128 protein-coding genes, 1 tRNA gene, 1 other RNA gene, 1 pseudogene and 1 riboswitch (1 of these 132 running past the window's edge) are annotated in these 115,343 nt (G+C 32.4%); of the genes and pseudogenes, 44 read left to right on the top strand and 87 right to left on the bottom strand.

The annotated features are described in order from the left end of the window. From sufB to sufC, 5 genes are all read right to left on the bottom strand, one after another. Nucleotides 1-630 carry the beginning of a Fe-S cluster assembly protein SufB gene (gene sufB, locus AST02_RS11995; protein WP_069817972.1) on the bottom strand. Its footprint begins 768 nt before the window's first position, so 630 of the gene's 1,398 nt are visible here — the first part of the coding sequence; it begins with the start codon at nucleotides 628-630; its stop codon lies beyond the left edge, outside the window. Nucleotides 631-807: 177 nt separating this feature from the next. Beyond that, nucleotides 808-1,257 carry a Fe-S cluster assembly sulfur transfer protein SufU gene (gene sufU, locus AST02_RS11990; RefSeq protein WP_069817971.1) on the bottom strand — a complete coding sequence of 150 codons (450 nt, stop codon included), beginning with the start codon at nucleotides 1,255-1,257 and terminating at the stop codon, nucleotides 808-810. Then, nucleotides 1,247-2,485: a cysteine desulfurase gene (locus AST02_RS11985; protein ID WP_069818051.1), complete on the bottom strand. Its 1,239-nt coding sequence runs from the start codon at nucleotides 2,483-2,485 to the stop codon at nucleotides 1,247-1,249. The genes sufU and AST02_RS11985 overlap by 11 nt, the downstream gene beginning before the upstream one ends. Before the next feature lie 156 nt (nucleotides 2,486-2,641). Further along, entirely contained in the window at nucleotides 2,642-3,949 is a 1,308-nt protein-coding gene (sufD, locus tag AST02_RS11980; protein WP_069817970.1) for a Fe-S cluster assembly protein SufD, read from the bottom strand. A 105-nt stretch (nucleotides 3,950-4,054) separates the two neighbouring features. Beyond that, entirely contained in the window at nucleotides 4,055-4,813 is a 759-nt protein-coding gene (sufC, locus tag AST02_RS11975) for a Fe-S cluster assembly ATPase SufC (protein WP_069817969.1), read from the bottom strand. A gap of 364 nt (nucleotides 4,814-5,177) precedes the next feature. Between sufC and AST02_RS11970 the strand changes: the two genes are divergently transcribed. From AST02_RS11970 to AST02_RS14630, 3 genes and pseudogenes are all read left to right on the top strand, one after another. After that, entirely contained in the window at nucleotides 5,178-6,023 is an 846-nt protein-coding gene (locus tag AST02_RS11970; RefSeq protein ID WP_069817968.1) for a DUF368 domain-containing protein, read from the top strand. Between the two features lie 210 nt (nucleotides 6,024-6,233). After that, nucleotides 6,234-7,262 (top strand): hemolysin family protein, encoded by a 1,029-nt coding sequence (locus tag AST02_RS11965; protein WP_069817967.1) that lies wholly within the window; start codon nucleotides 6,234-6,236, stop codon nucleotides 7,260-7,262. A gap of 1,058 nt (nucleotides 7,263-8,320) precedes the next feature. After that, nucleotides 8,321-8,555 (top strand): annotated as a pseudogene (locus tag AST02_RS14630) (tyrosine-type recombinase/integrase); the annotation flags it as partial. A gap of 135 nt (nucleotides 8,556-8,690) precedes the next feature. On the opposite strand, the gene AST02_RS11955 reads toward AST02_RS14630, so the two are convergent. From AST02_RS11955 to AST02_RS11925, 7 genes are all read right to left on the bottom strand, one after another. Then, nucleotides 8,691-9,506 (bottom strand): MetQ/NlpA family ABC transporter substrate-binding protein, encoded by an 816-nt coding sequence (locus AST02_RS11955; protein WP_069817965.1) that lies wholly within the window; start codon nucleotides 9,504-9,506, stop codon nucleotides 8,691-8,693. Between the two features lie 24 nt (nucleotides 9,507-9,530). Continuing rightward, complete coding sequence (locus AST02_RS11950) at nucleotides 9,531-10,226, bottom strand: methionine ABC transporter permease (protein WP_069817964.1); 696 nt, start codon at nucleotides 10,224-10,226, stop codon at nucleotides 9,531-9,533. Then, entirely contained in the window at nucleotides 10,219-11,244 is a 1,026-nt protein-coding gene (locus tag AST02_RS11945; protein WP_069817963.1) for a methionine ABC transporter ATP-binding protein, read from the bottom strand. The genes AST02_RS11950 and AST02_RS11945 overlap by 8 nt, the downstream gene beginning before the upstream one ends. Before the next feature lie 85 nt (nucleotides 11,245-11,329). Further along, a riboswitch (SAM riboswitch) is annotated at nucleotides 11,330-11,437 on the bottom strand. Nucleotides 11,438-11,492: 55 nt separating this feature from the next. Continuing rightward, nucleotides 11,493-11,792 (bottom strand): thioredoxin family protein, encoded by a 300-nt coding sequence (locus tag AST02_RS11940; protein WP_021339857.1) that lies wholly within the window; start codon nucleotides 11,790-11,792, stop codon nucleotides 11,493-11,495. Beyond that, nucleotides 11,789-12,181: a toprim domain-containing protein gene (locus AST02_RS11935; protein WP_056935399.1), complete on the bottom strand. Its 393-nt coding sequence runs from the start codon at nucleotides 12,179-12,181 to the stop codon at nucleotides 11,789-11,791. The genes AST02_RS11940 and AST02_RS11935 overlap by 4 nt, the downstream gene beginning before the upstream one ends. A 304-nt stretch (nucleotides 12,182-12,485) precedes the next feature. Continuing rightward, nucleotides 12,486-12,866, bottom strand: a complete 381-nt coding sequence (gene gcvH, locus AST02_RS11930; protein WP_069817962.1) for a glycine cleavage system protein GcvH — start codon at nucleotides 12,864-12,866, stop codon at nucleotides 12,486-12,488. 169 nt (nucleotides 12,867-13,035) lie between these two features. After that, the gene (locus AST02_RS11925) at nucleotides 13,036-13,389 is read right to left on the bottom strand and encodes an arsenate reductase family protein (protein ID WP_069817961.1); all 354 of its coding nucleotides are present in this window, start codon (nucleotides 13,387-13,389) and stop codon (nucleotides 13,036-13,038) included. 144 nt (nucleotides 13,390-13,533) lie between these two features. Between AST02_RS11925 and AST02_RS11920 the strand changes: the two genes are divergently transcribed. Further along, nucleotides 13,534-13,854: a thioredoxin family protein gene (locus tag AST02_RS11920; RefSeq protein WP_002508192.1), complete on the top strand. Its 321-nt coding sequence runs from the start codon at nucleotides 13,534-13,536 to the stop codon at nucleotides 13,852-13,854. Nucleotides 13,855-14,004: 150 nt separating this feature from the next. Here the strand turns inward: AST02_RS11920 and AST02_RS11915 are convergent, their stop codons facing one another. After that, on the bottom strand, nucleotides 14,005-14,544 hold the full coding sequence (locus AST02_RS11915) for a nitroreductase family protein (protein WP_069817960.1): 540 nt from the start codon (nucleotides 14,542-14,544) through the stop codon (nucleotides 14,005-14,007). A gap of 66 nt (nucleotides 14,545-14,610) precedes the next feature. Further along, on the bottom strand, nucleotides 14,611-15,330 hold the full coding sequence (gene aroD / locus AST02_RS11910; RefSeq protein ID WP_069817959.1) for a type I 3-dehydroquinate dehydratase: 720 nt from the start codon (nucleotides 15,328-15,330) through the stop codon (nucleotides 14,611-14,613). A 178-nt stretch (nucleotides 15,331-15,508) separates the two neighbouring features. Here aroD and AST02_RS11905 point away from each other — a divergent pair, with 178 nt between their 5' ends. The 6 genes from AST02_RS11905 to AST02_RS11885 all read left to right on the top strand — a co-directional run bounded on the left by AST02_RS11905 (nucleotide 15,509) and on the right by AST02_RS11885 (nucleotide 20,013). Next, complete coding sequence (locus tag AST02_RS11905; protein WP_002508195.1) at nucleotides 15,509-15,934, top strand: organic hydroperoxide resistance protein; 426 nt, start codon at nucleotides 15,509-15,511, stop codon at nucleotides 15,932-15,934. Between the two features lie 490 nt (nucleotides 15,935-16,424). Continuing rightward, complete coding sequence (locus AST02_RS11900; RefSeq protein WP_069817958.1) at nucleotides 16,425-16,961, top strand: GNAT family N-acetyltransferase; 537 nt, start codon at nucleotides 16,425-16,427, stop codon at nucleotides 16,959-16,961. 222 nt (nucleotides 16,962-17,183) lie between these two features. Beyond that, entirely contained in the window at nucleotides 17,184-17,450 is a 267-nt protein-coding gene (locus tag AST02_RS11895; RefSeq protein ID WP_069817957.1) for a hypothetical protein, read from the top strand. Nucleotides 17,451-17,638: 188 nt separating this feature from the next. Beyond that, entirely contained in the window at nucleotides 17,639-18,934 is a 1,296-nt protein-coding gene (locus AST02_RS11890; protein WP_069817956.1) for a CitMHS family transporter, read from the top strand. 127 nt (nucleotides 18,935-19,061) lie between these two features. Continuing rightward, on the top strand, nucleotides 19,062-19,217 hold the full coding sequence (locus AST02_RS14415) for a hypothetical protein (protein ID WP_176721525.1): 156 nt from the start codon (nucleotides 19,062-19,064) through the stop codon (nucleotides 19,215-19,217). Between the two features lie 559 nt (nucleotides 19,218-19,776). Then, entirely contained in the window at nucleotides 19,777-20,013 is a 237-nt protein-coding gene (locus AST02_RS11885) for a hypothetical protein (protein WP_002508200.1), read from the top strand. Nucleotides 20,014-20,027: 14 nt separating this feature from the next. On the opposite strand, the gene AST02_RS11880 is transcribed toward AST02_RS11885, so the two are convergent. The 3 genes from AST02_RS11880 to AST02_RS11870 form a co-directional block, all read right to left on the bottom strand. Beyond that, complete coding sequence (locus tag AST02_RS11880; RefSeq protein WP_069817955.1) at nucleotides 20,028-20,243, bottom strand: sterile alpha motif-like domain-containing protein; 216 nt, start codon at nucleotides 20,241-20,243, stop codon at nucleotides 20,028-20,030. A gap of 426 nt (nucleotides 20,244-20,669) precedes the next feature. Then, complete coding sequence (locus tag AST02_RS11875) at nucleotides 20,670-20,876, bottom strand: TM2 domain-containing protein (protein ID WP_069817954.1); 207 nt, start codon at nucleotides 20,874-20,876, stop codon at nucleotides 20,670-20,672. 68 nt (nucleotides 20,877-20,944) lie between these two features. Then, nucleotides 20,945-21,439, bottom strand: a complete 495-nt coding sequence (locus AST02_RS11870) for a hypothetical protein (RefSeq protein ID WP_226957464.1) — start codon at nucleotides 21,437-21,439, stop codon at nucleotides 20,945-20,947. Nucleotides 21,440-21,733: 294 nt separating this feature from the next. Between AST02_RS11870 and tsaT the strand changes: the two genes are divergently transcribed. Continuing rightward, nucleotides 21,734-21,916 (top strand): type II toxin-antitoxin system toxin TsaT, encoded by a 183-nt coding sequence (gene tsaT, locus AST02_RS11865; RefSeq protein ID WP_057512784.1) that lies wholly within the window; start codon nucleotides 21,734-21,736, stop codon nucleotides 21,914-21,916. Nucleotides 21,917-22,067: 151 nt separating this feature from the next. On the opposite strand, the gene AST02_RS11860 is transcribed toward tsaT, so the two are convergent. Then, the gene (locus AST02_RS11860; protein ID WP_069817952.1) at nucleotides 22,068-22,277 is read right to left on the bottom strand and encodes a hypothetical protein; all 210 of its coding nucleotides are present in this window, start codon (nucleotides 22,275-22,277) and stop codon (nucleotides 22,068-22,070) included. Nucleotides 22,278-22,448: 171 nt separating this feature from the next. On the opposite strand from AST02_RS11860, the gene AST02_RS11855 reads away from it, so the two are divergent. The 5 genes from AST02_RS11855 (at nucleotide 22,449) to vraX (AST02_RS14410) (ending at nucleotide 25,193) form a co-directional block, all read left to right on the top strand. Continuing rightward, nucleotides 22,449-22,697, top strand: a complete 249-nt coding sequence (locus AST02_RS11855) for a hypothetical protein (RefSeq protein ID WP_057512786.1) — start codon at nucleotides 22,449-22,451, stop codon at nucleotides 22,695-22,697. 144 nt (nucleotides 22,698-22,841) lie between these two features. Then, nucleotides 22,842-22,976 carry a hypothetical protein gene (locus tag AST02_RS14570; protein ID WP_256092404.1) on the top strand — a complete coding sequence of 45 codons (135 nt, stop codon included), beginning with the start codon at nucleotides 22,842-22,844 and terminating at the stop codon, nucleotides 22,974-22,976. Between the two features lie 545 nt (nucleotides 22,977-23,521). Then, entirely contained in the window at nucleotides 23,522-24,484 is a 963-nt protein-coding gene (locus AST02_RS11850) for an arsenic resistance protein (RefSeq protein ID WP_069817951.1), read from the top strand. A gap of 161 nt (nucleotides 24,485-24,645) precedes the next feature. Next, entirely contained in the window at nucleotides 24,646-24,780 is a 135-nt protein-coding gene (locus AST02_RS14565; protein ID WP_256092403.1) for a hypothetical protein, read from the top strand. Nucleotides 24,781-25,016: 236 nt separating this feature from the next. Continuing rightward, entirely contained in the window at nucleotides 25,017-25,193 is a 177-nt protein-coding gene (gene vraX, locus AST02_RS14410; protein ID WP_176721528.1) for a C1q-binding complement inhibitor VraX, read from the top strand. 94 nt (nucleotides 25,194-25,287) lie between these two features. Here vraX (AST02_RS14410) and AST02_RS11845 read toward each other — a convergent pair whose 3' ends face one another. After that, nucleotides 25,288-25,518, bottom strand: coding sequence for a hypothetical protein (locus tag AST02_RS11845; RefSeq protein WP_021339902.1), 231 nt, complete (start codon nucleotides 25,516-25,518; stop codon nucleotides 25,288-25,290). A 666-nt stretch (nucleotides 25,519-26,184) separates the two neighbouring features. Between AST02_RS11845 and vraX (AST02_RS14405) the strand changes: the two genes are divergently transcribed. Continuing rightward, nucleotides 26,185-26,352: a C1q-binding complement inhibitor VraX gene (gene vraX / locus AST02_RS14405; RefSeq protein ID WP_002508212.1), complete on the top strand. Its 168-nt coding sequence runs from the start codon at nucleotides 26,185-26,187 to the stop codon at nucleotides 26,350-26,352. Between the two features lie 280 nt (nucleotides 26,353-26,632). Here vraX (AST02_RS14405) and AST02_RS11840 read toward each other — a convergent pair whose 3' ends face one another. After that, a complete protein-coding gene (locus AST02_RS11840; protein WP_069817950.1) occupies nucleotides 26,633-27,070 on the bottom strand; it encodes a GNAT family N-acetyltransferase in 438 nt (145 codons plus the stop codon). A gap of 89 nt (nucleotides 27,071-27,159) precedes the next feature. Next, entirely contained in the window at nucleotides 27,160-27,546 is a 387-nt protein-coding gene (locus AST02_RS11835; RefSeq protein WP_069817949.1) for a VOC family protein, read from the bottom strand. A 194-nt stretch (nucleotides 27,547-27,740) separates the two neighbouring features. On the opposite strand from AST02_RS11835, the gene AST02_RS11830 reads away from it, so the two are divergent. Next, nucleotides 27,741-27,941, top strand: coding sequence for a helix-turn-helix domain-containing protein (locus AST02_RS11830; protein WP_069817948.1), 201 nt, complete (start codon nucleotides 27,741-27,743; stop codon nucleotides 27,939-27,941). A gap of 97 nt (nucleotides 27,942-28,038) precedes the next feature. Here the strand turns inward: AST02_RS11830 and AST02_RS11825 are convergent, their stop codons facing one another. The 5 genes from AST02_RS11825 to AST02_RS11805 form a co-directional block, all read right to left on the bottom strand. Next, on the bottom strand, nucleotides 28,039-28,221 hold the full coding sequence (locus AST02_RS11825) for a hypothetical protein (protein WP_069817947.1): 183 nt from the start codon (nucleotides 28,219-28,221) through the stop codon (nucleotides 28,039-28,041). A gap of 129 nt (nucleotides 28,222-28,350) precedes the next feature. Beyond that, on the bottom strand, nucleotides 28,351-29,160 hold the full coding sequence (locus AST02_RS11820; RefSeq protein ID WP_069817946.1) for an alpha/beta hydrolase: 810 nt from the start codon (nucleotides 29,158-29,160) through the stop codon (nucleotides 28,351-28,353). A gap of 267 nt (nucleotides 29,161-29,427) precedes the next feature. Next, a complete protein-coding gene (locus tag AST02_RS11815; RefSeq protein WP_069817945.1) occupies nucleotides 29,428-29,922 on the bottom strand; it encodes a TspO/MBR family protein in 495 nt (164 codons plus the stop codon). 11 nt (nucleotides 29,923-29,933) lie between these two features. Beyond that, nucleotides 29,934-30,311, bottom strand: coding sequence for a DUF1722 domain-containing protein (locus tag AST02_RS11810; protein WP_069817944.1), 378 nt, complete (start codon nucleotides 30,309-30,311; stop codon nucleotides 29,934-29,936). After that, the gene (locus tag AST02_RS11805) at nucleotides 30,289-30,795 is read right to left on the bottom strand and encodes a pyrimidine dimer DNA glycosylase/endonuclease V (RefSeq protein WP_069817943.1); all 507 of its coding nucleotides are present in this window, start codon (nucleotides 30,793-30,795) and stop codon (nucleotides 30,289-30,291) included. Before AST02_RS11805 ends, AST02_RS11810 begins: the two co-directional genes overlap by 23 nt. A 279-nt stretch (nucleotides 30,796-31,074) precedes the next feature. Here AST02_RS11805 and AST02_RS11800 point away from each other — a divergent pair, with 279 nt between their 5' ends. Further along, complete coding sequence (locus AST02_RS11800; RefSeq protein WP_057512797.1) at nucleotides 31,075-31,347, top strand: hypothetical protein; 273 nt, start codon at nucleotides 31,075-31,077, stop codon at nucleotides 31,345-31,347. Between the two features lie 289 nt (nucleotides 31,348-31,636). Here the strand turns inward: AST02_RS11800 and AST02_RS11795 are convergent, their stop codons facing one another. Together AST02_RS11795 and AST02_RS11790 are read right to left on the bottom strand one after the other, a co-directional pair. Continuing rightward, the gene (locus AST02_RS11795) at nucleotides 31,637-32,395 is read right to left on the bottom strand and encodes a GolD/DthD family dehydrogenase (protein ID WP_069817942.1); all 759 of its coding nucleotides are present in this window, start codon (nucleotides 32,393-32,395) and stop codon (nucleotides 31,637-31,639) included. 186 nt (nucleotides 32,396-32,581) lie between these two features. Next, nucleotides 32,582-32,782, bottom strand: a complete 201-nt coding sequence (locus AST02_RS11790; RefSeq protein ID WP_002508223.1) for a cold-shock protein — start codon at nucleotides 32,780-32,782, stop codon at nucleotides 32,582-32,584. 377 nt (nucleotides 32,783-33,159) lie between these two features. Here AST02_RS11790 and AST02_RS14400 point away from each other — a divergent pair, with 377 nt between their 5' ends. The 3 genes from AST02_RS14400 (at nucleotide 33,160) to AST02_RS14625 (ending at nucleotide 34,172) form a co-directional block, all read left to right on the top strand. Then, entirely contained in the window at nucleotides 33,160-33,324 is a 165-nt protein-coding gene (locus tag AST02_RS14400) for a hypothetical protein (RefSeq protein ID WP_176723025.1), read from the top strand. Beyond that, complete coding sequence (locus AST02_RS11785) at nucleotides 33,325-33,552, top strand: hypothetical protein (RefSeq protein WP_069817941.1); 228 nt, start codon at nucleotides 33,325-33,327, stop codon at nucleotides 33,550-33,552. It abuts the gene before it with no gap. 146 nt (nucleotides 33,553-33,698) lie between these two features. Then, nucleotides 33,699-34,172: a DUF1648 domain-containing protein gene (locus AST02_RS14625; protein ID WP_069817940.1), complete on the top strand. Its 474-nt coding sequence runs from the start codon at nucleotides 33,699-33,701 to the stop codon at nucleotides 34,170-34,172. Between the two features lie 69 nt (nucleotides 34,173-34,241). Here AST02_RS14625 and AST02_RS11775 read toward each other — a convergent pair whose 3' ends face one another. From AST02_RS11775 to AST02_RS11745, 6 genes are all read right to left on the bottom strand, one after another. Then, nucleotides 34,242-34,646: a hypothetical protein gene (locus AST02_RS11775; protein ID WP_069817939.1), complete on the bottom strand. Its 405-nt coding sequence runs from the start codon at nucleotides 34,644-34,646 to the stop codon at nucleotides 34,242-34,244. Nucleotides 34,647-34,777: 131 nt separating this feature from the next. Next, complete coding sequence (locus AST02_RS11770) at nucleotides 34,778-35,662, bottom strand: PhzF family phenazine biosynthesis protein (protein WP_069817938.1); 885 nt, start codon at nucleotides 35,660-35,662, stop codon at nucleotides 34,778-34,780. 192 nt (nucleotides 35,663-35,854) lie between these two features. Continuing rightward, entirely contained in the window at nucleotides 35,855-36,046 is a 192-nt protein-coding gene (locus AST02_RS11765) for a hypothetical protein (protein WP_031266130.1), read from the bottom strand. A 564-nt stretch (nucleotides 36,047-36,610) separates the two neighbouring features. Next, on the bottom strand, nucleotides 36,611-36,826 hold the full coding sequence (locus AST02_RS11755) for a hypothetical protein (protein ID WP_069817936.1): 216 nt from the start codon (nucleotides 36,824-36,826) through the stop codon (nucleotides 36,611-36,613). Nucleotides 36,827-36,996: 170 nt separating this feature from the next. Beyond that, nucleotides 36,997-37,461 (bottom strand): CHAP domain-containing protein, encoded by a 465-nt coding sequence (locus AST02_RS11750; protein WP_226957459.1) that lies wholly within the window; start codon nucleotides 37,459-37,461, stop codon nucleotides 36,997-36,999. 469 nt (nucleotides 37,462-37,930) lie between these two features. Next, on the bottom strand, nucleotides 37,931-38,449 hold the full coding sequence (locus AST02_RS11745; protein WP_069817934.1) for a DNA topology modulation protein: 519 nt from the start codon (nucleotides 38,447-38,449) through the stop codon (nucleotides 37,931-37,933). A 516-nt stretch (nucleotides 38,450-38,965) separates the two neighbouring features. Between AST02_RS11745 and AST02_RS11740 the strand changes: the two genes are divergently transcribed. Beyond that, on the top strand, nucleotides 38,966-39,277 hold the full coding sequence (locus AST02_RS11740) for a hypothetical protein (RefSeq protein ID WP_069817933.1): 312 nt from the start codon (nucleotides 38,966-38,968) through the stop codon (nucleotides 39,275-39,277). Nucleotides 39,278-39,442: 165 nt separating this feature from the next. Here AST02_RS11740 and AST02_RS11735 read toward each other — a convergent pair whose 3' ends face one another. From AST02_RS11735 to AST02_RS11725, 3 genes are all read right to left on the bottom strand, one after another. Continuing rightward, nucleotides 39,443-40,168 carry a CPBP family intramembrane glutamic endopeptidase gene (locus AST02_RS11735; protein ID WP_069817932.1) on the bottom strand — a complete coding sequence of 242 codons (726 nt, stop codon included), beginning with the start codon at nucleotides 40,166-40,168 and terminating at the stop codon, nucleotides 39,443-39,445. Between the two features lie 40 nt (nucleotides 40,169-40,208). After that, entirely contained in the window at nucleotides 40,209-41,234 is a 1,026-nt protein-coding gene (locus AST02_RS11730; protein WP_069817931.1) for a DUF418 domain-containing protein, read from the bottom strand. Nucleotides 41,235-41,538: 304 nt separating this feature from the next. Beyond that, nucleotides 41,539-41,760: a hypothetical protein gene (locus AST02_RS11725; protein ID WP_021339885.1), complete on the bottom strand. Its 222-nt coding sequence runs from the start codon at nucleotides 41,758-41,760 to the stop codon at nucleotides 41,539-41,541. Nucleotides 41,761-42,042: 282 nt separating this feature from the next. Between AST02_RS11725 and AST02_RS11720 the strand changes: the two genes are divergently transcribed. Continuing rightward, nucleotides 42,043-42,564, top strand: a complete 522-nt coding sequence (locus AST02_RS11720; RefSeq protein WP_069817930.1) for a hypothetical protein — start codon at nucleotides 42,043-42,045, stop codon at nucleotides 42,562-42,564. Between the two features lie 461 nt (nucleotides 42,565-43,025). Here AST02_RS11720 and AST02_RS14250 read toward each other — a convergent pair whose 3' ends face one another. Beyond that, a complete protein-coding gene (locus AST02_RS14250) occupies nucleotides 43,026-43,199 on the bottom strand; it encodes a VraH family peptide resistance protein (RefSeq protein WP_141714379.1) in 174 nt (57 codons plus the stop codon). 231 nt (nucleotides 43,200-43,430) lie between these two features. Between AST02_RS14250 and AST02_RS11715 the strand changes: the two genes are divergently transcribed. After that, on the top strand, nucleotides 43,431-43,847 hold the full coding sequence (locus AST02_RS11715; RefSeq protein ID WP_069817929.1) for a cytidine deaminase: 417 nt from the start codon (nucleotides 43,431-43,433) through the stop codon (nucleotides 43,845-43,847). A gap of 38 nt (nucleotides 43,848-43,885) precedes the next feature. On the opposite strand, the gene AST02_RS11710 is transcribed toward AST02_RS11715, so the two are convergent. Genes AST02_RS11710 through AST02_RS11700 form a run of 3 tightly spaced genes read right to left on the bottom strand, consistent with a single transcriptional unit; the run spans nucleotide 43,886 to nucleotide 45,246 of the window. Then, complete coding sequence (locus AST02_RS11710) at nucleotides 43,886-44,341, bottom strand: GNAT family N-acetyltransferase (RefSeq protein ID WP_069817928.1); 456 nt, start codon at nucleotides 44,339-44,341, stop codon at nucleotides 43,886-43,888. A gap of 12 nt (nucleotides 44,342-44,353) precedes the next feature. After that, complete coding sequence (fosB, locus tag AST02_RS11705) at nucleotides 44,354-44,773, bottom strand: FosB/FosD family fosfomycin resistance bacillithiol transferase (RefSeq protein WP_069817927.1); 420 nt, start codon at nucleotides 44,771-44,773, stop codon at nucleotides 44,354-44,356. After that, nucleotides 44,773-45,246 carry a GNAT family N-acetyltransferase gene (locus tag AST02_RS11700; RefSeq protein ID WP_226957458.1) on the bottom strand — a complete coding sequence of 158 codons (474 nt, stop codon included), beginning with the start codon at nucleotides 45,244-45,246 and terminating at the stop codon, nucleotides 44,773-44,775. Before AST02_RS11700 ends, fosB begins: the two co-directional genes overlap by 1 nt. Nucleotides 45,247-45,347: 101 nt before the next feature. Between AST02_RS11700 and AST02_RS11695 the strand changes: the two genes are divergently transcribed. Both AST02_RS11695 and AST02_RS11690 read left to right on the top strand, forming a co-directional pair. Continuing rightward, entirely contained in the window at nucleotides 45,348-46,007 is a 660-nt protein-coding gene (locus AST02_RS11695) for an HAD family hydrolase (RefSeq protein WP_069817926.1), read from the top strand. Between the two features lie 69 nt (nucleotides 46,008-46,076). Then, on the top strand, nucleotides 46,077-46,514 hold the full coding sequence (locus tag AST02_RS11690; protein WP_069817925.1) for a GNAT family N-acetyltransferase: 438 nt from the start codon (nucleotides 46,077-46,079) through the stop codon (nucleotides 46,512-46,514). A 120-nt stretch (nucleotides 46,515-46,634) separates the two neighbouring features. Here AST02_RS11690 and ssrA read toward each other — a convergent pair. The 12 genes from ssrA to AST02_RS11630 form a co-directional block, all read right to left on the bottom strand. Further along, nucleotides 46,635-46,996: a transfer-messenger RNA gene (gene ssrA / locus AST02_RS11685) on the bottom strand. 106 nt (nucleotides 46,997-47,102) lie between these two features. Further along, nucleotides 47,103-47,567, bottom strand: a complete 465-nt coding sequence (gene smpB / locus AST02_RS11680; protein ID WP_002508246.1) for an SsrA-binding protein SmpB — start codon at nucleotides 47,565-47,567, stop codon at nucleotides 47,103-47,105. Between the two features lie 22 nt (nucleotides 47,568-47,589). Continuing rightward, the gene (gene rnr / locus AST02_RS11675) at nucleotides 47,590-49,968 is read right to left on the bottom strand and encodes a ribonuclease R (protein WP_069817924.1); all 2,379 of its coding nucleotides are present in this window, start codon (nucleotides 49,966-49,968) and stop codon (nucleotides 47,590-47,592) included. A gap of 39 nt (nucleotides 49,969-50,007) precedes the next feature. Further along, nucleotides 50,008-50,748: an alpha/beta hydrolase gene (locus AST02_RS11670; RefSeq protein WP_069817923.1), complete on the bottom strand. Its 741-nt coding sequence runs from the start codon at nucleotides 50,746-50,748 to the stop codon at nucleotides 50,008-50,010. Nucleotides 50,749-50,867: 119 nt separating this feature from the next. After that, on the bottom strand, nucleotides 50,868-51,101 hold the full coding sequence (secG, locus tag AST02_RS11665; protein ID WP_002508249.1) for a preprotein translocase subunit SecG: 234 nt from the start codon (nucleotides 51,099-51,101) through the stop codon (nucleotides 50,868-50,870). 68 nt (nucleotides 51,102-51,169) lie between these two features. Then, complete coding sequence (locus AST02_RS11660) at nucleotides 51,170-51,631, bottom strand: hypothetical protein (RefSeq protein ID WP_069817922.1); 462 nt, start codon at nucleotides 51,629-51,631, stop codon at nucleotides 51,170-51,172. A gap of 358 nt (nucleotides 51,632-51,989) precedes the next feature. After that, on the bottom strand, nucleotides 51,990-53,294 hold the full coding sequence (gene eno, locus AST02_RS11655; protein ID WP_021339867.1) for a surface-displayed alpha-enolase: 1,305 nt from the start codon (nucleotides 53,292-53,294) through the stop codon (nucleotides 51,990-51,992). Between the two features lie 192 nt (nucleotides 53,295-53,486). After that, complete coding sequence (gene gpmI, locus AST02_RS11650; protein ID WP_069817921.1) at nucleotides 53,487-55,004, bottom strand: 2,3-bisphosphoglycerate-independent phosphoglycerate mutase; 1,518 nt, start codon at nucleotides 55,002-55,004, stop codon at nucleotides 53,487-53,489. 1 nt (nucleotide 55,005) lies between these two features. Next, nucleotides 55,006-55,767 carry a triose-phosphate isomerase gene (tpiA, locus tag AST02_RS11645; RefSeq protein WP_002508253.1) on the bottom strand — a complete coding sequence of 254 codons (762 nt, stop codon included), beginning with the start codon at nucleotides 55,765-55,767 and terminating at the stop codon, nucleotides 55,006-55,008. A gap of 76 nt (nucleotides 55,768-55,843) precedes the next feature. Continuing rightward, complete coding sequence (locus tag AST02_RS11640; protein ID WP_069817920.1) at nucleotides 55,844-57,034, bottom strand: phosphoglycerate kinase; 1,191 nt, start codon at nucleotides 57,032-57,034, stop codon at nucleotides 55,844-55,846. 131 nt (nucleotides 57,035-57,165) lie between these two features. After that, nucleotides 57,166-58,173 carry a type I glyceraldehyde-3-phosphate dehydrogenase gene (gene gap, locus AST02_RS11635; protein WP_002508255.1) on the bottom strand — a complete coding sequence of 336 codons (1,008 nt, stop codon included), beginning with the start codon at nucleotides 58,171-58,173 and terminating at the stop codon, nucleotides 57,166-57,168. Nucleotides 58,174-58,226: 53 nt separating this feature from the next. Beyond that, the gene (locus tag AST02_RS11630; protein ID WP_069817919.1) at nucleotides 58,227-59,243 is read right to left on the bottom strand and encodes a sugar-binding transcriptional regulator; all 1,017 of its coding nucleotides are present in this window, start codon (nucleotides 59,241-59,243) and stop codon (nucleotides 58,227-58,229) included. Between the two features lie 379 nt (nucleotides 59,244-59,622). Here AST02_RS11630 and AST02_RS11625 point away from each other — a divergent pair, with 379 nt between their 5' ends. Next, nucleotides 59,623-59,856, top strand: coding sequence for a hypothetical protein (locus AST02_RS11625; RefSeq protein ID WP_069817918.1), 234 nt, complete (start codon nucleotides 59,623-59,625; stop codon nucleotides 59,854-59,856). A gap of 352 nt (nucleotides 59,857-60,208) precedes the next feature. Here the strand turns inward: AST02_RS11625 and AST02_RS11620 are convergent, their stop codons facing one another. Then, a complete protein-coding gene (locus tag AST02_RS11620; protein ID WP_069817917.1) occupies nucleotides 60,209-60,838 on the bottom strand; it encodes a DUF4887 domain-containing protein in 630 nt (209 codons plus the stop codon). A 289-nt stretch (nucleotides 60,839-61,127) separates the two neighbouring features. Between AST02_RS11620 and AST02_RS11615 the strand changes: the two genes are divergently transcribed. Together AST02_RS11615 and AST02_RS11610 are read left to right on the top strand one after the other, a co-directional pair. Then, on the top strand, nucleotides 61,128-61,316 hold the full coding sequence (locus AST02_RS11615) for a hypothetical protein (RefSeq protein WP_069817916.1): 189 nt from the start codon (nucleotides 61,128-61,130) through the stop codon (nucleotides 61,314-61,316). 378 nt (nucleotides 61,317-61,694) lie between these two features. Beyond that, nucleotides 61,695-62,591, top strand: a complete 897-nt coding sequence (locus AST02_RS11610; RefSeq protein WP_069817915.1) for a TIGR01777 family oxidoreductase — start codon at nucleotides 61,695-61,697, stop codon at nucleotides 62,589-62,591. A 70-nt stretch (nucleotides 62,592-62,661) separates the two neighbouring features. On the opposite strand, the gene clpP is transcribed toward AST02_RS11610, so the two are convergent. After that, nucleotides 62,662-63,246, bottom strand: coding sequence for an ATP-dependent Clp endopeptidase proteolytic subunit ClpP (gene clpP / locus AST02_RS11605; protein ID WP_069817914.1), 585 nt, complete (start codon nucleotides 63,244-63,246; stop codon nucleotides 62,662-62,664). A gap of 152 nt (nucleotides 63,247-63,398) precedes the next feature. Between clpP and AST02_RS11600 the strand changes: the two genes are divergently transcribed. Further along, nucleotides 63,399-63,470: transfer RNA gene (locus AST02_RS11600), tRNA-Arg, on the top strand. Nucleotides 63,471-63,685: 215 nt separating this feature from the next. On the opposite strand, the gene AST02_RS11595 is transcribed toward AST02_RS11600, so the two are convergent. From AST02_RS11595 to fakB1, 20 genes are all read right to left on the bottom strand, one after another. Beyond that, nucleotides 63,686-64,531, bottom strand: a complete 846-nt coding sequence (locus AST02_RS11595) for a YitT family protein (protein WP_069817913.1) — start codon at nucleotides 64,529-64,531, stop codon at nucleotides 63,686-63,688. A 260-nt stretch (nucleotides 64,532-64,791) separates the two neighbouring features. Continuing rightward, nucleotides 64,792-65,739, bottom strand: coding sequence for a DNA-binding protein WhiA (whiA, locus tag AST02_RS11590; RefSeq protein WP_069817912.1), 948 nt, complete (start codon nucleotides 65,737-65,739; stop codon nucleotides 64,792-64,794). Nucleotides 65,740-65,783: 44 nt separating this feature from the next. After that, a complete protein-coding gene (locus AST02_RS11585; RefSeq protein WP_069817911.1) occupies nucleotides 65,784-66,782 on the bottom strand; it encodes a gluconeogenesis factor YvcK family protein in 999 nt (332 codons plus the stop codon). Next, on the bottom strand, nucleotides 66,769-67,695 hold the full coding sequence (rapZ, locus tag AST02_RS11580; RefSeq protein ID WP_069817910.1) for an RNase adapter RapZ: 927 nt from the start codon (nucleotides 67,693-67,695) through the stop codon (nucleotides 66,769-66,771). The genes AST02_RS11585 and rapZ overlap by 14 nt, the downstream gene beginning before the upstream one ends. 339 nt (nucleotides 67,696-68,034) lie before the next feature. Next, entirely contained in the window at nucleotides 68,035-68,979 is a 945-nt protein-coding gene (gene trxB, locus AST02_RS11575; RefSeq protein WP_069817909.1) for a thioredoxin-disulfide reductase, read from the bottom strand. 65 nt (nucleotides 68,980-69,044) lie between these two features. Further along, a complete protein-coding gene (locus AST02_RS11570) occupies nucleotides 69,045-70,481 on the bottom strand; it encodes a tetratricopeptide repeat protein (protein WP_069817908.1) in 1,437 nt (478 codons plus the stop codon). 24 nt (nucleotides 70,482-70,505) lie between these two features. Then, nucleotides 70,506-70,982: an acyltransferase gene (locus AST02_RS11565; protein WP_069817907.1), complete on the bottom strand. Its 477-nt coding sequence runs from the start codon at nucleotides 70,980-70,982 to the stop codon at nucleotides 70,506-70,508. 9 nt (nucleotides 70,983-70,991) lie between these two features. Continuing rightward, complete coding sequence (gene lgt / locus AST02_RS11560) at nucleotides 70,992-71,828, bottom strand: prolipoprotein diacylglyceryl transferase (protein ID WP_069817906.1); 837 nt, start codon at nucleotides 71,826-71,828, stop codon at nucleotides 70,992-70,994. Nucleotides 71,829-71,831: 3 nt separating this feature from the next. After that, nucleotides 71,832-72,767, bottom strand: coding sequence for an HPr(Ser) kinase/phosphatase (gene hprK, locus AST02_RS11555; RefSeq protein ID WP_002508270.1), 936 nt, complete (start codon nucleotides 72,765-72,767; stop codon nucleotides 71,832-71,834). A 346-nt stretch (nucleotides 72,768-73,113) separates the two neighbouring features. Then, nucleotides 73,114-75,948 (bottom strand): excinuclease ABC subunit UvrA, encoded by a 2,835-nt coding sequence (uvrA, locus tag AST02_RS11550; protein ID WP_069817905.1) that lies wholly within the window; start codon nucleotides 75,946-75,948, stop codon nucleotides 73,114-73,116. A 5-nt stretch (nucleotides 75,949-75,953) separates the two neighbouring features. Continuing rightward, the gene (gene uvrB, locus AST02_RS11545; protein ID WP_069817904.1) at nucleotides 75,954-77,936 is read right to left on the bottom strand and encodes an excinuclease ABC subunit UvrB; all 1,983 of its coding nucleotides are present in this window, start codon (nucleotides 77,934-77,936) and stop codon (nucleotides 75,954-75,956) included. A 326-nt stretch (nucleotides 77,937-78,262) separates the two neighbouring features. Continuing rightward, nucleotides 78,263-78,493, bottom strand: a complete 231-nt coding sequence (locus AST02_RS11540; RefSeq protein ID WP_002508273.1) for a CsbA family protein — start codon at nucleotides 78,491-78,493, stop codon at nucleotides 78,263-78,265. A gap of 5 nt (nucleotides 78,494-78,498) precedes the next feature. Further along, complete coding sequence (locus tag AST02_RS11535) at nucleotides 78,499-79,140, bottom strand: YfbR-like 5'-deoxynucleotidase (protein WP_069817903.1); 642 nt, start codon at nucleotides 79,138-79,140, stop codon at nucleotides 78,499-78,501. Between the two features lie 405 nt (nucleotides 79,141-79,545). Next, nucleotides 79,546-80,445 carry a COG3942 and LysM peptidoglycan-binding domain-containing protein gene (locus AST02_RS11530; protein WP_069817902.1) on the bottom strand — a complete coding sequence of 300 codons (900 nt, stop codon included), beginning with the start codon at nucleotides 80,443-80,445 and terminating at the stop codon, nucleotides 79,546-79,548. 314 nt (nucleotides 80,446-80,759) lie between these two features. Beyond that, a protein-coding gene (prfB, locus tag AST02_RS11525; RefSeq protein WP_141714380.1) for a peptide chain release factor 2 occupies nucleotides 80,760-81,876 on the bottom strand; the annotation gives its coding sequence in 2 pieces (ribosomal slippage) (nucleotides 80,760-81,803 and nucleotides 81,805-81,876; 1,116 coding nt in all). Nucleotides 81,877-82,094: 218 nt separating this feature from the next. Continuing rightward, complete coding sequence (gene secA / locus AST02_RS11520) at nucleotides 82,095-84,626, bottom strand: preprotein translocase subunit SecA (protein WP_069817901.1); 2,532 nt, start codon at nucleotides 84,624-84,626, stop codon at nucleotides 82,095-82,097. A gap of 297 nt (nucleotides 84,627-84,923) precedes the next feature. After that, nucleotides 84,924-85,490 carry a ribosome hibernation-promoting factor, HPF/YfiA family gene (gene hpf / locus AST02_RS11515; RefSeq protein WP_069817900.1) on the bottom strand — a complete coding sequence of 189 codons (567 nt, stop codon included), beginning with the start codon at nucleotides 85,488-85,490 and terminating at the stop codon, nucleotides 84,924-84,926. A gap of 66 nt (nucleotides 85,491-85,556) precedes the next feature. Continuing rightward, a complete protein-coding gene (locus AST02_RS11510) occupies nucleotides 85,557-86,228 on the bottom strand; it encodes a ComF family protein (protein ID WP_069817899.1) in 672 nt (223 codons plus the stop codon). Beyond that, nucleotides 86,221-87,543, bottom strand: coding sequence for a DEAD/DEAH box helicase family protein (locus AST02_RS11505; RefSeq protein WP_069817898.1), 1,323 nt, complete (start codon nucleotides 87,541-87,543; stop codon nucleotides 86,221-86,223). The genes AST02_RS11510 and AST02_RS11505 overlap by 8 nt, the downstream gene beginning before the upstream one ends. Nucleotides 87,544-87,582: 39 nt before the next feature. Further along, nucleotides 87,583-88,446: a fatty acid kinase binding subunit FakB1 gene (fakB1, locus tag AST02_RS11500; protein WP_069817897.1), complete on the bottom strand. Its 864-nt coding sequence runs from the start codon at nucleotides 88,444-88,446 to the stop codon at nucleotides 87,583-87,585. Nucleotides 88,447-88,617: 171 nt separating this feature from the next. Here fakB1 and AST02_RS11495 point away from each other — a divergent pair, with 171 nt between their 5' ends. Then, a complete protein-coding gene (locus AST02_RS11495; protein WP_069817896.1) occupies nucleotides 88,618-89,259 on the top strand; it encodes a YigZ family protein in 642 nt (213 codons plus the stop codon). Nucleotides 89,260-89,326: 67 nt separating this feature from the next. Here AST02_RS11495 and AST02_RS11490 read toward each other — a convergent pair whose 3' ends face one another. After that, nucleotides 89,327-90,391 (bottom strand): glycosyltransferase family 4 protein, encoded by a 1,065-nt coding sequence (locus AST02_RS11490; RefSeq protein ID WP_069817895.1) that lies wholly within the window; start codon nucleotides 90,389-90,391, stop codon nucleotides 89,327-89,329. A 409-nt stretch (nucleotides 90,392-90,800) separates the two neighbouring features. Between AST02_RS11490 and gdpS the strand changes: the two genes are divergently transcribed. The 4 genes from gdpS to pepT all read left to right on the top strand — a co-directional run bounded on the left by gdpS (nucleotide 90,801) and on the right by pepT (nucleotide 94,794). After that, nucleotides 90,801-91,871 carry a GGDEF domain-containing protein GdpS gene (gdpS, locus tag AST02_RS11485; protein WP_069817894.1) on the top strand — a complete coding sequence of 357 codons (1,071 nt, stop codon included), beginning with the start codon at nucleotides 90,801-90,803 and terminating at the stop codon, nucleotides 91,869-91,871. Nucleotides 91,872-92,272: 401 nt separating this feature from the next. After that, complete coding sequence (locus AST02_RS11480; protein ID WP_069817893.1) at nucleotides 92,273-93,034, top strand: threonine/serine exporter family protein; 762 nt, start codon at nucleotides 92,273-92,275, stop codon at nucleotides 93,032-93,034. Nucleotides 93,035-93,048: 14 nt separating this feature from the next. Beyond that, nucleotides 93,049-93,549, top strand: coding sequence for a threonine/serine exporter family protein (locus AST02_RS11475; protein WP_002508286.1), 501 nt, complete (start codon nucleotides 93,049-93,051; stop codon nucleotides 93,547-93,549). Nucleotides 93,550-93,561: 12 nt separating this feature from the next. Next, nucleotides 93,562-94,794, top strand: coding sequence for a peptidase T (gene pepT, locus AST02_RS11470; protein WP_069817892.1), 1,233 nt, complete (start codon nucleotides 93,562-93,564; stop codon nucleotides 94,792-94,794). A gap of 164 nt (nucleotides 94,795-94,958) precedes the next feature. Here the strand turns inward: pepT and AST02_RS11465 are convergent, their stop codons facing one another. The 3 genes from AST02_RS11465 to AST02_RS11455 all read right to left on the bottom strand — a co-directional run bounded on the left by AST02_RS11465 (nucleotide 94,959) and on the right by AST02_RS11455 (nucleotide 97,806). Continuing rightward, the gene (locus tag AST02_RS11465) at nucleotides 94,959-96,077 is read right to left on the bottom strand and encodes a glycerate kinase (protein ID WP_069817891.1); all 1,119 of its coding nucleotides are present in this window, start codon (nucleotides 96,075-96,077) and stop codon (nucleotides 94,959-94,961) included. 362 nt (nucleotides 96,078-96,439) lie between these two features. Next, nucleotides 96,440-96,760: a bacillithiol system redox-active protein YtxJ gene (gene ytxJ, locus AST02_RS11460; protein ID WP_069817890.1), complete on the bottom strand. Its 321-nt coding sequence runs from the start codon at nucleotides 96,758-96,760 to the stop codon at nucleotides 96,440-96,442. A gap of 152 nt (nucleotides 96,761-96,912) precedes the next feature. Continuing rightward, entirely contained in the window at nucleotides 96,913-97,806 is an 894-nt protein-coding gene (locus tag AST02_RS11455) for an EMYY motif lipoprotein (protein ID WP_069817889.1), read from the bottom strand. Between the two features lie 127 nt (nucleotides 97,807-97,933). On the opposite strand from AST02_RS11455, the gene AST02_RS11450 reads away from it, so the two are divergent. The 3 genes from AST02_RS11450 (at nucleotide 97,934) to AST02_RS11440 (ending at nucleotide 99,867) form a co-directional block, all read left to right on the top strand. After that, on the top strand, nucleotides 97,934-98,470 hold the full coding sequence (locus AST02_RS11450; protein WP_069817888.1) for a GrpB family protein: 537 nt from the start codon (nucleotides 97,934-97,936) through the stop codon (nucleotides 98,468-98,470). Between the two features lie 147 nt (nucleotides 98,471-98,617). Further along, nucleotides 98,618-99,541: a UDP-N-acetylmuramate dehydrogenase gene (gene murB / locus AST02_RS11445; RefSeq protein ID WP_081332975.1), complete on the top strand. Its 924-nt coding sequence runs from the start codon at nucleotides 98,618-98,620 to the stop codon at nucleotides 99,539-99,541. A gap of 11 nt (nucleotides 99,542-99,552) precedes the next feature. Next, entirely contained in the window at nucleotides 99,553-99,867 is a 315-nt protein-coding gene (locus tag AST02_RS11440) for a CHY zinc finger protein (RefSeq protein ID WP_069817886.1), read from the top strand. Nucleotides 99,868-100,050: 183 nt separating this feature from the next. Here the strand turns inward: AST02_RS11440 and AST02_RS11435 are convergent, their stop codons facing one another. From AST02_RS11435 to nrdI, 8 genes are all read right to left on the bottom strand, one after another. Next, nucleotides 100,051-100,374 carry a PH domain-containing protein gene (locus AST02_RS11435; protein ID WP_069817885.1) on the bottom strand — a complete coding sequence of 108 codons (324 nt, stop codon included), beginning with the start codon at nucleotides 100,372-100,374 and terminating at the stop codon, nucleotides 100,051-100,053. A 224-nt stretch (nucleotides 100,375-100,598) separates the two neighbouring features. Next, on the bottom strand, nucleotides 100,599-101,645 hold the full coding sequence (locus tag AST02_RS11430; RefSeq protein WP_069817884.1) for a ferrated catecholamine ABC transporter substrate-binding lipoprotein SstD: 1,047 nt from the start codon (nucleotides 101,643-101,645) through the stop codon (nucleotides 100,599-100,601). A gap of 105 nt (nucleotides 101,646-101,750) precedes the next feature. Beyond that, nucleotides 101,751-102,551 carry an iron ABC transporter ATP-binding protein gene (locus tag AST02_RS11425; RefSeq protein WP_069817883.1) on the bottom strand — a complete coding sequence of 267 codons (801 nt, stop codon included), beginning with the start codon at nucleotides 102,549-102,551 and terminating at the stop codon, nucleotides 101,751-101,753. Beyond that, nucleotides 102,548-103,507, bottom strand: coding sequence for an iron chelate uptake ABC transporter family permease subunit (locus tag AST02_RS11420; protein ID WP_069817882.1), 960 nt, complete (start codon nucleotides 103,505-103,507; stop codon nucleotides 102,548-102,550). The genes AST02_RS11425 and AST02_RS11420 overlap by 4 nt, the downstream gene beginning before the upstream one ends. Next, nucleotides 103,497-104,465 carry an ABC transporter permease gene (locus tag AST02_RS11415; protein WP_069817881.1) on the bottom strand — a complete coding sequence of 323 codons (969 nt, stop codon included), beginning with the start codon at nucleotides 104,463-104,465 and terminating at the stop codon, nucleotides 103,497-103,499. Before AST02_RS11415 ends, AST02_RS11420 begins: the two co-directional genes overlap by 11 nt. Before the next feature lie 330 nt (nucleotides 104,466-104,795). Next, nucleotides 104,796-105,764 (bottom strand): class 1b ribonucleoside-diphosphate reductase subunit beta, encoded by a 969-nt coding sequence (gene nrdF, locus AST02_RS11410; RefSeq protein WP_069817880.1) that lies wholly within the window; start codon nucleotides 105,762-105,764, stop codon nucleotides 104,796-104,798. 115 nt (nucleotides 105,765-105,879) lie between these two features. Beyond that, nucleotides 105,880-107,985, bottom strand: a complete 2,106-nt coding sequence (gene nrdE / locus AST02_RS11405; protein WP_069817879.1) for a class 1b ribonucleoside-diphosphate reductase subunit alpha — start codon at nucleotides 107,983-107,985, stop codon at nucleotides 105,880-105,882. Then, on the bottom strand, nucleotides 107,948-108,346 hold the full coding sequence (gene nrdI / locus AST02_RS11400) for a class Ib ribonucleoside-diphosphate reductase assembly flavoprotein NrdI (RefSeq protein WP_069817878.1): 399 nt from the start codon (nucleotides 108,344-108,346) through the stop codon (nucleotides 107,948-107,950). The genes nrdE and nrdI overlap by 38 nt, the downstream gene beginning before the upstream one ends. Before the next feature lie 710 nt (nucleotides 108,347-109,056). Here nrdI and AST02_RS11395 point away from each other — a divergent pair. The 5 genes from AST02_RS11395 (at nucleotide 109,057) to AST02_RS11375 (ending at nucleotide 115,159) form a co-directional block, all read left to right on the top strand. Beyond that, nucleotides 109,057-109,944 carry a DMT family transporter gene (locus tag AST02_RS11395; protein WP_069817877.1) on the top strand — a complete coding sequence of 296 codons (888 nt, stop codon included), beginning with the start codon at nucleotides 109,057-109,059 and terminating at the stop codon, nucleotides 109,942-109,944. A gap of 14 nt (nucleotides 109,945-109,958) precedes the next feature. Further along, nucleotides 109,959-110,459, top strand: coding sequence for a preQ(1) synthase (gene queF, locus AST02_RS11390; protein ID WP_002508304.1), 501 nt, complete (start codon nucleotides 109,959-109,961; stop codon nucleotides 110,457-110,459). Nucleotides 110,460-110,749: 290 nt separating this feature from the next. Beyond that, complete coding sequence (locus AST02_RS11385) at nucleotides 110,750-112,264, top strand: peptide MFS transporter (protein WP_069817876.1); 1,515 nt, start codon at nucleotides 110,750-110,752, stop codon at nucleotides 112,262-112,264. A gap of 259 nt (nucleotides 112,265-112,523) precedes the next feature. Beyond that, the gene (locus tag AST02_RS11380; RefSeq protein WP_069817875.1) at nucleotides 112,524-114,032 is read left to right on the top strand and encodes a peptide MFS transporter; all 1,509 of its coding nucleotides are present in this window, start codon (nucleotides 112,524-112,526) and stop codon (nucleotides 114,030-114,032) included. 179 nt (nucleotides 114,033-114,211) lie between these two features. After that, entirely contained in the window at nucleotides 114,212-115,159 is a 948-nt protein-coding gene (locus AST02_RS11375; protein WP_081332976.1) for a diacylglycerol/lipid kinase family protein, read from the top strand. Nucleotides 115,160-115,343 lie beyond the last annotated feature (184 nt).

Raw genomic sequence — 115,343 nt, 5'->3', positions numbered from 1 at the left:
ACCCATGTTTTCAGAGTTAATACGGAAATAAGCTTGTAAAGGTGTATCTAGTTTAATGTTTTTTGGAACATAAATAAATGATCCACCTGACCAAACAGCTGAGTTTAAGGCTGAGAATTTATTATCTGCAGCAGGTACTACTGTTGAGAAATACTGTCTGAATAAATCTTCGTTTTCTCTTAAAGCACTGTCTGTATCTTTAAAGATGATACCTTGGTCTTCAAGTTCTTTCTCCATGTTGTGGTAAACAACTTCTGATTCATATTGTGCTGAAACACCAGCAAGATATTTTTGCTCAGCTTCAGGAATACCTAATTTATCAAACGTACGTTTAATTTCTTCAGGCACTTCATCCCATGAGCGTTCTGTATTTTCTGATGGTTTAACATAATAAGTGATATCATCAAAGTTTAATTCTGATAAATCCCCACCCCACTGTGGCATAGGCATTTTGTAGAATTGTTTCAATGATTTTAATCTATAATTAAGCATCCATTCAGGTTCACTTTTCATATTCGAAATTTCGCGGACAATATTTTCTGTCAAACCGCGTTCTGATCTAAAAATGGAAACATCTTCGTCGTGGAAACCATATTGATAATTCCCAACATCAGGTGCTTTTTTAGCCATTTAAATCACTCCTTTTATATATTAAAAACGACTTACGTGCAAGTTCATTTATTGTATTATTCTCTTTTAACTGTCTGCTATAAGAATAATGATTTCATCTATATACGTTCATGAAATTTCATGTTGTTCATACTAGTTTGAATGGGATTTTACACAATGTCAATGCTTCAACTCGAATTAGTCTTCTGCATTGCCTTCCTTTTCAACTGTACCCTTTTCTAAGGCTTTCCAAGCTAACGTGGCACATTTAATTCTTGCAGGAAATTGTGAAACACCTTGCAGTGCTTCAATATCTCCCATGTCTTCACTGATTTCATACTCTTCGCCAAGCATCATTTTCGAGAATTCTTGACTCATTTTCATGGCATCAGCTAAAGAGTTGCCTTTAACCGCTTCGGTCATCATTGAGGCGCTAGACATTGAAATAGAACAGCCTTCTCCATCAAATTTAGCATCTTTGATAAAACCATCTTCTATATCAAACGTAAGATGAATACGATCCCCACACGTTGGATTGTTCATGTCTACTGTCATAGAGCCATTATCTAAAGTACCTTTATTTCTAGGGCTTTTGTAATGATCCATAATTACTGAACGATACAACTGATTTAAATTATTAAAATTCATATGAGAAAAACTCCTTCGTTTGTTTCAAGGCTTCAACTAATTGGTCAATATCTTCTGTCGTGTTATAAATATAAAAACTTGCACGGGCTGTAGAAGATTGTTTTAGCCATTTCATTAGTGGTTGAGCACAGTGATGCCCCGCGCGAACAGCTACACCTTCAGTATCAACTGCAGTTGCAACGTCATGCGCATGAACATCAGTCATATTGAAAGTAATGATACCAGCACGACGATCTTTTGCCGGACCATATATCTCTATACCTTCTATCTCTGACATTTTGTCATAAGCGTACTGTGTTAATGTCGCTTCATGTTGATGAATTGCTTCGAACCCTAAATTTTGTAAATATTTTATAGCCTCTGCAAAGCCAATCGCTTGTGCAATAAGTGGTGTACCTGCTTCGAATTTTGTTGGCAAATCTGCCCATGAAGCTTCATATTTATCAACAAAGTCTATCATATCTCCACCAAATTCAACTGGCTCCATGTTATTTAGCAATGTACGTTTACCATATAACACACCAATACCCGTTGGACCAAGCATTTTATGACCACTAAAACTATAAAAATCAGCACCTAAGTCTTGCATATCTATATCCATATGAGGGGCAGCTTGCGCACCATCCACACTGATAATTGCACCATGTTCATGCGCAATTTCGGTAATAGCTTTGATATCATTTATAGTGCCCAATACGTTAGAAACGTGAGCAATCGCAACTATTTTAGTTTTTTCATTAATAGTCGCTTTAACGTCCTCAATCGCTAATTCTCCATCTTCAGTTAACGGAATAAATTTCAATTCTGCTTTTTTACGCTTCGCTAATTGCTGCCAAGGTACAATGTTGGCATGATGTTCCATTTCAGTAACAACAATTTCATCACCTTCAGAAACATTCGCATCGCCATAGCTATGTGCAACAATATTAATCGCTGCTGTCGTGCCACGTGTGAAGATAATTTCTTCAAAATATTTCGCATTTATAAAACGTCTTACCGTTTCACGTGCATTTTCATAGCCATCTGTTGCTAATGAACCCAGTGTATGAACACCACGATGCACATTAGAGTTATATCGTTTGTAGTAATCATCAATCGCATCAATCACTTGGATAGGCGTTTGACTTGTTGCTGTAGAGTCTAGATAAGCTAGTCTATTACCATGTACTTGCTGCTCAAGAATTGGAAAATCTTTTACAATTTCACTAACATTTAATGATTCGGTCAAATTATCCACAGACCTTTCTTAATTAAAAATCTATAATCAGACCTTAGTAAAGTTAGGAAGACTCTTTTAATTCAAATTTAAAATGTATTTAACAAGAATCATTCGCTTTCCTAACACTTGAATTACTACTGTCCTTAACGTAATTAATTTCGTTAATTATTTATTAATTTTAAGTTCAATTACTTCACGTAATTTGCGTTTTACATCTTCAATTGGTAATTCACGAACGACTGGATCTAAGAAACCGTGAATAACTAAACGTTCAGCTTCTCGACGTGAAATACCACGACTCATCAAGTAGTAAAGTTGTTCTGGGTCTACACGGCCTACTGATGCTGCATGTCCTGCTTCTACGTCATCTTCATCTATTAATAGAATTGGGTTCGCATCCCCACGTGCATTTTCAGAAAGCATAAGTACACGTGATTCTTGTTGCGCGTTTGATTTAGTACCGCCATGTTTAATGTAACCAATACCATTAAATATTGTTGAAGCACTTTCTAACATAACGCCGTGTTTTAAAATATAGCCATTTGTTTCTTTACCGTATTGTACGATTTTAGACGTTAAATTGATTTTTTGACTACCCGTACCAATGACAACAGATTTTAATTCACTTTCTGAGCGATCACCAATTAAATTAGTAGTATTATCAATAATTTGACTACCTTCATTCATTAGTCCTAATGCCCAGTTAATTGTTGCGTCTGCTTCTGTCATACCACGACGAATAATGTGACCAGTAAAGCCTTTGTCTAAATAATCTACTGAACCATAAGTGATTTTCGAGTTTGCACCAGCACTTACTTCTGAAACGATGTTAAGTTGGTTACCTTCACCACTTGCATTTGACAAGTAGTTTTCAACATACGTTACTTCTGCACTTTCTTCAGTAGTAATGATAACGTGATTATATAAACTTGCATTAGCATCGTCATGTAAAACAACGTATTGAATTGGATATTCAACCACTACGTTTTTAGGTACATATACAAACATACCACCATTAACAAGCGCTGTGTGTAATGCTGTTAATCTATGTTCATCAACAGTTACTGTGTCATTCATAAAGTATTTTTTCACTAAATCAGGATGATTCTTCAACGCGTCTGATAATCCTTCAATGATTACGCCATCGTTTTTTGCAGAATCAGAAACTTTTGTAAAAGCAAGTGTATTATTATGTTGTATTACTAAGTTCTCAGTATTTTCTACATCAATAATTTCTTTTACTTCTGCAGGTAGGTCTTCTATTGATTCATAAACATTACCTACTGTTTCATGTTGTTTAAATGAATCAAAATCCCATTTGTTAATTTTTGTTTTATCTGGTTTTGGCATTTCTAAAGTTTCAGTTAATTTCAACGCTTCTCTACGTAATTCAGTTAACCAAGAAGGTTCATTATGGGCTTGTGAATATTCAACAAGTTGAGCTTCAGAAATGTTCAAAGTTTCAGTCGTCATACTATTTTTTCCTCCCATTTGATGATTGTATGATTTAATTCATTGGTATAAATCAAAACCTTAAATCTTCATCTAAATTAATGTTTTCATATGATTTGAGACTTATTATTGAGCGTTGAACTCTTCTTTAACCCATTCATAGCCTTCTTCTTCTAAACGTTTTGCTAATTCAGGTCCACCTGAAGTAACTACTTTGCCCGCATACATAACATGTACATGGTCTGGAGTAATGTAGTTTAATAGACGTTGATAGTGAGTGATAATTAATGCACCGAATTCTTCGCCACGCATTAAGTTGATACCTTTAGATACTACTTTTAGAGCATCGATATCTAAACCAGAATCAATTTCATCTAAAATTGCGAATTTTGGTTCTAACATCATTAATTGAAGAATTTCATTACGTTTCTTCTCGCCGCCAGAGAATCCTTCATTTAAATAACGTTGTGCCATATCTTGATCGATATCTAAACGATCCATTTCTTTATCTAATTTTTTGATGAATTGCATCAAATTAATTTCATTACCTTCTCCACGTTTAACATTAATTGCTGAACGTAGAAAATCTGCAGTTGTTACACCAGTGATTTCTGATGGATATTGCATTGCTAAGAAAAGGCCTGCTTTTGCACGTTCGTCAACTTCTAGTTCTAATATGTTAACGCCGTCTAATAAAACTTCACCTTTCGTTACTTCGTAGCTAGGGTGTCCCATGATTGCTGATGATAATGTTGATTTACCAGTACCATTTGGTCCCATTACAACGTGTATTTCGTCTGTGTTAATTGTTAAGTTAACACCTTTAAGAATTTCTTTATCTTCAATAGACACATGTAGGTCCTTAATTTCTAATGTTGATGGCATACATATTCCCTCCGTATTATATGATATGTTTTTCTTATCTAGTTTATAATAATTTTAATCTACAGTCAAAAGACTGAGCCTTTGTTACATCTTCTAATTATAACGTAGTTATATTTGAATATAAACCTTTTCAGGAGCTAAATTAAAATCGTTATTAAAACACAATCATTTTCGATAGGGATTCTTAGGTTTTCGTAACTGATAATAATATCATCGTTGTTCTCAATGCCTATAATCTTTTAAATTAAGAGTCAATGTTCGTTTATATGTGATAAACAATATTTTTTCTGCATTGGTTTTAATATTCTCATGCTCACTTTTATGCTATTATCATTTATATATTTTCAATCAAAAGGAGACTATCATGTCAAAAATAAAATGGTCAAATATTAGTAAAGGGTTTGCTATGGGAACAACTGATTTAGTTCCAGGAGTGAGCGGAGGCACTATTGCCCTCTTACTTGGTATTTATGACGACTTTATTCGTTCTATTAGCGGTCTTTTTTCTAAACGCTTTTGGGAAAGTTTAAAATTTTTAATACCCATCGGTTTAGGAATGGTCCTAGCTATAGGCTTATTAAGCAAAGTTATCAATTACTTACTGAGTGAACACACAGTACCCACAATGTTCTTTTTTGTTGGTTTAATTGCAGGCATCATCCCATATTTATTAAATACTTCTCGCTTTAAACAAACTTTTAATATTAAACACTATTCACTTCTTGTGTTGGGCATCATTATAATTGTTGTCATTACTTTATTAAATAACGGCGACAAGCATGCAGGCGAAACACTAGAGCTTTCAACTGGTCTTTTCATTAAGTATTTTATTGCTGGTGCGTGTGCCTCTAGTGCTATGTTGCTTCCAGGTATATCAGGATCATTTATGTTATTAGTGTTTGGAGTATACGGTACAGTAATGTATGCACTCTCAGAATTTATTTCGCTAAACTTTAATGCCATACCTGTATTAATTTCAGTTGGTTTAGGTGTTATTGCTGGTTTCTTATTTTCCAGTAAAATTATCCAACACTTACTGACTTACCATACTTACTTAACCTACGCATTAATTATTGGTTTCGTAGTAGGTTCACTATACGCCGTATTTCCTGGCCTCCCACATTCTATTTTAATATGGATTATTTCAATCATAACGTTGGTTTGTGGTTTTATTATTAGTTATAAATTAGGACGCACTACAAAAGATTAAAATCGAATATATAAATTTTAAACGCCATCGGTAATGCTCGATGGCGTTTTTAAAGTGCTTTTCCACAAATTTTCCGGCGCACAAAAAATAAATTTAGGTTTTTTAAAATGTGTAAATCTTGAAAGTGGATAACTACACTCATTTTTTATATAATAAACTTTCAATCTTTTTTAGATTGAATCAGAAAATATTGGAGGAATTAATTAATATTTGGGAACCCTTATTAGTTTAATCACGTTTATTATTTTGTTAATACTTACTGCATTCTTTGTCGCTTCAGAGTTCGCAATAGTCAAAGTTCGAACATCGAGAATCCACTCGCTTGCAACAGGTAATAATAAAAATGCACTTTCAGCACAAAAGGTAGTAACACACTTAGATGAATACTTGGCTGCCTGTCAATTAGGTATAACAATTACCGCTCTAGGCATCGGTATGGTCGGCGAATCGACTTTTGAGTTTATGTTACACCCGCTTTTCAGTAGTTTAGGTTTATCAGATTCGATGATACATGTCTTCACTTTAATTGGCGCTTTCGTAATTGCAACCTATTTACACGTTGTAGTCGGCGAAATGGCACCTAAGACAGTTGCGATTCAAAAAGCCGAACAAATTACATTAATCATAGCTAAGCCAATGATCATGTTTTACAAATTATTTTATCCATTTATATATATACTTAATGGTTCAGCGCGATTAATTTTAAAAATGTTTGGTATGCAACCTGCTAAAGAAAGTGAACTCTACCATTCCGAAGAAGAATTAAAATTATTGATTAAAGAAAGTCATGAAGGCGGAGAAATCTCTGAAAATGAATTAACGCATATCAATCGTGCATTTGCTTTTGATGAAATGACGATTAAAGATGGTTATATTGCTCTCGATAAAGTTTCAGTTATTGATATTAAAAGTGATGTAGATGAAACAAAAGCTTATATAAATAATGCGAATTACACAAGATTCCCTGTATTTAGAGATAACCCAACTCAAATTGTTGGTTATCTACATGCCAAGGACTTTTTAAATGATGATTTAACGTCCCTTGAAGATATTACAAATGATATTCTAAAAGTAAGTCTTAATACTAAATATCATCATGTACTAGAGCTGATGAAATCACATCAAATCCACATCGCACTTGTCGAAGATGAAAATCGTAATCCTATTGGTATGATTACCATGGAAAATATTTTAGAAAATATAGTTGGCGACATTAAAGATGAGCATGATTTAGTCTAAATATGTACTTTAATTAAAACAGTATTTCAAACGTAGACAAACCACCGACGAAGTTAAGCAACTTTGTCGGTGGTTTTTTGTAGTTCTTTAAGTACAATCTTATTATTTTATATCTCAGAAGCGCTTAGCTCAGACACGGTTACTGCCTTTCGTATTGGAGTATTATCCAAGCACTATATTAGTCCCATCTGGTCAAACGTCTTGTAAGTATCAAGATAAAAGACGAAAAAATAACCCGGAAGTATATGTCCCATTACTTTTAAATCATTTAATGATATAAAAGCATCCCATAACCTCCGAGCTATTAAATAAAATATCAACAGCGAAAGTGATATTTTAGTGATTCTATATATAATCAATACATAAACCTTCCATTATTATAGAAAGCTTACCATTAATTTGTTAGTTCTCCCATTGAAAATGAAACTGATTTTTTCTCAATCAATCTATTTCCATTCTTTTATTTTACTCACCTGAGATCACTATTTCAAATATATGAGATAAGTATGCATCGCATGTTTCAATTTTTTTATTTCAATTTACTTTATAAATACTTTACACAGCTATAGTTGGTTTCCACATTCTCTTGTGGCTGCTATATTATTTTCAAATCTATCATTACTGTTTTCAAGTTAACCACAACTATATTTTACAGTTTTTTATTTATGCCTTATATTGTCCGAACGTCAAAAGTACATACCCTTGCATTTATATATTTTGATAATCTAATATTAATTTATGATATCCTTAAGCAAAAAGGAGATTTATTATGGGTTTACTAGCTGCTATTGTATTAGGGATTATTTTCATACCTGTATACGCTTATTTTTGGGCTTTTATATTTCGTTGGGAAAATAATAGAAGAGTTAAGCGGAACGGCTTTACCCCCATGACTGATAAACAGTATTATTTACTTTTAATCGTACATGGAATATTTGCTACATTTCTAGTTATTTTTGCAATATACATAAGTTACTTTAAATGATGTATGCCCTATTTCATAATAATAACATCCCCTACACTCATATTCTCAACTTTAATTTTTATTATCGTATTAATTAAAAAACAAGAAAGTGTCAAAATGGAATGACAATTATTACCGAAATAGCAATTTTGTGTTCACGAATCACAAAGGCAATCCTATACAACTTAGACGCTTTTACATATTTTTAAGAACGACTGTTAAAGATGTATCTTCACAAATATTAAGTCATAGCCATATCTTTAAAAAGTGTTATAGAACAAATGGATAAAGATATGATGAACAAACTAGAGCAAGTAAAACTTGGTTAATGTGTCCAAATTTGGGCTTATTTTTTATGATTTATATTCGATAATTTGTATACGCTCCCCTTTTTCAATTCTTACAACCATAAAAAAAGAACCCTAAAACCGTTGTGGTTAAAGGATTCTTCATGAAATTTGATATTATTTTGCTGGTACGACCGCACCATCGTATTCTTTGTTGATATAGTCTTTAATTTCTTTAGATTGGAGTACATCAACTAGCGCTTTGATTTTCTCGTCATCTTTATGACCTTCTCTTACGCCAATTAAATTCGCATAAGGATTGTCTTTTGCTTTCTCTAGAACAATCGAATCATCTTTAGGGCTTAAATCTTGATCAATTGCAAAGTTTGAATTAATAATTACAGCATCAGCATCTTCGTTTTGATAAATTTTAGGTAGATACTCTGCAGATTGTTTATTATTAAATTTGATATCTTTTTTATTTTCTACAATATCATCAAACGTAGCGTCTTCTGTTTTAACGCCATCTTTTAATTTAATAAGCCCTTCATCTACGAAGAATTTTAAGAAACGTCCTTCTTCAGCTGGATTATTCGAAACGTATACGGTTGCACCTTTTGGTAAATCTTTTAAACTTTTATATTTTTTAGAGTATACTGCCATAGGCTCCAAGTGAACGTTTCCTGCTGATTCCACTTTATAGCCTTTGTCTTCCTTCTCAGTTTTTAAATATGGTGTATGTTGGAAGAAGTTCGCATCAATTTCACCTTTATCTAATAATTTATTCGGTGTTGTATAATCATTAATCGTTTTGATTTTTAATTTATAACCTTTATCTTCTAACAATGGTTCTGCTTTTTCTAATATTTCTGCGTGAGGTGCTGGTGAAGCTCCAACTGTAATTGTCTTATCTTTTTCATCTCCGCCACCGCCACAGGCTGCTAATAAAAGCGCTAAAGCTGCTACAGAAACTAAACTTAATATTTTTTTCATATAATAAAGTCCCCTTTTAAAAATTTATCGTTTATCTATTCTATTTGTAGACCAGTCACCAATAAATTGAATGATAAATACAATAATCAGTATTAAAACTGTTGATACAAATATGACGTCATTTTGATTTCGTGTGAAGCCAGTTAAATACGCTAAGTTACCTAAACCACCTGCACCAATTACACCCGCAACTGCTGTTGATCCAACTAAAGCAATTGCAGTAACTGTAATACCAGATATTAAAGCTGGCATTGCTTCTGGTAAAAGAACTTTTTTCACTACTGTCCATGTATTTGCACCCATTGACCAAGCCGCTTCGATTACACCTTTGTCGATTTCTTTAAATGCAATCTCTACTAATCTTGCATAGAACGGTGCAGCACTAATGATCAATGCTGGTAAAGCTCCAGTTGGTCCACTGATTGTTCCTAATATTAAACTTGTGAATGGAATCAACAAGAGTATGAGAATAATGAATGGTATCGCTCTGAATAAGTTTACGATAAATGAAACTACACTATAAAAGACTCTTGCAACTGGTGATTTACTTTTAGCTGATAAGAAGAGTAAAACACCTAAAATCAGTCCTAAAACAAAAGCAAATGCTGTTGCTATTACAGTCATATAAATAGTTTCATATGTTGCTAACCAAACTTCGTCCCAACTGATATTTGGCATAGTAACCATCTCACGGAGTATGTCACCAAACGAATTACCCATGCTTTAACACCTCCACTGAAACGTGTTGCGCTTCTAAATCGTTTTTGAACTTTTCTAATTTTTCTGAATTTACTGTTGGTAAATGTACTACTAAAAAGCCGATTGAACCATCTTTCGTATGTTTAATATTAGCTTCCAATATATTTACATCAATATTATGCGTCTTAGTTATGTATGATACTAACGGCTCCGTAGTATTGCTTCCTGTAAAATTCAAGCGAACTACATAATCATTTTCATTTAATGATATTAAATCTGTGATAGATTCATCAAAATCATCGTCTAAATCATCTTTAACAAAGCGTTTTGTTACTGCATGTTGTGGGTTTTCAAAGACAGTTGTAACCTCGCCTTGTTCAATTACACGGCCACTTTCCATAACAGCGACTTCATCGCAGATACGTCGAATGACATGCATTTCGTGTGTAATGATTACGATTGTTAAATTTCGTTCTTCTTTAATCTTTAATAATAATTCTAGAATTTCATCGGTCGTTTGAGGATCTAACGCACTTGTTGCTTCATCACAAAGCAATACAGTAGGTTCATTAGCTAATGCACGCGCAATACCGACACGTTGCTTTTGACCACCTGACAATTCCGATGGATATGCATTTTCTCTTCCTTTTAGTCCTACCAATTCCACTAATTCTAAAGCACGTTGCTTCGCTTCACGACGCGAAACACCAGCAATTTCTAGCGGGAATGTAATATTATTTAATACATTTCGTGACCACAGTAAATTAAAATGTTGAAAAATCATGCTCACTTTTTGACGTTTTTTTCTTAAATCTGATTTAGATAAATCACCAATCTTATCTCCATCAATAATTACGTCACCTGAAGTAGGTTGCTCGAGATTGTTCAAGAGTCTTACTAAAGTACTTTTTCCCGCTCCTGAAAAACCAACCACTCCAAAGATTGAGCCTGATTGAATGCTTAAATCAACATGATCTACAGCTAGTACGTCGTGTTTTTTTGTTTTGTACCTTTTGACTATTTGATTTAATTCAATCATCACACTTGCCTCCTTGTATTACACTATCAATTAAAAAATGCTTCCCCTTTTATTCAGTGAAGAAAAGAGAAAGCATTAATTGCTTCTCTCATCTCCCAAAGTTAATTATAACTTCATGTGAATTGGCACCATTTCTGATTCAGACGGTTGCCGGGCTTCAAAGGGCACATCCCTCCACCACTCTTGATAAGAGTATCATTTATTTAATTATTTTTAATCCTATCATCGCACTCATGTTTCGTCAATAACTATTTTAAATTTTCTAACAAATAAGGAACAGATTGAAATGCGTAAATTCTTTTCTGTTCTTTACCTTTAGACATCAGCATGAGCACAGGTACAGATTGTATTTCTTGCGCTTGGCTAAAATCAGGATGAAAATTCAAATCTATTTTTGTAATTGGTAGCTTCAAAATTTCATTTGCTATATCTAACATGCGTTCTGAAACTTTACAAGTTCCACACGTTGGTGTATAACCAAATATTAAATATTTTTCTTTTTCTTCATGTTCGTGCACATCTGCACGGTGTTCACTTGTTACATTCATGTTAATAAACTTACCCTTTCAGCTATATAATCTAATTTTGCTTTAGCTACTTTTTCTGCATCTTTTACAGAAAAACCATGTTTTCGCAGTACTCTGGATAAATATGGTTTAGGGCATCTAGCAACCTCACAATATTGTCTATCTATGCGTATATGTTTACTTTCACTGAGATATCGTTTGAACCATTTCCGTATCTTTTCACCTTCTTTATCTGAATCCACAAGAATATACACTTGTTTATCATATAAAGTTTCAACCATTTCATCGATTTTATCAATGCCCATAGTACCGTTCGTACATATGATATCAATTGGCTGATCAATAACTTGCTTTACCCGTTTCTTGTCTGACTTGCCTTCGACAATGATCACTTGGTTTAGTATCGTCATGACATCCACCCTCTAAATGTTGATAGTTGTTCAATCTACTTAGTTCTTCACAATACTTAGCGACTATAAACATAATTTACATATTCCTAATCTTATCTTATTATTGAAAATGATTTTTGTCATTTAAAGACATCTAATCAAATGTTCTTTTTCTTATATAATATCTGTTCTTTAGTTCTATTAAGCTTTGCTCTACTATAGTTCACTTTATACATGTTTATTTTTGACAAAAAGCATATAAAATAGATGTTCTTATTAAAAAAACCCCAAGATAATCAATATCATGGAGTTCGTACTTTATTTTTTATTCACCAATCATTTCTGAGTATTGCTCAGCAGATAATAATTCATCTAATTGACTTTGATCGCTTAATTCAACTTTTACCATCCATGCTTTATCGTATGGTGATTCATTTACGAATTCTGGGCTGTCTTCTAATTCTTCGTTAGACTCGACAACTTTCCCAGTAACAGGTGCGTAAAGTTCTGAAACTGTTTTTACCGATTCAACACTACCAAAAGTTTCACCTTCGTTAATGTCATCGTCGACTTCTGGTAATTCAACGAATACGATATCTCCTAATTCACCTTGAGCATATTCAGTTATACCAATTGTTACTGTATTGTCTTCAATTTTAACCCATTCATGTTCTTTAGAATATTTAAATTCACTCGGTACTGCCACAAGAATCCCCTCCTAAATGATTTTACATATTAATGATGCCATATGAAAAGCTTTCAAGCAACTATTTCTCGATAACATAATTCAATCAAATCTTTTTCATAGCAATAGATGAAGCGTTTACACAATCACTATTATAACCACTTATTTAATTATGAAATTAAAATTTATTTTATAACCAAGTTTCCTTATATTGGTCTTCTTTAAATCCAACTGTAACTTTATTTCCTGAAATAGCTAGTGGTCTTTTAACTAACATACCATTTGAAGCCAATAAATCTAACTTTTCATCATACGTTAAATCTTTCAACTTATCTTTCAATCCAAGCTCACGATATTTTGCGCCATGTGTGTTAAAGAGTTTGTTAACATCAATTTCTGTCGCTTCAATAATATCTTTAAACTCGTTTTTAGTAGGTGTATGTTGAACGATATCAATAGGTTCAAAACTAACACCATACTCCTGTAAGAACTTAGCGGCCTTCTTACAAGTTGTACAATTAGGATACTGGTAAAATTTTATCATTATGCTGTACCTCCTATGTCTAGTTAACACTAATATATCAAATTTCTACGTAAAACGCTCTTAATTTCAGGCTAATTTTTTTTATAATGGTTAATTGTCAGTTATAATAAGTCTAATAATATCTAAAAACAAAGGAGTTATACTATGCAACCAATAAATTCTACAGACAATTTTAAAGAAACAATACAAAGTGATAATCCTGTTATTGTTAAATTCGAAGCAGGCTGGTGTCCAGACTGTAAAGCTATGGATATGTGGATCGACCCAATCACTGAAAAATATAATGATTACCAATGGTTCACAGTAAACCGTGATGAATTAGAAGACGTAGCGTCTGACAATGATGTAATGGGTATTCCAAGCTTGTTAGTTTTCAAAAATGGAGAAAAATTAGCTCATTTACATTCAGCAAATGCAAAATCTCCAGAACAAGTTGAATCATTTTTAGCAGAAACATTCAAATAAATCATAAAGTGTTGCAGATGAAAATCTGAGACATACATTTCAAAGATAAATAAAGGCCGCATTGAATTCTAATTTCAATGCGGTCTTTATTTATCTCAACAGTCGTTTGAATGACTACTTACTCACTTTACTGCAATTTTTATATGACAGTTAAAATTTATCAATTATATTATTTACGTGACGTTCTCTATGCGGTACTTCATCTTCTAAATCAGTTAGATACAAAAAGCCAACTAAACTCTCATCATCTTTCACTCCAAATAACGCACGCATTTCAGGTTGAAATATATATGCTGGCGTTTTCCAACAGGTACCAATGCCAACTTCATGCAAAAGAAGCATTAAATTTTGAGTAAAAGCTCCGAATGCCATATAATTTTCTAAATTTTGTTTTTGTCTTGGATCTTCTTTTAAGACTAGCGCTAGCATGCCCCCAAGATTTGTAGCTACATTATAATGATCTTCTTGTTTTTTCTTCAGATTAGGAAAAGCAATTTCTGTAAGTTGTTTACTCATATCTCCTAATCTATCTTTAGCAATATGAACAACTCTCCACGGCTCTCTCAAACCGTGATTAGGTGCATCAGTAGCTTGTCGAATAGCTTGATATAAAGCTGTATCATCTATCTTCATATCTCTTTTGAACACTTTAATACTACGACGTTGTGCTATTGCATCTTGCAGTTCCATATAATATCGCCCTTTCACTATTGATAATTATTTTCAATTATAAGATAGGTCGCGATTATTTTCAAATTACTCATATAACTTTAATTGTTGTTTTAAGGCTTCAACATGAATTTGACCTGGTGCTTTAGGACTATCAAGACAGCCATACGTTACAGTGCCTCCAAATAACCCCTGTGCAGTTCTAGATATTAAACCTGATTTTGACATTGCAATACCAATCACTTGTTGAGGAACTGAATCAGACGTTTCTGACATCGCACTTAATAAATTCAGCACATCTTGTTTACCAAGAGGCATTACTGCAACTTTTAAGTAAGCTGGTCCAAGTTGGTGCATTTTAAAGTAAAGATGCTTTAAAGCTTCTAGTGCTGGTGTTTTTTTAAAGTCATGATAAGACAATACTACTTGGATTTGTTTGCTTTTAGATTGTTCAATTAAATCTATCAAAGGTTGTGTTGATTTCCCAGGTTCAAATTCAATATCAACTAAATCAACATGTGTTAAATTTATTATTTCAGCTAAGGCGTTCAAATATGCTTCATATGGTAATGTGCCCTCTCCACCTTGTGAAGAAGTACGATAAGTGACGAGTATCTTTTTCCCTAAATTTAAATTATAGATATTGTCTACTACTTTAGACACTTGGTTCACATCAAAATCCGCCCACTGATCTATTCTAAACTCAATGATTTCTATTGAATCTTGAAATTTGATTAAGTCTTCTATAGTAGATTGTGAAAGTTCTTTTTCTGGTGCTATCGTAACAGCTATATCAACTTCAGTCATTTTTAATACTTCCTTTATTTATTGAGATTAAAATAATTGTATAACAATTTTCAAAAATAAAACAATCAATATACATTAACTTATAAAATGGCAGTATTAATCAAAGAGTGAATTTTATATGATTTAAAAATTATTCTACGGGTATACAGTAATAGTAAGTCATTAAGGAGGTAATAAAATGGCAGTAAATTATGAAACTAAAGCAACAAATACAGGTGGCCGTAACGGACACGTTCAAACAGATGATAAAGCAATTGATGTAGCGGTTATTCCACCAGCACAAGCTGACGCTGAAAAAGGTACAAATCCTGAGCAATTATTCGCAGCAGGTTATGCTTCATGCTTTAACGGTGCATTCGATTTAATCTTAAAACAAAACAAAGTGAGAGATGCTGAACCAGAAGTAACTCTAACTGTGCGTTTAGAAGATGATCCAGATGCTGAAAGTCCTAAACTAAGCGTTTCAATTGATGCTAAAGTTAAAAGCGTATTATCTCAAGAAGACGCTGAAAAATATTTACAAGACGCGCACGAATTTTGTCCATATTCAAAAGCTACACGTGGCAACATTGACGTTGATTTAAACGTAGAAGTTGTTGACTAGTATTTAATATATAAAATTTAACCCCTAGACTCTATCTCGAGTCTGGGGGTTATTTTGTGCTTTGATGTTTCTGCCCTCTTATTTCTTGATGTCTTTAGTATTCTCTGTCTGGGTATTTAATTGTCATCATCACTAAATTGAGTGAAAAAATAAACAACTAAAATTGCAAAAGAAACCAGGATAAGTGCTGTCAGAGAAACAATAATTATAATTAATGCCTCCAAAAGTCTTGCCTCCACTTTAGTATATACCACTATATTATATCATAATCCGTCAAATCAATTTCAATTCATTAAAATTCAAATTTAATTTACAGAGAAAATTTATAGTGATGAATTTATTAATCATAGGAATTTTAAGTTAATTATATTTTTGACATAAGTAAATGGAAAAGTTGCCCAATCATTTCTTTTACTATAGTATTATAAACAAAATGTCAGAATATTAATTATTTTATTATATACACTTTGTACAGTTTAGGAGGCATTCAATGACAGATATACGTTACTTAACAAGTGAAGATTCATCTATTTATCGCGCTTTTTTATTAAAGGGCATCCACAAAGAACTTGAAGTATTTGCATGGAAATTGCAAAATGAAAAATGCTTAATTGAATTAAATATAGAAAAATTACTTTCTTCACAAACATCTGATTATGCAGTGCTTGGTGCCTTTGAACAAGATGAATTAGTTGGTGCAGCTACTTTAATTCACAGACAAAAATATAGCTTATCTCATAAAGCAATAATGGAAAACATGTGTGTCCAAGGTCTTGATGATGATTCAAGAGATCACATTTCTAAATTATTAATGCGTCATATTTTCCAAATATGCCATGACAAAGAAATAGAAATCTTATTAACTTCACTCATTTCAAATAACATTAGTGGAAAAGTATTTTTCAGCAACCTCAATTTTGATACACTCTTTTTAGAAGAACATGCTAGAAAATATGAGAACTATTACGTCGATGAACATTGGTTAATATATTACTTTAAAGGCAATGATTTAGAATTATTCAATTAAATTGTTGATACCTGTATATGAAATAATGTTATATTTATTTCATATTCACAATAGCTCTCTCTATGTAACAAAACCATCGAATTAAGGCAATTTTTCAAAAGTTTTCCTATAATGGCTTGCAATCAAAATCATTTAGAAATATTATTTTAATAAGTTATACTTACAATCAACATATGCACATTAAAAGACTATCTTTCCAATTTATAGAAAGGACTGAGCAAATTGAAATATGCTACTACTTTACTATCTTTGTTCTTATCATTAATTACTTTAGCTACACCTTTACTAGCTGTTAACAAAGTGATCGAAGGTGATATGGCAATATTAGCAGGCGCTTTATTTATCTTAGGTGTTTTCTTATTTAACTTATACGCTTGTATACGTGGCGATCGTGTAGCTAATATCTTTGCTATGTTCGTATCCATCTTCGCATTCATTCTAATGAGTTACCCAATGTGGAAAACATATGTAATGGGCTTTATAGGTTAGCTTCCTTCTTATACATAACTTCATCTTTTTTCTATCAAGTGCATCTATTGATTAATTTAAATTGATCAATAGATGCACTTTTATTTTAAAATTAATTTTTCTAAAAAAGTTTATATAAGTTTCTATTTTTCGTTTTACAAATCAAATGAAAGCGCTATAATTGGACAGATAGGGGGGGATTCAAAGATATGAATTTAGCTTTATTAGGTTTCATTATGATTATCGTTTTCTTGATATTAATCATGTCACGTAAAATGTCAGCATTAACAGCATTGATTGTTGTACCAACTGTTTTTGCTTTGATTGGTGGGTTCTACTCTGGTCTTGGCGAATATATGCTCAAAGGCATTGAAACAGTTGCACCAACAGGTATTATGCTCACGTTTGCCATTTTATATTTTGGAGTTATGATCGATGCTGGGTTATTCGAACCTGTCATTAATCGAATTATTAAAGTAGTTAAAGGGGATCCAGTTAAAATTGCAATGGGTACTGTTGTCTTAGCTTCAATGGTCGCGTTAGATGGCGATGGCACTACTACATTTATTATAACTGTAACTGCAATGATGCCATTATATAAAAAAATTGGCATGAGCTTATATACACTTTCAACCTTAGCACTACTATCAATTGGCGTTATGAACATGTTACCTTGGGGTGGCCCGACAGCACGAGCAATTTCATCTTTACAGGTTACCACTGAGGAAGTTTTCATACCTATTATTCCTGCAATGATTGCAGGTATCGTTTTTGCTTTTGCCGTAGCATACATATTAGGTAAACGTGCAAAAAAATACATTACTTCTAATACAAATATTGATTTAGATGATGTAAGACCTACAGATACGAAAGAAGAGTCATTATTAAAAAGACCTAAAATGCTCATACCAAACGCAATTTTAACAATTTCATTAATTGTTTGCCTTGTTATTGGACTGATGCCGATTCCGGTTATGTTCATGCTTTGGTTCGGTGTTGCAATAGTACTCAATTATCCAAACCTAAGTATTCAAAATTCAGTAATTAAAAAACATGCTGGTGATGTACTATCAGTAATAAGCCTTGTTTTTGCATCTGGTATCTTTACAGGTGTTATGGATGGGACACACATGGTTGATGAAATGGCGAATACATTAGTGCAAATTATTCCTGATGCTTTAGGAAATCACTTTGCTTTAATTACCGCCCTACTTAGTGGGCCATTCACTTACTTTATGGCTAATGACCCATTCTATTATGGCGTATTACCAATCCTTGCTGAATCAGCACAACAATTTGGTATATCTAAAGTAGATATGGCTAGAGCTTCAGTATTAGGACAACCACTTCATGTATTAAGTCCATTGTATGCTGCCGGTTACTTACTGGTTGGTATGCTCGATATTGAATATGGACAAAACCAACGTATTGTTATCAAATGGGCAATAGGATCTAGTTTATTTATGATTCTAGTCGCTTGTATCCTCGGTATTATACCTTGGTAGAATTATTTTTTTGACACGTATAACAACGTTTGAAATTAAAAGAGCCTGGGACATAAATATCCCATTCTCAAATTAAAAGCAGCAATCCATTAGAAACTAATAGATTGCTGCTTTTCTATGTTACAATATGACTCAACTAACACTACCAATGGAAACTGAAACTTTGATCCCTAACAATGATATCGCACATGCAGTTAATCAAATTATTAAAACAATTCCAGAAACAGAATTCTACGAATTCAATCACTTAAATGGTGCATCCTCTTATCACCCTAAAATGTAGATAAACCAATTGCTATCAAAGCATTTGGTTTATTTTTATATTTTTTCGTTGATATAATCTTTGTAATTAATTCATTTATCTTCATTAGTATCTATATTGGCCTTTATATAAGTTTAATCAATGAATAATCTATCGTTTTGTTTTTGTTTAAAAATGTCAGTGATTTGGGCTGACTCCTGCGGGAAAAGCACTAGCCAAAGACTACAGGCTGAGGCTGTGCCCGCGGAAAGCATGCACAAAAAGCTGCTCATAAAATCGTAAATTTTTTCAACGCTATGACTGGAAACACTCCTTTTGAGTGATTCCAGTTTTTTTATTTAGTAATATTTATATTTTTTGATTAACACACACTAAAAAGCGGGTATATAAAAAGAAAACGCATAACCCATTGCGTTACACGTCATCAAGCATTATTTATTAGAATTACTTGTTTATTAACTTTAAAATTATATGGCTACAAAATATGATTAAATTTCATTTATTTCACAATTATCGTTTCACCCATCTCATACATGGGTAAAACTTAATGTCGGATTTACAATATTAAGGAGTGTTATTTATGAATCAGCTCAAAGAGTGTAATTATATTAATCCTTCGAAAGTTTCACTTGATTGGGAATGCTTTGTCGTCAGTAAGACTGATATGGAATTAGATGGATTACCTAGAGAGCTTATTAATTCATGGATGGCTCAAAGTATACTTGAACCATTCTCTATTAGAAATAATGAAATTAATTTTAAAACAAAAGATATTAAAGATGCCTTAAACAAACAAAACTGGTATTACGAAACATAGAGTGCTAAATATATTTAAGCTATGCTTATATTATTAAGATATAAACTCAGCGCCCGTTTAGCAGAAGCTAACATTTCATGATCTATATAATTACTATAAAAATACGAGTTTAATTCATTATAGCCAGTTGCATCTTTAGGGAAATTATTATCCCTTTTAATTTTGTGAGCGAGTTGTCCAAGTGGTGTATCGTCTTCTATAAAACTAATTACAAAATCATAAAATGTCATAAGCATTACCTCGATTTTATATATTTTTAATCGTTACATGATTTACCATATCGTACTTTTGTCTAATCATATCAAATATAAAGTATTTGTCTACCACGACTCTTTTTATTATTTAAAAAATTAAAAAGAATTGTTGTTATAGCTATATTTAATTCGAAAATGTAAACTTTATAAAGTTTTTTTAATTTAAAGTAAACATAATAAACTGCCTGTAAAACTGCGTGTTTTGTAGGTGGTTTTTTAATTTAAACGATAAATAGCGATTTTTTATGATATGTCGTAACTTACAGTTAACACCCTTTTGTGTCCAGTAAACCCATATATTTTCGAACGAAAAATGGCTGTTAGATTTCCGTAGAATTCTAACAACCATTTAAAAAGTCTAGGACATAAATACACGTCTCAGATTCATTATATTTATAATACCTATACTAAAACATTACCGTTCTGATCAGCTGGTTTCAATAGTGTAAGGATAGCACCAATAATTGCTAATATTTGAGGAATACCTGTCCAACAAAATATTAAGTATAAAATCCCTACGCCTGTTTTTCTAGCGTAGAATTTATGAATACCAAAGCTACCTAGAAACACTGCTAATACAATGTAAATCACTTTATTTACTTCATTCATAGTTAAATCTCCTCGCTTATTTAATTTAATTTCATTATACATCAAACTACTTAATTAATTAAATAATATTAATTATGGTTATATAATAGTTCAAAATACGACCGCTCAATTGTCAAAATTTCACTATATTCATTTGGCATAATTTCATTACTTAACTCTATTAATTCAGTCAAAATATAGTCCATCAATTTAGCTTTTATTTTAGAATCACCAAAGTGTGCTTTCACTTGCTCAATCATTGTATTTTCTTCCATAAGTAATAATGCACGTCCATATACTTTATCAACTTTTCCCCGTTGAAAAGTCGGCATTAAATAATCAATAACTTTATCCATATTGTCAAATTCATCAAAGGCTACTTGTATATGCGAACTAAGTTTACCCGCTATTTCTTTGATACGTTCATCCTCTTGTTTGTTATCAGGCATTAGCTTATTTCGTATATAGTCTTTTTGTTTTATAATTTTGGCTTCAGTTTCATCATATTGTCGTTGATTATCAGAGAAATTCTTGGTCTTTAAACTATTAACTGCTTCTTTAGTTTCTTCTAAGTTCACATTCATATTTCCCAATATATAACCACCCCTTCCAGAAAATCGTTATTTAAATTGTATAGTATTATCTTTCCTAATTTTAACTTTTGAAACTTTTAATTAATCAAACGTTGTTCATCCATTTAATTGTGACTCAATATATTGTATATAAATATTTACACTATTGCTGTTAAGTATTTAGTGATAAACTGATAATGTTATAATAAAAAATTATATTTACTACATTTAAAATTACAAAAAGCAATAATATTATGTCTTAAATCATTGGCAATTTAACTTTTATATTAAAGGAGGTCTAGTGCTTTGAGTCTACATTTCATGATTATATTCTGGTTATCATTAGTTTTTCTAGTTTGTGGTATCGTGTTACTCATCACTTACAAAAACAAAAAGTCTCAGCAAGCTAAAGAATCATTACTTGGAGCAACATTTATGTTGATACTTTTAGGTGTCGCTGGTATTTTATGCTCAATTATATTCAGTTAATCAAATTAAGTCCTAATCACAACGCGAATAATCCTTTAAAGATTATTTTATGTCGTGGCCAGGACTTTTTAATTTCTCATAAAATTGTAAACCTAAATTACATGTACAATTACAAAACTAAATTTTCGATATAAATCGGATGTAATCGTAATTAATCAGTAAGAAAATGATAAATTGTTAACATAGCAATTCCTAAAACAAAAAAGTATATAAAGCGTTTATACGCTCTCCTTTTCTCATGACGAACCTCTTCACTTGAATGGTTAACATTTTCATGCAACCTCGTATTTATAAATAAAAATGGCATTGTTCCTAAAAATGCGAATACAAGACTTAATATTATTGCTATCAAAATATTCATAACATCACCTCTATTAAACAATTTCTTCAATATTCTTATTCCCTGTAATTAACATTTTAACTAAATGAGTCACATTTACTTTCAGTTGTGTTTAATACCATTTTCAGAAATATAGTTTATAATGTAAATTAAATAATAACTTTTGAAAAATAAAAATTAGGAGGGTTGATTTTGAAGTTAACATACTTACCTCAATGGGAGGTTATTAATCAAAGTCAGAAACAATTTGTAATACAGGAAGATGCCAATTCTATTTCATTAGTTAGTCCAATCAATGACTATGCAATGGGTATCTTAAGCCAAGTTCATTTTTCTATACAAAATGGTGAAGTGATTAGCACTACTGTAGAAAATAATAGTAAAAATCTAAAAATAGAAATTAATGAAACACAATCACAACTTAAAATCATCGACATTTAATTTTTAGGCCAAGCCCTTTCTACAATTTGTGTGAAATTTTATTTACAATATTGTAGAAAGGGTATTATATAAATAAGACAATTACGCATTAAAAATGTGTTGTGATATTTAAGTCGTTTTAATAAAGACGGGTGAGTGATAATTATGAAATTATTCAAAAATTTACTTTTACTAGTAACTGGTGCACTTATAGTACGAGCGTTATTATTAAGTGTAGACAACTCAACTGACGAAAAGGTCGAAAATAAAGTTAGCATACAAGATAAACAAAAATCTTAATATGTAAATTAACTGTACTCATAATCGCTATTGATTTAGCTTAGCGATTATGAGCTTTTTCATGTTAAAACTTAAACTTTTTACTTTAAAATCATAATAGTATTTTGGGAGTGGGACAGAAACCTATTTCTTTAACAAGATTTCGTCGTATGAACACAGCCTGGCAAAGCTGACTTTAAAATGAAATACAAGAGCTGAAGCGCTTTTTCAATTCAGTTAGCCACTACCAATTTAATAATTGAGGATTAAAAATTAAAAAAACAACAAAACCCATAAGGCTTTGCTGACCATTTAAAAAGCCCCTAATTAAAGGGGCTTTTGACTATAACGGGAGTTATGAATCTTCACATGTCAAAGGACACGTAGAAAACCCATCTCCGTTAAATTCTATCATGCCCTAAGACATGCCTTGGTTATTATATCAAAATAAAAGTTGCCAATACAATCAAAAACTTATTATATCGTCAAATGCGTATATTAAATTTCATAGCGCAGCACATTAAGTTATAATTAATGTGTATTTATTTTCTAAAAGCGAGGTCATTATGCAACACTTTAAAAGTAAAATTGAACACTATCAAATTTATATATATTTTGTAGCACTTATACTGGGTGTGTTAGCTGGTTTAACATCACAAATATTTTCTGTTTTTCTAGAGTCTGTGATCTCAATTTTTATTGGCATTTTAATGTTTAGCATGTTTTCACAAATTCCTTTTTTCAATATTCGTCAAAACCTTTTTAACATGAAATATATAATTGCCTTAATTTTATCTAATTTTATAATCATACCTATCTTTGTTTATGCCTTGATACAACTATTTGATGTTAGTTCTGCTCCAATATTAATTGGGCTGTATCTTGTACTGTTAACACCGTGTATTGATTACGTTATCGTCTTCACTGCATTAGGTAAAGGAAATGCGCAGTATATGCTTATTTCTACACCTATATTATTTGTATTACAAATTATTCTACTACCAGTTTATTTCACTATTTTTTTACATAATGAAATATTATCAATCATTGATATAGGACCATTTATTAATGCTTTTTTCACATTCATCATTATCCCATTAATACTGGCATTATTATTACAATTGCTCAGTAAAAAATCTAGCTCTATAAATCGCGTCTTAAATCTTACTGCATGGTTACCGGAACTCTTCATGTCACTTGTGCTTTTTTCAGTCGTAGGCTCACAAATAAACAAGATCACAAATGATTTAAATATCGTATTAAGTGTTGTACCTATTTATATCTGTTTTATGATTATTGCACCTATAATAGGCTTGTTTTGTGGAAAGTTATTCCGTTTAGATATTCCAAATTTAAGAACATTAGCTTTCAGTTCTAGTACAAGAAACGCATTGGTGGTGTTACCCCTCGCCCTTTCCTTACCAGATCATTGGGTAACCATCACTACAACGGTCATTATTACTCAAACATTAACCGAACTCATTGGTGAACTTGTTTACATTAAAGTTCTTCCAAAGCTTATAAAATAAACAGCTAAAATTGAAAATTGGTGTCTCAAATCCCCTCGTTTATATATTGAACAATTCATTTTTTTGGTATAATTAATAATAATATTCGCAAATTAATCATATATTTTCGTTTGTTCGGATTGCTGTATGGTAAACTATCTAACAAAGAGGAGCTTGATTTTATGAAAAAAATTGCATTAGTCTTATTAGGTGTTGTTTCATTTGCACTATTAGTAAAATCTATATTAAGTACATCTACTGATTACGGAACAGATGAATATATTGTTGAAGAAGATAGAACAAACGATCAATTTTAATCATTTTTTAACACTGCAATTCTATCAAATCATTTTAGAAATAGATAAAGCTAGGCTGAGTTCATATACACATTGCTCAGTCTTTTTTTATATCGTTTAATTAGTCTTTTAAAATCCAATTATTTCCTATTTAATCGAAAATGCTTTAATATAACCATTAGGTAACATTTTACACTTGAAAGTTTTTGATTTCCTCTTTCTTGCACTTTCGTATTTCTATTTGATGAGGTGATAAGATGCAAATTCTAAGAAAAGTATATGAAAATAAGGCACCTATTTATCATATAAAGACAAATTTAGGTCTATTAATTAAAGTCAAAACTGATGACACATCGAATAAAACGGAAATAACTCACTTATTAACTGCCGTTGCTAAAGATATGGATGAGAAATTAAAAAATAATATTGAATAATGGGTAAGCTATACACCACTCGTATTTATTCAAATAAAATACAGTCCAATAAATTGAATTTAATTCAACTTATTGGACTGTATCTTTATATACATTAATTCATAACAACTATAATAAAACCTACAAATAATATAAGCATAGATAATCTAGGTTTCTGCTTTCCTACTAATCCACTAAGTAAGACTAATGATAGCCCTACAATGAGTAATTGACCATTAAAAGTTGTAATACCCATGGCATCACCAACCATCATAATCACACCATAAACAATTATCAATGCTATAAATATGCTACAAACCAATGATAGTATATTAAGTAACTTCATCTTTTACATCCTTTTAATTTAAATGATACTATTAATATAACTTATCGCCATTATAAAAGAAATGGGAGTGGGACAGAAATCTAATTTTTCTAATAAAATTTCGTCGTCCCACCCCGGCATAGCTACTGTAAAATGGAATACAAGCGCTTCAGCGCTTGTATAAGAACTACTTGTCTTCATAAATGAAGTAGTAGTTCTTTAAAAGCTTGATATAAGCGCATTTTCAATTCAGTCAGCCACTGCCAATATAAAAAACTGAGGCTAAGACATGTGATATGTCCCAGCCTCGAAATCTCGAATCGAAAATATATTCCACACTAAAGTTTGGAGGACTTCTTGTGCTTAGTTATATTTACCCGCTTTTATATAATAAAAACCTAAATAACTAAATTTTGTAAATCGTTCTCAAATTATTTATTTAAACTTATAATTGATTTATCAATAAAGAATATAGCGATATATGTAAATATTAATAAATTTAAATAAAATTAATCATACTGTTGGAAATGAATCCAACAAAAAGTTATCCTATAGTTAAAGCATTAATAACTAGCAATTTATTTTATAAAAATAATTGCAAGTTATGATAACAACTCAATTCTTTATTTTTAACCATTATGTGTTACTAATTACATAGAATTGTTTCAGATAAAAAAGGGTGATGAAATGGAAGTACTACGTAAAGTTTATAAAGATGACGAGCCTATCTACCATGTCAAAACAGATAAAGGTTCTGTTATTAGAATTAAAGGTTCTGATGATTTAACGGACTCTGAAACTGAAGAATTGTTAATGTTAGTTTCTCAAGATATTGATAAAATGAAAAAACAATAAATCAGGAGCTTAACAATACACATTTAATTTAGTGTGTATCGACTATAGACGTTCTCATAAACATTAAGGGGCTATCGCATTTGTTTGAAAAGAACGATTTTCTAAATGATTTTATTGTAATGACGATGAGTTCACAAAGAACTAAATTACATCTGGGTAAAATCCTAGTTAAATTAAAAAAGTAGTTTCCATTTTGGAAGCTACTTTTTTAAAATCTATCTAATCAGGTTTGTCTTAATTTTAAACGGTTCCAATGCACTTCGTTTATTAAACCTACTTATTATCTTGCTATCATTTCGAATGTAATATGAGGAATATTGTCTTCTAAATAAATATCAGAAACGCCTTTAAAACCAAATGATTCATAAAATGATTTTAAATAGGCTTGTCCGGAAATGCTGATTAATGATCCACTATATTTTTCATTTATAATATCTATTGTTTTCTGCACAATATTACGTCCATAGCCTCGCATTCTATAGTTTTGTGCCACTAGCACCCTTCCGAAGCTAATATGCGACTGGCGATCTACAATACGTGTGTATGCAGCAATGTGGTTTTCATCCTTCAACATGATATGCAACGCTTCTTCATCATCTTTATCTATTTCTTGGTATGCACATTTTTGCTCTACTACGAATACTTTTATTCTTTCTTCTAAAATATGTAATAGTTCAATATTTGATAAATCTTTTGTCCGTTTAACTACTAATTCCATAAAACACCTCCTACAATTCTTAGAAAATAAACTGAATTCATATTAACGATAATAGTTCAGTAGTTGGTTACAGTCTATTTCTACGTATATTATTGTTCTATAATCTGAATTAAATTACCACAAGTATCATTTATAATCGCAAGTTTGGTGCCATCAACTTCCTTAGGCTCAGTATGAAATTCGACACCTAAATTAACTAACCGCTCATGTGATGCTTCCATATTTTCAACCCCAAACATAGTTATGGGTATACTAGCACTATATAAACCTTCTTGATAATTTTTAGCGATCTCACTCACATTAGGTTCTAACACTATTTCAACTGGATTATTAGAGTTATTTTCTTTTACGGTCAACCATTTAAATTCTCCGCCCATTTCAATATCATGTTTCAGTTTAAACCCTAATTTTTCTGTGTAAAATTGTTTTGCTTTATCTTGATTATCAACAAAAATACTCATAGCAATAATTTTCATATGAATCCACCTTATCTCTCTTTTTCGAATTTTATATTATTAATACATTTTAATGCTTCTCTTATTTAGCAAGCTAATTTGCATAATACCAGTATATGATAACGCCTTTATAAGTTCACTAATTTGAAAATAAGTAGTGTGTATACTACAATTATATACGGATTTTATTACAACTCGTTTGGGAGTGATTAATTGTGAAAGTACTAAATGAATTACGCGAAAAATATAATTTAAGTATCTCCAAATTAGTTATCAATTTAAATAATAACTATGACAAAGATTTTAGAATTTGTCAGATTTGGGATTGGGAAAATGGATACCGTAGTGTTTCAGAAAACGAGGTTGCTATTCTCGCAGATTATTTTAATGTTTCTAAACAAACATTTAATGCATAATAATACTACGATATTAAACTAAGTACGCATTAAGGGACTGAAATTCATATAGTTGACTTAGTTATAATAAAGTGGAAAACGATAATCGTTTTCCACTTTATTTTTTAAATACAATCGTAATAAAATAATCTACGCCTTCCATACTATTCGTAACAGATGGTGTAACGCTCACAAGCTCCCAGTGTTGCTTATCATTAACTTCTTGCAGGAATTCGTTTACACGTTCATCGAAAGCTTCAAAACCTTCTTCATATTGCATGTGTAATGTTTTTATCATCATAAATAAATTCCCTCCATAATCATGACTTCTACCATCTATTGTAAAATGTTCAATAGTTCAAAACAAACATTTCATAATAGTTAATAAAGCATGAAACAATAATATCGATGTATACTTAAAATTCTAAAACTATTTTAGCTCATAATTTAGCCAATCTACAATTTCATTAAATATACTTTTGTTATAAGAAGACTCGTTAAATATTTCGTGTTGTAACCCGTCATAAATATGAATAGATTTATGCTCAGAGCCTATTTCATCATATAATTGAATTGAGTCCTTATAGCTAACTAAACCGTCTTCTTTACCATGTAAGATTAATATATTATCCTTGAATTGCTTTGCGTTATTTTTTAAATACTCAATACCATCAAGTATTGTATAAACGAGTCCCATGGATATTTTTTCAGCAATTAAATCATCTAATTTATACTTTTCAACAACTGTTTGGTCAGAACATAATCCATCACCTAATGCATTTTCTATATATTCATGTGGAGACATGCTTCTATCTGGCTCACCAAATAATTTAATATTATAACGTGTTAATGCTCCCGAAGTGATTATGCCATCTACTGCATTTGGATATTGTGTGCCAAATAATGTCACTGTATATCCTCCCATACTATGGCCAACCAAATATAATTTGCCCTCAAAATTTGATTTCACGTAATTAATAACTGTTGATAGATCCTCCACTATTTCATTCATATTATTATAATACGTTTGAGGACCTTCCGAGCGTCCATGCCCACGTTGATCATATCGGATGACATTGAATCTATTTGAATTTAAATGCATTGTTAATTCATCATAGCGATCTAAATGTTCTCCTAAGCCATGTACTACGATAATATTTGCTTGTGCGTTTTCAACATCATTAATCTTTGTATAAATTCGGGTACTATCTTGAGAATTTAAATATTTTATATAATTCATAAAATCCACCTTTTCATTTAAATTATTTCGCCTCAACAATTTTATTCTAACGGCTCTCTAAATCAAAATGACTATTTGGTTATTCACTTCCGTATGAGCATTAATATATTATATCTATACCCCTAATTTTCTAATATATTTTATATTAATAAAGATAAATATATTTAAATCTCAACCTCGGTATTTCATCTTTCATAGTATATAAAAGTATATGAATAAAAAATGCCAACAAAGTCAGAAACTTTGTTGACACTTTGAATTAAAATCTTATTTACAGAGACCATTTGAATACTCTGGGTTATCTTTATTTAGCAACCAATTGCCAGTATTTAAATAGCTAGCATAACTAGACCACAGAACATAAGGGAACAGCAAGATACCTGAAATAGGTTTGTTTTTAAAAAATACAACAACGTTAGTCGTTACTGCTATTAATAAAATGAAACTCTCAATCAAGGCGATGCCCCTTACTTTCTTTTTAAAATACAATAATGACCACAGAAAATTCAAACTAAGCTGAGTATAATGTGTAACAGTTGCTGCTTTGGTATTTGTTCCATTACCTTTAACCAAATTATAAGCTACGCCCATGCATAAATACAATATTGGCCAAACAATAGGAAACGCATATCGTGGTGGAGAATACGGTGGTTTTTCAAATTTACCATAATCTTTTGGCGCTTCTTTTGCAGTAATTTTACCTATAATATTGCCGCCCACAAAAGGTAATAATGTTCTCGTTAATATTTTTATCATTTCCATTATTATTCCTCCTATTTCAATTTTTTTATAATTGAAGATTGCTTTATATAATCAACGTTGTAAAAATCAGCTATACTTTTGAGAAATTCTAAAAGATAAGTTTCATCTATATTATGTTGTTGAAATTGATATTTTAAACCTTTCTGGAATTCATTTTCTGATGAACTACGTATTTTTTTAAAATACCCCCACATATGATCATAAGCATTGATGATAGAACCTTCAGTTGGCTTTAGTGTTAACGCATATGAAATCAAAGATGCTATATCTCCATATGTCGGATTTTCTTTCATTATTTCTCTAATATTATTGTAACTATTTTGATCGTGCCACAACACTTCATATTTATATTGACGCCATAACTGTTCAATTTGATAACGTTGTGCCATGTTCATCTGTCCCTTTTTTAATACCACATCTTGGCGGTATTTTATCTTCTTTCCATTTATTGAATAATAATATTTGATATAACTCAAATGCATCTTCACCGTATACTTTACGATCACCAAAAACATAAAATGGAGGTAGCATTTTATGTGAAAAATATTTTTGATATTCTTCTTTATAAACAATTTCACTCAAACGCTCTATATCATTATTAAAATCAACAGAACGTTTTCCTCCACGGTGAATATGCTCTTCGTTCATACTTTCTAAAAGCTTAAAAGTATCTATAATGTATGGTTCTCCATTGTTATAAACATGAGCAACGATGGGATGTTTAATATAATTGCTGTTTACATCAACAAGGTTTAACTTTGCTAAACATACTCTAATAATTTGATATAATTCTAATACTTGCTTTGATAGCCTTCTATTATCTAAAAAACGTGCACTTTTCTTATGGTCTGAGCTTATTCTGAAAATTTGCATATGCATCTTCCCTTACTTTTACAGATTATGAATCCTCTAACAAAGTCATTTTTTAAATCCCTACATACAGTATTCACTTTTAAATATTTATATGCAAACGAGAGCTATTTTCCCCAATTTAAATTACCTCTAAAATGAATTAAGCTTGAGTAAATAAAATGCTAAATTAAATACTTTGTATATTTTTCTTAAATAATCGCTCTAAATTCATCTAATATCAACCTTTGTCCAACTTTTAATTTACAGTTAATGATATGCTTATACAGGAGGCTGATATTAATGTCAAAATATATATTGTCGTATAATTTGAATTCTATTTCGTATGGTTATGAAAAATTACCTGCTAAATTAAATGCCTTAGGTAATGCTTTGTATATTTATAGAGGGTTATGGCTTTTAAAAAGTGATCTAGATAGAAATGAAATATACGAAAGTATTAAAAATTCCTTTAATTCAAACGATGATTTTTTAATATTTAAATTCGAAGAAAGTCCATTAGGTATGTTGAGCGAACAAAAATACGATGAAATCTTGCAAATACTTAATGACTAAACACATCCCAAATTACTGATGTGTTTTTTATTTACATAAATTTCATGTAATAATTCTTGCTAGTAAATCATATTAATCCGATTTTAAAGTGCATGCTTGCCTGGGATATGGCTCGAGCCTGTACTCTCTCGCTCATATTATTTCCCTAGGCGTCAGCACTTTATAAAATCGCTACTATCCCAGTTATATACACAAAATAAGTAAATCCTATAAATATTAATTTATAGGATTTACTTATTATTATTCATTAATTATAAAATATCTTCATCTAAATATTTATTAACATAACTTATTTAATCGTATTACCACCATCTAATACAATGGTTTCTCCGGTCATAAAATTCGTCGCGTCACTTGCTAAAAATAGAGCGATTGCTGCTACTTCCTCAGGTTCACCAAATCTTCCTAAAGGGATACCAGCTAAAGCGTCTTCTCTTGCCTTGCCTACCCATGCTTTATCAGACAATTCTGTTGCAACAATTGTTGGCGCAATAGCGTTAACGTTAATATTAAATTTTGCCCACTCAAATGCCAAGCTCTTAGTTAAATTAACAATTCCAGCTTTTGTTACTCCATAAGCAGTATGTTTATCTAATGCTATTAAAGCATTTTGGCTTGCCATATTAATAATTTTTCCACCTTCACCTTGTTCAATAAATACATTTCCAACTTTTTGAGCCATTTTAAATGAGGCAGTTAAATTTAAATCAATTTGTTTTTGCCAAATCTCGCTAGACATTGTTTCCGCTTTATCTAAAAGCGCAACACCTGCAGAATTTACCAATATATCAATACGGCCAAAAGTCTGCTTTGTTAAATCAATCGCATTATCTATATCTTGTTCATTTGTTATATCACATTGAATGCCTAGAATGTGATCACCTTTCAATTCATTTACACTATCTTTTATATCTAATACTGCAACTTTGGCCCCTTTTTCTATGTAAAAATCGGAGATTGCTTTACCTATACCACTGTTACCCCCAGTAATAATAGCTACTTTATCTGTAATATTAAAATCTTTATCAAAGCCTTTATAATTTTGCATAATATCCGCTCCTTTTACTATATATTAAGTATACTAGTTAAATTAAGCGCTTACAAAATAATCCTCTTATACTTTTCTAAATATTTATTATAATTTATTGTTATTAATTCTTTTAACTTTTAATTTTCAACGCAAAAAAACACCCACCCCGTAGGGTGAGTGTTAAAGATAATTTAATATTTTAAATTATGCTTTGTTAACGTTAGCAGCTTGTTTACCACGGTCGCCATCAACGATGTCGAATTCAACTGTTTCGCCTTCTTCTAATGATTTGTAACCTTCAGAATTGATAGCTGAGAAATGTACGAATACGTCGTCGTTATTTTCTACTTCGATGAAACCGAAACCTTTATCTGCATTGAACCATTTTACTGTACCTTTATTCATATGAAAACCTCCGTGTGCTTTAGCACATATATTTGTAACTTGTTATTAAAAAATCCAAAGGAGTAAAATTCAATGAATAAGACTACTTTTAAAATTTCCGAATTAAAAATTACTTGAGTACAAATATACTATGGATATAACACTTTGTCAACCTCTTCTATAAAAGTTTGTATTTCTACATTTTAATTAAACTATCAGGTTTTTGTAAATATAAAATTAAATTAGCTTTTATTACCTTTTTTACAACAAAATAACTTTATATGTAGTACAATTAGATATAATTAGTCATACATCGTTCAAAACAATTAAAAGTCGCAAAAAATTACGAACTCATTCATTGTATAATAAATATAAATTCAATTTCCGAGGAGAAATTTATGCAAATCATTAATTATAATATCAATCTTGACCACGTCACTTATACTGTTGAAACTAAAAATGGGCATGTATTCACTCACAGTTTACCGAAAGATACCACTTCAAATAATATATATCGCTATTTAGAAATTTTATCAAGTAACGTAGATGGAGCTAACTCATAGATGGGCATATTAATCATTATTACTTTCATAATTAGTTTAATTCTATTGATCATTAGTTTGTTTTCATTTTATGAATTTAATAATGAGCGCAAAGTCATTAGCGAAAAAAACTTAGACAATAATCATGAATTAGGTATTCAGAAGCAATCTAGAAAATTAGTATTTTTTGGTGCTATCTTATTTATTTTATCAGCTGTGTTTTTTGCACTTTCTATAATTTTATTATAAAATACAAATTAATAATAAACAGTCCAAGCGTTTATTTCAGAACATAAACACACCATTTGTTATAAAAGCATTTGGTTCTTTTTTATGAGCAATTTCTTTATAATGCGACGTTAATAGCGAATATTCCAATTTTGAAAGGACACATCATGATCAATAAAACCTTGAATTTCACTGGTTTAATTTTCATTATTTTACTTTTTTTATATACTTCTATTAATTACAATAGTTTGCCAGAGAAAGTACCTGTGCACTTTGATTTATATAGTAACCCAGATGCGTGGGGATACAAAAAAGAAATATTCATTCTTCCAATAATAATTTTAGCTTTATGGGTTTTCATGTATCTCTTATTTAAGTATTACGTAAAATTCGAAAATTTTAGATCCAGTTTTGAGAATAAAACAATATCCAAAGACGCTATAAATTTCAATAGAAGATTCATTACTATACTAAATTTCGAGTTATCCACGCTTCTATCTTTCATGGGTATTAAAGACGTATATAACGCTACTGGCGGAAATATTGATATAGGTATATTTCAATTTGTCATCATTTTAGTAGTCATTTTTTCTACAATTATTTTGTACCTCTACAAGTGCTATAAACACAAATATTTCTAAAGTTTACTACTTATAGTAGAACACCACTTAAAAGAGTCATTCTTCGCCCTTTAAGTGGTGTTTATATTACTATATAAAATCTTTCTGAAATGCTATCAGGCATTGTTTTACAAAAATACAGTCTTTATCTTTAAAATAGATGGCTGCTTCATATTGGATAGGCAAATTATTTTTTAAAGTTTTAACGTTTTCTTTCATTAAATTTGCCTTGCCCCCATTAATCCTAATATCATCATTCAAACAATCTGGCGCTGTGAGGACACTTCGACCTATATCCCACGCACTAAGTAAATTATAGAATGACTCTGTATCTAAACTTTCCAGAAAATTTAGCCCTTCACTTTTCGTTTCAGGGTTTTTAATAAACAGTGCAATTATTTTATCTACGCCGTTTCTTCGTTTATCACCTTTACTTGTTGCGGAAGCATTCGAGAGTATTACTTTATAGGTATTTATGACATTATTTAAATCCATAGTTATCAACCTCTCTACATATCTCATTTAAATTAACTTTACTATATCCATATAGCAAATACAAAAGTATCCATTCACTATTTTTATAAAGTATAAATTTCTGCGCATACTTTTAAAAAAACGCTTAATCCCTAAAATGATATATCAATTTCTCCTACATAAACAGCATTGCCAGTTATTTCGATTTCGTTATTTTCTGCAACATTTACTATCACTTGGCCATCTTTATTCATTTCTTGTCCTTGCTCTATAATAAGTTTCATGGAAGTATGAGACTCTTTTTTTATATACTTGGCAAAATACGCACCCATGACACCTGAAGCAGTGCCAGTCACCGGATCTTCTATTGTTCCTGAAAAAGTTGAAGAAAAATGACGGCCATGCATATCCGCTTCTTCATGATAACTTTCAAGGCAAAATGGATGTATAGATGCGTTTGGTATTTCATTTAAAATTGAAGAAAACACCTTGTTATTTGGTCCCATTTTATTAAAAATATCAAGTGACTTTATAGGTATTAAAAGTGTCCATGCCCCAGTGCTACCGTACATTATGGGTAGCTCATCATCAAAATCTACTTCTTCAATGCCTATTGCTTTTGCTAAATCATATCGGGATCCTTCAAATTTTTTAAATTGTGGTAATGCTTGTTTCATTGTTATAAGTATTTCATTTTGCTCATTCGTTGTAATACGTATCGATAAGACCCCTACATTTGTTTCAATAGTTAGTTCTGTTTTATTTTCTAACCATCCGTTTGTCTTTAACGCATAAATTGTTGCCATTGTTGCGTGTCCACAAAGCTCCATCTCTTGTTTTGGTGAAAAATAGCGTATTCTAAAGTCTGCTTTATCAGATGCTATTGGAAAAGCTGTTTCATTAAAGCCTACTTTAAAAGCAACGTCCTGCATCTCCGTTTCTGTTAAGGTGTCTCCATTTATAACAACACCAGCAGGATTACCTTTATTGGGCTTTTTACTAAAAGCATCATAGTGATACACTTTTATCGATTTCATCTATAATCCTCCACTTTTTCTATAACTTAATAGTTTTTATAAGCGTATCATGCATCCATAAAAACTGAAAATCAGAAAATGAAAAAACACTAGGCATTTATAGCTACCTAGCGTTTAACTTTATATCTATATTAATATTGCTTAAAGCAATGTATTTTAAATCATTTTCAGATATTAATAACATTAACCACATTAAAAGAATGGAATTGTTTTACTCGCTTTCATAATATCTTTTGTAAAAAAGAATTGCCTACCTTCTCCAGTATATGCAGGGTTCAGTATCATGTTGGCTTTAGCGCTATATAGCCATTCAGGATTAATACCAGAATTTAGTATTTCTTGGAATTCTTGAAAATCTTTTTTCCAATTTAAATTTGGCTCCATATTTATCACCTCAAAGATATAATAGAACACTTGTTCTTGTTTGTAAACAAAAAAGAAGCCACTGTTACAACAGTTAACTTCTCCCTTATCACACTTAAATCCCAAGAACATAAATAGAGTATCAAGTTCAAACGTAGATACATGAAACCAAGTAAAATTTGTTTAATTCACTGGATTACGCTCTATTTATGTTCTTATCAATCTATTTAGTCTCCCTATTATGTCTTTTTTCATACAAGAAAGAAATGAAACTTCCAAAAAAACCTAATAGTGACATGATCACACTACCAAGCAGTTGATCTTTCCCTGTGCCTATAAACATTAATAAGAAGATTAAAATCCCAATCAAGATGCTCATCCCAAGAGCCTTAACATATACCAACATTTAGAATACCTCACTAAATCCCCAAAATACCATACCAAACCATTCTATTATTTATATTTAGTATCGTAAACCGCCTTTTTACACTTTTTAGATATAAAAATCAGGCTAACGCAACGCTGCGCCCGCCTTAAATTATAATCTGTTAACTTTTTATTAATTAAATAAGCATGAGTAATTGATTAAGTGCTATATGCATCATCAATCTTTATAGAAGTAATCTTGTCTACATTTACATAGCTATCACAATCTTTTAGATAAAAGTAATTATGCTTATGAATGCCTTTTTCAAATCTTTTAAGTGCTAATGCCTTATCAATTTTCCATATATTCTCTACATACTCACGGTAAACATTGCCATCGCTACATTCTATTATGAATACATATACTTCACTCATGTGTGGTCACCCTAATTAATATTTTATGATTCTCATACGTTAACTCTATTATCCACCTAATCAGTTATGGTTGCAACACAATGTGCAGCTATTTATATATCAAGACCCTCTTTTCCACAATTCTGATTTATCATTCCAATAGTAAACAAACGTATAAGTCATGAAGTAATTTATTGAGCATAATGAGGTCTTATAAACCACATTTCAGTTTCATAATCATGTACTACTCTGTGAGCTACTTCTGTTTTTTCAGCGCCACCGCCATCCCAATTTTGATCTAATGATTCAAATTTATCACTAGTGCCATTATAATTACCTTCCGTTACGATTGCTGTGTGGCCTGCACCACTACCAAATTCATCATTGAATACAACGATATCTCCAGCTTGTGCTTGGAAGCCATCATAATTTTTATAAACCGTTGCTTCGCCCTCAAAGTTATTTTTAGTTGGAATTTCTTTTGCATAGTCACCTTCTAATCCATGACCATACAAATAATCCCATTGCTCATTCACTAAATCAAAACATTGCCAGCCATATTCATCATCATAATCCCATCCCTTACCTTCTAACGTGTTCATATGACTTATAGCTTCCTCTTGAGTTGCAGTCGTCGCAGCAGAAGCAGTGTTCAAATGTGTAAATCCTAATATGCTTAAAACACCTATAATAAAAAATGTAAAAATTTGTATGTAACGTTTAATTATAAATCGTCCCTTCTAAGTCTTATTTTACTGAATAAACTATGCAAGCAATATTGTCATTAACTTGTAAGCTAAAGTGTAAAATAATTCAATCTTAGAATAATATATCATATGGTTTTTAATTGCCGATTACACTAATATTAATTCCATTTTAATTTTTTTGGTTAATCTGTAATATTCAAATTAATTTCATTATGAAGTTATCTCGATAGTCAAAAAAAGACCCCTTAATTAAGGCGTCTCAGAGTGTCCGACTTTGTCAGCGTTTTTTGTGTATGCTTTTAGTAATTACAAAACTGCCTGTAGTCTGCGTCTAATACTTCATCAACTCGTTAGGCATCAGACCAAACCACTACAATTTCTGTAATAATTTAAAAACAATCCATAGCAATTTTTAGATTTAAATGTCGTTCTTTTCCACATTCATTCTAAATTGTTCAATTTCTTTAATGCTGGTTAAAACAAACACTTTTTTATCGTTTTTATTTTCCTTAATTTTTTGTAATAAATATGGTTTTCTGTGCTTAGGAAAATTCCAAATATATTTTAAAAATGTGAGATTGATTCTTTCTTTGCAATCTTTGCCCATATCAATTCTAGTCTTACCAATATTTTTAAACAATCTCTTAAAAACTCTATAAAAACAAATTTTTCTTGGCAAATCTAAAAGTATCACAGTATTTGCAGCATTTAATCTTTCATCTAAGATACCAGTATAACTTCCATCAATAATCCATTTCTTTTTTTGCAATAATGTTTTTTGAATTACTTTTTGTTCATTAGAACTTGTCATAACCCAATTAGGTTTCCAAAATAATACGTCTAAATGATAAACAGGTATATCTAAAGCACGACCTAGTTGTCTTGATAACGTTGATTTTCCAGAACCCGAAGACCCGATAACCATTATTTTCTCCATATATTTACCACCTATCTATTTAAATGAGTTTCATTCACTATACAATAATTTAATTGCTTTCATTCTTACGCGTTACTCATATTCATTACGGTATTAGTCATGTGGTTTATTGATTAAATCATATGTAAAACGCTCAACTATTTAAATCTAACATTACCACTGATACATAAGAAAAGAATATTAAAATAGATCCATTTAATAAACATACTACACGTTCAGTCGGAATAACGAACATCTATATTTAGATTCATATATTTAAAAATGTACCTATTGACCAAGAAAAAATAGAAACTTATAGAAAAGTAACTAAAGTGCATAGATAGACTGGTATACTTAATGTTGATAGCACTATCAAGTGACAAATAATATTCTAATAATCAATTAGTCCCAGATACTGAGTTACTTAATAACAATTCAGTTCCTTATAAAATAAGCGAATTATTCATCAGGTATTTAATTTACCCTATTATTGTTAGAATTATGTAGAACGTTGTTTCTTAAAAGAGGAGAATATTTATGAATTTAAACGAATTTCAAGCACATATAGAAGATAAATTACCAGCGTTAGATAGCTTTTACGACAGAGCTATCAACTTTCAACTAGAAAAGGATAAAAGACGTCCGCCGAAAAAACGTTGGTCAGAGGCAAAAATAGAAAGAGCAGCAAATGCGATGTATAAAGATTTGATGAAAGGTATTTATGAAAAAATTAAATCTTTAGTTGAAGAAAGAGAAAAAAAACCGAATGATGTATGGATTGATTATTTAGAAAAATATGAGCTGTACGAACAAATAAACGAATCATTATACGAAATAGAATTTGATTAAAGAATCACAGCTCAACTTACTAGGGAGTAGGACAGAAATCTATTTTTTAACAAGATTTCGTCGTATGAACCAAGCCCCGGCTAAGCTGACTGTAAAATAATTGAGGCTGAGACATGTATTTTGTCTCAGCCTTTTTGCATAATGTTCATTCCCTATTAACTTTATTCAACTTCTTTTATTAAATTTAATGACTGTATATATAAATATTGGAATTAAAATAATAAATTCTAATGTTCCTATAACGAAAATGAACACTTCAATATTAGCACTGACTATTTCATTACTTAAGATTAGAAAATCCCATAAACAGTGATATATAATAAGTGGTATAAAGCTCTTTAAATTTATTGAGAGACAAGCATACACTATTCCACCTAAAAATACCCCAATCATTTGGTTTATTACTTCACTTATTGATGCTCCGCCAAAAATATTAACTGCGTGAAATAAGGAAAATAATATCGCACTAACTAAAATAGCTGTTACTATTCCGCCTTTTTGTAAAAATGTTTGCAACACTATACCTCTAAATACTACTTCTTCACTAACACCAACTAAAAGTGTTGTTACTAATATTAAAGAAACAATCGGTATTTTGCCGGTAAAATCTCCAGTTATAAAAAATGCAACCAATGTAATGATGATCAAAATAATAAAAGGTAAAAACCAAAAAGAAAGCCGCATGTTAAATAATTTTTGTGTTGAGAAAAGCTTTTGATACATAAATATGGAAAGCATACTCATAATAATTTCAAAGTAAATCAATACTTTAACCATTTCAGAATTCTCATAATTATACCCAAAAATATAATGCATTGTTGACATAGCTAATGCCATAATTAACGTAATGATCAATACAAAAAGTAAAGCTTTCTTTCTTTTGTTTTTCATTTTATTCATCTCTCTCATTAGTGTGATTTTCAACTCCAGCCTATTTTTTTATCACGCTAAACCATTTCCAATAAGTTCCCATTCTCCATATATATTCCAATGGTCCATATTTAAAGTATTTCAGCCAAATACTTGTGAATAACAATTGTAAAATATAGATCACAATACAAATACACAAAGTATCCATATAATCTACTTGATCACTATCCACACATAATATAACCAACCAAATTAATAAAGTTTGCCCTACATAATTTGTAAGCGCCATTCTTCCATATAATTGTAATGGGCTTAAGATTTTACCAAAGATTCGTACTTTTATAATTAATAATAATAGCGAGACATAAAATAATGCTATAAATGGACTAGTAATAATTATTAAATGTTCATACATTTCTTTATTTTGAATATATTTATTAATCAATTCATTGTTCGAAGTATCTTCTAAAAATTTATATGTAGGAAATACATATGAATTGTTTAGCAAAATCCAACTTAATGCAGATATCACTCCAGAAATACTTGCTGTTATAATTAACACTTTAGTCTTAATGTTCTCAAAAATATTAAATTGACCTGCTGCAAGTCCTAATATGAAATATGGTATCGGTAATATTGTTTTACTACCTATATATATACAAATAACTAGCAATATTAAGCCAATGATTAAATTGATATATTTTTTGAAATAAAAACAAGGTATTAAGATTAAACCAATGATTGAATATAATAATAACGCTTCACCTGGTTGAAGCAATTGATGTAATAAACCAAAACACGCTAAGATTACTAATCTTCTTATAAATACGATATTACTATTTAATTGTTTTGCTTGAGCATTGCGAATAAATATATAAAATCCGACACCAAATAAAAATGAAAATATTGTAAAAAATTTACTTTCAACAAAAAAATCAATGAACTTTAAGTAACTAGCCTGATCATAGTTACTGGGTACTGGCAAAGCAAATATTGAAATTATATTAGTAAGAATTATTCCTAGTAAGGCAAAGCCTCTCATATAATCTAATTCTGAAATTCTATTGTATTTTACGCTATCGTTCATATTATCCTCCTAAATTAAATAATTATTTTTAAAGTTGACCTTCATGAAGCCAAAGATAATTTTAACAAAGGCGCGTATTAATACAACTTACATTATTGTCACACTTTATTTCACTAAATTTAAAAACACCTCACTTATGTAGCAACTAGTTTATTTTACTGACGCCATCGTACATTTAAAAACATATATTCGAAAATATTAAATCAACACAAACTAAAAAAGGCTAAGCCACATTGGCTAAGCCTTTTAATATATCGTGCGCGGGTATTCATTAAATCATTTTCATACTTGTGTTAGATAACTATTAAAAAGTGACATTACCTTCAAATTTAAGTACAGTTTCTATTTTAACAACATGATTTAAATTAATTACTTTGTTTTTTGGTTTTGTCACAAACAATAAATTTTCGGATGATTTATCAACATCAATTTCCTTAGCTCGTTCTAATTTACCTGTTACCAATAATAAATCTATACTCACAACATTTTCTTCTTTCAATAAATCAGTCACTATATTTATATTCATTTTATAAATCTCCTTTTCAACATTATCTTCATTATACATCAAAATGTAATTTTTTACTTGATAATCAAACTTTATTATTAATTATACAATTTAATTGTTATATAATCGTATAACAATTAATGATTTTCACAGTAATTAAGGGTGCCTAATTGCAATAGAATCTAAAACTACCCCACTACACTTATAAAGATACTTAACTTAATCTTAACAATTTATTTTCACTATTGAATTTTAAGTGTAGTACAATTAAGTTATATAATTATTTTTTAGGGGGATATATAAATGAAGAAGATATTATTTTTAATACTAGCAAGCTTTTTAGTATTGGCTGCATGTGGGAATGAAGAAGAAAGTAAGTTAGACGACACAAAAGAAACTAAATCTGAAGATAAAGAAAGTACAAAAGATGATAAAGAATCTGATGAAGAAAAAGATAAGTCAGATGAAAAACAAAAATCTGACGACAAATCATCTGAAGAAGTAGCAACACAAGATGAAAGTACTGAAGAAGCTCAATCACAAGAACAAGTAAATACACAAGAGCAACAATCTACACAACAGCCTGTTCAATCACAAGAACAAACACAACAAGCACCTGTGGCTGATGAACAACCGACACAAGAACAACAAAGAACAGAAATTGATTTAAACAGATTACCAGGTGGCGATTTCACTACTGAAGGCATGTCCAAAGATGCTCAAATGCAAATAGAAGAATTAACTAGACAAAAAGATTTTGAAGGATTACCACAAAAAGACTACAACGATCAAGTATCTGCAATTATGAATAGTGAAATGAATTAATTTTACGGTACATTTGTCAAATGCCTCTTTTTATTTATCAATGAATTGATTCAACTTATACTTAATACTCATAGACAAAAAAGGCTTAGCCACAATGGCTAAGCCTTTTAATATGGAAACGGCGGAAGTTCATTAACGCATTTATGTATCAAATCATTAAAATTTTTAATCGTATTATCTTTATTGTTATTATTACATTTATTTACCGTAGCTTTTGTTTTGCTTTTTACGGAAATAAAAATTTAAAAATATAAATATTAGCCCAATCATGATAAATATACTATAACTTATGATTTCCAATAAAATAGATCTATCTAAATCAAAAACACTAAATAAAATTGGCTGTAAAATTATTATAACCAATAAATATATAACTACTTTATTAGACGTGAGATGCTTCGCAATAATAATGCACACCTTTCTATGTTGTCCAATGTAATCCAGACGTTCTCATAGATTTATTATTTCTCTAAAACATCCTCATTTAAGATTAAAAATGCTATGATGCCTATTGGTACACCTAATAATGGCGTTACAAATATACTTGCTATAATGATATAAAGAACTAGCATCCAAACATCATCAGATTCCCATTTTTTATTTAATAAATAATGCCACATCTCTTTTAAACTCATTAAAAAATCACCTCTATAATCCAACCAATATATTTTTATTTAAAAATATATTATCACACTCACATCATAATAAAAACCGCATATTTATATATGAGGTTTTAACTTAAAAGTATTACTTCAAATGTTAGTTTTAATAACTCAATAACTTTCCTTCTTTCACAAGAATTATTCCCTAATCATTTCCAGTTATAGTAGTATTGATTTATATAAATATTTTTCGGAGGTACGTTTATGAATATTGAACAGAAACTTTTTGAAGATGCTAAAACCTTGATAAAAGAAAGATATCCAAATGGATGGGGTGGTGCAGCTGCAATGTATTCAAAAAATGGAAACACTTATACATCTGTTGCGCCAGAGATCATAAATGCCTCTAGTGCTTTGTGTATTGAAACAGGGTCAATATTAGAAGCGCATAAATATCAAGACATTATTACGCATTCAATTTGCGTTGTAAGAGATGATGAATATAGTGATTTTAAAATACTTACACCTTGTGGTACATGTCAAGAAAGACTATTATATTGGGGAAATAAAATTAAAGTCGGTGTAACAACTGATAATAAGCAACCACAATACAAACTTTTAAATGATTTACAGCCCTACCATTGGACCAAAGCCTACGATGACATCAAATTCTCAGAATGAATTTAATATACAATAAGTCAGCTATTTTTTAGTTGACTTTATTTTATATTATCTATACTTTTCGAAAATCCAGATGATTTGTTCTCAAAACCGTTATTCTTATAGAAACTATGCGCATTATCTCTATCATTTCTATTACCACTATTTAAAGTGATTGCTTTGCATCCTAATTGAGTTGCTAACATTTCTGAACCTTTTAATAAAATTGTTCCATAGCCTTTTTCTCTATAATTAGAATTAATAACAAATGCTAGTAAACGCATATACTCACCATTCTTTTCATAGAACATCATTTTGCACATCCCACTTAAACCGATTATCACATCATCTTTTATTAAAAGTAACAAATAATAATCTTCATGACTGTATATCTTTTTTAAACGATTAAATAAGTCCTCTGCCGTTGTTGGATAACCTAACTCTTCATATAAAACTAATAGTTCATTTATCTTATTAAAATCTTTTTCTTCAAATAACCTTGTTTCTATTGTCATAATATAACCTACTTATATATAAAATTTCATATGTGGCTTTTCTTCTTTATAATATTCTAATCTATCTTGCAACGTACCTGTATGCAATTCTAACTTGTTGCCGTCTGGATCAGTGAAGTATATTGACTGTTTATCTCTTACGTCTCTATTACGTCCTTCTAATATATTAACATCGTTATCCTTTAACCATTGATACCAGTCGTCAAATTCACTCTCATCTATTGTAAATGCCATATGTGTATATGAGTATTGAATTTCATTTCTAGGTATATCTTTTTCTTCATTAAGCGCTAGCCACAGACCACCTAATATGAAATACGCTGTTTTGCCACTCTCTACTAAAATTTTAGCTTTTAATATATCTTTATAGAAAGCAATAGATGTCTTAATATCCAAAACTGAATAAGTCACGTGGTTTATAGATTTAATCATTAATAAATCACTTCAATTTTTTCTCCATACGATAATTTGTAGTTTCGAAACCCATTATATAAAGATACAGCTCGCTTATTGTGTCCGAATACATGCAAACCAATGCTTTCTACTTCTTTATTTTTGCAGTATTTTTCTATACATTCCATCGTTTTTGTACCTAAACCATGTCCTCTATATGTATCCTTAATTTTAATGTCATAAATAAAACATTTCTTTTTTTCTTTAACAGCAAATATATGGAGCCATAGGTATCCTATATCCACACTATTATTTACCACAGACAGTAAATATTGATTGCTTGTATTTAATCCATCAGGCAGTAAATTTTCAAATTCTGTACGCGCTCTTTCAATTGACCCATCTTCCTCCCAACCACCACTTTTAACATGTTCTGCAGCATATTCAATTATACTTTCCTCATAAAATACTTTGAAAGTTTGCTGATTCATGTTTTCTATGTAAAGACTCATATTTAATCCCCCCTTAACCTAATAAATACTTTGAATTATATGATATCATTGTTTCAATTGATTGAATATTCAAATAATAGAGGTTAGGGAGTATTAAATTTATGATAAAAGGAATTTTATTTGATTTAGATGGAACAATTTTAGATAGACCTTCTTCGTTAAATAAGTTTATGGATTATCAATATGACAAATTCTTTAATTACCTAAACCATATTGATAAAAATACTTTCAAAAGTAAATTTATTGAGTTAGATCAAAATGGTTATGTTTGGAAGGATAAAGTTTATACACAATTAATAGATATCTTTAATATTAATCATATAACCGCTGACATTTTACTAGATGACTATATCAACAATTTCAGAAAACATTGTTTACCGTATCCAAATCTAAAAGAATTGTTAGATATACTCGTCTCAAAGAATTACAAAATAGGTATCATCACTAACGGAAAATATCCTTTCCAATATAATAATATTAAAGCATTAAAAATCGAACACTACATGGATATCATTTTAGTTTCGGAAAAGGAAAATATCAAAAAACCTAATCCTCTTATTTTTGAAAAAGCAGCTAAAGAATTAGAAGTAGATTTATGTGAGTGTATTTTCATCGGTGATAGTTTTAAAAATGATTATGAAGCATCTAAGTTAGCAGGAATGCATAGTATATACAGATTAAATGGAAAAAATGATATTCATAATGTAACTGATAGTATTCAAAATTTGTATGAACTAACTGGTATTATTAAAAAATTCTAATAAGACCATATAAATTATTCGTTAATATTATATATTTATAATTAAAATAAAATAAAAAGGTGGATACGTATGGAATTCAGAAAAATTCAAAGTGAAGATTATAATAATTGTGCTAAAAACTTAGTTTCAGCTTATGAGGGGCCCCCATGGTATAATGATTGGTCTGAAAAAGAAGCATTACTTAGAATTGAAGCTACAATGAGCGGCTTTAATTCTAGAGGTTATGTCATTGAAGAAAATGACAAAATAATAGCCATGTGCATAGGTAGAATAGACTATTATTTTAGTGACATGAACCAATTTTGCATAGACGAATTTCATGTCGTCCCTGAATTCCAAAACAATGGTATAGGTAGAAATTTAATAAATTCTGTCTCTAATTCACTCAAACCTAGTGGAATATATAAAATTTTTCTAATTACAGGTGGAGAACCAGCAGCAAAATTTTATACAAAAAATGGATTTATAAAAACAAACGAAGGAATCATGATGGAACTCGAATTATGATTAAAGGACAAGTACAATTAGGATCAAAATAAACGATATCAATTACGTAAAGCATTGAGATTTGAAATATGTATCAACATAAATACAAAAAAGGCTTAGCCACAATGGCTAAGCCTTTTGGTATGGAGACGGCGGGATTCGAACCCGCGTCCAGAGGTCCTGATACAGATCTTTCTACGTGTGTAGTCTATCATTGAGTTTCGCATAATGGTAAGTGATAGACGGCCATCATTATGCTAGTTTGATTAATCTCTTCTAGGCAGACTTCAAACGGCAGTGCCTAGCGTATCCTACTAAAGGTTGAATCGCGGTTAACGGCACATAGGAGATGCCGTTAGGCGATGCAGAGTGCTATTACGCAGCTACTGCGAAATTATTGTTTTCTTTGCCAGTTATTATAACTGTGTGTGTTAGTGACGGAGACAACCCTCCGACACGCTTAACCTGCTCATGGTACCCCTGTCGAATCCAAAAACGCCCCCTAAATAGTATAAAATGCACTTCCTGTCCACTTCACGCTTATCGCTCAGCTTTTTAGAAAGCACATATTATATTACCAAAGATCAGGGTCTTTGGCAATATATCCGCTTAATAACGGTCTTTCATTGCTCTATCCATGTCACGTTTTACTGCTTTATCTTTCAATGCTTGTCGCTTATCGTAATTTTTCTTACCACGTGCAACACCCAGCAATACTTTACAGTGTCCATGTTTTAAATAGAGTTTCAATGGCACAATCGAATAACCCACTTCTCTCGTACGCTCACCTAATTTTTCAATTTGACGTTTGTGCAATAAAAGTTTACGTGAACGGCGAGGATCATGGTTAAAGCGATTGCCTTCTTCGTACGGGGCAATGTGCATATTATTAAGATACATTTCACCGCGATTAACTTGCGCATAACTATCTTTAAGATTAGCACTGCCACGACGAATTGACTTAATCTCAGTCCCTTGTAACACAATGCCCGCTTCAATCGTATCTTCAATGACGTAATCATGTCTGGCTTTACGATTTTCAGCTAGTGTTCCTGGTGATTTTTTCTTTGGCATTGAGTTTCACCTCTTTGTTGAGTTATTTTTTCTTCTTACGTGCTTTATTCTTCACATTTTTATCTTTATAAAATGGTTTGTGTTTTGTATTACCACTATTTGATTTATCGTTGTTACGTTGATTTTTACCTCGACGTTGTTTGTGTTTCGTTTTATCCTTGCTATCATCTTTAGATTTATCTGATGATTTGCCACGAGGATTCGCTTGGATTGTCTTACCACGTGAAGGTCTTTGACTACGTTCATTTTTAGGTAATGGCATACCAACGATTTGGAAATCGATCATGCGCTCATCTACGTCTACGTTGATGACTTTAATTTGAACTGGGTCGCCTATACGGAACACTTTAGCCTGACGTTCACCAATCATTGCCATTTGACGTTCATCAAAATGGTAAAAATCGTCTGTCATATTCGAAACGTGTACCATGCCTTCAATCGTATTTGGTAATTCAACGAACATACCAAAATTAGCAACTGAACTTATAATACCTTCGAATTCTTCACCAACATGTTGTACCATATATTCTGATTTTTTAAGTTCATCTGTATCACGCTCTGCTTCAATCGCTCTACGTTCTCTTTGAGATGTATGATCAGCAATTTCTGGTAACAGTGCTTCCCATTTTGACTTCTCTTTATTGTTCATAGATTGTTCTACAATATATTTACGTATTAATCTATGTACGATTAAATCAGGATATCTACGTATTGGTGACGTGAAATGTGTATAGTATTCAGCTGATAAGCCAAAGTGTCCTAAATTCACATCATCATAGCGTGCTTGTTGCATTGAACGTAACATCATTGTTGAGATAACCATTTGTTCTGGTTGGCCTTCAACTTCTTGTTGAATCTTTTGTAATGTTGAAGGATGGATTTCTTCTCCTGTACCTTGAATCATTAGTCCAAAATTCGTAATAAAATCAAAGAATTTACGTAAACGTTCTGATTTTGGTTGTTCGTGAACACGATATATGAATGGTACTTCTAAGTGATCGAAGTGTTCTGCTATCGTTTCATTTGCTGCAAGCATAAATGACTCGATTAAGCGCTCCCCTTCGCCACGTTTTCTCAATTCTACATCTGTTGGGATACCTTCTTCATTAACGATTACTTTTGCTTCACTAATATCGAAGTCGATTTCACCACGACGTCTTCTCATGTTAACTAAACGCTGTGATAGATCTTGTGCTAAGTCTAGCATTGGTGTGACTTCACTGAATTTTTCACGTGTGTCTGCATTTTGATCTGTAATAATTTCATTCACTTCATCATATGTCATACGATAATTTGAATGTATCACACTATCAAAAATCTCATGCTTAACGACTTCTCCACGTTCATTAAATTCCATGCGACAGCTCAATGTTAAGCGATCAACATCTGGGTTTAAAGAACAAATACCGTTACTTAAGCGGTGTGGAATCATAGGAATCACACGGTCAACTAAATAGACACTTGTAGCACGACTATATGCTTCTTCATCTAAAGCTGATCCTTCAGTGATATAATAACTAACGTCAGCGATACTGACTGTTAATTGTGTATGGCCGTTACTTAACTTTTTAATTCCAATTGCATCATCTAAATCTTTAGCATCTGCGCCATCAATCGTAATTGTAAGTTCATCACGTAAATCGTGACGACCTTCAGTTTGTGATGGTTCAATTTCATCCGGTACTGCTTCAGCTTCTGCTAAAACATTGTCTGGAAATTCAATTTCAATGCCATGTTGATAAATGATTGATAATATATCTACCCCTGGGTCGTTTTTATGGCCTAATATAGCCGAAACTTGTCCTTCGGGATTGTTTGTACCATCTGCGTACTTAGTGATCTGTACGAGTACTTTATGACCGTCTATAGCACCTAAGTTATGTCCTTTAGCGATAAAGATGTCTTGCATAATACGTTTATCATCTGGTAACACAAAACCAAAATGGCGTGCTTCGCTAAACGTACCAACCACTTGTGTGACTGAATGCGTTTCTATCGATTTCACTTCGCCCTCTAGCTTACCTTTGTGTTCACCCTTTGAATTTTGTACTTCTACTAGTACTGTATCACCGTCCATGGCTCTATTAATTTTTGTAGGTGGAATAAAGATATCATCCATTTCACCTTCTTCTGGACGTAAGAATGCAAAGCCTTTTTTATTCTGGCTTAGTTTACCCTTCACCAATTTTGATTGTTGGGATTTGTTAGATTCCTTGCGTTGATATCTATCTGTTTTTGTACGTTGAATTAAACCTGTTTGTTCTAATTCAACAAGCACCTTAATTAAGTCTCTAAATGAGTCGGCACTATTTAAACCTAATGCATCTTGAAAATCAGATACAGACATGGGTTCATAATCTGGTTGTTTAATAATTTCTTCAATGGATGGTTTTAAATTCATTATGCCCCTCCTTTCTCTTTTTAAATAATTCTATAATTTTTATTCAGACCAATCTAATGATTCTAAAAATTGGTATACATCTTCAAATACTAATTCTTTTTCTTTATCAATTGTAATGACATGTCCGGAATTCGCATACCATTTAATATCTTTTTCATCAGACTCGCTCTCATTGTATATAATGTTTGCAGAATCTGTATTGATCATTTGGTCTTGTTCTGCTTGAACGACCAATAATGGATCCATTACTTCGTCCACATGATCTCTTACATCTTGGATTTGTCCTTGAAGCTCTTTTAAAGTTTCAGTAGGTTGAAAAACGTCCATTTCTTTATTAATTGTGGTTTCGTCTTTACCTTGATACTTTTTAAAATTGCGGGCATATTCTAGTACACCATCAAACATAGACCCTTCCGTCTTAATGTACATAGGTGAACACATAGTTATAATACCCTTTACATCTCTGTTTAAGCTTAATTTTAATGCATAGCAGCCACCAAGGGACAAACCAGCGACTACAATTTCATCGTATCCTTTTTCGACTAAAAAGTCATAACCGTCTAATGCTTCTTTAAACCATACAAAAGGACTGGATTTTAATATTTCTTCAGGGGGTGCAGCATGTCCTTCATAATGAGGCGCATAAGATGTGTACCCTTTTTTCTGTAAGAATCGACCTAATTGTCTTACATCTGATGAATTCCCAGTGAAACCATGTAATAATAACACAGCTCGGTTGCCTTCTTCAAAAAAGAATGGCTCTGGAAGTTTGATTTGCATCGTGATTCAACCCTTTCGCTTATGCTTTGATTTCGAGTTAATTAATTTTTATAAATTTCTTTTTAGCATACAACATATCTATTATAAATAAAAAAGCCCGACTTTAACATTGTCGGACCTTATAAACCAAAATAACTTATGCCTAACATTAACAAGAAGAAAATGACAGACAATATAATTGTTAATCTATGCAAGAATAAATCGACACCGCGTTGCTTTTGTTTACCAAATAACTGTTCGGCGCCACCACTTATCGCACCTGATAGTCCATTACTTTTACCTTCTTGGAGTAATACAACAGTTACTAATGCAATACATACTAAAACTAAAATGATCATTACTACTGTATGCATGAAAATTGTCCTCCATTCATTATATACGAATCGCATTATACCACACGTTCGTCTTCTTTAGCAAACTACTATCTATTGAACGTACTCTTACGTTTAATAGATACAGCTAACATATAAATCGCTAATACAAATGACATAATCAATACAACTGTTAATGGAATTAAATTAATTCCAGCTTTAACGTCTAATATTGATCCATATACTGGACCGATATTAACTACATTATACAAGATTTGTGAGATGAATACAGCAAACATAAACCACCACAGATAGGTATGTCTATTCCAGATGGCGATGATACCTGCTAAGTTAGCAAATATGTACATTACGCCTGTAAATTGAAAACTATTTTTAATTGTTCCAACAGCATTTTCCGATGGCTTTTGTTCACTATTTAAAAGTAATTGTTTAATTACACTATCATCTAAAACAACAAATAAATGTACTGCATAAAGAATAGCGATGATTAATGAACTATAAGCAATCAGATGGGCCGTTTTTGTTTCTCTTGATTTAGGTTTTACATCCATATAAATTAAGGCTCCTTCTATGATTTACATCTTTAATTATATCAGTTTCATAGTGAAAGATGAACAATTTAAGCAAGTCTTACTATATAAATTATGTGACATAATTTATATAGCCGAACAGTAAGGTAGTACTACAAATTCTGTGCGTCAGGATTACATATACCTTCATACCTCCAGTTAAGCGGATGTATTCATTAACTGCGCACCACTCAAGTGACCTCTTGAGGATTACAATAGCTAAAGCTATTGCATAAGTCCTACTAATCTCAATTTTATTGAGAAAGTAGGACTTTAAAAAACACGCAAGCCATAAATGACTTGCGTGTTAGCGCGTGAACTCTTTAATTTTTAAGCGGTATTATTTAGATAAGTTATAGAAAGATTTAAGTCCGTCAAACTTAGCAGTTTCGTATAATTCATCTTCAATACGTAATAATTGGTTGTATTTAGCAATACGGTCTGTTCTTGATAATGAACCTGTTTTGATTTGACCAGCATTTGTTGCAACAGCGATATCAGAAATTGAAGTATCTTCTGTTTCACCTGAACGGTGAGAAATAACTGCTGTGTAACCAGCTTTTTGAGCCATTTCAATAGCTTCAAATGTTTCAGTTAAAGTACCGATTTGGTTAACTTTAATTAAGATTGAGTTACCGATACCTTTTTCGATACCTTCTTCTAATTTAACAGTGTTTGTAACGAATAAATCGTCACCTACTAATTGTACACGGTCACCGATACGTTCAGTTAATACTTTCCAACCGTCCCAGTCGTTTTCGTCCATACCGTCTTCAATAGAGATGATTGGATATTTGTTAACTAGTTCTTCTAAGAAATCAACTTGTTCTTCAGCATTACGTTTTTTACCATTTTCGCCTTCGAATTTAGCGTAGTTATAAACGCCATCTTCAAAGAACTCAGAAGATGCACAGTCAAAGCCTAAGAATACATCTTTACCTGGTTCTAAACCAACTGCTTTAATCGCTTCTAAAATAGTTTCTACAGCGTCTTCAGTGCCTTCGAATTTAGGAGCGAATCCACCTTCGTCACCAACTGATGTTTCTAAACCACGGTTTTTAAGGATTGATTTTAAGTTGTGGAAAATTTCTGCACCCCAACGTAATGATTCTTTAAATGTTTCTGCTCCAACTGGTAATACCATGAACTCTTGGAATGCGATTGGCGCATCAGAGTGAGAACCACCATTAACAATGTTCATCATTGGAACTGGTAATTGTGTACCGTTGAATCCACCTAAATATTTGTAAAGTGGTTGGCCTAATAAATCAGCTGCTGCACGAGCTACTGCTAGTGATACACCAAGAATAGCGTTAGCACCTAATTTACCTTTGTTTTCAGTACCATCTAATTGGATCATCATTTTGTCGATAGATACTTGTTCTAATACTGAAAATTCACCTTCAACTAATTCTGGTGCAATAATTTCGTTTACATTTTCAACTGCTTTAATAACACCTTTACCTAAGTAACGGTCTTTATCACCATCACGTAATTCTACTGCTTCGTGTTCACCAGTAGAGGCACCTGATGGAACTAATGCGCGACCAAAAGCGCCACTCTCAGTTAATACTTCTACTTCAACTGTTGGGTTACCGCGTGAGTCTAAGACTTCGCGAGCGTAAACATCTGTAATAATTGGCATGTTTATAATCTCCTTTATAAATAAGTAGTTTAGAAATATTAAATTTCATCTTCATTATAGCTTTAAATACTATAAATACAAAGTAATTTAATTCTCTTGTGTTGTTTATAGATGCTATAAATTATCAGAATAAGAAACCCTTCTATCTAAATTTATAGCATCAATTTTCACTCTAAATTTTAATTCATTAAATTAATGATTGATTAATGATTCACCAGTCATATCTTCTGGCTGGTTTACATTGAGTAAATCTAATAATGTTGGTGCTAAGTCACCTAGACGACCTGTTTCACGTAATGTTACGCCTTCTTTAGTAACGATAACTGGAACTGGATTCGTCGTATGTGTAGTCATTGGTTTATCGTCATCTGTTAATACCATGTCTGAGTTACCATGGTCTGCAGTAACGATAGCGTGACCACCCATTTCTGTAATCTTATCAACGACTTCGCCTAGACATTCGTCTACAGCTTCTATTGCTTTAATCGTTGGTTCAAGCATACCACTGTGTCCAACCATATCAGGGTTAGCAAAGTTTAATAAGATTAAATCTAAGTCACCTTTATTTAATTCTTCAATTAATGCATCTTTAACTTCGTATGCACTCATTTCTGGTTTAAGATCGTAAGTTGCGACTTTTGGTGAGTCGATTAGACGACGACGTTCACCTTCAAATTCAGCATTACGACCACCACTCATGAAATAAGTGACATGTGGGAATTTTTCTGTTTCCGCAATACGTAATTGTTTCAAACCATTGTCTTGAACAACTTCACCGATAGTATTTGTTAAATCAACTTTTTCAAAAACGATTTCTGCTTTCACATTGTCGTTATATTTTGTAAACGTTGCATAAAATAAATCGTCAATTTGTTCAACATTGAAACCTTCGAAAGCTTTGTCTGTAAAGATTTCAGAAAGTTGCCCTGCTCTGTCTGGACGGAAGTTATAAAAAATAACTGCGTCGCCATCATTCACACCGTCATTTTGATCTTTTACGATAAATGGTTCAACAAACTCGTCTGTTAAATCTTTCTCGTAGTTAGCTTCAACACCAGCTTTAGCTGATTCAAAAGTTTCACCTTTAAAATTACGGATTGCATTATAAGCTTTTTCTTCTCTATCCCAACGTTTATCACGATCCATTGCGTAATAACGGCCTGAAATAGATGCAAATTGGCCAATGCCAAGTTCATCGAATTTAGCTTGCGTTTCTTCGATATATTTTAGTGATGATTTTTGATCTACGTCACGTCCGTCTAAGAATGCGTGAACGTAGACTTTCTCAACACCTTGTTTTTTAGCTAATTCTAATAATGCGAACAAGTGTTTATAATGACTATGAACACCACCATCAGATAATAAGCCAAAGAGATGTAGCGCTGAATTATTGTCTTTAACGTGTTGAATTGCGTTGTTTAATACTTCATTATCAAAGAAATCACCGTCTTCGATAGATTTATTGATACGCGTTAAACTTTGATAAACTACACGTCCAGCACCAATATTCATATGACCAACTTCTGAATTACCCATTTGACCTTCAGGAAGACCAACATCTAAACCACTTGCTTCGATTTGCGTTGTTGGATATTTACTGTAGTAACGGTCGAAATTAGGCTTATTAGCTAGTTTTACAGCATTACCATGTTCTGTTTCTCTGTTTGCAAAACCGTCTAAAATAATTAATGCAGTTGGTTGTTTCGCCATATTATTTTGCACCTTCTAACAATTGTACAAAATCATCCACTTTAAGTGATGCGCCGCCTACTAATGCGCCATCGATGTCTGATTGAGCCATGTATTCTTTAATGTTGTTAGGTTTAACACTACCACCATATTGAATACGAGTTGCATCTGCTACTGTTTGACTAGATAACTCAGCAACTGTTTCTCTTACAAATGCACACATTTCGTTAGCATCTTCAGAAGTTGATGATTTACCAGTACCGATAGCCCAGATTGGTTCATAAGCAATAACTACTTGTTGTAATTGCTCTTCAGATAAACCTTCTACTGCTTTTTTCACTTGGTTGCCAACAACTTCGTTTGCTTTTCCACTTTCGCGTTCTTCATCAGTTTCGCCAACACAAATGATTGGTGTCATACCGTGGTTAAATACAGCATGTGCTTTTTTGTTAATGTCTTCGTCTGTTTCTTTGAAGATTTCACGACGTTCTGAATGTCCAATAACAACATATTTAACACCAAGGTCTGCTAATGCAGCTGGAGAAGTTTCACCAGTAAATGCGCCATTATCTTCGAAGTAAGCATTTTGAGCACCGATTTGTAATCCTTGTGCTTTACCATCATTTACTAAAGTAACTAATGCGTCTAATTGAATTGCTGGCGCACAAATTACAGATTCTACTTCTTTAGTGTCTGGTAATGTTGGTAATGCATTAACGAAATCTTTAGCTTCTTGAACTGTTTTATTCATTTTCCAGTTACCTGCGATAATTGGTTTTCTCATTATATAACACTCCTATTAGTAATTTATGATTAATATTTAAAAGCTATAATCATGTCTTGTATGTTTAGTCGTGCAATTATTTGTTAGCAATTGCGATAACGCCTGGTAGCTCTTTACCTTCAAGATATTCTAATGAAGCGCCGCCACCAGTTGAAATGTGACTGAAGTCATCTGCATATCCTAATGAAATTGCTGCTGCAGCTGAATCGCCGCCACCGATAATTGTGTTAGCATCTTTTAGTTCAGCGATTGCTTCACAAATACCAATCGTACCTTTAGCAAAGTTACTTAATTCAAATACACCCATTGGTCCGTTCCATATAACTGTATGCGCACCTTGTAATTGTTCTTTGAATAATTCTACTGTTTTCGGCCCAATATCCATTGCTTCTTGATCAGCTGGAATATCATCAACAGATACTTCTGTGATTTCAGCGTCATTTGAGAATTCTTTAGCAATTTTGCAATCTACTGGTAAAACAATTTGATCGCTCGCACGGTCTAATAATTCTTTAGCAAAGTCGACTTTATCTTCTTCTAATAACGATAAACCAATTTCTTTACCTTGTGCTTTGAAGAATGTGTACGACATTCCGCCACCGATAAGTACTTTGTCAGCAATTTTCAATAAGTTCGTGATGACACCAATTTTGTCAGAAACTTTAGCGCCACCTAAAATTGCAACTACAGGTTTATCAGGGTTTTCAACTACGCCACCGATATATTTAATTTCTTTTTCCATTAAGAATCCTGCAACTGTTTCTAAATTAGATGCGATACCAACGTTAGACGCGTGCTCACGGTGAGCTGTACCGAAAGCATCATTTACGAATACATCGCCAAGTGATGCCCAGTATTTGCCTAAGTCAGCATCATTTTTAGATTCTTTTTTACCATCAACGTCTTCAAAACGAGTATTTTCAACTAAAAGTACATCGCCTTCGTTAAGTGCTTTAACAGATTGTTCCAGCTTTTCGCCACGTGTTTCAGGTACAAACACAACATCTTTACCTAATTTTTCTGTTAATGCTTCAGCAACTGGTTTTAAAGTTAATTCTGCTTTATCGCTTTCTTCTTTAACTTTACCTAGGTGAGAGAATAATACTACTTTTCCACCTTGTTCAATAATATGCTTGATTGTTGGTAAAGCTTGAACGATACGGTTATCATCAGTGATTTCGCCGTCTTTCATTGGTACGTTAAAATCTGCACGTACAAGTACAGTTTTACCTTTTAATTCTATGTCAGTTACAATTTTTTTAGCCATATAAGCTTCCTCCTCTGAATGGAACAATAAAGTAAAATAAGCGGAGAAGCGATGTGCTCCCCGCTTACTCCTAAGCTTATTGTTTAAATTTAACAACATCTAAGCTTGTTAAATTAATTTTTTAATCCGAATTATTTAGATTGGTCAGCTAAATATTCTAAAGTACGAACTAATTGTGAAGTGTAAGACATTTCGTTATCGTACCAAGCAGCTATTTTAACTAATTGGTGATCTCCAACTGTCATAACACGTGTTTGTGTTGCATCGAATAATGAACCGTAAGTCATACCGATTACGTCAGAAGAAACGATTTCGTCTTCAGTGTAACCAAATGATTCGTCTGAAGCATTTTTCATTGCTGCGTTAACGTCTTCAACGCTTACGTCTTTTTCTAATACAACTGTAAGTTCAGTTAATGAACCAGTAGCAACTGGAACACGTTGAGCGCCACCGTCTAATTTACCATCGATTTCAGGGATTACTAAACCAATTGCTTTAGCAGCACCTGTTGAGTTAGGGATGATGTTTTCAGCAGCTGCACGTGCACGACGTTTGTCGCCTTTTCTGTGTGGAGCATCTTGAGTACTTTGGTCACCAGTATATGCGTGAATAGTAGTCATGAAACCTTCAACTAAGCCGAAGTCATCATTTAAAACTTTAGCTACTGGAGCTAATGAGTTAGTAGTACATGAAGCACCTGAAACAACTGTTTCTGAACCATCTAATTCACTGTGGTTAGTGTTATAAACGATTGTTTTTAAGTCGCCTGTTGCTGGTGCAGAGATTAATACTTTTTTAGCGCCAGCGTCAATGTGAGCTTCTGCTTTTTCTTTATCAGCGAAGAAACCAGTACATTCTAAAACAACATCGATGTCTAAGTCTTTCCAAGGTAATTTACTTGGTTCAGGTTCTGAGAATGATTTAACTTCTTGACCATTTACACGGAATCCGTCTTTTTCTACTTCAACTTCTCCTGTGAAGCGACCTTGTGTAGTGTCATATTTTAATAAATGAGCTAACATTTCGTCATCTGTTAAATCGTTAACTGCTACTACGTCAATACCTTCTACGTCTTGAATTCTTCTAAATGCTAAACGTCCAATTCTACCAAAACCATTAATTGCTACTTTAACTGCCATTATAATGGCCTCCTTTAAAATGATATTTAAAAAGTGTTTTTCACCTTTTATTACTATTGTTTTGCGATTACTCTTGCCGCAGCTTCGTCTGTGATTAATACAGTGTTATTGGGTGCAATTGAAAGGTAAGCTTTAATAGCTTCTCCTTTTGATCTACCCCCAGCTACGGCAAAGATAAACTTCTTCGACTCAAGATCTTCTAACTGTAGTCCAATCGTTTTCACTTTATGGACAATGTCACCCTGATCATCGAAATAATATCCAAATGCTTCTCCCGAGGCATTGTGATGTTGAAGTTTCTCTATAACTTCACTAGGTGATTGACGTCTTCGCGCCATCTTCAGCGCATCACCAATGCCGTGGATTGTAATATTGGATTCTTTAATTTTCTCAAGTGAATGGATGACTGATGGTTCTAACATAAGCGTGTTATATGTTGTCTCACTTACATTATCTGGGACATACAATGTGGTATAATCACCGTTCGTTTGCTGTGCCATACTTGCAGCAATCGTATTCGCTTGATATACAACATTTTCACCAAGCCCTCCACGCGCAGGTACGAATAATACATTGTACGGTTGCTTGTGCATGGCTTCGCTAACATATGCCATCGTTGAACCACCAGTCACAGAAACTATTGCATGTTCGTAAAGAATATCTTCTACAAGTTGTCCCGCCTGACGTGACAACTCAACCTTAACTGTTTTATCAGCATCTGAATCGCCAGGTATGACGTAAACTTCTTTGATGTTGTACTGCTCTTTAATAACTTGCGCAAGATGATGATCATCTGAATAAATATTGAAATAGCTATTCAATTGACGAATCGTTGTTTCACCTTTTTCAGTTATTTCCATACCTGTCGGTTTAACTTTGATAAGTTCTTGTTTCTTCAATATATCTGTTTCAGAACGCAATACGCGTTCAGTCAAATCCATGTATTCACTTAAACTTCGTCTACCTACGGGTTGATGCTTGGAGATAGTAGTGAGTATTGAAAAACGACGATACATCTTTTCAACAATTTCTGGAACTAACTTTTGTTGAATTTTTATCAAGTCCTTCACTACTATCCACCTCCATTTCCATTTAAAGGGTCAAGTTCTAACCATAGATTGACTTTTTGCGTCCCTGGTGGGACAAAAAAATATAACCTCTTATAACAGCAATACTACTACTATATTTTTCAAATTGCAAGGGAAATACCTATCTATTAATTATTGACTATTGACCATTAAAATTTTAGTTACTTTTGTAACTGCCTACAATAATTTAATACCCGTTAAAAACATCAATTAATCATTCATACTTATTATTTTTTAATAGTACATATAATAATATAAACACATATTATTCACATTCTTGAGCTTTTACAAGCGTGAATGATTGAATGGTTGTCCTATTATCATTAAAATAGCTTTATAATACTATTTTGGAGGAAAAACTATGTCACAAAAAGATCAACCAGAGGTTATCGATCCGGATGACCAACGATATAAGGACCCAGATCATTTTAATAAGCATAGTCAAAAACCATACGCTGGTACACACCAACACCAATCATATAACTATACGAAAAATGTCGGTTGTGGTTGTGGCCCATTCGGTTGTTTGAGTGGTTGCATCACTTTAATACTCTTGTCATCACTCCTTACTTTCTTATTAAACTTCTTATTTTAATTCAATCTGATTCATATTAGCTTTTACTTTATTTAAAATTATAAATGCCCTGCACTTCAAGTTAATTAAAATATAGTTTAAAAATAAAGTCTGTATTGGTCTTTATATGAGTTCGACTAATTACTAATGATAAATGATTGATTAATTTTAAAAAAATGACAGTAATTTGCTACGACTCCTACAGGAGATGCACCAACTAAAGTCTAAAGCTGTACTCATGTGGGACACGTGCATAAAAAATGCCAACAAAGTCGTAGTCTTTGTCGATAATATAAAAAGAAGCACTCGTTTGCACGAGTGCTTCTTTTTAATAAATTATGCACCTATATCTACTAAACAGTTATTAACAATATTAATCTTCTTCTGATGAATTTGAGTCACTGTTTTGTGATGATTTTTCTTGTGTGTCAGCTTGACTACTTCTTTCTTCTGTTGAAGGCTCAGGCGTTTGCTCTTCAGTTGAAGGTTCTGAAGTTCTTTCTTCTGTTGATGGCTCAGGTGTTTTTTCCTCTGTCGTACGCTCTTCGGTAGTACGTTCCTCTGTAGTTTGCTCTTCAGTAGAGCGTTCTTCAGTTGTTGCTTCTTTTGTTTTTTCAGGAGAGTCTTTTTCTTCTTCTGTTGTACGTTCAGCTGTTGCAGGTTGTTGTGTTTGTTGCTGAGTTTGCTGTTGAGTTTGTTGCGTCTCTTGTGTTTGTTGTGTAGTTGGAACTTGCTGAGTTTGTTGTTGAGTTTGTTGTTGAGTTTCTTGTGATTCTTCTGTCGATTTCTCTTTTTTCTTATCTTTTTCTTCTTTAGTCTTTTCTTTTTTCTTATCTTTTTCTTCTTGCTTTTGATCAGCTAAACGTTCATCGGCTTGTTTCGAATGATCTATAAAGGCAAAAATGGCAAAAACTAATCCACCTACTAATAACAAGACAATAATCGCGCTCACAATTTTTGCAAAAGTGCTCATTTTCTTGTTATTTTGATTATGCTTTGGCATAAGCTCCCCTCACTTCAATTTATATCATAACTTTTATATTTATTCTAAATGTACTTTCATTAACAAATGTATATTTTACACTATTTTTTATACTAATCAAACCGATTAACTATTTTTTAATATGGATGTTATCTTGATGTCATATCTATTGTAAAATACAAATATGTCTTAATATTTTATGTTTCAATTTAATATTAATCTAAACCAAACTATATTTACAATACTTTTATTTAATTTCAAATGTTACTTTACATGTTTCACTATTATCATAACAGGATGTGAGCTAAATATGAATAAACATGATTTATTAAATGATTTAGAGCAGCAGGATCACCATAACAAAAAAGGCCTTCGCCAAATGATGGTTGAAAATGATAACTATGAACCAAAGCCCACTTCAAAAAAGCGCTATTTTTTCTTTAGTTTTATAATTTTCCTTCTATTAGTTATTTTCAGTTTAATTTTTCTTTTCATCTAATAGTAAAGCTGTAAAAATCTTATTGAGGATACATTTATATAAGCGCTATCTAAATAAAAAGATAGTTATAAATCTTTAATTACGTTAGCATATAAATATAGGCCTATACGATAATCGCATAGGCCACTACTAAAGGGAGTCAAAATTTTACCTTCGTTAGTATATTATGGGGTATACTCGAAATAATTAAGAGATGATTAATTAATATCGAAGGTACCCTTATTATAACGGCATCCAATATTATTTTAAATACTTCTTAAGATGACTAAATGACATATTCTTGAACAATTTTCGAAAGAATTATGTCAGAAAAACAATTAGCTTGAGTCGTTTTTAATCATTACAGTCTAAAGCATTACTATTTTATGAGGTGATATAATGAAACACTATTTAATAACAGGCGGCACAGGTATGGTTGGTAGCCAACTCGTTGAAGCTATCAAGCAAAGTGACGCGCATATAACGATACTTACAAGACAAGACAAGTCAACTTCACATCCCAAAATAACATACGTTAATTGGTCTAAAGCAAATTGGGAATCTCAAATTCCTGATATTGACATTGTTATTAATCTTGCAGGTGCAAGCTTAATGAAACGGTGGACAAAAGAACATAAACAAGCAATTATGTTGAGTCGCTTACAGTCTACACAAGCATTATTCGACTTGTTTAAAAATCGCAAACAAAAACCTTCAGTATTCTTCAATGCGAGTGCAGTTGGTTATTACAAACCAGATTACGATCGAACTTATACAGAATTATATCAATCACTCCCATTTGATTTCTTATCGGAAGTAGTTTACCAATGGGAACGTCGTGCACGTCAGTTTGAATCATTAGGCACACGTGTTGTAATTGGTAGATTTGGCATGATTCTTGCAGAAGATGGAGGCGCCTTACCTTTAATGAAACTACCATATGAATTTTACCTTGGTGGTAAACTCGGTTCAGGTAGACAGTGGTATTCTTGGATTCATTTAGATGATTTAACAAGAGCAATTCTCTATACAATTAACCACGGCAATGCGCAAGGCGTTTTCAACTTTACAGCGCCTATTGTTGAACATCAAAATTTATTCGGCTATACACTGGCACGTGTCACACACCGCCCCCATTTCACTTGGGTACCTGCATTAGCCTTAAGATTAGCTTTAGGTCAAATGTCTACAGTTGTATTAGACACACAAAAAGTAATTCCAAATAAATTACAGGCTATAGATTTTAATTTTAAATATCCAGATTTAAAATTAGCTTTAGAAGATTTAGTAAAATAATGAATAAAAAAAGACAAGCCACATAATGCGACTTGTCTTTTTTACTTAAGCTTTTATATTAATTTTAATATTATGCTTCAGGAACCATAACTTGGTCAACTAAACCGTATTCTTTAGCTTCTTCAGCTGATAAGAAATTATCACGATCTGTATCTTTTTCAATTTTTTCAATTGACTGACCAGTACGATCTGCTAAAATTTGGTTTAATTTTGAACGTGTTTTAAGAATATGATTCGCAGCAATTTCAATTTCTGTTGCTTGACCTTGCGCACCACCAAGTGGTTGGTGAATCATTACTTCAGCATTTGGTAAAGCAAAACGTTTACCTTTTGCTCCTGCTGCAAGTAGGAATGAACCCATTGAGGCAGCCATACCAATACAGATTGTTTGTACATCTGGTTTAATGTGTTGGATTGTATCATAAATTGCAAATCCAGCCGTCACACTTCCGCCCGGTGAATTGATATAAAGATAGATATCTTTTTCAGCATCTTGTGCTTGTAGGAATAATAATTGTGAAACAATAGAGTTTGCTACATTATCATCGATTTGTGAACCTAACATAATAATACGGTCTTTTAATAAACGTGAGTAAATGTCATATGCACGTTCCCCACGGTTTGTTGTTTCAATTACTGTAGGTATTAAATTCATTAATATTGCCTCCTCATTTCTAATTGATAAATTTATTTTAACTCAAAAGTCAAATATGGTCAAAAATTAAGCTCGAAATTTCACGAAACTTACATTATTCTTATTGACCGTTACTTCTAAGATTTGTACACTTGTATTACCGTGTTTTTTAACCCCTCGTAGTGTAATGGATAACACGTAAGATTCCGGTTCTTAAAATGGGGGTTCGATTCCCTTCGAGGGGACTTGCATAAGATTTTCTAAACATCACCCGATACCATAGGTTATTTATATATCTATGATGTCGGGGTTTTGTTTTTTTATTTAAAAACACTCAAACCATTAACCACTTTTATCATATACCCTTTTTCAATATATCTAGTAATCTATGTAGTTTATAATATGCTAAAAATCTATGCAAGACAATTGTTTCTCATTATTAAAACAAGAATTTATAGGTTTATTTTACATTTATAAAACTACTACCTAAAACATCTCTCACATCATGGATTACTAAAAAGGCATTTTCATCTTCTTCGTTAACAAGCTTCTTCACTCTTGTTACTTGAGATTGTGGCACTACCACGTATAGCATACGCGTCTCACTCTTAGCATAGCCACCTTTACCAGTTAATATCGTAGAACCTCTACCTGTAAAAGCATTAATTTTATCGCTAATTGTTTCACTTTTGCTTGATATAACAGTAACTGCTTTTTTAGGATTAAACCCTTCTATGATAAACGATGTCGCTCTTTCGGTTACGAATAGCATAATGATTGTAAATAACACATTTTGTAAAGGGAGTACCATCAAAAAAGATAGCACGACAAGCGCATCCAATACAAAGATGCCTTGTGATGTTTTAATTTCTGAATATTTATTAATTATCTTAGCTATGACTGAGGTGCCTCCGAGTGTACTACCTGTCGCAATAACTAAACCTCCACCAATACCAATGATAGCCCCACCAAACACAGCGTTAATCACAAAATTATCCACACCTAGATTTATATTTTCAGTTAAATGTAAAAAAAGTGAGAGTGACGTATTTGCTATAACTGTATATACTGCAGTCGTTTTACTCAAAAATTTCCAACCAATTAATACAACAAGTGTATTGATAATTAATGAAGTCCACGCAGGCGACAATCCAAATGAATATAATAGTGCTAGAGATATACCAACAGTGCCCCCATCTCCTAAGTTAGATCCAAGTAAAAAACAATTGACACCTATTGCGTTAATAAATGTGCCTATTATACAAAGGATAATATTTTTAGAATGCTTATTAAACAGTTTTGACATAAACTCACTCCTTCGACTCCAAGAACAATAGGTTTGAATCATTGTTCTATTGCTATTACGCATCATAAATTATATTAATTATATAAAAAAACACCTCTTTATAGAGGCGTTAATAGTCAAAATTAAATTATACAATTATTTTATAATAATTCTAGCACAACTATTTCAGGTATGACTAGATTTATTTTTAATAATGCCCTAAAATTTCTCAAAGTCAGTATTGAAGGGTCCAAACTAAAAATCTAAAACTGTAAAGCATATTATTTCAGTTCAATTGGTTCGCCGCTTCTCAATTTATCCGCCATTTCATTCAACTTTCTTAATCGATGATTCACACCAGATTTAGATATATTGCCAGAAGTCATCATTTCACCTAATTCTTTAAGTGACACTTCTTGATGCTCTATTCTTAGTCTTGCAATTTCACGTAATCTTTCAGGTAAATTATCTAGACCAATTTCTTGGTCAATTAAACGAATGCTTTCTACATGTTTCATAGAGGCACTTACTGTTTTGTTCAAATTAGCAGTTTCACAATTCACCAATCTGTTAACAGAGTTTCTCATATCACGTACAATACGGACATCTTCAAATTTCAATAGTGCTTGATATCCACCGATTAAACTTAAGAAATCAGAAATTTTTTCCGCTTCTTTTAAATAAGCAATACTACCTTTTTTTCGTTCGAGATGCTTGGCGTTCAAATCATATTTATTCATTAACTGCGTTATACCTTCAGAATGGTCTTCATATAATGAAAATATTTCTAAATGATAAGATGATGTTTCTGGATTGTTTACTGAGCCACCAGCAAGAAAAGCACCACGTAAATAACTTCTTCTCATTTCATCATCATGAATCAATGCTTCATCAATTTCGTGCGTAAAGACGCCACTTTTTAAAATACCTAATTCATCCAATATTTCTCTAGCACGTACTTTAATACGACAGATATAAATATTGTTCTTTTTTAATTTCATTTTCTTTCTCACAAGTAGTTCCACTTCAACATTAAAAACTTTTTTAATTAACGAATATATACGTCTTGCCGTAGTAGCATTTTCAGTTTGTACGTTAATAACAAATTGTTGGTTGGAAAGACTGAGTGCACCATTCATACGAATAAGCGCACTGAGCTCTGCTTTTGCATTCTCTTCATCTACTTCTATTCTAGTTAGTTCATTCTTCATCTCGGATGCAAAGCTCATAGATTAATCAGTCCCTTCTTTAACTAAATGATATCACTTAGTTATTATTCATCATTTTCTTTATCTCGCGTAAATTCAATCGTTTCAGTTTCTCGCATAGCTATTTCGTAAATCATTTTAGATAACACTTCAGTATTATGACGCACATAGTATTCTTCAGAAACTTCTACTAAATTAGGGTGTGTAAATACTTTAATATTTTGTTCTTCCATATGATTCATATTACATTTCACTGGTGATGCCCCATCTTCCCTATAACGCCTCAACACATCTTCAGTAAATGATTGGGTGCTACAAATAGAGTAACTGATAAAGTTCTGACCAACATGATCATGTATTGCGTTCACATGGTCGACTGCAGTATAACTATTTGTTTCACCTGGCTGTGTCATAACATTTGAAACATATAATTTAGGAACGTCTCCACCCAGCAGTGCATTAGAAATACCCTTCACGCATAGGTTAGAAATCACACTCGTATAAAGTGAGCCAGGGCCTAACACGATTAAATCTGCTTCTTCTATTGCTTCCACTGCTTCTTCCATTGGCTCAACATCTTCTGGTTCCAAAAATACACGTTTAATCTTTTTATTCTTTTTTGGAATATTAGATTCGCCATATACAATTTCTCCATCTTCCATTACTGCATTTAAACGTACGCTCGCATTAGTAGATGGAATAACACGACCTCTAATATTTAAAATTTTACTTAGTTCTTTCACTGCATGGCCGAAATCGTTATTGATGTTGGTTAATGCAGCGATGAGTAAGTTACCTAAAGAATGACCTTCGACTTGGTTTTCTTTAAAACGATATTGAAACAATTGCTCTATTGTTGATTCAGTTTCACTTAATGCCGAAATAACGTTTCGTATATCTCCTGGAGCAGGTATATCCATTTCGCTTCGTATTTTACCCGTACTACCACCATCATCAGCTACTGTGACAATCGTCGTAATATCAATCGGATAACCCTTTAAACCACGTGCTAAAACGGATAAACCCGTACCTCCACCTATAAGTACAAGTTTAATTCTTTTCATTTTTTTGTTTCACGCCACTTTCGACATGTGCATCCCTATGTTGCACATACACATTATAGTCAAAACTCTCTCTGAGTTCTGCTCCGATACGTTTGGCTAGTGCGACAGAACGATGTTGGCCACCAGTACACCCTATTGCAATAACAAGTTGAGATTTACCTTCTTTTTTATACCCTGGCACCATAAATTTCAATAAATCCATTAATTTTTCATAAAAAATATTTGTTTCTTTCCATTTCATTACATATTTATATACCGCTTCATCTTCACCAGTTAATGGTCTCAACTCATCAACGTAGTGCGGATTTGGTAAAAACCTTACATCAAATACAAGGTCCGCATCTATTTGTATCCCATGTTTAAAACCGAAGCTAATGACATTAATATTAAATGTTTGGTAGTTACTTTGATTAAAATAATCCCCCACGCGTTTGCGTAATTCTTTCGGTGTCATTTGCGATGTATCAATCGTATAATTCGCTAAACTCTGAATTTCAGTCAACAACTCACGTTCTTCTTCAATAGATTCAATTAATGAACGTTGACCTTTTTCATTTAAAGGATGTGCACGACGTGTTTCTTTATAACGAGAGATTAGTTTTTCATTCGAAGCTTCCAAGAACATTAAATCAACAATAACGTCTGAGTTACTCTTAATTTGATCCATCTCTTTAATTAAAGACTTAAAGAGTTCCTTACCTCTCAAATCAATAGCAATCGCTACTTTTTGTAAAGAAGGGTTCCCTTGCCCCATCAATTCTACAAACTTTGGTAACAGAATCGGTGGTAAATTATCTACACAGAAATATCCAATGTCTTCTAAACTCTGGATGACCATAGATTTTCCGGCGCCTGACAAACCAGTTACAACCAACAATTCACTCTTTACTATTTCTTTTTCTTCTCGCTGCATCTCTTTACACCATCCATTGATTATTTTAATCGCAAAATTAGTTCTATGCTGTTAATAGTTTATTTATATTGGCATTTATACATTATATTTCATTTTTCTCAATATAAGTCTAACGAGTTAATATTATCACATTATATTTTACATGAAAAACGACTAAGGTAGTAGTTTTATCTATCGACACTATAAAGCTATAGCTGTTTCATTATGTAAAAAAGCTAGAATGTTATAACTTACTTATAGATCGTAAGTATGACATTCTAGCTATGACTGAATTTATCTATGATATTTTATAAAATCTTTTATAAATTATGACTTTACTTCATCAATGATTCAATTTATTTATGCTTCAATTGCATCGTTTAAATGTTCGATATATGCAATAGCACTTTGTGCAGCAATACTTCCGTCGCCAGTTGCCGTTACAATTTGACGTAAACCTTTTTCACGTACGTCGCCTGCTGCATATATACCAGGTACACTTGTACTCATGTCTTCATTCGTTAAAATGTAGCCAACTTCATTAGTAATACCTAAATCTTGGAAAGGTATTGTTAATGGTTTCATACCAATGTACACAAATACGCCATCACCATCTAGTGTTTGTTCTGTGCCATCTTTCGTTGATTCTAATGTTACTGAGCCTACTTTACCATCTTTATCATTAATTGTTTTCAAAGTGTGACTCCAAATAAAATCAATTTTATCGTTTTTAAATGCACGATCTTGTAAGATTTTTTGTGCACGTAATTCATCTCTACGGTGAACGATTGTTACGCTATCAGCAAATTTCGTAAGGAATGTTCCTTCTTCTACAGCTGAGTCCCCGCCACCAATAACAAATAATTTTTTACCTTTAAAGAATGCACCATCACATACGGCACAATAACTTACACCACGGCCACCTAGTTCTTGTTCACCTGGTACACCAATTTTTTTGTATTCTGCACCTGTTGATATGATTACGGCACGAGCAGTAATTTCACTATTACCAAGGTTAATCACTTTATGCGTACCTTTATCTTCTATAGATTTGATATCGCCATATTGATATTTTGCACCAAATTTTTTCGCATGTTCAAACATTTTCGTTGATAAGTCTGGACCTGTTACCATTTCAAATCCTGGGAAGTTCTCAACTTCTTCTGTGTTTGCCATTTGTCCACCTGGCATACCACGTTCAATCATTACTGTGCTTAAATTAGCACGTGATGCATAAACTGCAGCAGTCATTCCTGCTGGTCCGGCACCTATAATTGCCACATCAAAATCCACTTGTTCAGCCATTTAAATTGCCTCCTGTTTAATAATTCATTATGCGCAGTATATATGATTTCTTGCATTTCTTAAACTTATATGCTCACTAAATAATCTATCGTTTTATTTAAACGGTAAGAAGATATATCAAACCATTCCATTACTTGTTGTTTTGTTATTTTACTATCAGCATTACGATAATACATATACACAAATGCTGCAATATATTCATTTACATTTGTTAAATCTACTTTTTCAGATATAATCGCTTCTGCTTGATCAATCCATACAATAAATAATTCTTCATTATTTTTCAATGATTTCACACCATACAACATCAATAAGCCTCTGTGAATGAAATCTAATTTGTTTAATTTTAAATCTTGAATAATATACGTAAGATATAGCTTTTCGTAATCTTCCATAGATTCTAAAACTGCCCAAATTTCTTGTGTCAAAAGCACTTCTCGCCCTTTTAACTGATTTAATAAGAAAATACCATATAGCCTGTGATGGCTATCGTCATGGAGTAACAGTGGTAATACTTGTTCATCGAAATACATTTTACTCTCAGCAATAACCCAAGGTGCATAACCTACATCGACTTTAGTCATTTCTTGCAATTTCGACCAAAAATATTTACTTTCATCAATGTTATTTAAATGGTAACTGTTATAACTTAACGCGTTATACATTTGGATGGAAAGGAATTTTCCTTTTCTATAAAGTGGTTGTAATATTTTTTGCGAAGCTTCATATTGTTTCAAGTAACATAAAACGATACCTAGTTTAAATGACTCATCATCATTCATCGGCATGACTTTACTTAAAATTTTTAAATAGCGTTGGTATTTTTCTTTATCATTCGTATTATAAAGTAATAAAGTATAATGACATAATGCATGTACATCCGTATTATCTTCACTAAGCAATCGCTCAAACATTTCTTTAGCAATGTCATATTCATTCATATATAAATAACACATCGCAAGTAAATTACGCACTACGCGATGTTCTTGAATTTCATCATTTTGATTTAAGATAAATGTTCGTGCTTCAGGTAATCGTCCCTGAGAAAATAAGTATTGGAAAATAAGTTGTACTGCAAATAGCTGGCTTTCTGTCTCTATTTTTTCAGCTGAATTATAAGAAACTTCAAACATGTCTTCAAGTTCTTCTTTATAATCTTCATCTTTAGACATCGTGACATAATTTATACCAAATAAAAATGCTTTATTTGCTTCGTTTAATGTAATGTTTAATTGACTAAGCTGAAAATAACTTTCTTCTACTAACTCTTGTTGTGCAATATTTTCATAAAACAGATACTCCGCTTCACTACTCAGTCCTAAATTCACAAGACATTCCGCGTATTTTACTTTTACATCAAAATCTTGAGGTGACATTTCCAGCACTTTGCCATAATATTCTGCTGCCTTTTTATAATCTTGGTGCAGAAATTTTTGGTCTCCCAATTTTTTATAAAATTGACTATCTAATTTCATTGGTATTACTTTGCCGTTATGCGCCATCCATTATCACCTCCTAAATATTCATTAAGTTCTTATTTGCATGGGATTTCCATATGCTAATGCCGAATCCGGTATGTCTTTTGAAATAACAGTACCCGCCCCGACTTTAACATTTGCACCTATGCTTACACCTGGTAATATTGTAACATTCGCACCAATTAAAGTATTATCACCAATTTGGACACGTCCCGTTCGAAACTCATCAACGAGAAATTCATGAGTCAAAATTGTAGTATTATAGCCAATCACACAGTTTTTCCCTATAGAAATATACTCTGGGTATAATAAATCGGGAACCACTTTAAAAGCAAATGCTGTGTTTTCACCTATACTCATTTTCAATAAATTGCGATACACCCAATGTTTCAATTTCACATGAGGCAAGTACCTGCAAATTTCAATAATTATCGTTTGTTTAAATATTTTAAAGTATTTTATATAGCGATACATATGCCAAAGTGGGTTATTGCCTTTAACTTTAACTTTTTTTAAATTACGCATGATATTTTATCACTTCACTTTTTGATTTGACCAAGTTAACGGACCAACACCTTTGTATCTTGGTGCGTTATATTTCACTCTTCTGATAATCATAATCACAATACCTACTATAATCAGTATAATAGACATTAACTGTGCTACTCGAATATCACTTGTTAACATCAAGCTATCTGTACGCATACCTTCTACGAAAAATCTGCCGATGGAGTACCATATCAAATATAGACAGAAAGTATCGCCTATACGTAAATGTTTTCTAAGCAAGATCAGTATAACAAAGCCTAAAATGTCCCAAATAGATTCATATAAAAATGTTGGCTGATAGTATTTGCCGTTAATATACATATTATTAATAATAAAATCTGGAATATGTAAGTTTTCTAAGAATGTTCTTGAAACAGGACCACCATGTGCTTCATGATTCATAAAGTTGCCCCATCTTCCAATACCTTGACCTAAAATCATACTTGGTGCAATGACATCACCAATTTGAAACGGATTAATATTTTTTTGTTTACAGATGATAATCCCTGTAACAAATCCGCCTATTAAACCACCATGTATTGCAATACCACCATGCCATATCATCGGAATTTCAATTGGGTTTTGAATATAATATGGCCACTGGAAAATAACAAAATAAAGTCTCGCCACAATAAATCCAAATATTGCACTCCAAAAAATGATATCAACTAATGTATCTTTATCAAAGCCAATACGTTTGACACCTTCTTGAGCAATAAAATAACCCAAGAGTATCCCCACTGCGATAATAATACCGTACCAACGTACCGAAATAGGTCCAAGCTCAAGCGCAATTGGATTGATATAATTTAATGTCATCATTACCTATTTCTCCTCACTGTTGCTACCGTTTCGTAATATTTCAGCATTTAAGCGATCATTAAACTCTTCTGCTGTATTGATGCCCATAATATTCAGACGGTAATTCATTGCCGCAACTTCAATAATAACCGCTACGTTACGTCCAGGTCGTACAGGAATTGTTTTTTTCGTAATTTCAGTATCTAAGATACGTAATTTTTCTTCATTTAAGCCGACTCGATCATATAATTTGTCTTTATGCCAGTTTTCTAAATGAATATTTAAACGCAATCTTTTTTCAGTTAAAATCGAACCTGCACCAAATAATGTCATTACATTAATGATACCTAAGCCCCTTATTTCTAATAAATGTTCTATTAACTTAGGTGCTCTCCCAATTAATTCGTCTTTACTGATTTCTCTAATTTCCACATTGTCATCTGCTACTAATCTATGACCACGTTTTATTAATTCTAATGCTGTTTCACTTTTACCAATTCCAGAATCACCAGTAATCAGTACCCCTACACCATAAACATCGACAAGTACCCCATGTAGCGATGTTGTTCTAGCTAGTTCATGTTCTAAAAACGTAGTTAAACGACTCATTAATTGTGTAGTAGCAATCGTCGACGCAATTAATGGTGTGTCGAGTTCTTTTGCTGCAGCGATAAGTTCCTCTGGAGGTTCTAAATCTCTCGTTACAATAATCGCCGGCGTGTCTGGACGACATAACTTTCTCATACGTCCTTTACGTTCTTCATCTGGTAATAAATTATAAAAAGATAATTCCGTAGTACCTAATAATTGAATACGGTCAGATGCATAGTGAGAAAAATAACCTGCCATTTCCAAACCTGGTCTTGAAATATCTGTATTTTTAATTTGTTTGTTTAAACCTGCTTCTCCAACAATGAGATCAAGTTCAAAGCGGTCTACTAAACTCTTTGTAGTTAACATAGTTCACCTCTATCAATATTTCTCTTACATTTGCAATATGATATTATCATATCAAAAAGAAATGATAATCCATATCAAAAAGTGTAGAAGATCGATAATTCAATACATATCTATAATATCTATCATTATATCAATTATAAACGATATCAGACACTAGTGACTCATTATATTTTCAATTTATTCATTTAATTTACTATAAATCATTTTTTGTGTAGTTGTTGCTTTTAAATACAAAAATACCCCCTTCAAAGTTTGTACATTAAAGTACTTACTTTAAAGAGAGGCATTCATACTTTATGTAACCCACCTTTTTGGATAGCGTTACATTAGTAATTTTCATATATTTTTATTTTACTGTATCTCTTTCTAGCACAGGTTTTAAGTATTGTCCTGTGTAACTTTCTTTTACTTCTGCAATTTGTTCTGGCGTGCCGGTAGCTACAAGCGTACCGCCTCCGTCGCCACCTTCTGGACCTAAGTCAATAATATAATCTGCCATTTTAATAACATCTAAGTTATGCTCAATAATAACTACAGTATCACCATTTTCTACTAGTTTATTAAGTACTTTTAATAATCGCCCAATATCGTCAACATGTAAACCAGTAGTGGGCTCATCTAGTATATAGATGGAGCGACCCGTAGAACGTTTATGCAATTCAGAAGCCAGTTTAACACGTTGTGCTTCACCACCAGAAAGTGTCGTTGCTTGTTGACCGAGTGTAACGTATCCTAGTCCAACATCAACTAATGTTTTCAATTTGCGATGAATTTTAGGTACTTTCTCAAAGAAATTAGTCGCTTCTTCAGCTGTCATTGCTAAAATATCTGCAATGTTTTTACCTTTATACGTGACCTCTAGCGTTTCTCTATTGTATCTAGAACCACCACAAATTTCACACGGCACATACACATCTGGTAAGAAATGCATTTCAATTTTTATAATACCGTCACCTCTACAAGCTTCACAGCGACCACCTTTTACATTAAAGCTAAAACGGCCTTTCGTATAACCTCTTACTTTAGATTCATTTGTTTGAGCGAAGATATCCCTAATATTATCAAATACGCCTGTATAAGTTGCTGGATTTGATCTCGGTGTTCGTCCAATAGGTGATTGATCAATATCGATTATACGTTCAAGTTGATCTATTCCTTGAATTTCGTCACAATCGCCCGGTTTTACTTTTGATTTATTAATGTGTTTTGCTAATGATTTATACAGCACTTCATTAACTAACGTACTCTTACCTGAACCTGAGACACCTGTAACTACTGTCATTGTTGATAATGGAAAATCTACGTCAATATCTTTTAAGTTATTACTTCTTGCGCCTTTAACGCTTACTTTTCGGTCAGTTATTTCACGGCGTTCTTCAGGTACTTCTATCAGCTTTTTCCCACTTAAATATTGACCAGTGAGTGATTTTTTCTGATTCATTACTTGTTTAGGTGTACCACTCGCGACAATTTCGCCACCATGTTCACCCGCACCTGGGCCTACATCAACCAAATAATCAGCCGCACGCATTGTATCTTCATCGTGTTCTACGACTATCAAAGTATTACCTAAGTCACGCATTTCTTTTAATGTGCTTATGAGTCGATCATTATCTCGTTGGTGAAGACCGATAGAAGGCTCATCTAACACGTAAAGTACACCTGACAGTCTAGAACCAATTTGTGTAGCAAGACGAATTCGTTGCGCTTCACCACCTGATAGCGATCCTGATGCACGATTAAGTGTTAAATATTCTAAACCGACGTTATATAAAAATTCTAAACGCGAGTTAATTTCTTTTAATATTTGATCTGCAATTTTTCTATCTTGTTCTGACAATTCGATATGTTCGTACATATGCAACGCATCTTTAATTGAATGTTCAACAACTTCTCCAATATTCTGACCAGAAACATATACAGATAGTGCTTCACGACTTAAACGTTTACCATTACAAGTTTCACAAGGTAGCTCTGTCATATATTTACTCATCATCTCTCTAACAAGTTCGGATGGTGAATCATGGTAGCGACGATTAATATTATTAAGCACACCTTCAAATTCCATTGTTCGTTTACGTGTTTGACCATTACGTTGCTTGAATGTGAACTCAATTTCTTTACCTTTAGAACCGTTTAAAATGATATCTTGTTGTCTATCTGTCAATTTTTTAAATGGTTTATCCATATTAATTTTATATACTTCACAAACACGATTTAATAATGTTGGATAAAAATCTGAACTTGAAGATTCCCAAGCTATGATCGCACCTTCATTTAAAGTTTTGTTAGTATCAGGAACCACTAAGTCTACATCTACCTTTAATTTTAATCCTAAACCATCACATGTTGGACATGCGCCAAATGGGCTGTTAAAACTGAACATACGTGGCTCTAACTCACCAATTGAAAAACCACATATCGGACAAGCATGGTTTTCTGAGAATTTTAATTCTTCTCCATCAATGATATCAACGATTAACGTACCTTCAGCAAGTCTAATCGCAGTTTCTATAGAATCAGCAAGACGTCCTTCAATACCTGCTTTAACTACCAAGCGATCTATTACCACTTCGATGGTATGGTTTTTATTTTTATCTAAATTTGGCACTTCGTTTACATCCATAATTTCGCCATCAACACGAACGCGTACATAACCTTTTTTGCTAATGTCGTCTATGAGTTTTTCTTGTGCGCCTTTTCTGTGAGAAACCACAGGAGCCAATAATTGGATTTTAGAACGCTCTTCAAGTTGCATCACTTGGTCTACCATTTGTTGTACAGTTTGTGATTCTATTTCAATACCGTGATTAGGACAGAATGGTTTACCTATACGTGCGTAGAGTAACCGTATATAGTCGTATATTTCAGTTACCGTCGCTACAGTTGATCTTGGGTTCTTACTTGTCGTCTTTTGGTCAATTGATATCGCAGGTGATAAACCTTCAATTGTATCAACATCCGGTTTGTCCATTTGACCTAAAAATTGTCTTGCATAAGCACTTAATGACTCAACATATCTACGCTGTCCCTCAGCGTAAATTGTATCGAAGGCAAGTGAAGATTTTCCAGATCCAGAAAGTCCCGTCATTACGATGAGTTTATCTTTCGGTATTTCAATATCTACATCTTTTAAATTATGGGCGCGAGCCCCTTTTACTACAATGGATGGTTGTTTCATATGTGTCACCCTTCTGCTTTTAATTCAAACAACATGTCTCTAAGCTCTGTTGCTTTTTCGAAATCTAAATCTTTGGCTGCTTGTTTCATTTCTTTTTCTATATTTGCGATTGTTTTTTCGCGTTCTTTTTTCGTCATTTTCTTAGGTACTTCAGTTTGTTGTTGTTCATTCGTTTCATCATTCTCGACTGTGGCACTAATAACATCATGAATTTTCTTATTAATCGTCGTAGGCGTGACATTATGTTTTTCATTATACGCTTTTTGAATTGTACGACGTCGTTCTGTCTCATCAATGGCATAACGCATGGAATCGGTAATCTTGTCACCATACATAATAACTTCACCGCGACTATTACGTGCTGCACGTCCACTTGTTTGAACAAGCGATCTATGAGAACGTAAGAAACCTTCTTTATCCGCATCAAGAATAACAACAAGAGACACTTCTGGTATATCGATACCCTCTCTTAATAAGTTAATTCCAACAATGACATCATATGTTCCCATACGTAAATCACGAATAATTTCTATACGCTCCAACGTTTTAATTTCTGAATGTAGGTAATTGACCTTAATGCCAGCTTCTTTCAAATAAGTCGTTAAATCTTCACTCATTTTTTTAGTTAATGTCGTAACTAGCACACGTTCATTACGTTCAATGCGCTCATGAATTTCACTTATTAAATCATCAATTTGATTTTCCGTTGGTCGCACTTCAATCTCAGGATCTAAAAGACCTGTCGGACGAATGATTTGTTGTACCATTTCATCTGTATGTTCTAACTCGAATGGACCAGGTGTAGCAGATACATAAACGAGTTGATTGGTTTTTTCTTCGAATTCTTCAAATTTTAAAGGTCTATTATCCAAAGCACTCGGCAAACGGAAACCATGATCTACAAGTACTTGTTTACGTGCACGGTCTCCATTATACATACCCCTAATCTGAGGTAATGTCACATGTGATTCATCAACCATCACAAGCCAATCATCGCCAAAATAGTCTAATAACGTATACGGCGTTGACCCCATTGGTCTTAACGTTAAATGAACAGAATAGTTTTCAATACCAGAACAGAAGCCCATTTCACGCATCATTTCTAAATCATAATTCGTACGTTGTTCTAGTCGTTGTGCCTCTAATAATTTATTTTCTGAGCGTAATTCTGTTAAACGTTCTTCTAATTCATTTTCAATTCTTTGTATCGCAGATTTCATTTTCTCTTCACGTGTTACGAAGTGGGAAGCTGGGAAAATCACAAAGTGATCGCGCTCTCTTAAAACTTCACCCGTTAAATAATTCACTTCACGGATACGATCAATTTCGTCACCGAAAAATTCTACACGAATACACATTTCTTCTCTCGAAGCTGGAAAAATTTCAACAACATCTCCTCTTACACGAAATGTACCGCGTCTAAAATCAATATCATTTCTCGAATATTGAACGTCTACTAATTTTTTTAAAAGTTCACTTCTATCCATTTCCATACCAGCACGAACACTGACTACTAAATCTCGATATTCTTCTGGATTACCTAAACCATATATACAGCTGACACTCGCAATAATAATGACATCGTCTCTTTCAAAAAGTGAACTTGTCGCTGAATGTCGTAATTGGTCAATTTCATCATTTATTGAAGCATCTTTTTCAATAAATGTATCAGTTGATGGTACATAAGCCTCTGGTTGATAGTAATCATAATAACTGACAAAGTATTCTACTCTATTTTCTGGAAAGAATTCTTTAAACTCACTATATAATTGCCCTGCTAATGTTTTATTATGCGCGATAATGAGTGTCGGTTTCCCTACTTGTTTAATAACATTACTCATCGTAAAGGTCTTACCTGTACCTGTCGCACCGAGTAAAGTTTGATGACGTTTGCCCTCATTAACGCCTTTAACGATTTTCTTTATCGCCTCTGGTTGATCACCTTGAGGTGTAAAATCAGATTGTAATTTAAATTGATGGTGTTCCATAGTGACACATGCCTCCTATATAATTTCTAACGATACGAACATACCTGATGTGTCTATGTTTAAAATGTATATACCACTGTTGCTGTGTGTCTGCATCAAGTTTGCAGATTCATATTCTCGTTACATATTTTAACAGATTTATAAATAGAAAAGCAAACATTTGTTCGCTTTTTATCTTCTTGTATATAAAGAAAAACAAACATAGTTCTGTCACCATGTTTGCCTAAGTTGTCTTTGTTTATCCTAAAATAAACTATATTGTTTAATCTATACAATTATAAAACGCTTATTTAACTATAGCAATTAAGTTGCTTAATACTTATTACTCAGTCATCTTCTTTTTTATGAAATTCTAATTGATCGATAATAAGGTAACCAGCTAGCAACGAGGCGACATCTATAAAAATGATCCATTCATTATGAAAAAAACCTTTTTGAACGGATGCACCAATTATAATTAATGTTAAAATCGTTCCTACCCATTTACTTCGTGTCAGCACACTGAAAAATACCACAAAAATACATGGAAAGAAGGATGCGAGCACATACCAAATCATTCACTTCACCCATTCCTATTATTTAAAATAGCCATTGTTGTTTCACGTAATTCTGATCTTGGAATGAATTTCTCCGTTAACATTTCAGGAATAATATTATCTATAAAATCTTGTACCGAACTTAGATGATCAAATTGCATAATTGTTTCTAAGGACATCTCATATATTTCAAAAAATAGTTGTTCAGGGTTACGCTTTTGTATTTCCCCAAATGTTTCATATAATAAATCTATCTTGTCAGCTACAGAAAGTATCTGACCTTCTAATGAGTCGTCTTTACCTTCTTGAAGTCTTTCTCGATATATATCTTGGTAAGCTTCTGGAATTTCTTCATTTATAAAATGGTCTACCATTTCTTCCTCGACTTGTGAGAAGAGTTTTTTTAATTCACCACTTGCATATTTAACTGGTGTTTTGATATCACCCGTAAAAATTTCAGCAAAATCGTGATTTAACGACTTTTCATATAAACTCTTCCAATCTACTTCATTACCATGGTATTCCTCTACTGTAGCCAAATATTGTGCAATTTTTGTCACCTTAAATGAATGCGCAGCGACATTATGCTCAAAGTATTTAAATTTTCCCGGCAATCTAATTAATTTTTCTAAATCAGACAAGCGTTTAAAATATTGATGTACTCCCATGACATCGCCTCCTAGTTTGTTTAATGAATGATTATACTTAATTTTATAATATCATTCAACAATCAAAATGTCTTATCAATGTAATTGAATTTAACTAATTCAATTTATGAGGCGCCTAGGACATAAATTCATATCTCAGTCCCGTTGTTATTTTGGCAGAGTTGGCTAGGCATATACTACGAAATCTTATTAGAAAAATTATATTGCTGTCGCATTATTTTATTCATGACATTATTTAACCACAATGAACTATAAACATAGAACCACTCCAAAACATGATGGAGTGGTTCTATGATGTACCATTTATTATACTAAGCAAAGCTCACCTCTAATATAAGCTCACTATCAATCACCTTTTTTATGTATTCAGATGATATTGCAAGTATATAGTAGGTATATGGTTTGCTAATGAATATAATTATATTGATCAGTGTTGTGAATTGTTCTATAAGATTTTTGTCCTACACCTTGCCAATTCATTTCTGATACTACAATTGATCCATCTGGATTTTTACGTTCTACAACACCTACATGACCATAGTTACCGGCATTACTTTGGAAAATCGCACCCACTTCAGGTGTACGGTTAACTTTGTAGCCACTATTACTCGCTGCCGAAGCCCAATTATTTGCGTTACCCCAAAGGTTACCTACTGATTTTCCTAATTGTTGACGACGATCAAATGCATAGTATGTACATTGTCCCCAATCATAATAATTACTACCATTTGAAGCTACCTGTGTTGGTTTATATTGATTAGAATACATTTGTGTACTTTCATTTTGATTATTTGCTGCTTCTTTTTCTACGTAATCCCAAGTATGCTGTGTTGTCGGTACAAAGTTGTTTGATGTTACTGGAACATCATTATCTTCCCTTGTTTCATTCTGTACTTGCTGTTCGTTAAAAATACTTTGAAGTTGGTTGTTTAAATGTGCTGAACCCTTTTCAGATACTGCCACTAATTGTCCAGGATAAATAATTTCTCCTAGATTTGGGTTTAACTGATAAAGTTGTTCTAAATTAAGCTGATATTTAGCAGCAATATTTAAAACCGTATCTCCTTGCTTTATTTCTACTATATCTTTGTCTGGAAGCACTAATTGCTCTCCTGCTTGTACAGTTACTTTGTCATTCAATTGATTTAATGACTGAATTTCATTTGTTGTTGTGGCAAATGTTTGCGCTATATCAGATAATTTAGCATCTTCTTTTACTGTGTGAATTTGGTCTGCTGATGCAATACCATTAAAACCAAAAAACAATGCTGCCGATGTTACAGAAAATGTTAATCCTTTCTTCATTACATATTCAACCCTTTACTGTCTTGAATTTTAATCAATCATAATATAGCATAAATTTTCCCCTCTTTTGTGATTGTTATTATACTGTAATGCAATAGACAATTGAGACTAAATATGGGTCAACGCTATTAACTTAAAGCGCGTTTAAAACCTTGATATTACAACCTTTTAAAGCGTCTCTATATACATCAGCTTAATCTAACATGTAATATTTTAAATTGCATTTTACATATTTTTTTTATTTTTTCTTTTAATTTAAAAAGATCTCGTCACTAGTTTAAATACTAATGACGAGATCTCTTATTATCATTTGCTTAACTTTCTGAATGATCCATTTGACTACGTAAGTATGCTTCTATAAATGGACTTATATCACCGTCCATAACTGCATCTACTTTACCTGATTCTTCATTTGTTCTATGATCTTTAACCATTGCATAAGGATGGAAAACATAAGATCTTATTTGACTTCCCCAGCCAATTTCTTTTTGCTCACCACGAATTTCTGCCATTTCTTGCTCTTGTTCTTCAATTTTCAATTGATATAACTTGGCTTTCAATGTCTTCATTGCAGCTTCTCTGTTTTTAATTTGAGAACGCTCATTTTGGTTGTTTACTACAATGCCTGTAGGATGATGGGTTATTCTAATTGCTGATTCTGTTTTATTAATATGTTGACCACCTGCGCCAGATGCTCTAAATGTATCAACATTAATATCATCTGGATTTATATCGATTTCAATTTCTGTATTATTGAATTGTGGTATAACATCACAAGAAGCGAATGAAGTATGTCTACGTCCAGACGAATCAAACGGTGAAATACGGACAAGTCGATGCACGCCTTTTTCAGCTTTCAAATAACCATAGGCATTATGACCTTTAACGATTAATGTAACGCTTTTAACGCCCGCTTCATCACCAGGTAGATAGTCTGCAATTTCAACTTTAAACCCTTTGTGTTCACAATAACGTTGATACATTCTTAAAAGCATATTTGTCCAATCTTGCGATTCCGTACCGCCTGCGCCAGGATGTAGTTCCATAATGGCATCGTTCGCATCGTATGGACCATCAAGTAATAATTGTAGTTCAAAATTATCTAAGTTTTCTTTAAAATCTAATACGTTTTGTTCTAAATCTGACTTCATATCTTCATCATCATCGTCTAATAATAGTTCTCTTGTTGTTTCCATCTCTTCTATTTCAGATTCTAATCCTCGATATGCATTTACGATCGTTTTTAAAGCATTATTCTTATCGATAATTTCCTGTGCTTTATCTTGATCATCCCAAAAAGTAGGATCAGTCATCATTTCTTCGTATTCCTGAATATTTGTCTCTTTTTCTTCTAAGTCAAAGAGACCCCCTAAGCTGCTCTAATTTTTCATTATAATAATCTATATTACGTTTAATTTCTGATAGTTCCATCAATGCATCTCTCCTGTTATCGTACGATTGAAATACTACTATTAAATTATGTTATTTTATTCAATATATCTATTCTACAAAAGTTTGAGGCTTAATTACAACTCTGCCACTGTTTTTTATTTATTAAAACACGCTAACTTTAATTTTTGATAAATAAAAACCGGAAGTTGATATATGCTTTATCAAGGCTTCCGGTTTTATTTAAAATCACTTTCAAATTACGCACCGTGGCAGTTTTTATATTTTTTTCCACTACCGCAAGGGCAAGGATCGTTTCTACCGATATGATCATCTTTAACATAAGGTGATGCTTTAGCTTTTTCTTTACCATCTTCTGCAGATACGTGTTCAGCTTTACCGAAATCTGTTGCTTTATCACGTTCTAAGTCATCTTCAACTGTTACTACGGATTTCAAGATATATTTGCTAACATCTTCTTCGATGTTTTGCATCATTGTATCGAAAAGTTGGTGACCTTCGTTTTGATAATCACGTAATGGATTTTGCTGGCCATAAGAACGCAAATGGATACCTTGACGTAATTGATCCATTGTATCTATATGATCTGTCCAATGTAAATCGATTGAACGAAGTAAAATCATACGTTCGAATTCATCAAATTGTGTACCAATTTTCTCTTTTTGATCTTTTAACGCGACTTCAACTTTTGACCAAACAATATCAATGATATCCTCTTGGTCCTTACCTTTGATATCTTCTAGTTTTAAGTCACCTTCATTTAAGAATACATCATCAATATAGTTGATGAATGGCTCATAATCTAAATCTTCTTCGTCTTCATTTATATAATAATGAACGCTTCTATCTATTGTAGAATGGAGCATTTCATTTACTAAATCTCCACTTTCATCATTATCAATAATACGGTTACGTTCACCATATATAATCTCACGTTGTTTACGTAATACATCGTCATATTCAAGTACACGTTTACGTGCATCAAAGTTATTACCTTCTACACGTTTTTGAGCAGATTCAACGGCACGGGACACCATTTTAGATTCTATTGGTGTAGAATCATCCATACCTAAACGATTCATCATACTTTGTAAACGTTCTGAACCAAAACGTACCATTAAATCATCCTGTAGGGATAAATAGAAGCGACTGTCCCCTTTATCACCTTGTCGTCCAGCACGACCACGTAATTGATCATCAATACGACGAGATTCATGTCGCTCTGTACCAATTACTGCAAGGCCGCCGATTTCTTCAACACCTACGCCAAGTTTAATATCTGTACCTCTACCTGCCATGTTAGTAGCGATAGTAACCGCTCCACGTTGACCTGCATTAGCAACTATATCTGCTTCACGTTCGTGATTTTTAGCATTTAAAATGTCATGACGTACGCCATGTTTCTTCAATAAATTAGAAATATATTCACTGGTTTCAACTGCAACTGTACCCAATAGTACAGGTTGTCCAAGTTTATGTTTTTCAATAACATCATCAACAACTGCATCAAATTTACCTTTTTGACTAATGTATATTAAGTCTGGTTTATCCACACGTTGTATCGGTTTGTTAGTAGGTATTTGAGTTACAGTCATATTATAAATGTTTCTGAACTCTTCTTCTTCAGTTTTAGCTGTACCTGTCATACCAGAAAGTTTGTTGTACATTCTGAAATAGTTTTGGAATGTAATAGAAGCCATTGTTTTAGATTCGTTTTGAATCTTCACGCCTTCTTTTGCTTCTATGGCTTGGTGTAAGCCTTCTGAAAAGCGACGTCCTGGCATTGTACGACCAGTAAATTGATCAACAATTAAGACTTCACCATTATTCACCATGTAATCCACATCTCGTTGCAATGTTACATGTGCACGTAACGCAGTATTAATATGGCTAATAATATCCACATTATTAACATCATATAGATTATCAATCTTAAACATGCGTTCTGCTTTATCAATACCTTGTTCTGTTAATTGAACAGCTTTTGTTTTTTCATCGTAGTTATAGTCGTCTTCATTTTTCAACATTTTAGCAAAGACATTTGCTTGTGTATAAAGCGAAGTCGATTTCTCAGCTTCACCTGAAATGATTAGTGGCGTACGCGCTTCATCGATTAAAATTGAGTCAACTTCATCAATAATAGCAAAGTTCAATGGTCTCATAACACGTTCTTCTGCATAGTTCACCATATTATCACGTAAATAATCGAAGCCTAACTCATTGTTCGTACTATACGTAATATCACTTGCGTATGCTTCTCTCTTCTCATTTGTTGTCATACTGTTGACGTTTAATCCTACTGATAACCCTAGGAATTCATATAGTTCTGCCATTTCTTCGCTTTGTGTACTAGATAAATATTCGTTTACTGTAATAACATGCACACCGCGACCTAACAATGCGTTTAAATAAACTGGCATTGTTGCAGTTAACGTTTTACCTTCACCCGTTCTCATTTCAGAAATGTCGCCACCATGAATTGCAATACCACCCATAACCTGAACTTTATATGGAATCATATTGAACACACGTTTTGAACCTTCTCTTACGAGCGCAAAGGCTTCCGGTAAAATATCATCGAGCATTTTATATTGTTTTTTAATATCTTCTTCTGCTTGTAATTGTTTTTGAAATGCTTTTGTTTTCTCTCTAATTTCTTCATCAGTTAATATCGACGTATCCTCTTCTAACGCAAGGACTTTGTCGGCTAATTTACCAAGGCGTTTTATTTCTTTTTTATTGCCATCTGCAATCTTTGATAAAAAACCCATTTTGTTCGCTCCTTTAGCTTTTTAACTCTTCGCTTACAACAATTTATGATATCATTTATAAGCTTAAATTTACACTTATTAACTTTCCATTTAAACAGTTTTTTCGCTTGTTAATGCTATTTTTTATTTATTAGTAGTTTTCATTTTTTATTTTATTTCTTATTCAATTAAAATATACACAAGATCTTACCTAACTTTCAAATTATTTCATAGTAACACAACAAAAAATGAGCGTCCATGATTTAACTCAATCATGAACGCTACAGTTAGTTTAATATTGGACTTAATTAAAACAAATTATTCAGTTGTTTCAATCAAACCATATTTTCCATCTCTTCTTTTATAAACAATACTCGTACCATCAGTTTCACGATCTGTGAAAATAAAGAAATCATGTCCTAATAAATCCATTTGCAATACTGCTTCTTCTGAATCCATAGGTTTCAAACTGAAATTTTTTGAACGAATAATTTCGATATCACTTTCATTGTCATCATTTTGAATCTCTTCTGCTTCACTTTCTTGTGGCAATGATGCAAATGCTTCTTGTTCTCCACGACTTCTATTTTTACGATTTACACGCGTTTTGTATTTTCTAACTTGTCTTTCAAGTTTACCGTTAATCAAATCAATACCTGCGTATAAATCATCGTGGCGTTCTTCAGCTCTTAAAGTAACGTTTTTCAATGGAATAGTTACTTCGATTTTTGCTGCTGAATTTTGATACGTTTTTACTTTAACATGTGCGATTGCATTTGGCACATCATTAAAATATCTTTCTAATTTACCAATTTTCTCCTCAATATAGTTGCGAATCGCATCAGTAATAGTGAGGTTCTCCCCGTGAATTTCAAATCTGATCATAATAATCGACTCCTTTAAAACCTCTATATTGGTAATATTGCTTACTCTTATAATACCACGTTTCTCCTACCGTGCAAACGTAAACACATCGAATTTTCTGATTTTTCTAACAAAAAGTAATTCTGCAGCATTATGAACTGTTAAGCCTGTAGTATAAATGTCATCTACAAGTAAAATGTTTTTATTTTCTAAATCTATATTTTTTACGATTTCAAATGGATTTTTTGATTGAGCCCGTAATTGTTTTCCTAAAATTGATTGCTTTGGACGTATGCGCGTACGTAGTATTGGCTCATAACTCACACCCATTTTATCTAACACGGTCACCACAGGATTAAATGTTCGCTCTTTATCTCTAACTAAAGGAGATGGTATGGGCACAATATAATCATATGACATTTTAGGAAAATGAAGCTGTGTTGCTAATATTTCACAGATTGCGACATCTTTCTTAAATTTATATTGATGAATCAGGGTCTTCAACATACCTTTATATTGGTATTGGCAATATAACTGATTCATTAAATTATATTTTGTAGCTAAAAATAGACAATCTAAGCAATCCGCTTCATTTTCTTCTAAGTTCTTTAAACATCTGACACACCGATTGAGGGGTTTAATATTGAGCTCATTCCAATGTTCTATGCATGATTCACATAATTTAGATGCTTTTTTATAAAATGTGAAGGCGTTAAACGCTTCAGAAAACGTGTGATGACATTGAATACATCTAGCCATCTAACCATCCCCTGTTGTGTGCTAATACGTTCATTTTTTTAATATCTTTGCGTGCTTTAAGCATGTCCATGGTAATCCCCTCGTGTAAATATAATACTAATCCTGTCGGAGCTTCTAATTTACGTCCCACTCTTCCAGCTATTTGCACAAGTGCACTGCTTTCAAACATATGACTATTAAGCACGATGACGTCTAAGTTCGCCATAGTAAATCCTCTTTCTAAAATTGTAGTGGTAAACATCACTTTATATTTACCTTTTCTTAAATCGCTCACTTTTTCAAAACGAAGTACATCCTCACTATGTACATAGGCCAATGAAGTTATTTCTGTTTTATAACAATGGTACATTTGTTTCATAAGATGTATGTGATTAAAAAACACGAGCGTATACCGTCCTGTTTCAATTTGTTGTTTCAATCGATTCATAAGAAATCGTTGTATTTTATGAAATTTTATTTTGTAATATTTAAACTGAGGAACTGGCAAAGGTTTCCTATGAAAACGGGCAGGCAATGTTACTATACCACCATCTTTCATTTTGCTAAGTAATGCAGTTGGTGGCGTCGCAGTCATATAAATGTGGCAATGATGTTCTTTTGAGGCATGAGTGATGACATCAAAGAGCATTGGATCCATTGATAGCGGAAATGCATCAACTTCATCTACAATAACCAAGTCAAAATGATGCTTAAACCGATATAATTGATGCACTGTAGCAATTACAAAGTGCCCATTATGACATTGTCTCTGACCTTGATAAAGTACATCTATCGCCTCATCTCGAAAAGCTGCTTTAATACGTAAACTCACTTCTATAACAACATCTACTCTTGGCGATACAACGGCAACATTATAGCCTGCACTTCTCGCAAAGCTAATACCTTCAAAAATCATTTCTGTCTTACCAGCGCCTGTCACAGCATATAATAAAATAGATGTTAAATTTTTAACCGCTTCTAAAATTTGAATTGAAGCAAAGCGTTGTTGTTCTGATAATTCAAATGGTAAGTGATATATCCCTTGGGAAATCGCCGTATTTGTTTCAGTAATATAAACTTCATTAATATTATCCATTCTGCTCAAATTGATACAATTTCTGCAATACACAACTTCTTTATCTAATAATGTTGAAAAGTATTTGTAAAAATGACGTTTTTCTTGTGTATGACATTGTATACAATACCAGTGCCCTTGTTTGTTTATCACACCAGTAGAAATGTGTCTGATTTTCTCATCAGTTAACATATCTTTTTCGGTAATTAGTTTTCCATAATGTTTTATCTTAGATGACCTCCAATAAAAAAAGACATGGATACCATTCTTGGCATGACATGTCTTTAAACGAGTTAATATTTATGATATACGTATGTTTCTCCCTGTAAACCCTAGTCCCATACCACCAGAACCTAAGTGCGCTGCAATAACCGGACCTAACTTAGAGCGTTGCAGTTTATATTGTGGGTATTTTTCTTGTAATTCTTTTTCCATCCAGGCTGCATCTTCTGATTTATCACCCTCAATAATATATAATGTCACTGCTTCATAATCTTTCACTTGAGCGGTAACTTTATTAACGATTTCATTGAGTGCACGTTTTTTCGTGCGAACTTTTGATTCTGGTACGATTTTGCCGTCATCAAATGTTAACACAGGTTTCATTTTCAACATTGTACCTACCCATGCTTGCGCTCCAGTGATACGACCACTTTTCTGTAAATTTTTTAAATCATCTACCATTAAGATTGCACCCGTTACTTCTCGCATAGCTTCAAGGTCTTTAATAATATCTTGGGGCTCATATCCTTGTTCTATCATTTCAACTGCACGTAGAACATAACCACCTTCTACCATCGCAGCTAATTTCGAATCAAATGTATGCACATTGATACCTTCTACCATTTTCCCTGCTTGCGTAGCTGTTTGATAACTGCCACTAATACCAGATGAAATAAAAACAGATATGACATCAGTATAGCCTTCATCTTGAAGTTCTTTAAAATGTTTTATAAACTCTCCAATGGCAGGTTGACTCGTCGTGGGAATTGTATTTGAAGTTTCCATTCTTTTATAAAATGCATCCGTTGATATTGTTGCGTTTTCTACAAAATTTTCACCATTATCGAAAGTTACGCTTAGCGGCGCAATTCTTATGTTATATTTTTCTATTAGCGTTTGAGATAGATAGCTCGTTGAATCCGTCAAGACAGCAATCTTCATCTTAATCCTCCTCAATTATACTCACAACTATGATACCCTATTTTAAGTAAAAAGAAAATTTATTTTTGCATTTAATCTATAATACAATACAGTGTATAATATGTGTAATTAATGAATTTTAAAAACATATATAAATGATTGTCTGACTATACAAAGATGAGGTGACGATAAATGGATGATGCAATAATCACAATTAAAAAAGAACATACAATTGAAAATATAATCAGTAAATCACGTTTTATAGCACATATTAAACCTGTGGAATCTGAAGATGCCGCTAAAGCTTTTATCGAGGCAGTGAAATCTGAACACCGAGAAGCAACACATAATTGTTCAGCATATACAGTTGGAGACCAAATGAATATCCAAAAAGCAAATGACGACGGTGAGCCAAGTGGTACAGCGGGAGTTCCTATGCTCGATATTTTAAAAAAATTAGAGATACATGATGCTGCCGTAGTGGTCACACGCTACTTTGGTGGCATTAAATTAGGCGGTGGCGGATTAATCCGTGCATATAGTGGTGCAGTACGAGATGTAATTTATGATATTGGTAGAGTTGCTTTGCGTCCTGCTATACCTACAACGGTTACCATTGCTTATGATTTAACAGGTAAGTTTGAATATGAACTTGCGAGCACACCTTATTTATTACGTGATACGAATTATACTGATAAAGTAAGTTACCACATTGATGTTGTTAAAACAGATTACGCTCAATTTATAGATTTTTTAAATCGTAACACTTCAGGAAATTATGATTTAATAGAAAATGAAGTTGTACGCTTACCTTTCGATATTTCTACTTCTTAATTTTGAAATCCAAATTATACGTATCAGAATATAAAATAAAGAGACTTCCATCTTGGAAGCCTCTTTATTATTGATGTTCGTCGTCTTTGTTTCGTTGTTTGTTTTCAATTAATTTCATTAAAGGTCTGTAATCATCATCAATGAGACCAGTAAATTCTACAATAAGCTCAATCGTAACTAAAATAAGAATGAGCATCATGAGTACACCCCATGGTTGAGATAAATATAATATAATACTAGCAAGACTAAATAGTAATGCTATAGAATATATAAGTATTACGGTCTGGCGATGTGAATAACCTAATTCTAATAATTTATGATGTAAATGCGATTTATCTGCTTGCATAATATGCTGACCTTTCTTCACACGACGTATCATCGCAAACAACGTATCAATAAACGGCACTGCTAAGATAACAATTGGGAAGAATAGTGAAATAAAAGTTATATTCTTAAATCCTAGTAATGATAGGAATCCTACAATAAATCCTACAAGTAACGCACCACTATCACCTAAAAAGATTTTAGCTGGGTGGAAATTAAAGAATAAGAATCCTAAAAGCGCACCTATTAAGACACTGCAAATCATCATAATAAAAATATTTGCTTGTAATATTGCTATAAAGCCAATTGTCATTAAGGCAATCATTGATACACCAGATGCTAATCCATCTAATCCATCGATTAAGTTAATTGCATTAGTGATGGCTACAATCCAAATCACAGTGATAGGAATCCCAAATACACCAAAATGTATCGTAGGTCCAATTGGTAAGGAGATAAAATCAATCGTCACTCCATAGTAGACAACGACGAGTGCTGCAATTACTTGGCCAATTAATTTTATAACTGGTTTCAAATCATAGATATCATCTACAAGTCCCACCAAATAGATTAATACTGATCCAATAACAAGCGGTTTAACTTCAGTTTCTATCGGATGTCCTAGCCATATCCCTAATAGAAACGCAAAAAGTATTACAGTTCCGCCTAATACAGAAACGGGTTTTGTATGTACTTTTCTAAAATTCGGCTTATCTACAATGCCTAGTTTATGAGAAACCTTTATAATTATTGGTGTTAGTATTAAACTGACAATCATTGAAAAAATGATTAATAATAATGTATACATCAGTTCACCTTCATTAATATAATTCTTGATTATTTCGAATTTCAAAGTCGTTACATTGAAAATAATTTTAACTTTAAACTGCAAATTTATATTATCTATAAAATGGTCTGTGATGTTGATGCAACTCTAACAAATTGCACATCCGCCATATCTAAATATTTATGCACTTAATACCATAATACCTCATACGCTTTTACTTATACAAATAGTAATGAGATAATTAACATCCTATAAACGAATTTGTTTTGATTTTTAATTATAAACTGAGTGATTTATATATAATCACTCAGACAAATATTTTAACATGAATACTAAGTGAATGTTATAAATTTCTATTTATATAGTGATGACAAAATGTAAGTTTTCACTTACAATAACTAAGTGTTTATTCAAAGGAGTGTAACGTTAAATGTTTGAAGCTATTATCTACAATATCTCTGTTATTGTGGCAGGAATTTACTTATTCCATCGCCTACAGTATTCAGAAAATAAAAACATGGTGTTTTCAAAAGAATACGTCACTATTTTAATGACGATAGTAGCACTTTTACTATCCGCCTACCCAGTGCCCCTATTCAATGAATACGCACTCTATTTATCATTCGTGCCTATTTTATTCTTAGGTAGATATACAAATATGGTATACACCGTTCTAGCCGCGATTATAGTATCTGTAGTCAATGTACTGATTGGTGACTTCACAATTATTATTGCTACGATTCTCATCGTTATAGCCATCGTGGTCGGCGCAGTTGGACCATTTTTAAAACAAAGCGACATTGTTTCATTACAAATCCTTAATGCAATTACATTAGTTATTTTGCTTATCTTATCACTTATCAGCCCTTATTATGAATTAACAGAGGTGTTGTTCTTAATACCACTATCCTTTATTTTAACGATTACTTCTTCTATCACATTTGTTGATATTTGGCATTTTTTCTCATTAGTTAATCGTTATGAAAATGAAGATAAACTGGACTATTTAACTGGTTTGGGTAATGTTAAAGAATTTGATAGACATTTAAATGAAACGACGCGTATCGCTGAAGAAAACAATGAAAGCTTAGGGTTATTACTCATTGATATAGATGGTTTCAAAGATGTAAATGATAAATTTTCACATAAATCTGGTGATGCCGTACTTAGACAAGTCGCACAACTATTAAAAAATTATGTGCCTCAACAATTTAGTATTTATCGTAATGGAGGCGAAGAATTTTCAATTGTCTTATACGATTATACTTTAGATCAATGTGTAAAACTCAGTGAAAATATTCGTGCAGGCGTAGAACAATCTACTTTCCATTTACCGAATAAAGAAGTTATCAAGTTATCTGTATCCATTGGTGTAGGTTACTTAACTCAAGAAGAATACAAATCTCAACGTAAAGTATTCAAAATTGCGGATGACATGCTGCACATGGCAAAAAATGAAGGCCGTAATCAAGTCATGTTTAATCCAATTGTTAAATTATAAAAAGCACTTCAAATTTAAAACTGCTTAAACAGGGAGCGGGAAGTATAAAAACAAAGTTCTAACTTTGTTTTCATATTCCCGCTCTCTTCTTTTTATGCTCACTTTCTGTAGTCACGTTTCAAATTGTGCAACTCCCCCTCTTCATTTCAAAAAATAACTACGTCTAAAAGCAGACACAGTCAACACTTAAAGAATCTATATGTTAAAATTGAAATCTAGATTGAAGCGTATGTTTCAATTGTTATTTTTTAACTTAAAAACAACAATTACAAAATTATGTTTGTTACAATATATAATGGGAGTTTAAAAATTAATAACAGAGTATGAATTGTTATTGAAAGTTACTGTTGTACGCTGTAAACTTTCAATTGTTCTAATATTATTCTAGGAGGTGACCAACTATGTCAGATACAATCACTATCATTGATGAAGACAAAGTGATTGATGTCGTACTTATCGCGGGAAGAATTTTGCTAGAAAGTGGTGCTGAAACCTATCGTGTGGAAGATACGATGACACGAATCGCTGCCAACTATGGCTTAGATGATACATATAGCTTTGTAACTTCTACAGCAATTATTTTTTCCCTTAATGATCGTACGAACACGCGACTTGTACGCATTCGTGAGAGAACTACTGATTTAGAAAAAATCGCCTTAACCAATAGTTTATCGCGTAAAATTTCAAACAATCAATTAGATATAGATGAAGCAAAGTCAGAACTTATACATTTACATCATGCATCCTTACAATTTTCATCTATTACTAAGTTCTTCGCAGCAGCAATCGCATGTGGATTCTTCCTCATCATGTTTGGCGGCGGAATAAACGACTTCTTTTTCGCTATTATTGCTGGAGCTGGTGCGTTTTTAACTTTTGATTTTGTACAACGCTATATTCAAATTAAATTCTTTTCAGAATTTCTTAGTGCTGTAGTTGTTATAACGGTCGCCGCCACATTCACTAAATTAGGTATGACAGAAAACCAAGACTTTATAACCATAGCTGGCGTCATGCCTCTTGTACCAGGGATATTAATTACGAATGCTATTCGTGATCTAATGGCTGGAGAATTGATTGCCGGTATGTCTCGTGGCGTTGAAGCAGCTCTCACAGCATTTGCAATTGGTGCCGGCGTTGCCATCGTTTTATTAATATTTTAAAAAGGAGTGCTTATATGCTCATCGGATATTATGTTTTACAATTTATTGTCAGCTTTTTAGCTACAATGCTTTTTTCGATTATCTTTAATGCACCACGTCGCCTCCTTTTAGCTTGTGGTTTCGTTGGCGCAATGGGCTGGATCATCTTCAAACTTACTGTGGACTTAGATTTCGGTAAAGTAATGGCTTCATTTTTAGGAAGCTTTATTTTAGCAATTATGAGTCACGTAATGAGTAGACGTTACAAACGACCTGTTATTATCTTTATTGTTCCAGGGATTATCCCATTAGTACCAGGTGGTTTAGCATATGAAGCGACACGTTATTTAGTTAGTAATCAATATACACTCGCTACAAATACATTTCTTGAGGTCACTTTGATTTCAGGCGCGATTGCTTTTGGTATTCTATGTGCAGAAATCATCTATCATCTCAATACACGGATTAAACAACATTATGGTAGAATGAATGGTAAAACATATAAAAAATCTTACAATATGAACAATAGAGCTTAAGGGGTGTTTTTTTTGAAAACTGATATAATTGATAGATTAACAAGATATGTAACAATAGATACACAATCTGATCCAGAGTCTAATACCACGCCTTCCACTGAGAAGCAATGGAATTTACTAAATTTGTTAAATGACGAGTTAACGGATTTAGGTTTAGAAACTGACATTGATGAACAAGGTTATTTATTCGCAACATTAGAAAGTAATGTTGACGAAGCTTTACCTACTGTTGGCTTTTTGGCACATGTTGATACTTCACCTGATTTCAATGCATCAAATGTAAATCCACAAATCATTGAAAATTATGATGGTCAACCTATCAAATTAGGTGAAACAAGTCGTATATTGAGCCAAGATGTATTTCCTGCTATGAAACACGTAGAAGGTCATACGTTAATGGTCACAGATGGCACGTCACTATTAGGTGCTGATGACAAAGCCGGTGTCGTTGAAATCATGGAAGCAATTAAGTATTTAACGGAACATCCAGAAGTCAAACATGGTCCTATTCGTATTGCTTTTACGCCAGATGAAGAAATTGGTAAAGGCCCTCATGCCTTTGATGTTGAGCGTTTTAATGCTGATTTTGCCTACACTATGGATGGCAGTGAATTTGGCGAATTACAATATGAAAGTTTCAATGCTGCAGAAGCAATCGTTACGTGTCACGGTGTCAATGTACATCCTGGTTCTGCTAAAAATGCAATGATTAACGCTATTCTCTTGGGGCAACAATTCAACTCATTATTACCACAAAATGAAGTGCCTGAACGAACAGAAGATTACGAAGGTTTCTATCATTTAATGAAAATGAACGGTGATGTTGAAAAAACGACATTACACTATATTATTCGTGATCATGATAGAAATCATTTTGAATTACGCAAGAAACGTCTTGTTGAGATTAAAAATGACATTAATACGCATTATACTGATGCACCAATAGAAATAGAAATCAATGATCAATACTACAATATGGGGGAAAAAATCAAACCAAACCCACATGTAATTGATATACCAAAACGTGTGTTTGAAAAGTTAGAAATCCCTGCTAATACAGCACCTATACGTGGTGGAACGGACGGGTCTCAACTTTCATATATGGGCCTACCAACCCCTAATATCTTTACAGGTTGTGCTAATTTCCATGGACCTTTTGAATATGCATCCATTGATGTTATGGAAAAAGCTGTAGATGTCATTGTGGGCATCGCACAAGAAGTCGTAAACACTTATAAAAAGTAAATTAAGTTTGGTAAGTTGTATATAAATCCAAACTCAATAAAAAAGCGTAGATTCTCACTTTGAGGAATCTACGCTTTTTCTATTTCTCATATATTTATAATCATTACGTGTGAACTTACGGACCTTTATTTAGCATATGTTGAAAATTTTCAACACCTATCTACTTACACTTCAAATTGTGTTTTCAATAATTTAATTGCTTGTACTGTATAGTGTCTAATTTGAATACCCATTTTGAAATCTGTAAAACTTTCCGGCATTTCTATAAACGTATTAAATGTAGCAGTGACACCCATTGATTCAAACAAATCAAATTTGTCATCTGTCGCACATATGGCAATAGATGGTTTATTATGCTTCGTTGCTAACTCTGCCAGACGCACTGTTGTTGTTTCTAAAATTTGGTCTGCTTCATTTACACCTTCACCGAATATAATTAAATCCGCTTGTTGTATCAAATTATCTAAATGTGTAATTTGATCCACAAGTTCATGGCTTGTCATAATTTCGGCATCATAAAGTACATTTAAGGCTGCAGCAATACCACCGCCTGCACCACCTCTTTGAACAGGACCCATTGTCAGTTTTAACTCACTTTTGAAAATTTCACTTAAATACCACAGTAAATTGTCTATTTCAGCAGCATCTTGACGTGTCATTCCATAGAGTTCATATGTTTGCATAATTTCACTATTTTTCCCATATAGTTTACTATCAAAATCAGACATTAATTGAAAACGTACATTTTTCAATTGTGGATGAATGTCAGAAATATCAATTTTACGTATATATTTCAACATCTTACTACCTTGACGTAAATCCACTTCTTGCGCTTCATCATCATAAAACTTAGCCCCAAGTGCTTGTAACATACCTGCACCACCGTCAAAGCTACCTATACCACCTAAAGACATAATAATATGTTCTGCATCATTATCTAATGCATCTAACATAATTTCACCTAAACCATAACTTGTGCGCTCAATGATTGGCTTGTTCCCTTTTAAAAACAAGTTGCCTTCAATAATCGTCATATGGTTATCAGTAATGCCATAAACCGCTTCTACCTCATTCATATCTGCATCATGTGCTGGCACTTTATATTTCGTACCTGACTGCCATAAAAAGACAGAATCCATAAGTTCATGACGCCCATTAAATAATGGCACTTGAACAATATCTGCTTTTTCTATTTGGCTCGCTACCGCTTCTTCTACATAACGATTGGCCTGATAGCTAGATATAATACCATTAAATTCATCCATCGCTACTAAAACTTTCATATTTGTCACCTCAAATTTTTTTGTTAATAACTGTTATTGTATGATGATTATACACAACTCAAAGAAAATCATCTTCCCTCTGTAGACTTATTTATTATAGTATACACGTAGACTTATATCCCTATGTGAGCATTTAAAACACGCTTACTTTGAAATTCAGCGTTCTAAATCATAATTAACACTATAAACTATAAAGTTTAGCTCTATAAATTCGCTCACTATCAAATAGCAATCTATATTTCTCATTCAATTATTTATTATACATGCCATTAGGAATTTTTTCACATTAAAAGAAACGCTTGCTAATCTCTTGGTGTTGATAAAAGATTGACAAGCGTTTCTAAATGTAATTAAATTTGTTTTTATTCTTCAGCGTTTGCTAATGAAGCGACATTAATTTTATCATGACTTGCATTCCAAATTGCTTGTCCCTCAACAAAATAAAATGCTTGTGGCGATTCGTGTTTCACTTCTGTTTGTTCTTCTATATAATTAGATAAATCTCTCTCTTGTTGTACGATTAAGTAGTAACCATCCATATCTCTTTCATATAAAAATTTGTTGAATTGGTCCATTGCATTTGCTGAAATCGGACATGTTTCACTATGTTTCAATACAAATGCATATTTGTTTTCTTTAATAATTTGCTTAAACTGGTCAATCGAACTCAGCTTTATAGCCATTCTATTCACCTCTAAAAATATTTAACACACCCTAAGTCTCACCAAGTGTGAAAGTTCCACGATATTCTCATATCATTGTTTCCAATTATACACAATTCTCTTTTTATTGTTAACAGTTTATTCAAATTCTTATAACTTAACTTATAAATCTATTAATTATAGTTATCATTCGCTTGTTGATATTGCTTATTAAAAGTAGCTTCGTACTGTTCTAGTTCTTCACCTTTTTGAGGTAAATTATTGTGATCTATTTTCGCTAATTGATCACTAATTTCAATAGTTTCTTCTCTTGTTTCATAATAATTTTGCAAGCTATAATACATCTCAATAGCATTTTTTCGAGCGTCATTCACATAGCCATCTGTTATTTCAGCTTTATTCAAGTCTCTAATTTGCTTAGTAATTAATGGCATAATTTGTTCTTTAATAGATTTTTTTATTTCATTTGAATCTGTAGAATCAGCCTCTGCTTCTGCAGTGTTTTTTAAGTCTTTATTGTTTTGTTCTAACTTATTTTTAAAATTAGTAACATCTGTACTATTACCAACAGTACTAGCTTTTTGTATATTGTCTTCAACTTGTGATCTATTTTTCTCAAATAGTTTTGTGTATTCTAAGATATCTTCATTTGCTTTAATCGATTGATTACACAAATCAACAAATGTTTTCAACTCATTGATTGCTGATTTTTTCTTTTTTACTGAATCTAAATAAGTAGATTTAAGTTCTTTTGTTTCATTTGAATCCGTTGGTAAATTTTTTGCTGCTGTTTCGTATTCTTCTAATTTAGGAATCAATTTGCTGTTTAATTCATTTTGCAAATCATTAAATGCTTTCTTATTTTTATCTGTCATATCTGTCTTACTCAAATTATCTAGACTTTTTAATTGCATGTCATCCATAACATCTCTTAGTTCGGTTTCTTTATTTTTCACGTCATTTAACGAACTGTCAAAATCTTTAAATTCATTTTCTCCTTCATTGTTACAGGCAGAAAGTGAAATAGAAAAACAAACTACTAAAACAATGTATTGTATTTTTTTCATTTCTGAACTCCTTATCATTCCATATTATACAGAAACTTATTTAACTTGAAAATGATATATGATATATTGTTTCAGAATTTACAGTTTAACAGTTATATAATAACATTTAAAGGAGTGGTCAACCTATATGTATTCAAGCATACAATTATTTATAACTGAAGATAATAACGGTCATTTCACACAGCGATATAATCATCTCAGAAATATTTTATTCAATTTATTGGATACACCTGTTAAATCAACGCATCACATCGGAGGTACAAGACACTTCATGTACCCTACTGAACCTATATTAGATATTTTAGTGGGGGTAAATAATTTACATGACGTAACTTCTTTAGACGAAAAACGTTTGAATTATGAAGGCTTTTATCGATTACACCATCCATATAAGAAAAAAGTAGTCATGGCTCAATTTAATAATCTTATTGAGTTAAAACAAACGACACGACTACATATTATTCAAAAAAACACACCACTCTATACTGATTATTTAGAAATGGATGAGATCCTAGCTTCAAACAGTGTGATTGCTAAGCATTTTAGTAATAAAAAACAGTGCTTAGCAAGTCATAACGTGACAATTCGTGATTACGAAAATCACAAACAAATGTTATTTCAACAATTAACAAAACAAAAAGACCATAAGTCATTATTAAAATGATCTATGACGACTTATAAAATTTAATCAAAAGCATAAAATTTGAATAAAACTATAAAACCTTTAATAAATTGCTATACTATTTAGCAAAGACGGGTAATCATTGGTATAATAAACAAAATGAATTCAACAGGAAAGGATGTTCTAGACTTGCATAAAGATGACATCTTAAAAGAATTAGAAGCAATTGTTCCAAAAGAAATTATTAAAATAGACGAACCATTAAAACGTTATACATATACTGAAACTGGTGGTCAGGCTGACTACTATTTATCACCTACCCAAAATGAACACGTCCAATCTATCGTTCACTATGCATATACAAATGATATTCCAGTCACTTATTTAGGCAATGGCTCGAATATTATCATTCGTGAAGGTGGTATTAGAGGTATTGTAATTAGCTTACTCTCACTAGATTATATAGACGTTTCAGATGATGCTATTATTTCTGGCAGTGGTGCAGCGATTATCGATGTATCTCGTACTGCTAGAGACTATGCGCTAACTGGCTTAGAGTTTGCTTGTGGTATTCCAGGATCAATCGGTGGCGCTGTTTTTATGAATGCTGGTGCATATGGCGGCGAAGTCAAAGATTGTATAGACTATGCACTGTGTGTAAATGATAAAGGTGAACTCATCACATTAACGAATAAGGATTTAGAGTTAGATTATCGCAATAGTATCGTTCAAAAAGAACATTTAGTCGTTCTTGAAGCAGCATTCACTTTAATGCCTGGTGACAAACAAGCTATCCAAGAAAAAATGGATGATTTAACGGAAAGAAGAGAATCCAAGCAACCTTTAGAATATCCATCATGTGGTAGTGTATTCCAACGTCCTCCGGGCCACTTTGCCGGTAAATTGATTCAAGATGCTGAATTACAAGGTCATCGTATTGGTGGCGTCGAAGTGTCTAAGAAGCATGCTGGTTTTATGGTAAATGTTGATAACGGAAGCGCAACAGACTATGAAGATCTAATCCACTATGTTCAAAAAGTAGTAAAAGAGCAATTTGATGTTGAGCTACATCGAGAAGTTAGAATTATTGGCGAACATCCAAACGATAATTAGGAGAATTGATTATGATTAACATATATGGTTCTACTGTAGACAATGAAGCACGTTGCACGCATTATCCAACACCATTAGACATCATCGCAATTAAATTTAAATGTTGCGGTAAATACTATCCATGCTATAAATGTCATAATGAACATGAATCACATGCAATAAAAAGATGGGATTCTAGTGAATTTAATGAAAAAGCAATTTTATGTGGTGTATGTAGACATGAAATGACAATCAATGAATATATGATGATTGAAGCCTGTCCTAAGTGCGATGGCCACTTTAATAATCGTTGTAAATATCATTACCATCTTTATTTTTCTATATAAACTTCATGCCTTATGCTTAATAATGCATTGAAGAAGGTACGCATCCGTTAATCTAATGGATGCGTACCTTCTTTATATTAAAAATAGACTTGTACCGATTTTCAAGTATTTGCTTGCCTAGGCAAACCAATATGAAATAGCTTTGCAGCTTGGCACTATGTACTTTATTTTAAAATTCTCATACTATTTTATTTGTTCTTCTACAAATTGTACAAAGGCTTTTGCATCACCTTTTTGTATTTGCTTCATGGGCATTGGTCCAATATTAAAAGTGAAATTTATTTTTTCACCATCGTAACTAATTTGTTCTACTTCTTTATAAGCAATACTTCTGTAATAAAATTCCCCATTCATATCAACATTTAAAATAATACGTTCATTGGTTGCAATAAAAGCACCTTCAAATTCTGAAGAACCTTGGACTGAATATTCTATTGTTCCTAATACACTTGGCCCCTTTCTCTCCGTTGGAAATAAATCACTTGGATTTACATTATCTAAAATCATGTACTTCACTCCCCTTTGCTTTATTTCATTTTATTATACAAGTTTTAAAAATGAATTTTTACTTACTTGCTTAATCTATCTTTAGCATAACAAAGAACATGTTATGACTAAAGTTCCAAGCCACTACAAACTATCTTTTTGAGACATAAAAAAGTCGACAAAGCCATAAGACTTTGTCGACTTACTGAAAGGAACTATATCCCCCACGGTTATCCTTTTAAATATTATTTTTCAAGTGCTTTTTCTACTTCTTCAATTTGTTTAATTGCAGTAGTAGTCGAACCACTTGCGAAGTACCAAAGTTTTGGATCTAATTCATAAACTTTGTCTTCTTTTACAGCATTTACATCTTTGATAACGTCATTACCTAATGCTTGTTTAGATGTTGATTTACCACCAGTCGCTTGTCCGCGGTCCATAGCGAAAATAATATCTGGATTTTTTTCTGCTATATATTCATTTGTTACGTTTTGACCATGCTTACTGCTTTTAATGTTTTCATCTGCAGCTGTGAAGCCCATTGTGTCAAAAATCATTGCACCGAATCTTTCTCCAGCACCGTATGTTGATAATTCACCTTCGTTAACTAATAAGAATAATGCTTTTTCATCTTTTAAGTCTTTTGTTTTTTCTTTGATGCCAGCAATTTTATCATCTAATTTTTTAGTAAGTGATTTTGCTTCGTCTTCTTTTTGGTAAATCTTACCTAATGTTTCAGTATTTTTCTTCAATGAATTCACTTCGTCTTTGTCGTCAGCGCCAACATATACAACTTTTGCATCTGGTGCAGCTTTTTTGAATTCATCTAGATTTTTTTGATTTGCTGTACGACCAGAAATGTAAATTACATCTGGTTTAGCTTCTGCAACTTTATCGAAATTAACTTCTTTTAGGCTTCCTGTGTTCAGGTATTTTTCATCTTTAAAATCGCTTAAGAAATCAGGTAGTGACTTAGCACCTTCACCTTTAGGAAGTGCTTTAACTTTATCTTCAAGTCCTAATTCTTTCAATGTATCTAATGTACCATAATCAAAAACAACTGCTTTTTCAGGATTTGTTGGTACTTCTACAGTTTCTTTAACTTCTTTAGCATCACTGCCATCACGTTTTTCTCCACTAGCCTGATAATTATTTTCAATTTTTACAGTTTTATTTGAATCTTCGCTTTCTGATTTAGCATCAGATGATTTTTTATCCTCTGATCCACCATTACTACATGCTACTAATAAAAACATTAAACCTACAACTAATAATAAAGATAATTTTTTCATGTTTCTTAATCCTCCTGATTTTCCTAATGATGTATTCCTTTTATGCCCTTAAAAAGTATAACCACGTTACAGTTGCATCACTCCCTTCAAATGTTACGAATGGAATTACATTGAATATGCAAGCTCTAAATCTTGAGTTGCTGTTAGCTCATCAAAATACACACAAATGCGTTGACCGCGGATTTCTTCAATTCTTACATCCATATCGTATAGCGATTTTAATGTATCTGTTTGAATAACCTCATCTTTTGTACTTGCTTTGACAACTTCACCATCTTTTAATGCGATAATATCGTCTGAATAACATGAAGCGAAGTTAATATCATGAATCACAACGATTACAGTTTTATTTAAATCTTTTGCAAGTTGTCGTAATGTTTGCATAATTTGAACTGAATGTTTCATATCAAGATTGTTCAATGGTTCATCTAATAAGATATAATCTGTATTTTGCGCAATTGTCATGGCTACATATGCACGTTGACGTTGCCCACCAGATAATGTTTTTATATAGCGATTTCTGATCTCTTTAAGATGCAACAATTCCAACGCATATTCAACTTGTTCTTTATCTTCTTGTTTGAGATGACCTTTAGAATATGGAAATCGTCCGAAATTGACTAATTGCTCTACCGTAATATTGAGCTCGGTATGATTAGATTGTTTGAGAATCGATAATTTTTTAGCTAATTCATTACTTTTATAATCACTAATTGATTTACCTTCGATTTCTATAGAACCATCTTCAAAGTCCATTAGACGTGTAATTGCGGCTAACAATGTACTTTTTCCAGCGCCATTTGGTCCAATCATAGAAGTTAGACGTCCTTTATTTATATCAACATTAATATCTTTTAAAATTTCTTTATCTTGAATATTTTTATTAAGCCCTTGTACACGTATCAATTCGCATTTCTCCTTTTTATTAATAAGTAAATGAAGTAACTTCCACCTACTAAATCAATAATTATACTTACTTGCGTCGTTGCTTGGAATAAATTCTCTACTACACCTTGTGCTATGAATAGACTTAACCAACTCATTAAAATCGTTGCTGGTAATATGTATTTATGTTCATATGTCTTCATCAATTCATGTGCTAAGTTAACAGTTAATAATCCTAAAAATGTAATTGGACCAACAAGTGCTGTCGAAATAGATACAAGCACTGAAACGAGTATGAGCAATAATCTCGTTAACGTTTTATAAGATATACCTAAATTGATTGCCTGATCTTTTCCTAATAAAAGTACATCTAAATATGGTATGGCCCGCATCGTAATCAATATGAGAATAACTAATATGACACCACACAGTGTGACTAATTTACTATTAGATGCATCAAAGTTTGCGAACATGGCGCTTTGTACAGCCAAGAAATCTTCTGGGTTAATAATTAATTCTAAAAATCCAGTAATACTTTTGAAAAAGGTGCCAAGTATAACCCCTACGAGTAGGATGAAATAAACGGAAACATCACCAATTCTGAAGATACCTTGGAATAAAAGTAATGAAAATACAATCATCACTATTAATGAAATTGCAAAGCTGAGATACAGGTTAGTAACAAATACAGACTGTACGCCAAATGCAAACACGATTAGAACCTTCACAAACATGTATACAGAGTCAAGCCCCATAATTGAAGGCGTTAGTAACCGGTTACTTGTAATCGCTTGGAATATCACTACTGAAGCTGCGATTGCGGCTCCGACTAATATCATCAGTATCAGTTTTCTTAATCGGCTAGAAAATTGATATTGGAAAATATCAAAATCAATACCTATCACAAGGTAAAGACCTGCAGCTACCACTGTTACTGCAAATAAAATGGATAGTTTTGTTTTAGGGCTAGTTTGCATAGTTATGTCGTCCTTTCATCAGCAAGATTATAAAAATAATAGTGCCAAAAACACCAATTGTTAATCCGATATTGATTTCATATGGATATACAATAATTCTGCCGATTATATCTGAAAACATTACAAAAATAGCACCTAACATTGCTGTATGTGGCAATGCGTTTTTTAAATGATCTCCTCTGAATATAGAAACGATATTTGGAACAATTAAACCTAAAAATGGAAGTGTTCCAACTGTTACAACTACTAAAGCAGTAATTGTTGCAGTAATAAATAAGCCGACGTTAATTATTCTTTCATAATTAACACCTAGATTATTACTAAAGTCTTTCCCCATTCCAGCAATCGTAAATTGATTCGCAAATATATATGTAAGTACTAATAAAGGAATGCTTAAGTATAATATTTCATATCTTCCGCTTGTAATAATGGCAAAATTCCCATTCATCCAGTTTCCGATACTTTGCACCGCATCCGTTCTTAAAGCAATAAATGTAGCAAAACTAGAAACAATACCACCGAGCATAATCCCTAAGAGTGGGATAAAAATAACATCAGTAAATCGAATATATTGTACTAATTTCACAAACAGGAATGTGCCACCAATGCTTAGCGTGACTGCAAATACTAATTTAATAATGATATTCGCTTCTGGAAATAGTATTAGCGATATTAAAATACCTAACTTAGCCCACTCCATCGTTCCTGCAGTTGTTGGACTTACAAATTTATTTTGCATCATTTGTTGCATAATTAATCCTGCAAGTGCCAACGTGCTTCCAGAAATTAATATACTCACCGTTCTCGGTATCCTACTAGATACAATAATGTTTATTTGCTCTTTAGATAAGTGGAATATGTCTGTAATTGAAACATTACTAACACCAATAAATAGAGAAAGGATAGTTAATAATAATAAAATGATAAATAGGACAATACCATTAAGTAAGAATTTCATAATGAGGTAACCTAATCCTTTCGATGTACAATGAATTCATAAACACTATTGGTTTTGATAATCATTATCAATAGTTATATTAAAATTTTAACATTTTTGGCGGTAAATTCAATAGCAATAGGCCATTTTAGTGAAAGTATTCGTAAATTAAGTGAAAAATGACCTTTAAAATTACTTTTCATCAAATAAAAAGCCACTAGATTATCCCTTCGGAAAATCTAGCAGCACTTAAAATAGGAAGCATTGTTCCTAGTACTATCTTGTAGCATCTTGTTATTGATACAGTCTCAAACAGACTCAATCAAATTACATAACTGCAACAAATTGTTTTTAATCTTCAAATATAAAGTCTTCATCTTTTAATGCTTCAACGTTCAACGCTAATGTATAACCATCACCTTTAACTGAGAAAAAGTCATGATTTTTCGTTGAAGTATCTAATGCATTTTCAATAATTGGGTTAAATTCTTTTTCTTCAAAGTATGAATCAAAGCCTAAGTTAGCTAATGCTTTATTACCATTATATCTAACATAATTTAGTACATCTTCTGCTATACCTACTTCATCGTATAGTGAATGTGTGTACGCTACTTCGTTTTTATACAAGTCATCTAATAACTTATACATATCTTGATCTGCTTGTTGTTTTTCACTTTCTGACAGTTCATTACGCATACTTTGCGCATCCATACCTGTAAATACACCGTGGATAGATTCATCTAATAAGATTTTACGTATAATCTCACCTGATGTTGTCATTCTTCCTTGTCCTGCAAGATAAAGTGGATAATAGAAACCAGAATAGAATAAGAATGTTTCTAAAAATACACTTGATACACGTGCCATATATTGATCATATACAGACGCATCTTTGCCCCAAAGTTTGTGGTAATTATTTACAATTTTATCTGATTTATATTTTAAATGCGGTTCTTCTAAAACCCATTTATCTAATAAATAGTTCGTTTCACTGGAAGGTAGTAACGTTGTAAAGATATGTGAATAACTTTTAGCATGGACTTGTTCCATCATACCCATAAATGAGTAGACTGCTTTTTTACGTAAATCCGTTGTGTGTAACATGATGAGTGGCATACCGTCATCTGCTTGATGTGTATCCAATCCTGTTAAACCTGCTAAAGCTTTTTTGAAGGCGTTCTTTTCTGCGTCAGATAAAGTCTTCCAACTTGCAATGTCTTTTGATACTTTAAATTCTGTTTCTACCCACATTTGTGAAATATTTTGTCGCCAAAACATATTTGTCATGTCTTCTTGCGTATTCCAATTGACTGCTTTCATTTAGATAAATTCCCCTATCCAGTAAAAATTTAATTAAGCAGTGATTTACAGCCTAATCTATATAAAAGACTAGGCTGTTTGTAAAAACCACTTTGCTTATCCGTTACTTAAAATCCTATATCGAACAACTTGTACATTCTTCAACGCTTAACAGTTTATTTCTAGTATAATATAACGATTTTAATCCTTTGTGATGTGCATAAACATATAGTCGAGACAGTTCACGTGTAGATATTTCTGAATTAACATAAAGGATTGTAGAAATACCTTGGTCAACGTGTGTTTGAATCGTTGAGATTAAATCGATTAATTTCATTTGATCTGTATTAAATGCTGATTTATAGTACCACATTGTTTCTGGTGATAAGAAAGGCATAGGATAAAATGTTTCAGCATTACCATAAGTACGACGTTCAATTTGGTCGACGATTGGCATAACAGAGCTTGTCGCATTTTGTACATAAGAAATACTTTGTGTTGGCGCAATCGCTAAACGATATGCATGGAATAAACCATTTGCTTCAACTTCTTTTTGCAATGCTTTCCAATCTTCTGGAGATGGTATCTCTAAACCATCAAATAATTTGCGTACTTTTTCAAATTTCGCTTCGAATGTTTGTGAAGTATAGAATTCAAAGTATTTACCATTGGCATAATCTGATTTATCAAAGTCTTTGTATGTTTCTTGTCTCTCTTTAGCAATTTCCATTGAACGTTCAATAGAATAATAATTCATCATCATAAAGAAGATGTTCGCAAAGTCTTTTGCTTCTTCAGACTCATAGCCAATTTTATTTTTCGCTAAATAACCATGTAAGTTCATTACACCCAAACCAACTGAATGTAGTTCACTATTAGCTTTTCTTACACCTGGCGCGTTTTGAATGTCAGCTTCATCACTTACAACAGTTAATGCATCCATACCTGTGTGTACTGAATTCTTGAATTTACCTGATTCCATTACGTTAACAATATTTAATGAACCTAAGTTACAAGAGATGTCACGGTTAATTTCATCTTCTGTACCATAATCATTAATGATTGAAGTTTCTTGTAATTGGAAAATTTCAGTACATAAGTTACTCATTTTAATTTGGCCAATGTTTGAGTTTGCATGGACTTTATTAGCATTATCTTTAAACATTAAATAAGGATAACCAGATTGTAATTGTGTCTGAGCAATTGTATTTAACATGTCACGTGCATCTTTTTTCTTTTTATCAATATTTGGATTTGCGACAAGTTCATCGTAGTATGCATCAAGATCAATATCATCTAATGTCACACCATACTCTTTATAAATTGTATGTGGTGCAAACATATGAAAGTCTTTACCTTCTTTTGCTAAATCAAAGAATTTAGACGGCACAATTAAGCCTGTTGATATTGTAGATAAACGTAAATCTTCATCAGCGTTTACTTTTTTCGTATCTAAAAACTCTTCAACGTCATAGTGGAAGATATTTAAATATACTGCGCCAGCACCTGGGCGTTGACCTAATTGGTCTGCGTAACTAAAGCCACCTTCTAGTGATTTTGCAACAGGTAGTACACCTTTTGCTACACCCTTGATACCTTTGATTGCTTCACCACGCGCACGTAATTTAGACAAGTTAATCGCAACACCGCCACCAATTTTACTTAATTGTTTGGCTGTAGAATCTATAAAGTTGATAGAGTTTAAACTATCGTCTGCCTCAAGTAAGAAACAAGATACAAGTTCTCCACGACGCGCACGTCCAGCGTTTAAGAATGTTGGTGTTGCAGGTTGATAACGCTGTTCAACCATTGCAGAAATAAACTGTTTAGCTGTGGCTTTGTGTCCATTTGCTAAATATAATGCAACGATTGCTACGTGCTGCTTGTAGTCTTCTAAATATTGACTTTTGTCATTCGTTTTCAATGCATAATCTTTGTAAAATTTACTTGCGGACATGTAACTCGCAAAACTAAATGGAATGCTTTTCGCATATTCAGTAATTTCTTCTAGGTCTTCTACTGAATATTTTGCAAATAAATCAAAATAGAAATCATTATCAACGAGATAGTGAAGACGTTCAAGTTCAGTATCAAAATAAATCGTCTTATCCTGTATCTCTTCTAGATAGACTGTTAATGCTTCTTGGTCTTTTTCCAAATCAAAAAAGCCATTCTCTTTACGTTTGGTAACTTCGTTATTTAATTCAATATGATTGTATTTCTTCTCGTCCATAATCTTCATTGAAATGCCCCACCTTATCTTTAAATTCGCTTATATCGTTCGTTGTGCCATGTAATTCAAATTTCATTAATAATGGAACATGATATCGTTCCGAAATAGATCGTCCAGCTTTTGCAAAATTTTGACCCCAGTTTCGGTTTCCGCTAGCTGCAACAGCTTGTAATAAGTCGTGATTAATATCTAAAAATGACTGAACAGGTGGCGGTACTTCGCCAAACCCTATTGTTCCAGTGACCAATATGAAAGGCTCTTCCATTCTTTCAGAACAATTATTTTGTGTAATTTCCATTACGTTGGTAAGTTCAGTTCGCTTTATGAATCTACGCACATTGCCAGAAAATGAAAAATATACAACCTTCATCGGATCACCTACTTTCTAAAATATATTTATCTTATTATGATAAAATCATGTATTATATTTAAATGCTTAAAGGCGCTTTGAAAAATCAAAATAACTTAGTTTCTCGAACTAACCACAATATATAGTAATTTCAATATCTATATGTAGTTATGTAAAAACTCAATAATTAAGTATTAATGCTTAATTTGTCATATTTAAGTGCCTAAAACAGTGTGATTTTACATAAATTTTGATTTATTATAAATAAATTGACCACGTACTAAAACACTATATATTGTGTTTTGTCTTGGTCATCAATACTATATTATGTGTTTCATTATACATAACTCAGAAGATTATTAAAAGGCTTTTATTTATGACAAAATGTTGAATAATCAATAGAAATGGCACCAATTCAACCTTAAAGTGATGTTCAAGAATCAAAAAATATTTTTTTGTGATTTTAAGGTTTGATTATTTGCTTTTCATAAAAATCTTGCAATGCTTGATGTGTCGTCTTTTAAACAAAATCAATTTTTACATTGTGTAAGATACAATGTATGACCACCATATATTTCATTCTTATAAGTAAAAGATTCCCCTTAATGAACAGAACATTTGTTCGTGTTTACATCTTAATATATTTCCCTTCCATTTTCAACTATATATACATCTTCAGAGCATATATGCTAATATGAATACGTTAAAAATTAAAAATTGAGGCGATACATGTGAATCCTAAAGTTAAAGGTATCATTGCTATCTTAGTTTCAGCAGTTGGCTTTAGTTTTATGACTGTTTTCTTCCGATTAGCCGGTGACTTGCCTGTATTTCAAAAGTCTCTTGCTCGAAATTTAGTAGCAATGTTTATACCGCTATATTTTATTTTAAAATATAAACAACCCTTATTTGGTAAATTAAGTAGCCAACCTTTATTGATTTCTCGTTCTACATTAGGTTTGATTGGTGTGTTGCTTAATATCTACGCTATCGATCATATGCTTTTAAGTGATGCAGATACATTAATGAAGCTTAATCCATTTTGGACGATACTACTAAGTATTATCTTCTTAAATGAAAAAGTACGTAATTACCAATTTGTAGCTATGATTGTGGCCATTTTTGGTATGTTATTTGTTGTTAAACCCGAATTCTCCTCCACTATGATTCCTGCTTTGGGCGGATTATTCTCTGGTATTTTTGCAGCAAGTGCTTATACGTGTGTCAGAGCATTAAGTACACGTGAAGCACCTTATACGATTGTCTTTTATTTTTCATTCTTTTCCATTATAGTATTGATACCTTTTACAGTGTTTACATTTGAACCTATGTCTATGATGCAAGTTGTTTATTTAATCGGTGCAGGATTAGCTGCTGCTGCAGGACAAATTGGTATAACACTGGCCTATAGTTACGCGCCAGCTAAAGATATTTCAATATTTACGTATGCATCTATTATATTTACTGCAGCGTTTGGCTTTATCTTATTCGGTGAAACACCAGATTCATTTGCTATCTTAGGCTATATCATTATTATAGGTGCCAGTTACTATATGTTTGAAAAAGCACGTCGACAACCACTTACAATTCAAAAGGAAGAACAAAAACCTAAACGCTAAAGGAGCGATATGCAATGACTGAAGGACGCAATAAAGAAGAATTAGAAGATATTACATTATTAGGTAATCAAAACAATAAATATGATTTTGATTATAGACCTGATGTTTTAGAATCATTTGATAACAAACACCCAGGTCGTGATTATTTTGTGAAATTCAATTGTCCAGAATTCACATCATTATGCCCTATTACTGGCCAACCTGATTTCGCAACGATTTATATTTCTTATATTCCTAATATTAAAATGGTAGAATCTAAATCGTTAAAGCTTTATTTATTTAGTTTTAGAAACCATGGCGACTTCCATGAAGACTGTATGAACATTATAATGAATGATCTGATTGATCTAATGGACCCACATTATATTGAAGTTTGGGGCAAATTCACGCCGCGTGGTGGTATTTCAATAGATCCATATACAAACTATGGCCGTCCTGATTCTAAATATGAAAAAATGGCAGAACATCGTTTAATGAATCATGACCTTTATCCAGAGAAAATAGATAATAGATAATAAATTACGCTTTTTTATCTTCACCTCACCTACAATGATTGGAATTTCGGGACATCAATATATGTCTACATCATTAAACCATCGACTAAGTCACATGATTTAGTCGATGGTTTTTTGTATGCTTTCACGGGGATAAATCACTAAATTTTAATATGACATTCTCACCCTATTTCCATACTTTTTAAATGTATAGTGTAAAATTTACTTACATTTGAATAATTCAGGGACACACTTGTTTTTTTTATGAAAACAGTATAGAATAAATCCAACCATTTAAGGGGAGGGAAATTATGAAAAAAGTAAATCATAGTCACGAAGAAATCATGAAAAGTATTCCAAACAAAGGTTTCTTCGGACATCCAAAAGGACTAAGCACACTATTCTTGACTGAGTTTTGGGAGAGATTCAGTTATTATGGTATGAAAGCCATATTAATTTACTACTTATATTATAGTGTTGCTGATGGTGGGTTCGGCCTTAGCCAAGCAGTTGCTATGCAAATTGTTGCTATTTACGGAACTTTAATTTATATGTCTGGTCTTATCGGAGGGTGGATTGCAGACCGGATTACTGGAACGCAAGATGCCGTCTTCTATGGTGGGTTCCTCATCATGTTTGGACATATCCTATTATCCATTCCAGGTAATTTAACAGCAGCAATGATAGCTTTACTTCTAATTATCGCAGGTACAGGGTTATTAAAACCAAATATCTCTACTACCGTTGGTGAATTATACGAACGCAATGACCCAAGACGTGACGCAGCATTTACGTTATTTTACATGGGGATTAATTTAGGGGCTTTGCTTTCACCTTTAATTACTGGGCAATTACAAACTAAAATTGGTTTCCACGCTGGTTTCTTAGCAGCAGCAATTGGAATGTTTTTTGGTCTAATCGTTTTTGCAATCAAACGTAAAAAGAATTTAGGGCTAGCTGGTCGCAATGTACCAATACCGTTAACAAAACCAGAAATCAAAAAATTCGTACTTATTACTGTTGGCGTTATCGTTTTATTCTTAATATATTTATGGATCTTACATTTAAACAATGCTCTAACATTAGGTAACTTTAGTTTCTTAATTACATTGTTAGGTATTGTATTACCGGTATACATATTCCTTAATATGATATTAAGTAAAAATATAACAAAAGATGAACGTTCACGTGTTTATAGTTACGTACCTTTATATATCACTTCCGTGGCTTTCTGGATGATTCAAGAACAAGGTTCAACGATACTTGCAACATTTGCAGATAAAAAAACACAATTAGAAATGTCAGAATTAACAAATGGTTTAATTGATTTTTCAATACCTGCAGCATGGGCACAGTCATTAAATCCAATTTTCATTGTGCTCTTAGCACCAATTTTTGCAACACTTTGGATGAAATTAGGGAAATACAACCCGCCTACCGTACATAAATTTGCTATCGGGGCCATTATCGGGGGCTTCTCTTATTTAGTCATGATTATTCCATTAGCTACTGGTAACGAGTTAATTAACCCATTATGGCTTGTACTGAGTTTCTTACTAATTACGATTGGTGAACTTTGTATCTCACCAGTTGGTTTATCTACGACTACTAAACTTGCACCAGTGACGTTCACTGCACGTATGATGAGCCTATGGATGCTAAGTAATGCAACTGCACAAGGGCTTAACGCTCAACTAGTTGTTGTCTATACAAAGATCAATCAAAGTGATTACTTTATGTACTCAGGCCTTATCGCTGTAATAATTGGTGTTCTATTACTGATTATTTCACCAAAAGTAAGACGTGCTATGAAAGGCGTTTACTAAACAATTAAAACTAAATACAATCTAAAAAAAGTAGTGTCACTTCATTGTGTCACTACTTTTTTGCGTACATAATCACCATAAACCACTTTAACTAAATGTTAATATTTTAAAATTAAAACAAAATAAAATAACTTGTAAAAACTAACTGAATTTTCCGAATATTGTTATTGTGAGAATATTATTGAAATTTAGTTTTATTAGGAGTAAAATCTATTTTATACATTTTTTTATTGGGAGCAAGAAAGGACGGGAATTTTTTATGCAAAATCAGGACAAAACCCAAGGCCAAGCCATCCAATCCATTCCACAAAAAGGATTTTTTGGACATCCTAAAGGTCTAGGGGTTTTATTTTTCGTTGAATTTTGGGAGAGGTTTAGTTATTACGGAATGCGCGCGTTACTTATCTTTTATATGTATTTCGCGATCAAAGATGGCGGCCTCGGTATGGACAAGGGTACTGCACAGTCAGTCATGGCTGTTTATGGTGCTTTAATCTATATGACTTCAGTACTTGGAGGTTGGATATCTGATAGAATCACTGGTACGCGTTCAGCCACATTTTACGGTGGCGTACTAATCATCATTGGTCATGTATTCTTAAGTTTACCATTAGATATTGTCGGTTTATTCATATCCATGTTCTTTATTATCGTGGGTTCAGGTTTAATGAAACCAAGTATTTCTAATATTGTAGGTAGACTATATCCTGAAAATGATACACGTATGGATGCTGGATTCGTTATTTTCTATATGTCTGTAAATTTAGGTGGACTACTTTCACCATTAATATTAGATCAATTCGTTAAATCAGGCGATTTCCATGCTGGCTTTTTAATAGCTGCAGTAGGTATGGCATTAGGTTTAATTTGGTATATGATCTTCAATAAGAAAAATATTGGCGATGTAGGAACGAAACCTACGAATCCTTTAAATCAAAGTGAGAAAAAGAAATACGGTCTAATATTTGCAGCTGCAGCCGTAGTTATTGCAGCGGTATTAATCATCACTGGATTAACTGGAACACTTTCATTTAACATTGTAAGTACTACTGTATTGATACTTGGGGTTGCGTTACCTATCATTTACTTTACAATTATGATTCGCAGTAAAGAAGTTACATCCGATGAACGTTCACGTGTTATTGCCTTTATTCCCCTATTTATTTTAGGTGTAGTTTTCTGGTCAATTCAAGAACAAGGTGCAAATGTGCTAAACATTTTCGCGCTTGAAAGTAGTGATATGTCATTAAATATATTTGGATGGACAACAGATTTTGGACCAACCTGGTTCCAATCTATTAACCCTCTATTCATCGTATTACTTGCACCAGTAATTTCAATTATCTGGGCTAAAATGGCAAGACGTCAGCCAAGTTTAGCTACGAAATTTGTCTTAGGTGCATTTTTAGCAGGTGCTTCTTACATAATGATTGGCTTAATTGGCATTTCATCCGGTGGCGCAATGATAAGTGTAAACTGGATTATCTTGTCATATGTTATTTGCGTTATTGGTGAATTATGTTTATCACCTACTGGTAATAGTGCAGCAGTAAAACTTGCACCTAAAGCCTTCAACACGCAAATGATGAGCTTATGGTTACTAACAAACGCCTGTGCTCAAGCCATTAACGGTACTTTAGTAAAACTTATCGAACCACTTGGCTATAAAAATTATTTCCTATTCCTAGGAGTAATTGCGATTGTAGTCAGCCTAATCATCCTTGCCTTTGTACCAAAAATCGTCAAAGGTATGCGTGGTATTAAATAATAGTTTAATCATATAAGCATGCGCAGTTGCTGTCTGATATCTAGTCAGCCCTATGAGAGCGGGAATACGAAATCAAATTTCAAATTTTGATTTCTCTCCCGCTCTTTTTTATTTATTTTTACTGAAAATCGGGTAAACTTAATAGGTAAATCAAAATTCTAAGAAATATGGTGAATAAATTGACTCAATCAAAATTTAAACACGGCGTATTATTTTACCATGAACACTCAGGTATAAAAGATATTTATAGAGGTCTCGGAGACGTTGCCTCATCACTTACAACATTTTGTAAGCATCTCTCTATCCAATTAAGTGAAAATGAAGGAGACATTATTACTTATTGTAAAAAAATAAAAGAACAAAGTTATAGTGATGATGTAGATATTATCTTTATTTTAGGTGGGGACGGTACGGTAAATGAACTCGTTAATGGCATGATGCAAAGTCAGCTAGATATTCCAATCGGTATTATACCGGGCGGGACATTTAATGATTTTGTAAAAACATTAAATTTACACCCACGTCATAAAGTAGCAAGTGAACAACTTAAGGAAGCAGAACTAAGATCTTATGATGTTATGAAAGTAAATGACGAATATGCTTTAAACTTTGTAGGCATGGGGCTTATTGTACAAAATGCCGAGAACGTACAAGACGGTAACAAAGATGTCTTTGGTAAATTAAGTTACGTTGGTTCTACAGTGAAAACATTACTTAACCCAGAACACTTTGACTATAAACTAACTGTCGATGAGAAGGAAATTGAAGGTAATACCACAATGCTTGTAGTAGCGAATGGCCCCTTCATAGGTGGTAGTCGTATACCTTTAACCGACTTATCTCCTAATGATGGTTATTTAAATACGTTTATCTTCACAGAAGAAAGAACAAGTGTCTTAAACGATGTGTTTAAACAACGTGACAGCATGAATTGGAATAATATGACGGATGGTATTAAACATGTATTAGCGAAGAAAATCACCATCGCTACGGACCCACAGATGAAAGTTGACATTGATGGTGAAGTTGACTTAAAAACGCCGCTTCAAATCGAAGTTGTGCCAAATGCTATTCAAATACTGACACTTCCAGAACATAAACAAGTGAACGATACTGAATCAGAGTAATTAAGCTTTAACACGATGATTTAAATTATAAACAATCACGTAGTTTCAAAAATCGTTATATTTTAAATAGCAAAGTGCTGAGACATAAGCTTCTCAGTTAACTAAAAAATGGTGTTTTCTACGTGAAATAAAGTAGAAAACACCATTTTTATATTTATTTTTTTATGAATTTATATAATTGTAC

This window comes from Staphylococcus equorum (assembly GCF_001747895.1).
Lineage (GTDB): Bacteria > Bacillota > Bacilli > Staphylococcales > Staphylococcaceae > Staphylococcus > Staphylococcus equorum_A.
The sequence above is the reverse complement of the archived record's forward strand: the minus strand, read 5'-3'. Positions and strand labels throughout refer to the sequence as shown.

Coding starts and splice junctions, on each gene's coding strand:
- AST02_RS11570 (WP_069817908.1), bottom strand. CDS start 70,481: ATGGCGCATAACGGCAAAGTAATACCAATGAAATTAGATAGTCAATTT.
- AST02_RS11435 (WP_069817885.1), bottom strand. CDS start 100,374: ATGATTTTAGATAATGTAAATCCAAGTGATTTATTTCCAACGGAGAGA.
- uvrB (WP_069817904.1), bottom strand. CDS start 77,936: ATGGAACACCATCAATTTAAATTACAATCTGATTTTACACCTCAAGGT.
- queF (WP_002508304.1), top strand. CDS start 109,959: ATGACTGAAGGACGCAATAAAGAAGAATTAGAAGATATTACATTATTA.
- AST02_RS11725 (WP_021339885.1), bottom strand. CDS start 41,760: ATGAATATAAATATAGTGACTGATTTATTGAAAGAAGAAAATGTTGTG.
- AST02_RS11540 (WP_002508273.1), bottom strand. CDS start 78,493: ATGATTTGGTATGTGCTCGCATCCTTCTTTCCATGTATTTTTGTGGTA.
- sufC (WP_069817969.1), bottom strand. CDS start 4,813: ATGCCATCAACATTAGAAATTAAGGACCTACATGTGTCTATTGAAGAT.
- AST02_RS11900 (WP_069817958.1), top strand. CDS start 16,425: ATGACAGATATACGTTACTTAACAAGTGAAGATTCATCTATTTATCGC.
- AST02_RS14250 (WP_141714379.1), bottom strand. CDS start 43,199: ATGAGTTTAAAAGAGATGTGGCATTATTTATTAAATAAAAAATGGGAA.
- rnr (WP_069817924.1), bottom strand. CDS start 49,968: ATGAATTTAAAACCATCCATTGAAGAAATTATTAAACAACCAGATTAT.
- AST02_RS11735 (WP_069817932.1), bottom strand. CDS start 40,168: ATGAAAAACAAAAGAAAGAAAGCTTTACTTTTTGTATTGATCATTACG.
- AST02_RS11820 (WP_069817946.1), bottom strand. CDS start 29,160: ATGAATTATATAAAATATTTAAATTCTCAAGATAGTACCCGAATTTAT.
- AST02_RS11715 (WP_069817929.1), top strand. CDS start 43,431: ATGAATATTGAACAGAAACTTTTTGAAGATGCTAAAACCTTGATAAAA.
- AST02_RS11415 (WP_069817881.1), bottom strand. CDS start 104,465: ATGAAATTCTTACTTAATGGTATTGTCCTATTTATCATTTTATTATTA.
- AST02_RS11465 (WP_069817891.1), bottom strand. CDS start 96,077: ATGAAAGTTTTAGTAGCGATGGATGAATTTAATGGTATTATATCTAGC.
- AST02_RS11625 (WP_069817918.1), top strand. CDS start 59,623: ATGTCACAAAAAGATCAACCAGAGGTTATCGATCCGGATGACCAACGA.
- AST02_RS11810 (WP_069817944.1), bottom strand. CDS start 30,311: ATGGCACAACGTTATCAAATTGAACAGTTATGGCGTCAATATAAATAT.
- whiA (WP_069817912.1), bottom strand. CDS start 65,739: ATGAGCTTTGCATCCGAGATGAAGAATGAACTAACTAGAATAGAAGTA.
- AST02_RS11935 (WP_056935399.1), bottom strand. CDS start 12,181: ATGACGATACTAAACCAAGTGATCATTGTCGAAGGCAAGTCAGACAAG.
- AST02_RS11535 (WP_069817903.1), bottom strand. CDS start 79,140: ATGGGAGTACATCAATATTTTAAACGCTTGTCTGATTTAGAAAAATTA.
- gdpS (WP_069817894.1), top strand. CDS start 90,801: ATGTTTGAAGCTATTATCTACAATATCTCTGTTATTGTGGCAGGAATT.
- uvrA (WP_069817905.1), bottom strand. CDS start 75,948: ATGAAACAACCATCCATTGTAGTAAAAGGGGCTCGCGCCCATAATTTA.
- secA (WP_069817901.1), bottom strand. CDS start 84,626: ATGGGTTTTTTATCAAAGATTGCAGATGGCAATAAAAAAGAAATAAAA.
- AST02_RS11670 (WP_069817923.1), bottom strand. CDS start 50,748: ATGCAAATCAAACTTCCAGAGCCATTCTTTTTTGAAGAAGGCAACCGA.
- AST02_RS11875 (WP_069817954.1), bottom strand. CDS start 20,876: ATGAATGAAGTAAATAAAGTGATTTACATTGTATTAGCAGTGTTTCTA.
- sufU (WP_069817971.1), bottom strand. CDS start 1,257: ATGAATTTTAATAATTTAAATCAGTTGTATCGTTCAGTAATTATGGAT.
- AST02_RS11595 (WP_069817913.1), bottom strand. CDS start 64,531: ATGTCAAAACTGTTTAATAAGCATTCTAAAAATATTATCCTTTGTATA.
- AST02_RS11420 (WP_069817882.1), bottom strand. CDS start 103,507: ATGCAAACTAGCCCTAAAACAAAACTATCCATTTTATTTGCAGTAACA.
- AST02_RS11695 (WP_069817926.1), top strand. CDS start 45,348: ATGATAAAAGGAATTTTATTTGATTTAGATGGAACAATTTTAGATAGA.
- lgt (WP_069817906.1), bottom strand. CDS start 71,828: ATGATGACATTAAATTATATCAATCCAATTGCGCTTGAGCTTGGACCT.
- AST02_RS11795 (WP_069817942.1), bottom strand. CDS start 32,395: ATGCAAAATTATAAAGGCTTTGATAAAGATTTTAATATTACAGATAAA.
- AST02_RS11700 (WP_226957458.1), bottom strand. CDS start 45,246: ATGAGTCTTTACATAGAAAACATGAATCAGCAAACTTTCAAAGTATTT.
- AST02_RS11950 (WP_069817964.1), bottom strand. CDS start 10,226: ATGGGTAATTCGTTTGGTGACATACTCCGTGAGATGGTTACTATGCCA.
- nrdE (WP_069817879.1), bottom strand. CDS start 107,985: ATGAAGATTATGGACGAGAAGAAATACAATCATATTGAATTAAATAAC.
- AST02_RS11905 (WP_002508195.1), top strand. CDS start 15,509: ATGGCAGTAAATTATGAAACTAAAGCAACAAATACAGGTGGCCGTAAC.
- AST02_RS11885 (WP_002508200.1), top strand. CDS start 19,777: ATGAATCAGCTCAAAGAGTGTAATTATATTAATCCTTCGAAAGTTTCA.
- AST02_RS11615 (WP_069817916.1), top strand. CDS start 61,128: ATGAATAAACATGATTTATTAAATGATTTAGAGCAGCAGGATCACCAT.
- gpmI (WP_069817921.1), bottom strand. CDS start 55,004: ATGGCGAAACAACCAACTGCATTAATTATTTTAGACGGTTTTGCAAAC.
- AST02_RS11430 (WP_069817884.1), bottom strand. CDS start 101,645: ATGAAAAAATTATCTTTATTATTAGTTGTAGGTTTAATGTTTTTATTA.
- AST02_RS11450 (WP_069817888.1), top strand. CDS start 97,934: ATGTATTCAAGCATACAATTATTTATAACTGAAGATAATAACGGTCAT.
- AST02_RS11710 (WP_069817928.1), bottom strand. CDS start 44,341: ATGACAATAGAAACAAGGTTATTTGAAGAAAAAGATTTTAATAAGATA.
- vraX (WP_002508212.1), top strand. CDS start 26,185: ATGGAAGTACTACGTAAAGTTTATAAAGATGACGAGCCTATCTACCAT.
- nrdI (WP_069817878.1), bottom strand. CDS start 108,346: ATGAAGGTTGTATATTTTTCATTTTCTGGCAATGTGCGTAGATTCATA.
- AST02_RS11495 (WP_069817896.1), top strand. CDS start 88,618: ATGGATGATGCAATAATCACAATTAAAAAAGAACATACAATTGAAAAT.
- AST02_RS11585 (WP_069817911.1), bottom strand. CDS start 66,782: ATGAAAAGAATTAAACTTGTACTTATAGGTGGAGGTACGGGTTTATCC.
- AST02_RS14625 (WP_069817940.1), top strand. CDS start 33,699: ATGATCAATAAAACCTTGAATTTCACTGGTTTAATTTTCATTATTTTA.
- AST02_RS11825 (WP_069817947.1), bottom strand. CDS start 28,221: ATGATGATAAAAACATTACACATGCAATATGAAGAAGGTTTTGAAGCT.
- AST02_RS11475 (WP_002508286.1), top strand. CDS start 93,049: ATGCTCATCGGATATTATGTTTTACAATTTATTGTCAGCTTTTTAGCT.
- AST02_RS11440 (WP_069817886.1), top strand. CDS start 99,553: ATGATTAACATATATGGTTCTACTGTAGACAATGAAGCACGTTGCACG.
- AST02_RS14400 (WP_176723025.1), top strand. CDS start 33,160: ATGCAAATCATTAATTATAATATCAATCTTGACCACGTCACTTATACT.
- hprK (WP_002508270.1), bottom strand. CDS start 72,767: ATGTTAACTACAAAGAGTTTAGTAGACCGCTTTGAACTTGATCTCATT.
- hpf (WP_069817900.1), bottom strand. CDS start 85,490: ATGATCAGATTTGAAATTCACGGGGAGAACCTCACTATTACTGATGCG.
- AST02_RS11790 (WP_002508223.1), bottom strand. CDS start 32,782: ATGAATAAAGGTACAGTAAAATGGTTCAATGCAGATAAAGGTTTCGGT.
- AST02_RS11880 (WP_069817955.1), bottom strand. CDS start 20,243: ATGACATTTTATGATTTTGTAATTAGTTTTATAGAAGACGATACACCA.
- AST02_RS11385 (WP_069817876.1), top strand. CDS start 110,750: ATGAAAAAAGTAAATCATAGTCACGAAGAAATCATGAAAAGTATTCCA.
- AST02_RS11455 (WP_069817889.1), bottom strand. CDS start 97,806: ATGAAAAAAATACAATACATTGTTTTAGTAGTTTGTTTTTCTATTTCA.
- smpB (WP_002508246.1), bottom strand. CDS start 47,567: ATGCCAAAGAAAAAATCACCAGGAACACTAGCTGAAAATCGTAAAGCC.
- AST02_RS11490 (WP_069817895.1), bottom strand. CDS start 90,391: ATGTATACATTATTATTAATCATTTTTTCAATGATTGTCAGTTTAATA.
- clpP (WP_069817914.1), bottom strand. CDS start 63,246: ATGAATTTAATACCTACAGTAATTGAAACAACAAACCGTGGGGAACGT.
- AST02_RS11915 (WP_069817960.1), bottom strand. CDS start 14,544: ATGGAACTGCAAGATGCAATAGCACAACGTCGTAGTATTAAAGTGTTC.
- AST02_RS11840 (WP_069817950.1), bottom strand. CDS start 27,070: ATGGAATTAGTAGTTAAACGGACAAAAGATTTATCAAATATTGAACTA.
- AST02_RS11845 (WP_021339902.1), bottom strand. CDS start 25,518: ATGAAGTTACTTAATATACTATCATTGGTTTGTAGCATATTTATAGCA.
- ytxJ (WP_069817890.1), bottom strand. CDS start 96,760: ATGGCTATAAAGCTGAGTTCGATTGACCAGTTTAAGCAAATTATTAAA.
- fosB (WP_069817927.1), bottom strand. CDS start 44,773: ATGATTAAATCTATAAACCACGTGACTTATTCAGTTTTGGATATTAAG.
- AST02_RS11860 (WP_069817952.1), bottom strand. CDS start 22,277: ATGAATATTTTGATAGCAATAATATTAAGTCTTGTATTCGCATTTTTA.
- AST02_RS11755 (WP_069817936.1), bottom strand. CDS start 36,826: ATGAGTGAAGTATATGTATTCATAATAGAATGTAGCGATGGCAATGTT.
- trxB (WP_069817909.1), bottom strand. CDS start 68,979: ATGGCTGAACAAGTGGATTTTGATGTGGCAATTATAGGTGCCGGACCA.
- AST02_RS11940 (WP_021339857.1), bottom strand. CDS start 11,792: ATGAATGTAACAAGTGAACACCGTGCAGATGTGCACGAACATGAAGAA.
- AST02_RS11775 (WP_069817939.1), bottom strand. CDS start 34,646: ATGGATTTAAATAATGTCATAAATACCTATAAAGTAATACTCTCGAAT.
- gap (WP_002508255.1), bottom strand. CDS start 58,173: ATGGCAGTTAAAGTAGCAATTAATGGTTTTGGTAGAATTGGACGTTTA.
- AST02_RS11800 (WP_057512797.1), top strand. CDS start 31,075: ATGTCAAAATATATATTGTCGTATAATTTGAATTCTATTTCGTATGGT.
- AST02_RS11720 (WP_069817930.1), top strand. CDS start 42,043: ATGAAGAAGATATTATTTTTAATACTAGCAAGCTTTTTAGTATTGGCT.
- tpiA (WP_002508253.1), bottom strand. CDS start 55,767: ATGAGAAAACCAATTATCGCAGGTAACTGGAAAATGAATAAAACAGTT.
- AST02_RS11660 (WP_069817922.1), bottom strand. CDS start 51,631: ATGGATGTAAAACCTAAATCAAGAGAAACAAAAACGGCCCATCTGATT.
- sufD (WP_069817970.1), bottom strand. CDS start 3,949: ATGACGACTGAAACTTTGAACATTTCTGAAGCTCAACTTGTTGAATAT.
- AST02_RS11730 (WP_069817931.1), bottom strand. CDS start 41,234: ATGAACGATAGCGTAAAATACAATAGAATTTCAGAATTAGATTATATG.
- AST02_RS11785 (WP_069817941.1), top strand. CDS start 33,325: ATGGGCATATTAATCATTATTACTTTCATAATTAGTTTAATTCTATTG.
- AST02_RS11640 (WP_069817920.1), bottom strand. CDS start 57,034: ATGGCTAAAAAAATTGTAACTGACATAGAATTAAAAGGTAAAACTGTA.
- rapZ (WP_069817910.1), bottom strand. CDS start 67,695: ATGCAGCGAGAAGAAAAAGAAATAGTAAAGAGTGAATTGTTGGTTGTA.
- AST02_RS11835 (WP_069817949.1), bottom strand. CDS start 27,546: ATGAAAATTATTGCTATGAGTATTTTTGTTGATAATCAAGATAAAGCA.
- AST02_RS11870 (WP_226957464.1), bottom strand. CDS start 21,439: ATGAATGTGAACTTAGAAGAAACTAAAGAAGCAGTTAATAGTTTAAAG.
- fakB1 (WP_069817897.1), bottom strand. CDS start 88,446: ATGAAGATTGCTGTCTTGACGGATTCAACGAGCTATCTATCTCAAACG.
- AST02_RS11480 (WP_069817893.1), top strand. CDS start 92,273: ATGTCAGATACAATCACTATCATTGATGAAGACAAAGTGATTGATGTC.
- AST02_RS11380 (WP_069817875.1), top strand. CDS start 112,524: ATGCAAAATCAGGACAAAACCCAAGGCCAAGCCATCCAATCCATTCCA.
- AST02_RS11510 (WP_069817899.1), bottom strand. CDS start 86,228: ATGGCTAGATGTATTCAATGTCATCACACGTTTTCTGAAGCGTTTAAC.
- AST02_RS11740 (WP_069817933.1), top strand. CDS start 38,966: ATGAATTTAAACGAATTTCAAGCACATATAGAAGATAAATTACCAGCG.
- secG (WP_002508249.1), bottom strand. CDS start 51,101: ATGCATACAGTAGTAATGATCATTTTAGTTTTAGTATGTATTGCATTA.
- AST02_RS11920 (WP_002508192.1), top strand. CDS start 13,534: ATGCAACCAATAAATTCTACAGACAATTTTAAAGAAACAATACAAAGT.
- AST02_RS11530 (WP_069817902.1), bottom strand. CDS start 80,445: ATGAAGAAAGGATTAACATTTTCTGTAACATCGGCAGCATTGTTTTTT.
- AST02_RS11745 (WP_069817934.1), bottom strand. CDS start 38,449: ATGGAGAAAATAATGGTTATCGGGTCTTCGGGTTCTGGAAAATCAACG.
- AST02_RS11815 (WP_069817945.1), bottom strand. CDS start 29,922: ATGGAAATGATAAAAATATTAACGAGAACATTATTACCTTTTGTGGGC.
- AST02_RS11770 (WP_069817938.1), bottom strand. CDS start 35,662: ATGAAATCGATAAAAGTGTATCACTATGATGCTTTTAGTAAAAAGCCC.
- AST02_RS11565 (WP_069817907.1), bottom strand. CDS start 70,982: ATGCGTAATTTAAAAAAAGTTAAAGTTAAAGGCAATAACCCACTTTGG.
- AST02_RS11890 (WP_069817956.1), top strand. CDS start 17,639: ATGAATTTAGCTTTATTAGGTTTCATTATGATTATCGTTTTCTTGATA.
- AST02_RS14415 (WP_176721525.1), top strand. CDS start 19,062: ATGACTCAACTAACACTACCAATGGAAACTGAAACTTTGATCCCTAAC.
- AST02_RS14565 (WP_256092403.1), top strand. CDS start 24,646: ATGAAAAAAATTGCATTAGTCTTATTAGGTGTTGTTTCATTTGCACTA.
- AST02_RS11610 (WP_069817915.1), top strand. CDS start 61,695: ATGAAACACTATTTAATAACAGGCGGCACAGGTATGGTTGGTAGCCAA.
- AST02_RS11690 (WP_069817925.1), top strand. CDS start 46,077: ATGGAATTCAGAAAAATTCAAAGTGAAGATTATAATAATTGTGCTAAA.
- aroD (WP_069817959.1), bottom strand. CDS start 15,330: ATGACTGAAGTTGATATAGCTGTTACGATAGCACCAGAAAAAGAACTT.
- AST02_RS11955 (WP_069817965.1), bottom strand. CDS start 9,506: ATGAAAAAAATATTAAGTTTAGTTTCTGTAGCAGCTTTAGCGCTTTTA.
- AST02_RS11850 (WP_069817951.1), top strand. CDS start 23,522: ATGCAACACTTTAAAAGTAAAATTGAACACTATCAAATTTATATATAT.
- AST02_RS14570 (WP_256092404.1), top strand. CDS start 22,842: ATGAAATTATTCAAAAATTTACTTTTACTAGTAACTGGTGCACTTATA.
- AST02_RS11925 (WP_069817961.1), bottom strand. CDS start 13,389: ATGATAAAATTTTACCAGTATCCTAATTGTACAACTTGTAAGAAGGCC.
- AST02_RS11970 (WP_069817968.1), top strand. CDS start 5,178: ATGTCAAAAATAAAATGGTCAAATATTAGTAAAGGGTTTGCTATGGGA.
- eno (WP_021339867.1), bottom strand. CDS start 53,294: ATGCCAATTATTACAGATGTTTACGCTCGCGAAGTCTTAGACTCACGC.
- AST02_RS11805 (WP_069817943.1), bottom strand. CDS start 30,795: ATGCAAATTTTCAGAATAAGCTCAGACCATAAGAAAAGTGCACGTTTT.
- nrdF (WP_069817880.1), bottom strand. CDS start 105,764: ATGAAAGCAGTCAATTGGAATACGCAAGAAGACATGACAAATATGTTT.
- AST02_RS11765 (WP_031266130.1), bottom strand. CDS start 36,046: ATGGAGCCAAATTTAAATTGGAAAAAAGATTTTCAAGAATTCCAAGAA.
- AST02_RS11620 (WP_069817917.1), bottom strand. CDS start 60,838: ATGCCAAAGCATAATCAAAATAACAAGAAAATGAGCACTTTTGCAAAA.
- AST02_RS11945 (WP_069817963.1), bottom strand. CDS start 11,244: ATGATTGAATTAAATCAAATAGTCAAAAGGTACAAAACAAAAAAACAC.
- vraX (WP_176721528.1), top strand. CDS start 25,017: ATGCAAATTCTAAGAAAAGTATATGAAAATAAGGCACCTATTTATCAT.